The sequence below is a fragment of the Anderseniella sp. Alg231-50 genome (assembly GCF_900149695.1).
Classification (GTDB): domain Bacteria; phylum Pseudomonadota; class Alphaproteobacteria; order Rhizobiales; family Aestuariivirgaceae; genus Anderseniella.
This window is the reverse complement of the sequence record NZ_LT703003.1, coordinates 2,459,226-2,574,568: the sequence shown is the minus strand read 5'-3', so window position 1 is coordinate 2,574,568 and position 115,343 is coordinate 2,459,226. Positions and strand designations below refer to the sequence as shown.

The 115,343-nt window shown below is 58.2% G+C and carries 103 protein-coding genes (1 of these 103 only partly in view); 76 read left to right on the top strand and 27 right to left on the bottom strand.

What is annotated here, in order from left to right; all coding sequences use genetic code 11:
- Both DHN55_RS12195 and DHN55_RS12190 read left to right on the top strand, forming a co-directional pair.
- Positions 1–753, top strand: partial view of a choline dehydrogenase gene (locus tag DHN55_RS12195; RefSeq protein WP_108881852.1) — the 3' portion only. The gene continues 879 nt to the left of window position 1, outside the view; only the last 753 of its 1,632 coding nucleotides appear in the window; its start codon lies off the left edge, out of view; it ends in the stop codon at positions 751–753.
- A 223-nt stretch (positions 754–976) separates the two neighbouring features.
- Positions 977–3,289: a SulP family inorganic anion transporter gene (locus tag DHN55_RS12190; RefSeq protein ID WP_108881530.1), complete on the top strand. Its 2,313-nt coding sequence runs from the start codon at positions 977–979 to the stop codon at positions 3,287–3,289.
- Here DHN55_RS12190 and DHN55_RS12185 read toward each other — a convergent pair.
- The 4 genes from DHN55_RS12185 to DHN55_RS12170 all read right to left on the bottom strand — a co-directional run bounded on the left by DHN55_RS12185 (position 3,279) and on the right by DHN55_RS12170 (position 10,153).
- Positions 3,279–5,063, bottom strand: coding sequence for a helix-turn-helix domain-containing protein (locus tag DHN55_RS12185; RefSeq protein WP_337660211.1), 1,785 nt, complete (start codon positions 5,061–5,063; stop codon positions 3,279–3,281). The two genes, DHN55_RS12190 and DHN55_RS12185, sit on opposite strands and share 11 nt — an antisense overlap.
- 235 nt (positions 5,064–5,298) lie before the next feature.
- Positions 5,299–6,426, bottom strand: a complete 1,128-nt coding sequence (locus DHN55_RS12180; protein WP_108881528.1) for an ABC transporter permease — start codon at positions 6,424–6,426, stop codon at positions 5,299–5,301.
- 2 nt (positions 6,427–6,428) lie between these two features.
- A complete protein-coding gene (gene rbbA, locus DHN55_RS12175; protein ID WP_108881527.1) occupies positions 6,429–9,173 on the bottom strand; it encodes a ribosome-associated ATPase/putative transporter RbbA in 2,745 nt (914 codons plus the stop codon).
- Positions 9,170–10,153, bottom strand: coding sequence for an HlyD family efflux transporter periplasmic adaptor subunit (locus DHN55_RS12170; protein WP_108881526.1), 984 nt, complete (start codon positions 10,151–10,153; stop codon positions 9,170–9,172). Before DHN55_RS12170 ends, rbbA begins: the two co-directional genes overlap by 4 nt.
- A gap of 274 nt (positions 10,154–10,427) precedes the next feature.
- On the opposite strand from DHN55_RS12170, the gene DHN55_RS12165 reads away from it, so the two are divergent.
- Together DHN55_RS12165 and DHN55_RS12160 are read left to right on the top strand one after the other, a co-directional pair.
- Positions 10,428–10,808 carry a rhodanese-like domain-containing protein gene (locus DHN55_RS12165; RefSeq protein WP_337660210.1) on the top strand — a complete coding sequence of 127 codons (381 nt, stop codon included), beginning with the start codon at positions 10,428–10,430 and terminating at the stop codon, positions 10,806–10,808.
- 4 nt (positions 10,809–10,812) lie between these two features.
- Positions 10,813–11,028, top strand: coding sequence for a hypothetical protein (locus DHN55_RS12160; RefSeq protein WP_108881525.1), 216 nt, complete (start codon positions 10,813–10,815; stop codon positions 11,026–11,028).
- Here DHN55_RS12160 and DHN55_RS12155 read toward each other — a convergent pair.
- Positions 11,025–11,822, bottom strand: a complete 798-nt coding sequence (locus DHN55_RS12155) for a c-type cytochrome (RefSeq protein ID WP_337660209.1) — start codon at positions 11,820–11,822, stop codon at positions 11,025–11,027. The two genes, DHN55_RS12160 and DHN55_RS12155, sit on opposite strands and share 4 nt — an antisense overlap.
- A gap of 8 nt (positions 11,823–11,830) precedes the next feature.
- Complete coding sequence (locus DHN55_RS22340; protein ID WP_337660208.1) at positions 11,831–12,265, bottom strand: hypothetical protein; 435 nt, start codon at positions 12,263–12,265, stop codon at positions 11,831–11,833.
- A 123-nt stretch (positions 12,266–12,388) separates the two neighbouring features.
- Between DHN55_RS22340 and DHN55_RS12150 the strand changes: the two genes are divergently transcribed.
- Both DHN55_RS12150 and DHN55_RS12145 read left to right on the top strand, forming a co-directional pair.
- Complete coding sequence (locus tag DHN55_RS12150; RefSeq protein ID WP_337660207.1) at positions 12,389–13,231, top strand: universal stress protein; 843 nt, start codon at positions 12,389–12,391, stop codon at positions 13,229–13,231.
- 47 nt (positions 13,232–13,278) lie between these two features.
- A complete protein-coding gene (locus DHN55_RS12145; RefSeq protein ID WP_108881522.1) occupies positions 13,279–13,653 on the top strand; it encodes a hypothetical protein in 375 nt (124 codons plus the stop codon).
- Positions 13,654–13,738: 85 nt separating this feature from the next.
- Here DHN55_RS12145 and DHN55_RS12140 read toward each other — a convergent pair whose 3' ends face one another.
- Entirely contained in the window at positions 13,739–14,170 is a 432-nt protein-coding gene (locus tag DHN55_RS12140; RefSeq protein ID WP_108881521.1) for an Hsp20 family protein, read from the bottom strand.
- 178 nt (positions 14,171–14,348) lie between these two features.
- On the bottom strand, positions 14,349–14,798 hold the full coding sequence (locus tag DHN55_RS12135) for a host attachment protein (protein WP_108881520.1): 450 nt from the start codon (positions 14,796–14,798) through the stop codon (positions 14,349–14,351).
- A gap of 143 nt (positions 14,799–14,941) precedes the next feature.
- Here DHN55_RS12135 and DHN55_RS12130 point away from each other — a divergent pair, with 143 nt between their 5' ends.
- The 8 genes from DHN55_RS12130 to DHN55_RS12095 all read left to right on the top strand — a co-directional run bounded on the left by DHN55_RS12130 (position 14,942) and on the right by DHN55_RS12095 (position 25,520).
- Entirely contained in the window at positions 14,942–16,414 is a 1,473-nt protein-coding gene (locus DHN55_RS12130; protein WP_108881519.1) for a YfcC family protein, read from the top strand.
- Positions 16,411–17,637, top strand: a complete 1,227-nt coding sequence (arcA, locus tag DHN55_RS12125) for an arginine deiminase (RefSeq protein WP_108881518.1) — start codon at positions 16,411–16,413, stop codon at positions 17,635–17,637. The genes DHN55_RS12130 and arcA overlap by 4 nt, the downstream gene beginning before the upstream one ends.
- 19 nt (positions 17,638–17,656) lie before the next feature.
- Positions 17,657–18,658 (top strand): ornithine carbamoyltransferase, encoded by a 1,002-nt coding sequence (argF, locus tag DHN55_RS12120; RefSeq protein ID WP_108881517.1) that lies wholly within the window; start codon positions 17,657–17,659, stop codon positions 18,656–18,658.
- Positions 18,659–18,662: 4 nt separating this feature from the next.
- On the top strand, positions 18,663–19,574 hold the full coding sequence (gene arcC / locus DHN55_RS12115; RefSeq protein ID WP_108881516.1) for a carbamate kinase: 912 nt from the start codon (positions 18,663–18,665) through the stop codon (positions 19,572–19,574).
- 2 nt (positions 19,575–19,576) lie between these two features.
- Entirely contained in the window at positions 19,577–21,139 is a 1,563-nt protein-coding gene (locus tag DHN55_RS12110; RefSeq protein WP_108881515.1) for an AAA family ATPase, read from the top strand.
- Positions 21,140–21,263: 124 nt separating this feature from the next.
- Positions 21,264–22,247 (top strand): universal stress protein, encoded by a 984-nt coding sequence (locus tag DHN55_RS12105; protein WP_337660206.1) that lies wholly within the window; start codon positions 21,264–21,266, stop codon positions 22,245–22,247.
- A complete protein-coding gene (locus tag DHN55_RS12100; protein ID WP_108881513.1) occupies positions 22,244–24,985 on the top strand; it encodes an HAD-IC family P-type ATPase in 2,742 nt (913 codons plus the stop codon). Before DHN55_RS12105 ends, DHN55_RS12100 begins: the two co-directional genes overlap by 4 nt.
- Positions 24,986–25,010: 25 nt before the next feature.
- Positions 25,011–25,520, top strand: a complete 510-nt coding sequence (locus DHN55_RS12095) for a hypothetical protein (RefSeq protein ID WP_108881512.1) — start codon at positions 25,011–25,013, stop codon at positions 25,518–25,520.
- 138 nt (positions 25,521–25,658) lie between these two features.
- Here the strand turns inward: DHN55_RS12095 and DHN55_RS12090 are convergent, their stop codons facing one another.
- From DHN55_RS12090 to DHN55_RS12075, 4 genes are all read right to left on the bottom strand, one after another.
- Positions 25,659–26,903, bottom strand: a complete 1,245-nt coding sequence (locus DHN55_RS12090; RefSeq protein ID WP_108881511.1) for a DUF6596 domain-containing protein — start codon at positions 26,901–26,903, stop codon at positions 25,659–25,661.
- A 32-nt stretch (positions 26,904–26,935) separates the two neighbouring features.
- Positions 26,936–27,289: a YciI family protein gene (locus tag DHN55_RS12085; RefSeq protein WP_108881510.1), complete on the bottom strand. Its 354-nt coding sequence runs from the start codon at positions 27,287–27,289 to the stop codon at positions 26,936–26,938.
- A gap of 191 nt (positions 27,290–27,480) precedes the next feature.
- Positions 27,481–27,915, bottom strand: a complete 435-nt coding sequence (locus DHN55_RS12080; RefSeq protein WP_337660205.1) for a universal stress protein — start codon at positions 27,913–27,915, stop codon at positions 27,481–27,483.
- An 89-nt stretch (positions 27,916–28,004) separates the two neighbouring features.
- Positions 28,005–28,892, bottom strand: a complete 888-nt coding sequence (locus DHN55_RS12075; RefSeq protein WP_108881508.1) for an MBL fold metallo-hydrolase — start codon at positions 28,890–28,892, stop codon at positions 28,005–28,007.
- A 193-nt stretch (positions 28,893–29,085) separates the two neighbouring features.
- On the opposite strand from DHN55_RS12075, the gene DHN55_RS12070 reads away from it, so the two are divergent.
- The 15 genes from DHN55_RS12070 (at position 29,086) to DHN55_RS12000 (ending at position 43,147) form a co-directional block, all read left to right on the top strand.
- A complete protein-coding gene (locus DHN55_RS12070) occupies positions 29,086–29,751 on the top strand; it encodes a TetR family transcriptional regulator (RefSeq protein ID WP_108881507.1) in 666 nt (221 codons plus the stop codon).
- Entirely contained in the window at positions 29,748–30,563 is an 816-nt protein-coding gene (locus tag DHN55_RS12065; RefSeq protein ID WP_337660204.1) for an ABC transporter ATP-binding protein, read from the top strand. The genes DHN55_RS12070 and DHN55_RS12065 overlap by 4 nt, the downstream gene beginning before the upstream one ends.
- The gene (locus tag DHN55_RS12060; RefSeq protein ID WP_108881506.1) at positions 30,556–31,272 is read left to right on the top strand and encodes an ATP-binding cassette domain-containing protein; all 717 of its coding nucleotides are present in this window, start codon (positions 30,556–30,558) and stop codon (positions 31,270–31,272) included. The genes DHN55_RS12065 and DHN55_RS12060 overlap by 8 nt, the downstream gene beginning before the upstream one ends.
- On the top strand, positions 31,269–32,132 hold the full coding sequence (locus tag DHN55_RS12055; RefSeq protein ID WP_108881505.1) for an ABC transporter permease subunit: 864 nt from the start codon (positions 31,269–31,271) through the stop codon (positions 32,130–32,132). Before DHN55_RS12060 ends, DHN55_RS12055 begins: the two co-directional genes overlap by 4 nt.
- Positions 32,129–33,073 carry an ABC transporter permease subunit gene (locus DHN55_RS12050; RefSeq protein WP_108881504.1) on the top strand — a complete coding sequence of 315 codons (945 nt, stop codon included), beginning with the start codon at positions 32,129–32,131 and terminating at the stop codon, positions 33,071–33,073. The genes DHN55_RS12055 and DHN55_RS12050 overlap by 4 nt, the downstream gene beginning before the upstream one ends.
- A gap of 23 nt (positions 33,074–33,096) precedes the next feature.
- A complete protein-coding gene (locus DHN55_RS12045; RefSeq protein ID WP_108881503.1) occupies positions 33,097–34,314 on the top strand; it encodes an ABC transporter substrate-binding protein in 1,218 nt (405 codons plus the stop codon).
- Positions 34,315–34,390: 76 nt separating this feature from the next.
- Complete coding sequence (locus DHN55_RS12040; protein ID WP_108881502.1) at positions 34,391–34,957, top strand: carboxymuconolactone decarboxylase family protein; 567 nt, start codon at positions 34,391–34,393, stop codon at positions 34,955–34,957.
- 18 nt (positions 34,958–34,975) lie between these two features.
- A complete protein-coding gene (locus DHN55_RS12035; RefSeq protein ID WP_108881501.1) occupies positions 34,976–35,746 on the top strand; it encodes an aspartate/glutamate racemase family protein in 771 nt (256 codons plus the stop codon).
- Between the two features lie 203 nt (positions 35,747–35,949).
- Positions 35,950–36,678, top strand: a complete 729-nt coding sequence (locus tag DHN55_RS12030; RefSeq protein ID WP_108881500.1) for a 2Fe-2S iron-sulfur cluster-binding protein — start codon at positions 35,950–35,952, stop codon at positions 36,676–36,678.
- A 1-nt stretch (position 36,679) separates the two neighbouring features.
- A complete protein-coding gene (locus DHN55_RS12025; protein WP_108881499.1) occupies positions 36,680–37,012 on the top strand; it encodes a succinate dehydrogenase in 333 nt (110 codons plus the stop codon).
- A complete protein-coding gene (gene sdhC, locus DHN55_RS12020) occupies positions 37,009–37,350 on the top strand; it encodes a succinate dehydrogenase, cytochrome b556 subunit (protein ID WP_108881498.1) in 342 nt (113 codons plus the stop codon). Before DHN55_RS12025 ends, sdhC begins: the two co-directional genes overlap by 4 nt.
- A gap of 2 nt (positions 37,351–37,352) precedes the next feature.
- On the top strand, positions 37,353–39,119 hold the full coding sequence (locus DHN55_RS12015) for an FAD-binding protein (RefSeq protein ID WP_108881497.1): 1,767 nt from the start codon (positions 37,353–37,355) through the stop codon (positions 39,117–39,119).
- Positions 39,116–40,078: a fumarate hydratase gene (locus tag DHN55_RS12010; RefSeq protein WP_108881496.1), complete on the top strand. Its 963-nt coding sequence runs from the start codon at positions 39,116–39,118 to the stop codon at positions 40,076–40,078. Before DHN55_RS12015 ends, DHN55_RS12010 begins: the two co-directional genes overlap by 4 nt.
- Positions 40,042–40,722, top strand: a complete 681-nt coding sequence (locus tag DHN55_RS12005) for a fumarate hydratase C-terminal domain-containing protein (RefSeq protein ID WP_108881495.1) — start codon at positions 40,042–40,044, stop codon at positions 40,720–40,722. The genes DHN55_RS12010 and DHN55_RS12005 overlap by 37 nt, the downstream gene beginning before the upstream one ends.
- A gap of 115 nt (positions 40,723–40,837) precedes the next feature.
- Entirely contained in the window at positions 40,838–43,147 is a 2,310-nt protein-coding gene (locus tag DHN55_RS12000; RefSeq protein WP_108881849.1) for a DUF3604 domain-containing protein, read from the top strand.
- A gap of 10 nt (positions 43,148–43,157) precedes the next feature.
- Here DHN55_RS12000 and DHN55_RS11995 read toward each other — a convergent pair whose 3' ends face one another.
- On the bottom strand, positions 43,158–44,060 hold the full coding sequence (locus DHN55_RS11995) for a LysR substrate-binding domain-containing protein (RefSeq protein ID WP_108881494.1): 903 nt from the start codon (positions 44,058–44,060) through the stop codon (positions 43,158–43,160).
- 168 nt (positions 44,061–44,228) lie between these two features.
- Between DHN55_RS11995 and DHN55_RS11990 the strand changes: the two genes are divergently transcribed.
- The 5 genes from DHN55_RS11990 (at position 44,229) to DHN55_RS11970 (ending at position 49,453) form a co-directional block, all read left to right on the top strand.
- Complete coding sequence (locus DHN55_RS11990) at positions 44,229–45,206, top strand: tripartite tricarboxylate transporter substrate-binding protein (RefSeq protein ID WP_108881493.1); 978 nt, start codon at positions 44,229–44,231, stop codon at positions 45,204–45,206.
- Between the two features lie 113 nt (positions 45,207–45,319).
- Positions 45,320–45,811 (top strand): tripartite tricarboxylate transporter TctB family protein, encoded by a 492-nt coding sequence (locus DHN55_RS11985; RefSeq protein ID WP_108881492.1) that lies wholly within the window; start codon positions 45,320–45,322, stop codon positions 45,809–45,811.
- Entirely contained in the window at positions 45,808–47,322 is a 1,515-nt protein-coding gene (locus tag DHN55_RS11980; protein WP_108881491.1) for a tripartite tricarboxylate transporter permease, read from the top strand. Before DHN55_RS11985 ends, DHN55_RS11980 begins: the two co-directional genes overlap by 4 nt.
- 32 nt (positions 47,323–47,354) lie before the next feature.
- Positions 47,355–48,968, top strand: a complete 1,614-nt coding sequence (locus tag DHN55_RS11975) for a thiamine pyrophosphate-binding protein (protein WP_108881490.1) — start codon at positions 47,355–47,357, stop codon at positions 48,966–48,968.
- A gap of 29 nt (positions 48,969–48,997) precedes the next feature.
- On the top strand, positions 48,998–49,453 hold the full coding sequence (locus DHN55_RS11970) for a DUF4440 domain-containing protein (protein WP_108881489.1): 456 nt from the start codon (positions 48,998–49,000) through the stop codon (positions 49,451–49,453).
- A gap of 13 nt (positions 49,454–49,466) precedes the next feature.
- Here the strand turns inward: DHN55_RS11970 and DHN55_RS11965 are convergent, their stop codons facing one another.
- Together DHN55_RS11965 and DHN55_RS11960 are read right to left on the bottom strand one after the other, a co-directional pair.
- The gene (locus tag DHN55_RS11965) at positions 49,467–49,784 is read right to left on the bottom strand and encodes a zf-HC2 domain-containing protein (protein WP_108881488.1); all 318 of its coding nucleotides are present in this window, start codon (positions 49,782–49,784) and stop codon (positions 49,467–49,469) included.
- A complete protein-coding gene (locus DHN55_RS11960) occupies positions 49,781–50,494 on the bottom strand; it encodes a sigma-70 family RNA polymerase sigma factor (RefSeq protein WP_337660203.1) in 714 nt (237 codons plus the stop codon). Before DHN55_RS11960 ends, DHN55_RS11965 begins: the two co-directional genes overlap by 4 nt.
- A gap of 49 nt (positions 50,495–50,543) precedes the next feature.
- On the opposite strand from DHN55_RS11960, the gene DHN55_RS11955 reads away from it, so the two are divergent.
- From DHN55_RS11955 to DHN55_RS11930, 6 genes are all read left to right on the top strand, one after another.
- Positions 50,544–51,809, top strand: a complete 1,266-nt coding sequence (locus DHN55_RS11955; protein WP_108881487.1) for a cation:proton antiporter domain-containing protein — start codon at positions 50,544–50,546, stop codon at positions 51,807–51,809.
- Between the two features lie 23 nt (positions 51,810–51,832).
- Positions 51,833–53,443, top strand: a complete 1,611-nt coding sequence (locus tag DHN55_RS11950; RefSeq protein ID WP_108881486.1) for a glutamate synthase-related protein — start codon at positions 51,833–51,835, stop codon at positions 53,441–53,443.
- Positions 53,444–53,455: 12 nt separating this feature from the next.
- Positions 53,456–55,429: a thiamine pyrophosphate-dependent enzyme gene (locus DHN55_RS11945; RefSeq protein WP_108881485.1), complete on the top strand. Its 1,974-nt coding sequence runs from the start codon at positions 53,456–53,458 to the stop codon at positions 55,427–55,429.
- Between the two features lie 234 nt (positions 55,430–55,663).
- The gene (locus DHN55_RS11940; protein ID WP_108881484.1) at positions 55,664–55,975 is read left to right on the top strand and encodes a hypothetical protein; all 312 of its coding nucleotides are present in this window, start codon (positions 55,664–55,666) and stop codon (positions 55,973–55,975) included.
- A 117-nt stretch (positions 55,976–56,092) separates the two neighbouring features.
- Positions 56,093–56,695, top strand: coding sequence for an ATP-binding cassette domain-containing protein (locus DHN55_RS11935; protein ID WP_108881483.1), 603 nt, complete (start codon positions 56,093–56,095; stop codon positions 56,693–56,695).
- Positions 56,692–57,498: an ABC transporter permease gene (locus DHN55_RS11930; RefSeq protein WP_108881482.1), complete on the top strand. Its 807-nt coding sequence runs from the start codon at positions 56,692–56,694 to the stop codon at positions 57,496–57,498. The genes DHN55_RS11935 and DHN55_RS11930 overlap by 4 nt, the downstream gene beginning before the upstream one ends.
- Positions 57,499–57,547: 49 nt before the next feature.
- Here the strand turns inward: DHN55_RS11930 and DHN55_RS11925 are convergent, their stop codons facing one another.
- Positions 57,548–58,684 (bottom strand): aminotransferase class I/II-fold pyridoxal phosphate-dependent enzyme, encoded by a 1,137-nt coding sequence (locus DHN55_RS11925; RefSeq protein WP_108881481.1) that lies wholly within the window; start codon positions 58,682–58,684, stop codon positions 57,548–57,550.
- Between the two features lie 110 nt (positions 58,685–58,794).
- Between DHN55_RS11925 and DHN55_RS11920 the strand changes: the two genes are divergently transcribed.
- Complete coding sequence (locus DHN55_RS11920) at positions 58,795–59,763, top strand: ornithine cyclodeaminase family protein (RefSeq protein ID WP_337660202.1); 969 nt, start codon at positions 58,795–58,797, stop codon at positions 59,761–59,763.
- A 4-nt stretch (positions 59,764–59,767) separates the two neighbouring features.
- Here the strand turns inward: DHN55_RS11920 and DHN55_RS11915 are convergent, their stop codons facing one another.
- Complete coding sequence (locus DHN55_RS11915; RefSeq protein WP_108881479.1) at positions 59,768–60,466, bottom strand: cyclic nucleotide-binding domain-containing protein; 699 nt, start codon at positions 60,464–60,466, stop codon at positions 59,768–59,770.
- Between the two features lie 251 nt (positions 60,467–60,717).
- On the opposite strand from DHN55_RS11915, the gene DHN55_RS11910 reads away from it, so the two are divergent.
- From DHN55_RS11910 to DHN55_RS11865, 10 genes are all read left to right on the top strand, one after another.
- Positions 60,718–62,085 carry an MFS transporter gene (locus DHN55_RS11910; protein ID WP_108881478.1) on the top strand — a complete coding sequence of 456 codons (1,368 nt, stop codon included), beginning with the start codon at positions 60,718–60,720 and terminating at the stop codon, positions 62,083–62,085.
- 112 nt (positions 62,086–62,197) lie between these two features.
- Positions 62,198–63,805, top strand: coding sequence for an antiporter (locus tag DHN55_RS11905; RefSeq protein ID WP_108881477.1), 1,608 nt, complete (start codon positions 62,198–62,200; stop codon positions 63,803–63,805).
- A 65-nt stretch (positions 63,806–63,870) separates the two neighbouring features.
- A complete protein-coding gene (locus tag DHN55_RS11900) occupies positions 63,871–67,629 on the top strand; it encodes a nitrate reductase subunit alpha (RefSeq protein WP_108881476.1) in 3,759 nt (1,252 codons plus the stop codon).
- Entirely contained in the window at positions 67,626–69,164 is a 1,539-nt protein-coding gene (gene narH / locus DHN55_RS11895; RefSeq protein WP_108881475.1) for a nitrate reductase subunit beta, read from the top strand. Before DHN55_RS11900 ends, narH begins: the two co-directional genes overlap by 4 nt.
- Complete coding sequence (gene narJ, locus DHN55_RS11890) at positions 69,164–69,889, top strand: nitrate reductase molybdenum cofactor assembly chaperone (protein WP_108881474.1); 726 nt, start codon at positions 69,164–69,166, stop codon at positions 69,887–69,889. Before narH ends, narJ begins: the two co-directional genes overlap by 1 nt.
- Before the next feature lies 1 nt (position 69,890).
- The gene (gene narI, locus DHN55_RS11885) at positions 69,891–70,607 is read left to right on the top strand and encodes a respiratory nitrate reductase subunit gamma (RefSeq protein WP_108881473.1); all 717 of its coding nucleotides are present in this window, start codon (positions 69,891–69,893) and stop codon (positions 70,605–70,607) included.
- 108 nt (positions 70,608–70,715) lie between these two features.
- Positions 70,716–71,534, top strand: coding sequence for a peptidylprolyl isomerase (locus DHN55_RS11880; RefSeq protein ID WP_443111128.1), 819 nt, complete (start codon positions 70,716–70,718; stop codon positions 71,532–71,534).
- A gap of 113 nt (positions 71,535–71,647) precedes the next feature.
- A complete protein-coding gene (locus DHN55_RS11875; RefSeq protein WP_108881471.1) occupies positions 71,648–72,229 on the top strand; it encodes a hemerythrin domain-containing protein in 582 nt (193 codons plus the stop codon).
- Positions 72,219–72,875, top strand: coding sequence for a carbonic anhydrase (locus DHN55_RS11870; protein ID WP_108881470.1), 657 nt, complete (start codon positions 72,219–72,221; stop codon positions 72,873–72,875). The genes DHN55_RS11875 and DHN55_RS11870 overlap by 11 nt, the downstream gene beginning before the upstream one ends.
- Positions 72,868–74,151: a molybdopterin-binding protein gene (locus tag DHN55_RS11865; RefSeq protein ID WP_108881469.1), complete on the top strand. Its 1,284-nt coding sequence runs from the start codon at positions 72,868–72,870 to the stop codon at positions 74,149–74,151. The genes DHN55_RS11870 and DHN55_RS11865 overlap by 8 nt, the downstream gene beginning before the upstream one ends.
- A gap of 29 nt (positions 74,152–74,180) precedes the next feature.
- Here DHN55_RS11865 and upp read toward each other — a convergent pair whose 3' ends face one another.
- Positions 74,181–74,813, bottom strand: a complete 633-nt coding sequence (gene upp / locus DHN55_RS11860) for a uracil phosphoribosyltransferase (RefSeq protein ID WP_108881468.1) — start codon at positions 74,811–74,813, stop codon at positions 74,181–74,183.
- A 228-nt stretch (positions 74,814–75,041) separates the two neighbouring features.
- On the opposite strand from upp, the gene DHN55_RS11855 reads away from it, so the two are divergent.
- From DHN55_RS11855 to DHN55_RS11845, 3 genes are read left to right on the top strand one after another with little or no spacing between them, the layout of a single operon-like run.
- Positions 75,042–76,367, top strand: coding sequence for an FAD-dependent oxidoreductase (locus tag DHN55_RS11855; protein ID WP_108881467.1), 1,326 nt, complete (start codon positions 75,042–75,044; stop codon positions 76,365–76,367).
- Positions 76,368–76,405: 38 nt separating this feature from the next.
- Entirely contained in the window at positions 76,406–77,716 is a 1,311-nt protein-coding gene (gene preA, locus DHN55_RS11850; protein WP_108881466.1) for an NAD-dependent dihydropyrimidine dehydrogenase subunit PreA, read from the top strand.
- Positions 77,717–77,746: 30 nt separating this feature from the next.
- Positions 77,747–78,676 carry an EamA family transporter gene (locus tag DHN55_RS11845; protein ID WP_108881465.1) on the top strand — a complete coding sequence of 310 codons (930 nt, stop codon included), beginning with the start codon at positions 77,747–77,749 and terminating at the stop codon, positions 78,674–78,676.
- Between the two features lie 136 nt (positions 78,677–78,812).
- Here the strand turns inward: DHN55_RS11845 and DHN55_RS11840 are convergent, their stop codons facing one another.
- On the bottom strand, positions 78,813–80,453 hold the full coding sequence (locus tag DHN55_RS11840) for a hypothetical protein (protein ID WP_108881464.1): 1,641 nt from the start codon (positions 80,451–80,453) through the stop codon (positions 78,813–78,815).
- A 292-nt stretch (positions 80,454–80,745) separates the two neighbouring features.
- On the opposite strand from DHN55_RS11840, the gene DHN55_RS11835 reads away from it, so the two are divergent.
- Positions 80,746–81,654 carry a hypothetical protein gene (locus DHN55_RS11835; protein ID WP_108881463.1) on the top strand — a complete coding sequence of 303 codons (909 nt, stop codon included), beginning with the start codon at positions 80,746–80,748 and terminating at the stop codon, positions 81,652–81,654.
- 221 nt (positions 81,655–81,875) lie between these two features.
- Here DHN55_RS11835 and DHN55_RS11830 read toward each other — a convergent pair whose 3' ends face one another.
- The 3 genes from DHN55_RS11830 to DHN55_RS11820 form a co-directional block, all read right to left on the bottom strand.
- On the bottom strand, positions 81,876–83,729 hold the full coding sequence (locus tag DHN55_RS11830; RefSeq protein ID WP_108881462.1) for a cytochrome c peroxidase: 1,854 nt from the start codon (positions 83,727–83,729) through the stop codon (positions 81,876–81,878).
- Between the two features lie 273 nt (positions 83,730–84,002).
- Positions 84,003–85,184 (bottom strand): TAXI family TRAP transporter solute-binding subunit, encoded by a 1,182-nt coding sequence (locus tag DHN55_RS11825; RefSeq protein ID WP_108881461.1) that lies wholly within the window; start codon positions 85,182–85,184, stop codon positions 84,003–84,005.
- A 356-nt stretch (positions 85,185–85,540) separates the two neighbouring features.
- Positions 85,541–86,173, bottom strand: a complete 633-nt coding sequence (locus DHN55_RS11820) for a TetR family transcriptional regulator C-terminal domain-containing protein (protein WP_108881460.1) — start codon at positions 86,171–86,173, stop codon at positions 85,541–85,543.
- A 235-nt stretch (positions 86,174–86,408) separates the two neighbouring features.
- On the opposite strand from DHN55_RS11820, the gene DHN55_RS11815 reads away from it, so the two are divergent.
- From DHN55_RS11815 to DHN55_RS11740, 15 genes are all read left to right on the top strand, one after another.
- On the top strand, positions 86,409–87,659 hold the full coding sequence (locus tag DHN55_RS11815; RefSeq protein WP_108881459.1) for an allantoate amidohydrolase: 1,251 nt from the start codon (positions 86,409–86,411) through the stop codon (positions 87,657–87,659).
- A 14-nt stretch (positions 87,660–87,673) separates the two neighbouring features.
- Entirely contained in the window at positions 87,674–89,131 is a 1,458-nt protein-coding gene (hydA, locus tag DHN55_RS11810) for a dihydropyrimidinase (RefSeq protein WP_108881458.1), read from the top strand.
- Positions 89,131–89,913 carry an ATP-binding cassette domain-containing protein gene (locus DHN55_RS11805; RefSeq protein ID WP_108881457.1) on the top strand — a complete coding sequence of 261 codons (783 nt, stop codon included), beginning with the start codon at positions 89,131–89,133 and terminating at the stop codon, positions 89,911–89,913. The genes hydA and DHN55_RS11805 overlap by 1 nt, the downstream gene beginning before the upstream one ends.
- A gap of 12 nt (positions 89,914–89,925) precedes the next feature.
- The gene (locus DHN55_RS11800; protein ID WP_108881847.1) at positions 89,926–90,813 is read left to right on the top strand and encodes an ABC transporter permease subunit; all 888 of its coding nucleotides are present in this window, start codon (positions 89,926–89,928) and stop codon (positions 90,811–90,813) included.
- Positions 90,813–91,676, top strand: coding sequence for an ABC transporter permease subunit (locus DHN55_RS11795; protein ID WP_108881456.1), 864 nt, complete (start codon positions 90,813–90,815; stop codon positions 91,674–91,676). The genes DHN55_RS11800 and DHN55_RS11795 overlap by 1 nt, the downstream gene beginning before the upstream one ends.
- A gap of 15 nt (positions 91,677–91,691) precedes the next feature.
- A complete protein-coding gene (locus DHN55_RS11790) occupies positions 91,692–92,684 on the top strand; it encodes an ABC transporter substrate-binding protein (RefSeq protein WP_108881455.1) in 993 nt (330 codons plus the stop codon).
- A 246-nt stretch (positions 92,685–92,930) separates the two neighbouring features.
- Positions 92,931–93,938, top strand: coding sequence for a BMP family protein (locus tag DHN55_RS11785; RefSeq protein WP_337660201.1), 1,008 nt, complete (start codon positions 92,931–92,933; stop codon positions 93,936–93,938).
- Positions 93,939–93,952: 14 nt separating this feature from the next.
- The gene (locus tag DHN55_RS11780) at positions 93,953–95,503 is read left to right on the top strand and encodes an ATP-binding cassette domain-containing protein (RefSeq protein ID WP_108881454.1); all 1,551 of its coding nucleotides are present in this window, start codon (positions 93,953–93,955) and stop codon (positions 95,501–95,503) included.
- Entirely contained in the window at positions 95,493–96,545 is a 1,053-nt protein-coding gene (locus DHN55_RS11775) for an ABC transporter permease subunit (RefSeq protein ID WP_108881453.1), read from the top strand. Before DHN55_RS11780 ends, DHN55_RS11775 begins: the two co-directional genes overlap by 11 nt.
- The gene (locus DHN55_RS11770) at positions 96,542–97,489 is read left to right on the top strand and encodes an ABC transporter permease subunit (protein WP_108881452.1); all 948 of its coding nucleotides are present in this window, start codon (positions 96,542–96,544) and stop codon (positions 97,487–97,489) included. Before DHN55_RS11775 ends, DHN55_RS11770 begins: the two co-directional genes overlap by 4 nt.
- 53 nt (positions 97,490–97,542) lie before the next feature.
- Complete coding sequence (locus DHN55_RS11765) at positions 97,543–97,992, top strand: deaminase (protein WP_108881451.1); 450 nt, start codon at positions 97,543–97,545, stop codon at positions 97,990–97,992.
- Positions 97,993–98,158: 166 nt separating this feature from the next.
- Positions 98,159–99,187 (top strand): glycosyltransferase family 92 protein, encoded by a 1,029-nt coding sequence (locus DHN55_RS11760; RefSeq protein WP_337660200.1) that lies wholly within the window; start codon positions 98,159–98,161, stop codon positions 99,185–99,187.
- A 219-nt stretch (positions 99,188–99,406) separates the two neighbouring features.
- Positions 99,407–100,372, top strand: coding sequence for a hypothetical protein (locus DHN55_RS11750; RefSeq protein WP_108881448.1), 966 nt, complete (start codon positions 99,407–99,409; stop codon positions 100,370–100,372).
- Positions 100,373–100,419: 47 nt separating this feature from the next.
- The gene (locus DHN55_RS11745; RefSeq protein ID WP_108881447.1) at positions 100,420–101,034 is read left to right on the top strand and encodes a hypothetical protein; all 615 of its coding nucleotides are present in this window, start codon (positions 100,420–100,422) and stop codon (positions 101,032–101,034) included.
- Positions 101,031–101,741 (top strand): hypothetical protein, encoded by a 711-nt coding sequence (locus DHN55_RS11740; protein WP_337660199.1) that lies wholly within the window; start codon positions 101,031–101,033, stop codon positions 101,739–101,741. Before DHN55_RS11745 ends, DHN55_RS11740 begins: the two co-directional genes overlap by 4 nt.
- Positions 101,742–102,279: 538 nt before the next feature.
- On the opposite strand, the gene DHN55_RS11735 is transcribed toward DHN55_RS11740, so the two are convergent.
- A complete protein-coding gene (locus DHN55_RS11735) occupies positions 102,280–103,941 on the bottom strand; it encodes a BCCT family transporter (RefSeq protein ID WP_108881445.1) in 1,662 nt (553 codons plus the stop codon).
- 187 nt (positions 103,942–104,128) lie between these two features.
- Between DHN55_RS11735 and DHN55_RS11730 the strand changes: the two genes are divergently transcribed.
- Positions 104,129–105,064, top strand: coding sequence for a LysR substrate-binding domain-containing protein (locus tag DHN55_RS11730; RefSeq protein ID WP_108881444.1), 936 nt, complete (start codon positions 104,129–104,131; stop codon positions 105,062–105,064).
- An 83-nt stretch (positions 105,065–105,147) separates the two neighbouring features.
- On the opposite strand, the gene DHN55_RS11725 is transcribed toward DHN55_RS11730, so the two are convergent.
- The gene (locus tag DHN55_RS11725; RefSeq protein WP_108881443.1) at positions 105,148–106,032 is read right to left on the bottom strand and encodes a LysR family transcriptional regulator; all 885 of its coding nucleotides are present in this window, start codon (positions 106,030–106,032) and stop codon (positions 105,148–105,150) included.
- A gap of 112 nt (positions 106,033–106,144) precedes the next feature.
- On the opposite strand from DHN55_RS11725, the gene DHN55_RS11720 reads away from it, so the two are divergent.
- The 5 genes from DHN55_RS11720 to DHN55_RS11700 all read left to right on the top strand — a co-directional run bounded on the left by DHN55_RS11720 (position 106,145) and on the right by DHN55_RS11700 (position 111,931).
- A complete protein-coding gene (locus tag DHN55_RS11720; RefSeq protein WP_108881442.1) occupies positions 106,145–107,239 on the top strand; it encodes a D-cysteine desulfhydrase in 1,095 nt (364 codons plus the stop codon).
- Between the two features lie 29 nt (positions 107,240–107,268).
- Positions 107,269–108,102, top strand: a complete 834-nt coding sequence (locus DHN55_RS11715; RefSeq protein ID WP_337660198.1) for an alpha/beta fold hydrolase — start codon at positions 107,269–107,271, stop codon at positions 108,100–108,102.
- Positions 108,103–108,281: 179 nt separating this feature from the next.
- Positions 108,282–109,241 (top strand): glycine betaine ABC transporter substrate-binding protein, encoded by a 960-nt coding sequence (locus DHN55_RS11710; RefSeq protein WP_108881441.1) that lies wholly within the window; start codon positions 108,282–108,284, stop codon positions 109,239–109,241.
- A 90-nt stretch (positions 109,242–109,331) separates the two neighbouring features.
- Positions 109,332–110,393 (top strand): betaine/proline/choline family ABC transporter ATP-binding protein, encoded by a 1,062-nt coding sequence (locus DHN55_RS11705; protein WP_108881440.1) that lies wholly within the window; start codon positions 109,332–109,334, stop codon positions 110,391–110,393.
- Positions 110,390–111,931 carry an ABC transporter permease subunit gene (locus DHN55_RS11700; RefSeq protein WP_108881439.1) on the top strand — a complete coding sequence of 514 codons (1,542 nt, stop codon included), beginning with the start codon at positions 110,390–110,392 and terminating at the stop codon, positions 111,929–111,931. The genes DHN55_RS11705 and DHN55_RS11700 overlap by 4 nt, the downstream gene beginning before the upstream one ends.
- A 9-nt stretch (positions 111,932–111,940) precedes the next feature.
- On the opposite strand, the gene DHN55_RS11695 is transcribed toward DHN55_RS11700, so the two are convergent.
- From DHN55_RS11695 to DHN55_RS11685, 3 genes are all read right to left on the bottom strand, one after another.
- Positions 111,941–113,449, bottom strand: coding sequence for a tripartite tricarboxylate transporter permease (locus DHN55_RS11695; protein WP_108881438.1), 1,509 nt, complete (start codon positions 113,447–113,449; stop codon positions 111,941–111,943).
- Between the two features lie 4 nt (positions 113,450–113,453).
- Positions 113,454–113,927, bottom strand: a complete 474-nt coding sequence (locus DHN55_RS11690) for a tripartite tricarboxylate transporter TctB family protein (protein WP_108881437.1) — start codon at positions 113,925–113,927, stop codon at positions 113,454–113,456.
- A 91-nt stretch (positions 113,928–114,018) separates the two neighbouring features.
- Positions 114,019–114,948 carry a tripartite tricarboxylate transporter substrate binding protein gene (locus tag DHN55_RS11685; RefSeq protein WP_337660197.1) on the bottom strand — a complete coding sequence of 310 codons (930 nt, stop codon included), beginning with the start codon at positions 114,946–114,948 and terminating at the stop codon, positions 114,019–114,021.
- Positions 114,949–115,343: the final 395 nt, after the last annotated feature.

Genomic DNA, 115,343 nt, shown 5'->3' with positions numbered 1-115,343 from the left:
CATGCTAGTATCATCCTGCAGTATGAATGCCTGAAGAGCTTCCCAATTCACAAGGTGGATGTGCCGTGGCGCAAGGCTGCCGCAGGGCTGCAGTGGGTGTTTACCCGCTCCGGCATGGCTGCCTCCAACATCTGGGAAGCCGGCGGCCTGATCCGCGGCAATCCCAACGTGCCCTATCCCAACCTGCAGTATCATTTCGGGCCGGTGGGCTTTGAATACGATGAAGGCACCATCAAGCTGTTGCAGGCTTTTGCCATTCATGTTGATCAGTTGCGCCCGCGCAGCCGCGGCTCAATTTCACTCAAGTCCGGCAACCCTTACGACAAGCCGGCCCTTCACTTCGACTACCTGGCAGAGCCAGGTGACCTTGATGAGCTGGTTGAGGGGGTGCACAAGACCCGCGAACTGGTGGCGCAACAAGCTTTCGATGACTTGCGCGGCGTCGAGTTGGTGCCCGGCCCCCAGGTGGCAAGCGATGCGGACATTCGCGACTGGGTGCGGTCGGCCGCGACAACGGATTTTCACCCGTGCGGCACCTGCCGGATGGGCCATGGCCCAGATAGCGTTGTCGATGACCAGATGCGGGTTCAAGGCGTTGAGGGCCTGAGCGTGGTCGACGCCTCCGTCATACCGCAGATCATGAGTGCCAACCTCAATGCACCGACCCAAATGATCGCGGCACGTGCTGCCGACTATATTGCCGGGGCTCCGCAACTGGCGCCGCTGGCCGCGAAGTTCGCGTTCCAGCAGTGACCCGGCAGACCGGATCGGGGCTTGCGCCCTGTCTTTGATGGACCGCCCGGGAAATCATCGGCTTCATGCGCCTGTTTCGGACAAAATTGGCCGCAGATCAGTCAATTCGTCCAAGGCCTGTTTAAGCGGTATCTGAAAGATGCGAGTACTGAAAACTCGCGGCGCCTGGTTCAGGTGCGCGCTGGATTCAGGTGCAATTTTCAGATCAGGCACCTGACCGAACATGAACTGGACAATGATGGACACCCTCACTCGCGGCCACCAGGACCGGCGCGACGGCATCCAGCCGGTCGGTGCTCATGTAACCGATGATGACGGTGCAATAACGCCCCGGACCGGCGCGTTCGGCGTATCGCAGGTATTTTCTGTTCTTGCTGCCGGGATAATCTGCGGGCTGCTCGCCGTGATGTTCTCTGTTTCTGCTGCTGCGTTGCTGTTCTCCGGCGAGCTGAGAGAACACATAACGGTTGCTATTGCCGCCTGTCTTTTCGGTACAATTGTCCTGAGCTGCGTCATAGCGGTTTCCAGTTCCTGTCCCGGCATGGTGTCGGTTTCCCAGGAGGTTACGGTTGTCGCCCTGTCGGTGATCGCAATGTCGATCCATGCGACCATGGCGGGCGTTCGAAGCGAAGCAGATATTGTCGCTACGATTGTCGTCATGATCGGTCTGGCAACGTCGGTCACCGGATTGTGCCTGCTGGCAATGGGCATCTTTCGCCTGGGCCGGCTGATCAGGTTCATCCCGTATCCGGTCATTGGCGGGTTTCTTGCCGGCATGGGTTGGTTGATCGTGGTCGGTGCGTTGGGTGTGATAGTGGGTGATACGCTGACCCTGCAAAGTGTCCATGTGTTGCTTGATGCCTCCAACATCGTCAAATGGCTCCCGGCTACGGTGTTTGCCTGCACCGTCGGCGCACTGGCAAGACGAACCGGCAGTTCGTTCATCCTGCCGGTTGCGGTCATGGCGGCACTTGTCCTGTTTCACGGCCTTGCATGGATGCTGGACGTGCCTGTATCGCAGCTTCAAGCCGAGGGCTGGTTGTTCCTGCCCTTGTCACAGGAGGGGATCTGGCCGCCGGTGAGCGGCAATCCGTTTACCGGTGTCGACTGGCGCGTTATCGGCGCGGAAATCCCCAAAGTGATTGCGCTTGTGGCGATTACAGCAACTTCAGTGCTGTTTGCATCCAGCGGGATTGAACTTTCGGTTCGCCGCGACGTCGATCTGGACCGCGAGTTGCGCGCTGCCGGCATTGCCAACTTGCTTGCCGGCGCAGGCGGCGGCGCGGCGGGCTTTCAGGGTCTCGGATTGACCATACTTGGCCATCAACTTGGCGCGCCTTATCGCCTGGTGGGTGTCATCGTTGCGGTTGTGTGCGCGTCGATGCTGTTTTTCGGAAGCTCGCTGCTGGAATACATGCCGATCCCGTTGTTTGGCGGGTTGCTGCTGTGGATTGGCGTTTCACTGCTTTACGATTGGCTGGTTGATGCCTATGCGCGGATTCCGCGCCGGGAATACCTGATTATCCTGCTCATCGTTTTCGTGATCAGCACGGTGGGCTTGCTTGAAGGCGTGCTGGCAGGATTGTTTTCCGCCGTCGTTCTGTTTGCGCTCGAATACAGCCGGGTCGAGATTGTAAAGTACGCAGTGACCGGCAAGGACTTTCACAGCAGCTTCGAGCATGCCGATGAAGACCGGCAATTTCTGACTTCTCACGGAAAGCAGGTCCTTATATTGCGGCTGCAGGGGTTTGTGTTTTTCGGCACGGTTCATAAACTGCAGAAACTTGTAGCTGCGCGCCTGCAGGATCAAGGATTGCCGACGTTGCGCTTCCTGGTGCTGGATTGCCGCGATGTGACCGGGCTTGATTCATCGGCAGCCCTGGGTTTTACAAAGATCAGCCGGCTGGTTGAGCGCAGCGATGGAACGCTGATGACGACAAACCTGTGTGAAACCGCAGCCTGTCAGCTTGATGCGGCGACAGCCCAGTCGGACATGGGATTGCCGGTACGCCGTTTCGATGATCTCGACAGGGCGCTCGAGTGGTGCGAGGAAAACCTGCTGCGTGACTGGCGGGACAGACCGCAGCCTGAGCCGAAAGCCTGCATCCAGGATCAGCTTGCCCGGATCCTGGATGACGGGCGGGCCGCTGAGGTCATGCTGCCATATCTGGAAAGGAAGGATTTTGAGTCACAGGCGACCCTGATCCGGCAGGGAGAGGAGTCGAAGGACATTTTCTTTATCGAACAGGGAAAAGTCAGCATCCAGCTCGAAACGCCAGAAGGCACGACCGTCCGATTGAGAACCCTGGGTGCCGGCACGATGGTCGGGGAGATTTCTTTCTGCCTGGATCAGTGCCGCTCAGCGTCGGTAATCACCGAATGCGATACGACGGCATGGCAGTTGAGCAATGAGGCCCTGGCCAAAATGACGCTTGAGGCGCCCGCAATGGCATCCTTGTTCAGTAACTATCTGGTACGCACGCTGGCGGAGCGCCTTACGTCGACCAATCGCCTGATCAGACTGCTCACGGATTAGGTTCCGGGAAGTCGCAACCGGTTTTCAGCAGTTTGAACGACTGGCTTGGTGTTTCATTGAATTGCTGCCGGTACAGCTTGGCAAAGTGACTGACACTGGTGAATCCGGCGGCGTGGGCGACTTCGGCAACCGAGTTGCGCTGGCGCAGCAGGATAAGCTCGCGTGAATGATTCAGGCGAATGGACCGGATAAATGCTGCCGGTGACCGGTTTTGCAATTGCTTCAGACGCCGTCCAAGTGTTTTTTCGCTGGTACCCAGTTGTGAAGCCAACTCGCGGGCTCCAAATTTTTCATCTGCAATATGACGCAGCACACAGTCAGTTGCCTGCTCGAGGAAGCGCTGTTCCATTGGGGCGAGAAGGTCTCTCCTGGGATCCATTACCAAAGTGGCTTCAAGCCGCTCAATTCGTTCACTGGCCGTTTTGCTGATGTCCGCTTTTTGTTTTGCAACCGCGCTCACGTTCAGTTGCAGATCTCTGATCTCCGCCAGCGCGGTATGCTTTTGCGCCTGAATGTTTTTCAGCATCGTCGAGATGGCAATCATCATGAAGGTCGTTTCACCCAGAATGGCGAGGTAGTACCCCCACTTGAGCGGCGTTGCCAGCAGTACATCGTACACAGATGCGGCCTTGGCGATGTCTGCGGGGAATATGAAACCGTAAACGGCAGTGAACAAACCGCCGGTCAGTGCCAGCAACGAACCGGATACCGGTTTGGCCTGTGGCAAGCCGTCTGCGATTTTCTTCAATGCGACAACGAGCAGCACGAGCGGAGATCCGAAAAACGCCAGATGCAAGGGTAGCGAAAGCCGCCATGGATCGATCACAGCCAGGCACGTGGCAATGACGGCCACGCCTGACAGGAGGGCAAACAAGCGGCGCCACACCGGTGCATCTTCATCTATGTTCAGCAGCACGCGACAATACTGAATGTTCGCAAAGACACCTAGCCCGGCGACAAATTCGGCAATGGGCATGAGCACGGTGACCGGTTGCGTCACCCCGATGAACTTGCTGAGCCATCCGTCATAGATGAAGGAGAATGAAAAGAAACACAGCATGTAAAGCGCGTAGTACTTGTAGAAACGGGCGTCCACATGCCGGAACAGGGCGACACTGAGTAAGGCGATGGTGGCGACATAGCCCAGGAATACTGCCGTCAGGGTCAGAGATAAAGTCGACCAGCCCAGGAACATGTCCGGGGACATGATAACTGCTGTCATGGTGGGCGCAAAGGTCCCGGACACCCTCAGATAATAGGACCTGGTTTTGCCGGGAGCGACATTCAGGGACAGTCCGGTTTTGGCGGCCCGGTTTGCCTTCTCGGTAACCGGAATTGTGCGTCCGCCTCGCGACAGGGAAACAACGCTGTCGCCTTGCTGTGCGAACAGTTCAACATCATCAAAGATGAACTCCAGGAAGCCCACGACCCATTGCCTGTCATCAGTCGTGTTGTTTGCGGCCTGGAAACGCAGCCAAACAGCCTGGTTTGGCAAGGGGGCCTGGAAAACGCCGTTACACGGCCCGGGCAGGAATGGTTGTCGGGCAATCGTGCTGGCCTGAACCTGTCCGGTCGGGTCACTGAACACGTCTGCAATCAGGGGCTGCAGCTGATAGCCCTGTCCATCGGGCAGTGTATTGAGAGTTGGTGTTGCGTGGCTGACACCCGGGCAGGCAACCGGTTTGCTGTCGGCTCGCGCTACTTGCGCCGACATGACCTGGAACACCAGCACAATTGCCAGGACCCATAACCCTGCCGAATATGATCTGATCATTGCTCCCCACCAAAATTCCATTGCAGTCTGCCGCGGGAGTATTCCCGCGGCACTGGGGTCAGGATCCGACCCTGTGCCATTCGGATAAAGATGACCTCGGACCGGTCGACTCATTGACTGGTTGGTTTGCGCGTCTGACCAGCTTTTATCTGATCGTGACGGCTGAAAGCTGATGATTCAAGCCTTCATGATCTGCATCGAGATCAATTTTTGGACAACAGCGAAGGAAACACGGCTACGAGAAGCTGATGATTGTCTTGCGAAACCGGAACAGGGCGACGGCGAAGAAAACACAGCCGATTGCCCCCATGATCAGCATTTGCGGCCAGACAATATCCACCCACGCACCTCGATACAAAACCGCTTGCGAGAAACTGACATAGTGGGTGGACGGAGACGCCTGCATGATCGTCTGGAGCCATTCCGGCATGCTTTCCTGGGGTGTCGTGCTTCCGGACAACAGGTTCATCACCACGAAGACGGGAATTGCGAGCAGTCCGAACTGCGGCATCGAACGCGCCATGGTCGCCAGCAGAATGCCCAGGGAAGTGATCGAGAACAGGTAGACAATTGCGCCTGCGATAAACAGTAACTTGGACCCAGCAATGGGAACCTGCAACAGTCCCTGGACAATGAAGGTCAGCGACAGTGCGGCGGCAACAACAATCACCAGGCCATTGGCCCAGACTTTCGAGATCATGATCTCCGCCGATGTGACAGGCATGACGAGCAGGTGCTCGATGGTGCCGTGCTCACGTTCGCGGATCAGGGCGGCGCCGGTCAGGATCATGGCCAGTATGGTGACGTTGTTGACGATCTGCATCACCGCCATGAACCAGGTCGAGTTGAGATTCGGATTGAAGTTTGCCCTGACGACCACGTCCAGCGGGATTTGTGCCTCTGTTCCCCGTGCATCCATGAAATCCAGGGTTTCCCGGGTGATGATGGTTTGTATGTAGGACGCGCCGGTGCCGGCCACGGACATGGCGGTCGCATCTATGTTCAGCTGAATTTCGGGTCTGTGGCCGGACAGAAGGTCGGACTCAAACCGTGGTGGAATATCTACAACGAAAATGAACTTGCCGGTATCCATCGCCCGGTCGATTTCCGCTCCCGTAATCTCGACCGCCGGTTTGAAGTAGGGCGGCAGGAACGCATCCTGAATGCGCCTGGACAGTTCCGAGCGATCTTCATCCACGATTGCAACCGAGGCATTCGACACTTCCATTTTTGCATTCTGCGCGACTTCATAAATGGCAAAGGTGAATGTCCAGACGAGCAGGATCATCAGCACCGGGTCAGCCAGCACACTGCGCAGTTCCTTGATGCCGAGACGGTAAATGTTGCCAAGTCTTCTCAACATGTTCACACGTCCTGCTTGCGAAGGAAGACTGCAGCGATAAGGAAAAACGCCAGCCCGAAGCCGATCAGAAACAGGTGATTGGGCCACAGGTCGGAAAATCTCAGTGCCTTGGTAAAGCTGCCTACGCTGATCTGCTGGAAGTAGGATGCCGGAAACAGGGCGCTTGTTATCTTGGCACCGCCACCCAATGTGGAGACAGGCGTCATGAACCCGGAAAAGTTCATTGTGGGCACCATCGCCAGTATGGCTGTGGCGAAAATGGCTGCGATCTGGCTGTTTACAAACGATGATACCAGCATGCCAAATCCTGTTGTTGCCCAGACATAAAACAAGGCTCCGACAGCCAGTGCCAGGAAGGACCCTTTCAGGGGCACCGCGAATACCAGGATGACCAGCAAGCACAGGCTGACAAAGCTGGCGTAGGCAATGGCGACGTAGGGCAATTGCTTGCCGAGCAGGAATTCTATTTTCGTGACCGGCGTGGAGTACAGGTTGGTGATCGAGCCCATCTCCTTTTCCCGCACGATGCCTACCGCAGTCATCATGGCGGGTATCAGGATGCACAGCAGCATGATGACGCCTGGGGTTATCGCGTAGGTGCTCTTGAATGCCTGGTTGTAGCGGAACCGGGTCTCGATCGAGACCGGGCTGACACTGACGGCGCGGCCGGTCTGGCGGGTGGACATGTCAGCGATGTATTGCAACGTGACGCCCTGAACGTAGCCCCGCGTCGTTTCGGCCCGAAACGGCATGGCGCCATCCAGCCACACGCCGACTTCGGGTTGTTCGCCTTTCAGCATGTTTTTGCCGAAGCCGGATGGAATCTCGATGGCGAATTTCAGTTCGCCGCTTTTCAGGCGGGTCTCGACACCAGACGGGCTGGTAATGGGGGGCTGTTGTATGAAGTACCGTGAACTGGAGAAATTCTCGAGAAACTGGCGACTTTCATGGGACCTGTCCTGGTCATAGACGGCGTAGGGCAGTTCTTCGACATCGAACGAGATGCCGTAGCCGAAGGTGACCATCAGGAGAATGGGTCCCAACAGCGCAAATGCCAGTCTGATCGGATCGCGCAGGAGTTCCTTCGCTTCCCGGCTGGCATACGCCCACATGCGCTGCGCGCTGAAGGCGCTGATAGTGTGCCGGGTTTCGGGAACGGTGTCTGCAATCTCCGCAACCACTGAATTGTCTGCGGGCTCGGAACTGTCTTCGCCGATCGCATCCTCAAGATAGGCTACAAAGGCCTCGTCGAGCGAACCGGCATGCCTGTCGTCTGCCAGCTCCTGAGGTGCGCCCACGGCAAGGACCTTGCCGGCGTGCATCAGCGATATCCGGTCACAGCGGGATGCCTCGTTCATGAAGTGCGTGGAAATGAAAATGGTCACGCCGTCGTCGCGTGACAGCTCTATCAGCAACTGCCAGAATTCATCGCGTGCTATCGGGTCGACGCCGGACGTCGGTTCGTCGAGAATGAGAACTTCCGGCCGGTGAAGAATGGCGACGGCGAGTTGCAGGCGCTGCTTGACGCCCAACGGCAGGCTGTCAGGCTTGTGGTCGTGGACGTCGTGCAGGTCAAAGCGCTGGAGAAGATCCGTAATGCGGTCGTTTCGCTGGTCTTTCGGCAAGTGAAACAGGTGCGCGTGCAATTCAAGGTTCTGCAGAACGGTCAGTTCGCCATACAGCGAGAAGGACTGTGACATGTAACCGACCCGGCGGCGGGTCTGCATGTCCCGGGCGTTCAGCTTCTTGCTGAACAGCCTGGCCTCACCTTCGCTGGCGGACAGCAGCCCGGTCAGCATCTTCATGGTCGTGGTCTTGCCACAGCCATTGGATCCGAGGAAGCCGAAGATTTCACCCCGCTCGATGTCGAAGCTGACGTGATCGACAGCAGTGAAATCCCCAAACCGCTTGGTAAGCCCGCTGGCCTGGATGGCGAACTGCCCATCTCCGTTGATGCGCGGCGGCACGGTTACCTGTTTGTGTCTGGAGCGTTTGTGCTCTGGCAGCAGTGCGATAAAGGCGGCCTCAAGCGTGTCGGCAGACGTTTGTGATTTCAGCTCGGCCGGCGATCCGGTGGCGATGATCTTTCCATCATCCATGGCCGCCAGCCAGTCGAAGCCTTCGGCTTCATCCATATATGCGGTTGCAACAATAACGCTCATATTGGGACGGCGAGCGCGAATACGATCAATCAGTTCCCAGAACTGGCGCCTTGAAAGCGGGTCGACGCCTGTCGTCGGCTCATCCAGAACCAGCAGGTCAGGGTCGTGAATAAGGGCGCAACACAGTCCGAGTTTCTGCTTCATGCCGCCGGACAGTTTGCCAGCCGGACGGTCAGGAAAAGGGGCAAGTCCGGTTGCCTGCAACAGTTCACCTATGCGCCTGTGGCGCTCCTTGCTGCCCTGGCCGAACAGCCGTCCAAAGAAATCCAGATTCTCGTAAATGCTGAGCGTGGGATAAAGGTTTTTCCCCAACCCCTGCGGCATGTAGGCAATGCGGTTGAAGCAGTGCCTGCGATGGGCGTTGTCATGCATGTCGCCGGACAGTGCATGGACACTCCCGGTCTGCATTTTTCGGACCCCCGAGACCAACGCCAGCAATGTAGACTTGCCGACGCCGTCAGGACCAATGAGACCAGCCATGCAGCCGGCCGGAATATTCACTGTTACGTCATCGAGAGCGGCCACCGCACCATACTTGTGAGTGACGGCTGCAAGCTGCGCCACACTATCAGATGCGGGTGTCATTCGGGCAGCTTGATGTTCAGGTTTTCAGGCCAGCCTGTAGCCTGCGGCAGACGCAGATAGGCTAATCCTCTGACCCCGGTTTTCACCCTATCCTCATGTTTTCGCAGCAGTTTCGGGTCGATGGTGAGTTTGACCCGAAACATCAGCTTGGCCCGTTCCTGCGCCGTTTCCACGGCCTTGGGTGTGAACTGGGCCTGGGCTGCAACGAACGAAACCGTGGCCGGAATGACATATTGCGGCACCGGGTCGAGAATGATCCGGGCGTCGCTTCCCAGAGTGAGCAGGCCGGCATCGGATGCCGGGAGGAAAACCGTCATGTAGACATCTGCGATGTCCAGAAGCGTCAGAATGTTGCCGCCGGCTGCAACGACTTCTCCAGGTTCAGCCAGGCGGTACTGGATACGACCGCGTTGGGGCGCCTTCAGTGTGGTGTCATCGAGGATTGACTTAAGCCGGGCCAGTTCTTCCTGTGCGGACGTGATGGCTTCATCGGCCTGTTCGACACCGGCCACGGCGGCACGGTAATTGGCATCAGCAGCCTGCAGTTCGTTATGACGCTGATCCAGCTTCTCTGTTGTTGCGAAACCCTTTCGATGCAGTGTCTGCGCGCGGGAAAGCTCGACTTCAGTGAATTTCAGATGGCTTCTGACGCGAATGACAGACGCACTTGCTTCGAGCTTTGCTTTTTTGGCGCGTCTTGTCTCGGCTTGCGCGCGCCGTACCTGTGCGTTGATCTCTCCGGCATCCATACGGGCCACGGTCTGGCCGGCGTCCACCATGTCACCCTGGTCGACAAGAACCTCAGCCACTCGGCCTGCAAGCTTGCTGGATATGTTGACCTGCTCTGCCTCGATGCGGCCATTGGAACTGACAATGCCGGCGGGCAATTGCGATGCGATCTGCTGTTGCCAGTAAACATACCCGCCTGCCGCGCCGGCAATGGCGACCACACCAAGCACCAACCAGGTTTTGAGCTTCATGGAACTTGCCTTCTGTTTGAAATGTCTGCTGCCTTGCCGACGGTTCAATCGTGCGCGAGCCGCGCCGGATGTTTCATCGCAATGCTGGCGTCAAGATAGGCGCTGCGATCCGGGTTCGACATGATTCAGATCAAAGGCAAACTGCGCAAAACATCCATTATGGCGGTTATGCAACGCAAGGTGCTTGCGCCTGACTGCTTTGGCAGGCTTGGAGTGCAGGATTGTGTTAGGGTACTGTTCGAGACGGCCATTGTGAGCAATGTGAGGTAGCACCATGCTGAAGACAGGATTCAAGGCATTGCTGGCGCAGGCGAATGCCGTCATAGAAACGGTTTCGGTGCAGGATTTCCCATACCTGCAGGATGAATCCGACGTGGTTGTCGTGGACGTTCGCGACGCGTTCGAACGCGAAACTGATGGCACCATTCCCGGATCCGTGCACGCCTCGCGGGGATTGCTGGAGTTTCACGCAGACCCGGAGTGCCCGGCACATTTGCCGGCACTGGATCCGGCCAAGCGCATTGTACTGTTCTGTGGAACCGGCGGGCGTTCGGCACTTGCCGCGAAGACGCTTCAGGAAATGGGGTTTTCGGACGTGGTTTCACTAGCCGGCGGATTCGCCGCATGGAAGGCCGCGAACAACAAGGAAGGCTAAAGGCATGGCGTTTGACGACTTGATCACCCGTATAAACCTGTTTTTCAGTGAAGCGGACAATGAGGCGGAGGATGCACACCAGGTGCTTGAGCAACTGCATGCCGAGCTGGCCCAGCTAAAGGCAACAGGACAGCCACTACCGGAAGACCTGGTGCGCCTGGAAGCATTGCTGGACGAGGAATTCCGATCCAGGGCAGCGAACAAGCGGGGATCAGCCTAGTCGGCATCCGGATCGAGCGTCTTAAGATACGCGACCAGGTCGGCGATTGCCGGTTCGTCCATGAACCTGAGAGCCAGCATGCTTTCGCCCGGAACACCATTGATGATCTTGTGGATCATCCGTTCGGGCTGATGGCGTGCCTGCCAACCGAGGCTGCCGCGCATGCCCGGCCTGACCTGGAACCCAGACTTGCCGTTCGGGTCATGACAGGACATGCAAACTCCCTCGAAAATGTCCCTGCCGCGACTGAGGTTTTTCTCTGATGACGATTTTTCCGGCTTGAAATTTACCGGGTCATACTGGCCGACGGTCAGAAACAGCAGCAACAGGTCCAACGGCAACCCGCCGGACGCAAGTGCCCTTTGATCAGGGTGGGCCCTGGTAAACAGTTCCAGCATGTTAAACGGATCAGTACCTTGCAGATGCCGCAGGCCGACAAACTGTTTTTGCTGTTGCGGGCTGCCATCGGTCTTTTGGGCGCCGTCATAGTCCCAGCCATGGCAGGAGACGCAGCGCCAGCTGTCGGTATCACTGACTGTCAGGTCTGACGGGAAGGCCGGGTTTTTCATGGCAGGCGGCTCGGCGCCTGAACCCGCCCAATAATTGTCGTACAACTTGCCGCCCAGCGACACGACAAATGCATCGCCGAACTCATGTTCGCGTGTTTCCGGTGAAGGCTTGTCCTGCGTAACCTGGGTCGCCAAAGCGGGGTAGTGCGCAACCGGCAACACACCGGGGAAGGCCACCAGCGCCAGGACAGCGGTGATTGCAGGAAACAACGGGTGTTTATGCATTCCGGTCATCACTTGACGTTGAAGTTTCGGCGCTGGGGAGTAGGCGGAACCGCGATCTTGATGCGGGTGACCGAGGCTCTTACGTCGCGGCCCTGCCACGGAACCACGCCATAGGTGTTGCACCATCTGGCACTGAATATTCTTGCTTCGCCGTCAACCTTGAAGCGGAACTTCAGGCACCGGCCCGATCGGCGTACAGGGCCGCCTGAAAACACACCGGGTACCTGAAAGTACACCCGGCAATCGTGAGTCAGGCGCGCGGTGGCGGCTTCAGTTGTGCCCCTGAAATTTCCCGACATCTTGTAGGTGCCGGGCTGTGCCCAGTTGAATATGCATCGGGTGGCAGCCTGCAGATCACCCGGCAACATGGCGACCAGCACAAGGCTGGCGCCCGCCATAAGCCAGATTGGGCCTGCACCCTTAAAGTTGCGGATCGTAGACATACCTACCTCCAGTGATGCGTCACTGAAACACAGCGGCTGACCAAGGCATATGACTTCGATCAATGCGCCATGCCGACTGCGAGTTGCATGATGTGCCTGCCAACTTTGACAGGAGGATGTTCTGTGAACCCGAAAACCTTTGTCGTGAGTCTCAATGACACGGACAATCTGGACCATCTTTTGACCACCTGCAGCCTGTTTGCGGCACGCAACGGTGCCCATGTGATCGGCGCCTACATCATTCCTTCCGTTGAGGTCTTTGCTGTGTATGGCGGTATTGCCATGGCGGATGTCGTCGATGCGCAGCGCAAGCGTTATCAGTCAATGGCAAAGCAGGTGCGCGAGAAATTTGAACGCGTCATGGCCCTGAATTCGCTGTCTTGTGAATGGCGCGAACTGGACGCCATGAGCTCGTCCATTGGCCGGGAGTTTGTAGACCAGTGCCGGTTCGCTGACCTGGCGGTCATTGCCCAGGTCGACGCAGGCGAAAACTGCGGCGTTGAACCGAGTTTCGCCGAATATGTGGTGATGGAAGCTGGCCGGCCAGTGCTGCTGGTGCCGCGTGGCAAGCCGTTCGAGATCATTGGAAGCAGGGCGCTGATGGGCTGGAATGGGGCCAAGGAAGCAGCACGTGCCTGTTTTGACGCCCTGCCGCTTCTGCCGGCAGACAGCGAAGTCAGCATTGTCTGGGTCGATCCACAGAGGCAGCGTTCTCTGGCGGGTAACGTACCTGGTGCGGAACTGGCGGCAACCTTTGCCCGCCACGACATAAGAGTCACCGCTGAACCGATGCCCACGGCAGACACCGACGCCGGCCGCGCCTTGCTTGCACGAGTCGAAGATGTTGGTGCCGACCTGCTTGTGATGGGCGCATACGGGCACTCCAGAGTGCGTGAGTTCGTGTTTGGCGGTGCAACCGAACACGTACTGAACAACATGACGGTGCCGGTGCTGATGTCGCACTGAGGCTTGCTAACCATCTTTAGTTTTACCTGCTATGGAGACACTTTGTGATGACTATGAAACAGATCCGCATGGACCTGGCCCGCGACCGGGACTTTCCGCAAGGCAGCCGCCAGCATGGCTATGTCCTGGTAGCACCTCTGGACAATATGGACAGGATTGATGCAGCGGAATGGAAAGCCAACCGGGAGCAGTGCAGAGTGACGCGGTTCTGGGGGGACAATGAGCACGAGATTGGACACCTGGTTCGCAAACCCGGTGGGGCGTGGGCGTTCCACTACGATATTCACGGCAACGAGGACGATGATGAGACCGGTTACCGGTTCGGCGATGAGCGTTTCCGGCCCGGAGAGTATGTTTCAATCCGCGAGCAGGATGGCGAGATGCGGACGTTCCGGGTTATCACCGCCACTGACATCCGCTGACACTGAATGGACCTCAGAACAAAATGACGGCCACTGTTGCACAATACAGTGGCCGTCTCGCTTTCAGTCAGGCCGAAAGGAGAGATCAGGCAGCGTGCTTGATCTTTACCTTGTGAGTCTTGGCTGTGACTTCCGGCGGTTTCGGCAAGGTTACGGTCAGGATGCCGTTCTTGAACTGGGCATCGACCTTGTCCGGCTCCACACCGAAGGGTAGTGACATGGAGCGGGCAAACTTGCCGTAAGACCTTTCAACGACGTGGTAGTCTTTCGACTTGTCCTCTTCCTCTATCTTTTTCTCGGCCAGGATGGTCAACCGGTTGTCGGTCACGGTGACATTGACGTCCTGCTGATCCACGCCGGGAAGTTCCGCCGTTATTTCCAGCGCCTTGTCGGTCTCCGCCACGTTGATGACGGGCGACAGGAGCGCGTTGCTGTTTGCGCGGTCGGGTTTCAGTCCAACCGACTGGGTGAAATCGTGAAACACCCTGTCAATTTCGTCGTGCAGGGAACCGAACATGCCAGGCCAGTTCTGCGTTTTCCAAAGCGATGGAAGTGAAGGCTTCTCTGTCATCATCTGTCTCCTTACGAATAGCGAAAAGTGAGTGCCGTCCATGCAGGCAATGCTATCTCGGGCGGGAAGGGCTCTGCCTTGACCGCGATCAATCGACAGCATATTTGCCGGCTGTTTCTTGCGGTTAAACCGCAAGCACATCGGCAAGATGATCGCCCAGCTCCTTGTTGGGAACATGCACGAGGTTCTTCGGGATTTCCCCGTAGACCACAGCCAGCAGCGGCTTTGGCAGGACCTTGCGAATATCACCAAGTGTTGCGGGAGCAGCCACCAGTACCAGCCGGTCAAAGGCATGTGCCTGCAGCTGATCCTGCAACCCGGCAACCAGTTCGGCGGCAAAGGAACGCTTTGCCTCGCGCTGGGGATCGGACGGTGGTTCCATCGCATGGCGATGGGCGCCGGCTGAGTCGAAAGTGCGGCCGGGCCGGTCGGCCATTATGTCGCCTGAGCGGACATTTTCTCCTTCAAACTCCATGCCACGTACCTCGTCCAGACCCTTTCCGGGTCCGGAATTGCACACGATCCGGGCGCGGGTTCCGTCTGCAAGCAGTATCCATGTTCTAACCGGTTTCATCGTGATGCCTCCTGGTTGAGCGGGGTTTTGCCAACTTATCAATTTTTTGACGGCCGGCCTTGATCATCGTCAAAGCAGGGTCGGGTCAATCATGTTTTGCTCGCTGCAATCTTAACACTGTCGACGGCGAATGGAGACACAAGATGACCACCGCCACAAACCATACGTCCGGGCAGGCGGAAACGCCTGCCGACTTGCCAGCCGGGTTCGCAAGCCGGTTTCCAACAGCCTATTCTATTTTGTTCGGCCTCATTCTGTTCATGGCCGCATTGACCTGGTTTGTCCCTGCCGGGCAATACGACAGGGTGCAGAATGAAGCCCTCGGCCGTGAAGTGGCGGTGCCGGGAACCTACAAGGCCGTCGATGCTGTACCGCAGTCACTGTTCGACATCTTCCTTGCGCCCGTCAACGGATTCTACAGCCAGTCGGCGGGTACCGCGAACGCCATCGATGTATCGCTATTTGTGCTGATTATCGGTGGTTTCCTGGGAGTGGTGAACAGTACCGGCGCTGTTAATGCGGGTATTGCCAGGGCCATGAATGCCTTGCACGGCCGGGAAAAATGGATGATCCCGATCATGATGGCGCTGTTTGCCGCCGGCGGCACGACCTACGGCATGGCCGAGGAAACGCTGGCGTTTTACGTGCTGATCATCCCGGTGATGATTGCGGCGCGATACGACGCCGTGACAGGTGTCGCCATCATCCTGGTCGGTGCCGGTATCGGAGTGCTTGGATCGACAATCAATCCGTTTGCGACAACCATTGCCTCCAATGCAGCCGGTATTCCGTTTACCACGGGCATGATGTTGCGTTTCATCATCCTGGGTGCCGGATGGGTGGCCTGTGTGGCTTATGTCATGTGGTATGCGGAACGCGTGCGGGCCAATCCGGAACTCTCGATTGTCGCCAGTATGAAAGCGTCGAACGAAGCGCATTTCAAGCTCAAGGGTGATGCTGACGATCAGTTCACCATGCAGCACAAACTGATACTTGTCCTGTTCACATTGACCTTTGGCGTAATGATCTGGGGTGTGTCGTCGCAAGGCTGGTGGATGGCGGAAATGTCCGGCCTGTTTCTGGCTGGTGCGCTGATTATCGGCATTGTCGGCTGGGTTGGCGAAAAACCCTTTGTTGATGCGTTCATCGCAGGCGCAAGGGATCTTCTGGGCGTTGCCCTGATCATCGGACTGGCGCGCGGCATTGTGGTGATCATGGACGCGGGCAAGATTACCGACACCATCCTGCACTGGGGCGAGCAGGCCATTCAGGGATTGTCGGCCATAGCCTTCATCAACGGCGTGTTCGCCGTTGAAGTGCTGATGTCGTTCCTGGTGCCGTCGACGTCCGGCCTTGCGGTGCTCAGCATGCCGATACTCGCGCCACTGGCGGATTTCGCCGGTGTCGGGCGCGAACTTGTAGTGACGGCTTTCCAGTCTGCATCAGGCCTGGTCAACCTGATTACACCGACATCGGCGGTGGTCGTTGGCGCACTGGCGATTGGCAGGATTTCCTACGACAAGTGGTTGAAATTCGTCTGGCCTCTGCTGCTCATCCTGACCGTCATGGTCGTTGCAGCCCTGAGTGTGACGGCAATGCAAGGCGGTGCGGCATGAGCTGGAAACCTGGCGTTCACTCGGAAGCCGGCAAACTGCGCACCGTAATGGTGTGCCGCCCGGGCCTAGCGCATGAGCGGCTGACACCTTCCAACTGCGACGAGCTCCTGTTTGACGATGTGTTCTGGGTCCAGCAGGCCAAGGCGGACCATCACGACTTTTGCACGAAAATTGCTGATCGTGGCGTGGAGGTCCTCGAACTGCATGATTTACTGGCAGAGACCGTGCAGCAGGAAACGGCGAGGGACTGGCTTCTGGACCGCCGGGTGACCGAAGATCATGTCGGTATCGGCATGATGTCGGAACTGCGAAGCTGGATGGATGGCCTGCCTGCAGCTGACCTTGCGCGGTATCTCATCGGTGGCATTGCCGTGCAGGACCTGCCGTTCAAACCGGAAGGCATGTTCGGACCCTATCTGGGGCCTGACGGGTTTGTGCTGCCGCCATTACCCAACAGCGTTTTTACCCGTGATACCAGTTGCTGGATCTATGGAGGCGTAACCCTCAATCCGATGCACTGGCCGGCCCGCCAGCTGGAAACCCTGCTGACTGACGCCGTGTACAGGTTCCATCCCCGGTTCCAGGATGCCGACTTCGACATCTGGTGGGGGGATGGCGAAAACGGCCGGGCACCGGCCAGCCTCGAAGGTGGCGATGTGATGCCGCTCGGCGATGGCCTGGTGCTGATCGGCATGGGGGAACGCACCACGCCGCAATCCGTTGGACAGGTGGCCCGCGCCCTGTTCGAAGCAGAGGCCGCCAGCCGGGTCATTGCCTGCCAGATGCCCAAGTCACGCGCGGCCATGCACCTGGATACGGTGTTCTCGTTTTGTAACCGTGATCTGGTGACCAGCTTCGTCGAAGTGGCCAATGAGATTGCCTGTTACAGCCTGCGGCCCGGCGACAAACCGGGCGACGTTGATTGCCGGCCGGAAACAAAATCCCTGTTCGACGTGACCGCAGAAGCCATCGGGGTCAAGAAACTGCACGTGATCGCCACCGGCGGCGACAGCTTCGAGCAGGCGCGTGAACAATGGGATGACGGCAACAATGTCGTCGCACTGGAGCCGGGGGTGGTGGTTGCCTACGACCGCAATGTCTTCACCAACACCCAACTGCGCAAGGCAGGCGTCGAGGTCATTACCATTCGCGGCGCAGAACTTGGCCGTGGCCGCGGCGGCGGTCATTGCATGACCTGTCCCATCGCTCGTGATCCGCTGTAACCTTAAAGGAACCGGTACCATGCCAGTCAACCTCAAGACCCGCAGCTTCCTGACGCTGCGCGATTTTACCCCCGAAGAGATCAGTCACCTGATCGAGTTGGCGATGGACTTGAAATCAACCAAGCGGGCCGGCATCGAACGCCAGCGGCTCGACGGCAAGGAGATAGCGCTGATTTTCGAAAAGGACTCAACCCGCACCCGGGTGGGGTTTGAGGTGGCCGCCTATGATCAGGGCGCACATGTTACCTACCTGGGGCCGTCCGGCACCCAGATAGGTCACAAGGAAACCATGAAGGATACCGCGCGCGTGCTGGGCCGGGTTTACGATGCGATCGAGTATCGCGGATTTGGACAGGCGACGGCCGAGCAACTTGCCGAGTATGCCGGTGTGCCGGTGTACAATGGCCTGACCGATGAATTTCATCCGACTCAGGTTCTGGCAGACCTGCTGACAATACGCGAACACAGCGGCAAGCCCTTCTCGAAGGTGGCGCTGTGTTTTCTCGGCGATGCCGGCAACAATATGGGCGACAGCCTGCTGATTGGCGGCGCGAAAATGGGCATGGACATCCGGCTCGGCGCACCAAAGGCCTGCTGGCCGGTTCAAGGCATCATAGATGAGGCAGAAGCGATCGCGGCTGATACCGGTGCCCGGATACTGATTACCGACGACGTTGCCGAAGCAGTTCGCGCCTGTGACTTCATCTACACCGATGTGTGGCTCTCGATGGGCCAGGCAAAGGAGAAATGGGCAGAACGAATTGAGCTGCTCAAGCCCTATCAGGTGAATGCGGCTGTCATGGAAAATACGGGAAACCCGGACGCGAAATTCATGCATTGCCTGCCGGCCTTCCACAATACCGAGACCAAGGTGGGCAGGGAGATACAGCAGCAGTTCGGCCTTGACGCCATGGAGGTGACCGAGGAGGTGTTTGAATCCGCAAACTCCATAGTGTTCGACCAGGCAGAGAACCGCATGCATACCATCAAGGCGGTTCTCGTCGCCACGCTGGGGGACTGATCCGGTGAAAGTGATCGTGGCTCTTGGAGGCAATGCCCTGTTGCGCCGGGGCGAGCCGATGACATCTGCGAACCAGCGTAAAAACGTGAAGCGTGCGGCGGGCTCGATTGCGGCACTGGTTGCATCGGGCCATCAGGTTACCGTGACCCACGGCAACGGACCCCAGATCGGCCTGCTGGCACTGCAGTCCGCGGCCTACGACGCAGACAGTGCATTTCCGCTTGACCTTCTGGGGGCGGAGACCGAGGGCATGATCGGTTACCTGATCGAACAGGAACTGGAGAATGTGCTGGGCTCATGCCACAAGGTCGCAACACTGCTGACCCAGGTTGAGGTGGATGCCCGAGATCCTGCGTTCAGTGATCCCACCAAACCCGTGGGGCCGGTTTATGATGAATCCGAAACCCGCAAGCTGGCGCAGGCACGGGGCTGGACGGTCAAGGCCGACGGTGCAAAATTCAGGCGTGTGGTGCCGTCGCCGCAACCAAAGCACATCCCGGACACTGCGATAATAAAACTTCTGCTGGAGCACGATATCACTGTGATCTGCGCCGGCGGCGGCGGCATACCGGTTGTGCGCCGGGCCGACGGTTCGCTTGTCGGCATTGAAGCGGTGATTGACAAGGACGCCGCCAGTTCCCTGCTGGCAACCGATATCGAAACCGATGCGCTGCTGATGCTGACAGATGTGGATCGGGTTTACCTGAACTGGGATACGCCCGAGCAAAAGGGGCTGGACAAGGTGAGCCCCGATGAATTGCTGCAGTACGAATTTGCAGCCGGGTCCATGCAGCCAAAGGTCGATGCTGCATGCCGGTTTGTGATGCAGACCGGTGGTATGGCCGGCATCGGCAGGCTGGAAGACGCGCTTGGCATTCTTGAAGGCCGGGCAGGGACGCGGGTGTCGAGGCCGTGACGATGGACCCGGCAGTTGCTGAAAACGATGAAGTCTCCGACCAAGCCGAGGTAATTACCTTTCTTCGCGATGCGTCATCTTATGCGGGGCTCGTGCAATCAGTTGAAGTGATAGAAACCCATGCGGCCATGGTGTTTCTGACCGAGAACGAGGCCTTCAAGATCAAGAAGGCCGTCACCTTTCCGTATCTGGATTTCGGTACTGTGAAAAAGCGCAAGGCGGCCTGTGAACATGAGCTGCGGATCAATCAGCCTCACGCTCCCCAGATTTACCTGGATGTTATTGTGATCACCCGCGAGGCAAGCGGTGATCTTGCTCTCGGCGGAGCCGGAAAGCCGGTGGAATGGGTGCTGCACATGCGGCGTTTTCCGGACAACTCGCTGCTTGGTGATGTGATCAGAACCGATGGAGTGAGCGCTGACTACCTGGACCGTCTGGCGGATGAGATTGGCAGGTATCAGGGCGAAGCGCGTGTTGTTCGCGATGACTGTGCTGCCGGCAGAATGACTGCCATCGTCGATGAATTGTGTGATGCCTTTGATGAAGCAGCAGAGTTCCTGCCGTTAGCTGAAATACGTCGATTTGAGCAGTCCGCGAACGCCGCGCTGCGCCAATCCTCTGCGTTGCTGGATGAGCGCGGCAGGCTAGGGTATGTGCGGCGCTGTCATGGCGACCTGCACCTGTCCAACATCATCGTCCTGAACGGCGAACCGGTTTTGTTTGATGCCATAGAATTCAACGACGAGATTGCGACCGTTGATGTTCTGTACGACCTGGCCTTTCTGCTGATGGACCTGGGGCATCTTGGAGAAGACGGTCATGCAAACCGCATTCTGAACCGGTACCTGTCCCTGTCCGGAAACGCTGATCATCTGGCGGGATTGCAGGCCTTGCCGCTTTTCATGGCCTGCCGGGCTGGCGTGCGGGCCATGGTTGCGGTGACGCGATTGCAGCAATCATCCAGGACCGGACGGCCATCTGAAACCGCTGTCGACGCCAGTTCCTATCTTTGCGAGGCAACTGGATATCTTGCATCCCGCAAACCCCGACTGATCGCCGTCGGCGGATTGTCGGGCACCGGCAAGACTTCCCTGGCGCGAGCGCTGGCGGCGCGAATTGTCCCGAGCCCCGGTGCCGTGCACCTGCGAACCGACATTGAACGCAAACAGCTGTTCGATGTCGCCGAAACAACAAGATTGCCGAAGGAAACCTACACGCAAGAGGCCAGCGATGCCGTCTATGGACGCGTTTTGCACAAGGCCGCGATCGCCTTGCGGGCGGGCCATACTGTTATTGTTGACGCAGTTTTCCTGCATCAGACCGAGCGCTCTGCCATTGAACAGGTGGCGGAGGAGGCAGGCGCCTCGTTTGCCGGCTTGTGGCTGGAAGCCGCTGAAGAACACCTCGTCGCGCGGGTGACTGCCCGCCAGGGCGATGCGTCCGATGCCACTGCGGATGTGGTTCGCCATCAGTTGAGGCACCGTGCCGGGCCGGTCAACTGGCACAGGATCAACGCTGACGGTGTGTTGGAGGAAACAATGGAACAGTCCTTGAAGGTGTTGTGACCCGATTGCCGGTTGATGATTGACGCAAGTCAAGGCGCACAGTGGTGATGGCGCTCAAGGTGAACTTGCAGACACCGGATCCGGTGGACGCTTTTGCTGCCACAAGTCACTGCTGGAGAGAGGAATGCGACGGTTCAGAAAGATCCTGTATGTCCACGAGGAGAATTCGCCGACCGCGTTGCAGACCCTGCAACTGGCCTTGAATATTGCAGGCAACAGCGACGGTAAGGTTGATCTCCTCACCGTGCTGGAGCCGCCGGCGGTCACGTTTGCCTCCAATATTTCGCTGTTGCTGCAGTCACGCTGGGTTAAGGAGTCGGAAGAGCAATTGCAGCAACTGGCCGGGACCGCCAGCCCTGAAGGCAGCCTCAATACGAAGGTCATCGAAGGCAGGCCGCATATCCAGGTGGTGCGGGAAGTTTTGAGACATGACTATGATCTCGTCATCAAGCCAATTGGCCCAAGCGGTTTCCTGGACAAGCTGTTCGGACGGCTGGACATGCGCCTGCTGCGCAGTTGTCCATGTCCGGTGTGGCTGTCGAAGGGCGAGACCTATGGCGCGTTCGACAATGTGCTTGCAGCGGTCGACGCGGATGTCGATACGTCCCTTGATTACCTCGGCGGCGAGCCGCCCGCAAAGGATGCGCTGAACCGGCAGATACTCGAACTGGCGTTTTCCCTGTGCGCTGACAACAGCGCCCGCCTGCATGTCGGGCACGCATGGTATCCGCCGTTCCTGTCGCCTTACAGCCGGGCACGGGCCAACGTTCCCCAGGACGAGATCGATGCATATGTCACAACGGTCAAGCGCACTCACACAGGCTGGCTCAAACGACTTATGAATGATGCGGCAGGCTGGGCCGGTGAGGGTGTTGCAGACAGCGTGCACCTGAAAACGCACCTGCCCCAGGGCGACCCGGAAACTGAGATACCCAAGCTGGTTTCCGACGTTCAGGCAGACCTGGTGATCATGGGGACGGTTGCCCGTACCGGGGTTTCCGGGTTGGTAATGGGCAACACGGCGGAGACCATACTGGATCAGATATCCTGCTCCGTACTGGCGGTCAAGCCGTCGGGTTTTGTATCCGGCGTCACCCTTGATGAATGAACACGATCAAACCAGTGAACCACCAGAAAATCGAACAGACTGACAAAGACTGGCATGAAATTGCAGCCGGTGCGGTTCTTGAACGGCTGGGCACATCGCCTGACGGGTTGAGTGACCACGAGGCGGGCAGGCGGCTGAAACAATATGGTTTCAACCGGTTGCCGCAGCCCAGGTCGCGAAGTTCGTTTCACCGTTTCGTTCTGCACTTCAACAATGTCCTGATTTACGTGCTGCTGGGCTCGGCAGCTATCACAATGTTGCTGGGCCACGTGATCGACACGATCGCCATCCTGGCCGTGGTGCTGGCCAATGCGGCAATTGGTTTTATTCAGGAGGGAAAGGCCGAGAAGGCCATGACCGCCATCCGCCGCATGCTGGCGCTTCGTGCTTCCGTCATGCGTGATGCACGGCGCAAAAGTGTTGAAGGGCACTTGCTGGTGCCTGGAGATGTTGTCCTGCTGGAAGCGGGAGACAAGGTGCCCGCGGATGTTCGCCTGCTGGAAACTCATGGGCTTCAGATTCAGGAAGCCATCCTGACCGGCGAGTCAGTGCCGGTGGAAAAACACACCGGACCCGTCGCAGCCGGCGCCATGCTGGGAGACCGTACCTGCATGGCGTTCAACGGCACGCTGGTCACCAGTGGATTCGGCAAGGCTGTTGTTGTCGCGACAGGAGCGACGACGGAGATCGGCCGCATCAGCAGCATGATTTCCAATGTCGAGGTACTGACCACGCCGCTTGTCAGGCAGATGGACGGCTTTGCGCGCTGGCTGACAATCCTCATCCTGATCGTGGCAGCGACGCTGCTGACATTCGGATATTTCGTCGGGCATCTGGAGTTTAATGAGCTGTTCATGGTGGTGGTAGGGCTGTCGGTGGCCGCCATTCCCGAAGGCCTGCCGGCGGTGCTGACCATTACCCTGGCCGTTGGCGTGCAGGCCATGGCGCGCCGCAATGCCATTGTCCGCCGCCTGCCTGCTATCGAAACCCTGGGTTCGGTATCGGTGATCTGTACAGACAAGACCGGCACCCTGACCCGCAACGAGATGATGGTGGCATCCGTGGTGACCCACGAAAACGTCTTCACGGTGGAAGGTGACGGCTATGAACCAGAAGGGCACATAACACTGCAAGGTGCAGTAGTGGACGGCTCGGATCATGCAGTTCTTCAGGAGCTTAGCCGCGCCGCCGCGTTGTGCAATGATGCAGCACTGCGCCATCACGAGGGGACATGGCTGGTTGAAGGCGATCCCATGGAAGGCGCGCTGCTGGTGCTGTCGGCCAAAACCGGCATGGAGGTTGCCCGGGAAACCACCACCTGGAAACGCACTGATGCAATTCCCTTTGACGCCAAACACCGGTTCATGGCCACGCTGAACCACAACCGGGAAGGCTCTGCACTGGTTGCGGTGAAAGGCGCGCCTGAACAGATATTGTCCATGTGCGCAAAGCAGCGCTCCGGCGCGGGCAAGGCCGTGGCGCTTGAGCTGGCATACTGGAACGAGAAATCCCGGGAGATTGCCGCGCTGGGCCAGCGCGTGCTGGCAGTCGCGATGAAACCGGTGCCGGCCGGGAAAACCACACTGGGTGTCGCGAGTGTTCAGGACGGACTTGTCCTGGTGGGACTGGTCGGGTTGATCGACCCGCCGCGCCCGGAGGCAATTGAAGCGGTCAAGGAGTGCGACGGGGCCGGGATACTGACAAAGATGATTACGGGAGACCATCCCGGTACGGCAACAGCAATCGCCCGGCAGGTCGGCCTGCGCAACCCGGAAACCGTTCTGACGGGTTCGGACCTGGACCTGATGGATGATGCCACACTGGCCGGTGCGGCACTGCAGACCAACGTCTTTGCCCGCACCAACCCGGAGCACAAGCTCAGGCTGGTCATGGCGCTTCAGGCGCACGGCATGACTGTTGCCATGACCGGTGACGGGGTCAATGACGCGCCGGCGCTGCGGCGAGCAGACACCGGCATCGCCATGGGTCAAAAGGGCAGCGAGGCAGCCAAGGAGGCGGCTGAACTGGTGCTGGCAGATGACAATTTCGCCTCAATAGTTGCCGCCGTGCGCGAAGGGCGTACCGTGTATGACAACATCCAGAAAGTCATCAGCTGGACGCTGCCGACCAATGCCGGGGAAACTCTGGTGATAATCGTGGCGCTGCTGTTCAGCATGACACTGCCGATCACGCCGCTGCAGATCCTCTGGATCAACCTGATCACCGCAAGTACCTTGGGGATCGTGCTGGCCTTTGAACCAACTGAAGCCAACACCATGCGGCGAATGCCACGACCCAGAAGCGAACCGCTTTTGAACAGCGGGCTGGCCTGGCACATTGTACTGGTGTCGATACTGTTCCTGTGTGGTGTGTTCGGGATTTATGCCTATGCGATCGACCGCGGGTATTCAGTGGAACTGGCGCGCACCATGGTGATGAACACGCTGGTGGTCATGGAGATATTCCACCTGTTTTTTGTGCGCAACATTTACGGAACATCCCTGACCTGGAAAGGGTTGCGCGGAACAAGAATAATCTGGACTACGGTAATCGGCGTTGCTGCCCTGCAGTTTGCGATTACCTATATTGCACCCTTGCAGGAGGTTTTTTCCACACGGGCCGTGTCGTTCTTCGACGGTATGCTTATTGTGGCAACCGGTGTCATTCTGTTTGCAATCGTCGAAACTGAAAAACAGATCCGACTGTTGTTCAGGCGCATTGACGGCGTGGTTGCTTGAGCCAAACTCGGGGGAGGGTGCCGGAATGCCACTGAAAGACGAACTTGGACGGTGGGACCGAAAGTCGAAGGATTTCATTTCGGACCTGTTCGACCAGCATCATCAACAACCCGGATTCCTGGCCGGCCTTGTCGGCATGCTTGATGACACGCAATTGCAAAGCGGAGCGACCTGGTTGCTGAAACACCATTTCGATGAAGGCGGAGAGCCGGTTGACGAGAAGCTGGTGGCCGCGATCTACAGGAAAACACCGGGTCTGGTTCCATGGGATGCCAGGCTGCACATCCTGCAATGCATGCCGCGAATGCCGATTGCGCAAGCCGAAATGCGCACCGTAGAGACGTTCATCCGGCACTGCCTGGCGGATGACGCCAAGTTCGTCAGGGCGTGGGCATATAGTGGCTTTTGCGAGTTGGCGCGCCGGTTTCCGGAGTTCCAGGCAGACGCTGTGCAAATTCTGAACGAAGCGCTGTCGGGCGAGACCGCAGGTTCGGTGTTGTCCAGGGTCAGGCGTGAATTGCAGCACGGGTTTTAACTTGCTTGTACGTGTTGCCGGATTGATGAAGTCTTGATTCAAGCGGGCGGAATTATTGCCATGTTTACAATTGCTTGACGCGGAAAACGAGAGTCGCGCATTATCTGCCATGAGGGCCGGTGTTGAAACTGCCGCCGTTCAAAGGTGCGCAACCTTGTCGCGCAGAAAGGCCTTTTCCAGCCGGTTGTCCGACAAGTCGATAGCGGTATTGAAGCACGCCATGGCGTCTTCCGTCCTGCCGGCACGAGCCAGCATATCGGCCCGTGCGGCAAAGTAGGGCTGATAGGCATCAAGCGTGCCCTCGCCTGCCGCGTCATCCAGCATTGTCAGCGCTGCCTCCAGGGACCGGGCGTAGGAAACCGCAACGGCCTGGTTTATGCGAACGACCGGTGACGGCTGAATTTCATGCAGCAATTGGTAGAGAGCTTCTATCTGCGGCCAGTCGGTTTCCTGCCAAGACGGGCTCTGGGCATGCACTGCGCTGATGGCAGCCTGCAACTGGTAGGGACCGAGGCGCCGTTTCGGCAAGACCACTTCCAGAATGCCGGCTCCTTCGGAAATTTTTGCCTTGTCCCATCGCGCACGGGGTTGCGCCTCGAGCGGGATCAATTCGCCCCGGCTGCCGGTGCGAGCTGCGCGCCGTGCATCATGCAGGAGCATGAGCGCGAGAAGGCCGCCGACCTCGGTGTCATCCGGCAGGAGCTGGCGGACGATGCGGGCCAGGCGGGTGGCTTCCTCGATCAGGTCAGTGCGTGTCAGATGGTCACCGGCGGATGCAGAGTAGCCTTCGTTGAAGACCAGGTAGATAACACTGAGAACCGATGCGATGCGTTCGGGGAGAACGTCGCTATCGGGAATTTTGTAGGGAATGCCGGCCAGCGAGATTTTCCTTTTTGCCCGGACAAGGCGCTGCGCCATGGCGTCCGGCCTGTCGAGAAACGCGTGCGCAATTTCTTCGGTGGTCAGGCCGCCAAGGGTACGCAGGGTGAGAGCCACCCTGGTTTTTTCCTGCAGCGCAGGATGGCAGCATGTGAAAATCATCTCCAGCCGCTTGTCGGGGATCACTTCTGCATCACCGTCGCCGAGTGCTTTGTTGTCCAGCTCCATGAGGTACGCTACCTCGTCTTGCCTGGATGCGAAGTTCCGGTCGCGGCGCAGCCGGTCAATGGCTTTCCTGCGGGCCGCGGCAATCAGCCATGCGGCCGGTGAATTCGGCAGGCCGTTTTTCTGCCAGTGGTGCATGGCTGCGACGACGGCGTCCTGCAGGCTGTCTTCCGCCAATTGCAAGTCGCCAACCGTCTTGACGAGAGAAGCGAGTATGCGCCCCCACTCTTCGCGGACCGTCCGGTCAATCGTTCGTTCCAGTGTGAGAGGGGGCAGCATATCGGTGATCGAAGCCTGTCAGGTACCTGAGGCTAGTTGTCCCATACCATGACCGGGCGAACCTCAATTCGCCCATGCTCGGCGGTCGGTATCATTGCGGCGTACTTTACGGCTTCGTCCAGGTCTTCGCAGTCGAGCAGATAATACCCGCCCAATTGTTCCTTGGTCTCGGCAAACGGTCCGTCCATGGTCTCCGCCTGGCCACTGCGCACGGAAACCGTGGTGGCGGTTGCCACCGGTTGCAGAGCATCCCCGGCGACAAATTTACCCTCTTGTTTCACCTGTTCGGTAAAGTCGACATAGCCCTTCATGAACGGGCCGAATTCATCCGTTCCCGGTTGAGGTCCTGAACCATCTGCGGAATAGATGAGAAGCATGTACTGCATTTTGTTTTCTCCTTGCGATGAACCAGGCGCGTCGTGCCCTGGTACATACCAGACGAACGGCGATCATTGAAATCGACATTGCCTTGAGAAAAATTTGCAATCAGCTTTAGGACAAGGGTTTGCGAGCGTGCCGATGCATCCGCTGACAGGGCGGAACGCGGTCTGCACAGGCTTCCCCCGGTGTTTTCCGGCTATTTTACGGTCATGCAGGTGCACGGAGCATTCTGGCTGACCTTGTGTGATACGCTTCCGAGCAACAGGCTGGCCAGCCCGCCAAGGCCGCGGCGGCCTGTCACAATCAGGTCTGCTTTCGATTTTTCGGCCTGTTGCAGAATTTCGTCTGCCGGGTCGCCATTGCCGATAATGCATTCAGCAGGCGTGCAACCCTGGGCTTCGGCCTGTTTCGCGGCCTGCTCCATGACCTGCTTTCCCGCTTCGGCAATTTTTTCCGGGCTGGGTGCAATGGCCACGGCGCCAGACCCGACGGCGATTGCGGTGGTTTCCACTTCCGGGGAGTGAACCAGATGAATTTTCGACTTGTACTTGCCGGCAATGTCGCAAGCCGTTGCCAGCGCATGCTCAGCCTGTTCGGATCCATCAATTGCAACGATGATTGTTTTAAACATGTCGGCCACCTCAATGTTGACGATGGCTGCCATGTTAGGTCGTGGGCAAATGTGATTTCTTGACGCAGATCAAACGCCATCATGCCGGGCTATCCGCCCTTGCTGTCATGCCAGCTGGCCTTGTCAAAAGCGACATGGTCACCGAAGTAGTCGATGGTGGGCGCATCGGCGGGCAGTGTTCCGGCAGAATACTGCGTTGTGGCGCTGTCCAGCCAGCGCGTGTGCTGCTGCCTGCGCACCCAGGGTTCTGCCGGCATCAACGTGCTTGAGCGCTGGACGACATCCCAGATGTAGTAATGATGCGGAACCACTACTTTGGGCTGCAGACGGTCGATGATCGCCTCGGTGTGCTGGAAACCCATGACGTGCTGGGACTCGTCGACCGGCAGCAAGGCGATATCAACCGGTCCGATCGCCTGCCACACTTCGTCCGGCGGATTGTGCCGGTTATCGCCCCAGTGCAGGATACGCAAACCGCCGGTTTCGACGATGATCAGGCAATTGTCCCAGGAGCGCGGGTTGTTTGGCGGTTCGATATCGACATTGCCGAATTCCCTGATGATCTTCTTGAAATCATAGCTGGCGCTTGAACTGTCGGTGGCGTGCTTGTCGGCAATGCCGGTGATGCGCACATCGGCAAACTCATAAACCCCGATGAGCCGGTCGAGGAGCACATGGGCATCCAGGCGGTGCAATGCATCATGATCAAAATGCGCATGTGTCGCGACACCGATGTCGACTGCGGTTTTCGGGAAATCGTAAAAGTACCAGTCCCATCTGCGTGTCGGGAGGTTGCGCCACGGGTCCAGCATGACGGTGATGCCGGAAGGAGACGTGATCCTGAAGGCCGAACTGCCAAAATAACTGAGAGCAACGGTCTGTTCCGGGGCAGGGCGCTCATTCCACTGATGCTCGATCATGGCATTGTGGTTGGTGCGCAGTTGCCAGGACTGAAGACCCTCGTTGATGTCACTCATTTGGCTTCTCCGGATTGGAAACAGAACGGCTTTGGACCTCACCATAAGTAACAGCCGGCAGCGTTGCCAGCCAGGCGAACATGGGAGGTGAGAGTTATACACACAAACAAACAGTACTGATTGTTTGTGGACATTGAGGCGGAATTCGGCATAGGCTTCAACAATAAAAAGGGCCGGGGCTGATAGGGTGGTTATGGAAAAAGTTCGAAAACGGCAGGAAGAACGCCGTGACGAGACCTCTGCAAAACTGCGCGCGGCCACGATTTCGCTCATCGCGGACCGTGGTTATGTCAATACCACCACCACGGAAATCAGCAAGAAGGCAGGTGTGTCGCGCGGTGCGCTGCTGCATCATTACCCGGCCAAGATCGATCTGATTGTTGATGCCGCAGCGCAGGTCTGGCGCCAGGCGATTGTCGAGGTGCAGACACTGTCGGGCGCGCTTGGCCGTGGCGAGCTGGATATTGACGGGTTTGTCGAAGGCGTCTGGGACAGGGTGTTCCAGCACAATTCAGTGACCATGACCCTTGATCTCATGAGTGCTGCGCGCTCCCACGATGAACTGCGCGAACGCATTTCAGGTCATCTTCAGAACCTGTTCAAGGCCTATGATGAAATTGCCGACCAGGCGTTTGCCGGATCCGGCCTGTCGCAGGACCAGCGCCGGGTTCTGGTGTCCATGACCACCTGCATGATCAGGGGGCTGAAGCTGCAGGAACAGATGCATCCCGACCCGGCAATGACGCAGGCAATCCGAGATACGTTCAAGATCATGCTGCAGCAGGTTATCGATTCCGGCGACAAGCAGTCATTACTGCCGGAGCCCGGCAAGCTCAAGCTGAAGGTTGTAGGCTCATGAACATGCCGGCCGCAGTTCCCGCCACAGAGCCATCGGCGTCGGAAATCATTTTGTCGGGATCAGGCCTGTCGCGCAGTTTTGGTGGCGTGCACGCGGTTGTCGACATGGGATTTGAGCTGAAGCGCAACTCGATAACCGGCCTGATCGGCCCCAATGGCGCCGGCAAATCAACCCTGTTCAATCTGGTCAGTGGCGTCGATCGGCCAAAGAACGGCAGCGTTATGCTCAACGGTCAGGATGTCAGCCGGCTTGATGCCTACAAGCGAGCGCGCCTCGGCATGATCCGCACATTCCAGCTGTCACGCGAATTCGGGCGGCTGACAGTTCTTGAAAACCTGATGCTGTCGCCGCAACTGCAGCTCGGCGAACAATTGCTGCCGCTGTTTCTCCAGCCTGCCGCGGTCAGGTCCAGTGACAGGGACGTTTTTCAGCGCGCCTGCGAGGTGCTCAAGATATCACGGCTTGAAAAACTCAAGGACGAGTATGCGGCGAACCTGTCCGGCGGGCAGAAGAAGCTCCTCGAACTGGCCCGTACCTTGATGATCGACTGTGACGTCATCCTGCTTGATGAACCCGGTGCCGGCGTAAACCCGGCGCTGATGAGCACGCTCACGGACATGATCGTCGACCTGAACCGCAATCACGGCAAGACGTTCTTCATCGTCGAGCATGACATGGACATGGTGGCCAGACTTTGTGATCCGGTCATCGTGATGGCCGAGGGCAGCAGATTGATAGAAGGCTCGTTCGACGTCATCCGGGAAGACAAGCGGGTGATCGAAGCCTACCTGGGAGGCTCGCTCGATGGCTGAGTACCTGCTGGAAGCTGAAAACGTCTGTGTGGGCTATGGCAGGGGTGACATCGTTCACGGTGTCGATGTCAATGTCAGCGCCGGGCGGATTGCGACGATCATCGGCCCCAACGGTGCCGGCAAATCCACCATGATCAAGACCATCGCCGGCGTGCTGACGCGCCGCGAAGGCTCGATCCGCATTGATGGTGTGGAAATCGGCGGCAAACCGGCGAGCGAGATCGCACGCTGCGGCGTGGCTTACGTGCCGCAGGAAGCCAATGTCTTCCGCCAGCTGACCGTCACTGAAAACCTGCAGATGGGCTCCTGGATCGAGCCGAATGAATTCGATGGCCGCTACGAGAAAGTCTGTGCCCTGTTTCCGATCCTCAGGGAGCGGGCAAAGGTGCGCGCGGGCAACCTGTCCGGCGGGCAAAGGCAGATGGTGGCTTTCGGCATGGCATTGATGGTCGAGCCGAAAGTTCTGTTGCTGGATGAGCCTTCTGCCGGGTTGTCTCCGGCCATGGTCGAGCAGATGTTCGACACCATCAAGCAGGTCAACCGAACCGGCATCGCGGTGCTGATGGTCGAACAGAACGCCATGCAGGCGCTGAAGATATCCGATCATGGCTATGTCATGGCCGCGGGTCAGGTCGCCATGTCGGCGCCCGCATCAGAATTGCTGGATTCCAGCGAAGTCTCCGAACTCTATCTGGGAACACGGCAATGAACGGTCAACTGATCATAAACGGCATCGTGAATGCCTCACTCATCGCACCACCGGCAATCGCATTCTCGCTGCTGTTCGGAATTTTGCGGTTTCCCAATTTTGCCATTGGCGCCTATGTGACGGTCGGTGCGTTTATCGCCTATGCGCTGAATGTCGGGGCAGGACTGCCCATGTGGGTCGCCGGCCTCGGGGCGATGGCCGGCACGGCCGTTGTGGTCTGGTTGTCGGACGTTTTCGTGTTCAAGCCGATGCGCGGCCACACACCGGTAACCCTGCTGGTGGTCTCCATCGCGCTTGCCCTGATTATCGAACATATCATCCGGTTGTTCTACGGCGCGGATGTGCGTGGTTTCGACCTGCCGCTCGAACGGCCGATAAAGTTCGCCGGCATGCGCATTACCGGCGAGCAGATCGACATCATCGTGATGACCATCGTCATCGGCATCGCCATTCACCTGCTGCTGCAGTACACCCGCATCGGCAAGGCCATGCGCGCCACCGCAGACAATGAGACACTGGCGGAAGTGCGCGGCATCAACACCTCCTATGTCATTGCCTTCACCTGGTTCATCTGCGGCGCCTTGTTCGGCCTGACCGGGGTGTTTGCCGGGCTGGACCTGGTCATCGAGCCGCTGGTCGGATGGTATCTGACCATTCCGATTTTTGCGGCAGCGATACTGGGCGGTATCGGGTCGCCTTACGGCGCCATGCTCGGCGCCTTGCTGGTGGGGCTGGCGGAGGAACTGACAGTGCTGGTGTTGCCGAGCTCCTACAAGATCGGGGTCGGGTTCGTGATCATTGCGGTGCTGCTGCTGATCCGTCCGCACGGATTGCTCGGCCAGCCGGAGATCAAGAAATGAGTGCATACCTGATATCCATGGCCACATTTGTCGGCTTCTTCATGATCCTGGCGCTGGCTCTCAACCTGCAGTGGGGCATGACGGGCATGGTGAACTTCGGCATTGCCGGATTTTATGCGCTCGGCGCCTACACCAGCGGCCTGCTGTCAGTGAAGCTGGGCTGGCCGGTCGGCATCACCATCGCAATGAGCTGTGTGACGGGCCTGATTGCGGGCGGCCTGGTTGCCCTGCTGTCGATGCGATTGCGAGAGGACTATCTTGCCATTGTCACATTGGGCTTCGGCGAGATTGTGCGGTTGATCGCTCTGAATGAAGACCAGATCACCGAAGGGCCGCGCGGCCTGAAAATTGATGCCCGCCCGTTTGCCGACATGTTTGATCGCGAAACCTATCCGCTGGTCTACCTGGCGCTGGTGGCGCTCGCGGTAGCCGTGGTTTTCCTGATCGTTGAGTGTATTCGGCGATCTCCGATGGGGCGGACGCTGCGCGCCATCCGCGAAGACGACGTGGTTGCCGAAGTGCTGGGCAAGAACGTGTTGCGGCACCGGATACAGGTGTTCGCGCTGGGCGGCAGTTTCATGGGACTGGCCGGTGCGCTTTACGCGCACTACGTGCAGAACATCAGTCCTGAAGTCTTCATGCCAATGGTCGCGATCTTCATCTGGATGTCGGTCATTGTCGGTGGAGCAGGTAATAACTGGGGGCTTTTACTGGGAGCCGGTGTGGTCATGACCATTCTGGAAGGATCACGGTTTCTGGGAGACTTCATTGACTTCCTCGACGCCGAACAGCTCTCGGCCATCCGCATTATCGTTATCGGTGTTCTGCTGATCGCGATACTGCGCGTGCGTCCGAGGGGCCTGATACCGGAACCCAAATTCTCGTTTGCCGCTGCATCAGCTGACCAGGAGCGGCAACCTTCTACTGAAAACGCAAAATAAACTGAAACAGGGAGTATCAAAAAATGAGTAGCAAAATCACACGCCGCAGTGCCTTGATAACAGGCGGTGCAATTGCCGCGGCCAGCGTGTTCGCACCGAATATCGCGCGCGCGGCTGATCCGATCAATGTCGGCAGCCTGACGCCCAACACCGGCGGCGGCGGTCCGTTCGGCCCCAAGATCACTTCGGCGCACAAGCGTGTCGTTGAGTTGGTGAACAGCCAGGGCGGCGTGCTCGGCACGACCATCAACCTTTTTCAGGAAAACTCCGAAACCAACCCGGAAACCGCGGTGCGCGCTGCCGACAAGCTGATCAATGTCAACAAGGTCGTTGGCATTCTGGGCACCTGGTCGTCATCGGTAACGCTGGGCATCATGCCGAAGTGCCAGGAAGCAGGCGTCATCCAGATGTGTACGTCTTCATCGGCCGACATCCCGGTCCGCGACGAAAAGGGCTATGTGTTCAACTTCCAGGCGCTGTCGCCGGTCTGGGGACGGGCGATTGCCAGCCTGGCATTGCGGCGTGGCTTCAAGACCTTCAACCTGATGGCGCTGAACAACGACTTCACCCGCTCGATGATGGATGGGTTCACCGAAATCGTCGGCAAGGACAAGCTGCTGCAGGACTCCTTCTATTACAATGGTGGCCAGTCGTCCTATCGTTCCGAGGTAACCCAGCTGATCGAGAAGAACCCGGAAGCGGTCTTCATTCCGTCCTACGTCACCGACTTCACATCCGTGTACAAGGAGATTTTCCGGCAGGGTTATGAAGGCCAGGTGATTTCGGTGTCGATCTCGACCGGCGCAAAGTTCAAGGAAGCCATTGGTGAAGCAGCCAACGGCATTATTCACGGGCTTCCCGTGCCGCCAATCAAGAGCCCGGCCTATGCGGAGTATGTGACTGAAACCGGTCTTGAACCAACTGATGGTGTCCAACATCCGTTCGGCACTGCAGGTCGTGACCAGATGTCGGTGTTGCTGCTGGCGATTGAAAAGGCCGGCTCAACCGATGCTGACAAGGTGTCCAAGGCAATCTGGGAGGTCACTACCGGCGATGGCAAGGAAACGGTTTACAATGTGACTGAAGGTCTCAAAGCCATTCGCGCAGGCAAGGAGATCAATTATTCCGGTGCAAGTTCGAGCATTGAATTCGACAAGGAAGGCATGGTGCTTGGCCGTGACTTCCAGCTGGCCGAAATCAAGGACGGCAAGGATGTCGTGATCGAACGCCTGGAATTCTGAAAACACGAAAAATGGCCGGGTGGTGAAACATCCACCTGGCCCACATGATCGAAATGTTTCAACGAGGAGCAGTTACATGGCACGCGTACGCGATGTTGAAATGGAAGAATTGCCTGAAGATGTACAGCCGATATTTCACCGGTACGCCACGGAGTACGGCCCGTTTCTGAACCAGGTGAAAGTGTTTGCGCATCGCCCGCCGGCGGTAAAACACATAATGGGACTGTTGCTGGAACTCTCCGAAGAAAAAGTTCTTCCCAAGCGCTATCTCGAAATAGCGGTGGTGGTGGTCTCCAAGATCAATGAATGTACATATTGTGTAAAGCATCACGGGCCGCGGCTGGTTGAACAGGGCCTCAGCCCAGAAACGGTCGACAATATCCTGGAGCCGGAAGTCGAGGGCTTTGATGAAGTGGACATGCTGGTGCGCGATTACGCGGTGCAGGTGACCAATAATTTCCAGTATATGCGGGACCAGATCTTCGAGGATCTGAAACAGCACTTTACCGAAGAGCAGGTGGTCGAACTGACCTTGCGCATTGCCTTGTGCGGGTTCTTCAACCGGTTCAACGATGCCTTGCAGATAGGCATAGAAGACAATGTGATGACAGACATGCTGTCCCATGAAACAGCGGCGGAATAGCAAGCAAGGAGACGTGTTATGTACGGAAGGCGTGGACGCATCGGCCTTATGGTTCCAACCGGCAACTCGGTTGTCGAGCCGGAGTTTCAACGCATGGCGCCTGATGGCGTGTCGACCCATGCCAACCGCGTGGAGTTGAAGGACGTCACGCCGGACAGCCTGCTGGCCATGGAAAACGATACGGCCCGTTCGGCACGTCAGATCGCCCAGACGCGGCTCGGTGTCATCGCCTTTGCCTGCACGTCGGGAAGCTTCGTCGGCGGGGCGGGATATGACGACCGGCTGATCAAGATGATCGAGGACGAAACCGGTATCGCAGCCACTACCACCACGACAGCTGTGGTGCGGGCCCTTCGGTTGTTGAACGTTTCCCGCATAGCGTTGGCCACACCCTATACGGACGAGGTGACAAAGCTTGAGGTTGAGTACCTGAATGACAACGGCTTTGAGGTTACGGCTTGGCAAGGCGGAGGTATTACCGATACGGCTGACATTCAGGAATGTGAGCCGGAAGTGTCCTTCAAGCGGGCTCTGGAAGTTGACAATGATCGGGCTGAAGCCGTTTTCATCTCCTGTACGGGGTTCAGAACCATCGAGAATATTGCCGGGCTGGAAGCCGAACTGGGCAAGCCGGTGATCTCGTCGAATCAGGCGACATTTGCCGATTGCCTGAGGATTCTTGACATGCATGAAGTCGCGCCGGGTTATGGCAGCCTGTTTGAGAAGACCTTTGAACGGGTTCGTGGTACCGCGACATCCGGCAAGGCCTCCCGGCAGGCCGCAGAATAGCCTGTCTGCCGGAGGCAATCCCCTGTTCTTGAGCTTCACGGACGCGCGTCAGTTGTCCTGAGAGAACAATGGGAGTGTGCCAGAGGGCGTTTTCATGTAAGGTAAATTTATATTTGGAGTTAGTTTTTATCTCTTTTCGTTAGAAAAACATATACATATAGATAGACGGATGATGGTGCATATCCAAGCAACGGAGCAGTGATTTGTCGTCCGACCCTGTTGAATTAGAGGTTTCGGTCTGGCGCGGTGACAGTGCATCCGGCCGGTTCGAGGACTTCAAGGTTCCGGCCCAGGAAAATCAGACCATTCTGGACGTGGTCACGTGGATCCAGCAGCACCGTGACCCTACGCTGTCCTACCGCTATGCATGCCGTGTCGGCATGTGCGGATCGTGCGCCATGATGGTCAACGGCGTGCCGCGCTGGACGTGCCGCACCCATGTGAAGGTTGCACTGAAGGACAACAGGATCAGCATTGGCCCGTTGCGTAACCTGCCGGTGATCAAGGACCTTGCGACGGACATGGATCCGTTCTTTGACAAGTGGGTTGCGGCTGAAGGCGTGCATCATCCGTCAAGGACGCGCGACGATGCGATCGAGCAGATTGACCCTGAAGATGCCTCGCGCCTGGAAGCCAACAAGGGTATCGAATGCATCAACTGTTCGGTGTGCTATGCCGCCTGCGATACGGTGGCCGGCAATGCAGACTATCTCGGACCGGCCGCCCTGCTACGGGCGTGGACCCTGTACAATGACGCCAAGGACGACGGCAAGCTGAACATCCTCGATGCCGTGTCAGGCAGGGGCGGGTGCCATAACTGCCACAGCCAGGGCAGTTGCAGTCACTACTGCCCCAATGACCTGAATCCGATGGCGGCGATCGCAGGCTTGAAGCGGGCGTCGGCGTTCTCCTTTTTCAAGGGGAGGAAATAGCATGCTGACGGTCAGGCTTTACATGCTTCAGCGCATTACTGCACTGGCGATGGCGCCGCTGGTGCTGGGACACCTGGCTGTGATGATCTATGCGGTGCAGGGCGGGTTGTCGGCAGCCGAGATATTGGGACGCACACAAGGCAGCGTCGCCTGGTTTTTGTTTTACGGTGCCTTCGTTGTCGCCGTGTCGATCCACGCGGGCATCGGGTTGCGCGTCGTTGTCCATGAAGTCGTGGGCCTGAAGGGTGCGCTTCTGGAGATGTTCACATGGGCAACCGCGGCCGGCCTGTTCCTGCTGGGCGCGCGCGCGGTCATGGCGGTGACCTTGTCATGATACGCCCGCACCGCACTCACGCGCTCTGGTACGCTTTCATCCTGCACCGCATTTCGGGTGTCGGGCTTGCCCTGTTCCTGCCGGTGCACTTCTACACGCTGGCGTTGGCCCTGACCGATCCTGAACGTCTCGACGGGTTTTTCAGGTGGACGGAACTGGCGGTCGTAAAATTTGCCGAGTTCGGACTGGTGTTCCTGCTGGCGTTGCACATGTTTGGCGGCCTGCGGCTGATGGCGCTCGAGTGGCTGCCCTGGTCAGACCGGCAGAAGACACTTGCGGCCGGGGCGGCGGCGGTCTCGTTCCTGATCTCCGGTGTGTTTCTGCTGAGGGCGATATAGACATGAATTCGACCAGCCCAATTGAACGCCATGACACCGATATCCTGATCCTGGGCACTGGTGGCGCCGGCATGTTTGCGGCCCTGCATGCACAACAGTCAGCCGCGCCTGGCACCAAGATCACCATCGCGGTAAAGGGCCTTATCGGCAAATGCGGCTGCACCCGCATGGTGCAGGGCGGTTACAATGTGGCGCTCGGAGGCGGCGACACGGTTGAACGCCATTTCATGGATACAATCAACGGCGGCAAGTGGCTGCCCAACCAGGATATGGCCTGGAAACTGTGTGAACAGGCAGTGGTGCGGATCCGTGAGCTGGAAAATGAAGTGGGCTGCTTCTTTGACCGCAACCCGGACGGCTCGCTGCACCAGAAGGCGTTCGCGGGCCAGACCGCCGACCGAACCGTTCACAAGGGCGATCTGACCGGTATTGAAATCATCAACCGGCTGATGGAACAGGTGCTCAGCCGGCCCGTTGAAAAACTGCAGGAGCATCGCGCCATCGGGCTGATCCCGACAAAGGACGGTTCGGCCATCGCAGGTGTGCTGTTCATCGACATGCGGACCGGCAAATTCCGCTTTGTACGGGCAAAGGCGGTGATGATGGGCACCGGTGGCGGGCCGACCATGTACAAATACAACACACCGTCCGGCGACAAGACCATGGATGGGCTTGCCATGGCTTTGCGCGCCGGACTGCCCCTGCGCGATATGGAAATGGTGCAGTTCCACCCCACCGGCCTGCTGGCGGGAGATCACACCAAGATGACCGGCACCGTTCTGGAGGAGGGCCTGCGCGGAGCCGGCGGACAGTTGCTCAACGGCGCCGAACAAAGGTTCATGTTCGACTATGATGACCTGGGTGAGCGCGCCACCCGGGATGTCGTCAGCCGCAGTATCTACTCGGAGATGCGCAAGAACAACTCGTCCAAAAACGGCGGCGTCTATATTTCGATGAGCCATCTTGGACCTGATACTGTGCGCAAGAAATTCAAGGGCATGGTGAAGCGTTGCGAAGACAGCGGTTTTGACCTGGCAGCAGGCCTGGTCGAAGTCGTGCCGACGGCGCACTATTTCATGGGCGGTGTCGTGGTCGATGAAGATACGCGTACCGAACTGGAAGGCTTTTATGTTGCCGGAGAAGATGCTGGTGGCGCGCACGGTTCCAACCGGCTGGGTGGCAATGGAGTTGCCAATTCAACCGTTTATGGCGGTGTTGCCGGCGATGTGATGGGCGCCGATATCCGGAACATGAGCGCATTGCGTGATCCCGATGAAGCAGTGCTGGCTGCGGAAATCGAGCGGGCGCAACTGCCGTTTTCAAAAAGCCCCGGCAATGTGCAGCGACTGCGTCATGAGCTGCAGGAAACCATGTGGGACGATGTTGGCGTGCTGCGTACGGCAACCGGCATGAAACGCGGTGCGCGCCGGATCTCGGAGATAAAATCGGAACTGCGCGAGACAGGTGTGGCATCGGATAACCTGGCGTTCAACCTGACCTGGCATGACTGGCTGAACCTGGCGAGCCTGTGCGACGTGTCGGACGTGATCGCCGCAGCCGGACTGGCCCGCGAGAACTCCCGTGGTGCGCATCACCGCGAAGACTTTCCCGACACCGGCACGATGGAAAGCTCATATTTCACGGTTGCCCGGAAGCAGGCAGACAAAGTTGATGTGGTCCGTGAGGCAGTTCAGTTTACAATCGTCAGACCCGGCGAAACCATATTGCCTGACGGCGAGCCGGAAACACTGGTGGAGGCTGCGCAATGATCCCGATTGATCTGATCCAGAAAACGGCCGAGACACTGATGGACAAGGCGGCCATTGAAATCCCGGACGACTATCTGGAAGGCCTGAAGGCTGCGGCCAGTGTCGAAGACGGCGACCTGTCATCATTCGTGCTGCAGGCGATGCTGGAAAACTACAAGGCGGCCAAGGAAGACCGACGCGCCATGTGCGGCGATACCGGAACGCCGCGCTGGTACGTGAAAATGGGCAATGAGACCCAGGTCGAAGGCGGTCCGGTTGCGCTGGAAGCCGCCTTGCGCCGCGCCACGGCCAACGCCACCAATGGCGTGCCGCTGCGGCCCAACCGGGTGCATCCGCTGTGGCGTACCGACCATGACAACAATGTCGGCATCGGCGCGCCGGAGATTGAATATGCCTACGAGCCGGGCGGCGAGTGGATCGACCTGATCACTGTGCACAAGGGCGGCCTGTTCGGCACCGACTACCGCATGCTGTTTCCGTCCGACGGCATTCAGGGCATCAAGCGGTTTTTCCTCGACAGCCTGGTGGCGTTCGGCAAGCGCGGCCTGGCCTGCCAGCCGGCGATAATCGGTATTGGGCTCGGTGGCTGCAAGGATACCTGCATGGTGCTGGGCAAGCGCGCCGCCTGCCTGCGCACGGTGGGCGACAGGAACTCCGACCCGAAGATCGCCGAGCTGGAGCTGGAGTTTACCGAACTGGGAAATTCCATTGGCATGGGCGCGATGGGTTTTGTCGGCAAATCCATGGTTATCGATACCCATATTGAGGTGGGCTACTGCCATACCGGCGGCATGCAGATGTCCGTGCATGCGTTCTGCCTGTCATCGCGCCGGGCGGTGGCGCGGGTTTTCGCCGATGGGCGTGTGGAACACCGCACCGACCCTGAATGGTTCACTGATTATCAACGCCGGGAGACTGTGGAATGGGAAATGCCCGCAAGCCACGAGAAATCCGCCTGAGCACGACGCCGAGTGCTGAAGCGCTGGCCGACCTGCGCCTGGGTGACATCGTCTACCTGGACGGGTTGATGTATACGGCGCGCGAAGGTGTCTACAAGCGCGCGCTTGAGGATAAGGCCAACATTCCGATGGAACTGCCATCGCAAAGTGCGGCGAACTTTCATTGTTCGCCTGCGGCCCGGATCAACACGGACGGCAGTTTTGAAATGGGGGCGGTGACGGCAACCGCATCGTTCCGGTTTGCCAAATGGCTGCCGGAATGGCTGGCCAAGTCCGGCGCCAAGCTGGTGATCGGCAAGGGCGGTATGACCAGCAAGGATTACAAGAGCTATTTTGTGCCCAACGGAGCGATCTATCTGAGCACGGTCGGCTATGGCACCGGTGCGCTGCTGGGGCGCGGGGTTGAGAATGTCGAAGCGGTTCACTGGAACGAAGAACTTGGCCTGGCGCAGGCCATGTGGGTGATCCGCTGCAACAGGATGGGGCCGTTTATCGTGGCATCGGACCTTGAGGGCAACTGCCTGTTCGAACGGGAAAACGAACGCATTTCTGAAAACCTGCACAAGGCCTATGAGGGCACAAAACCCGCGACGTTGAAACGGTTCGGCGAAACCGACGACAAGAGTGACGAACTGATCGGCTGATCAAACGACAGGCTTGCCGCTGCCTTTAAACATTCCGGTCAAGGTGGTCGTCTGCTGCGGCACCACTGAACAAACCGACTTCTCCCGAACAACAGAAAATACAAAGGACCGATTTATGTCATCTCACGAGTCCGAGACCCCCTGGGCCGACATCGACAGTGGCGTTGTGCGTCATGCAATTGCGGTAGAGCAGCTGGGAAGTGCGACCATCACACCGAATGGCGAGTTCGAAGCGGGCTCCAATGCCTCTTTTACACTGATCTATACGGCGGGGCTGTTTGGCATCGACGACTCCGGCAGCCTGCGTGTTTGTTTTCGCTTCGCTTCCGACCAGAGCAATCCACAGTTCGATGATCCATCCGGTCCCAACTACACTACGGTCGAGGCTTCAAACGGTGCTGTCCTGCAGGTGCGCTGGGATGCCAAGGCCAATGTCCGTCCGTGGGACCGCACGCTCTGGATCAAGGTTGTCAGAGGATACCTGACCGAGGGTGATACCATCACCATCCGCTTCGGCGTCACCGACCAGGGCGGCCCCGGCATGCGACTGCAGACCTTCTGCGAAGACACGTTCGAATTCCGGGTGCTGGTGGACCCGATTGCCACGTTCAACTTCCAGCCGCTTCCGGTGCAACCGATGATTTCCATCGTTCCCGGCGCTCCGGAGCGGTTCGTCGCGGTATTGCCGACGCGTCGACGTGTGAACGAGGAGTTTGCATTGAAACTCAAGGGTGAAGACAAGTGGGGTAATCCTTCAGACAAGTGCGACACGCACCTGACAGTTGAAGCCGACGGGATCATTCACGGGCTTCCGGAAACCGTGCGTCTCAAGCCGGGCCGATTCAAACTCGAGATTCCGGCATTGACTGTCTCCGATCCCGGGCGAGTTGCGGTGCGTCTTCTGGATGAAGGCGGAAACATTGTTGCCAGCTCGAACCCGCTGATGGTCGAGAACACCGATCTGGTGCATTTCTGGGGCGACGTGCACGGGCAATCGGAAGAGACGATTGGTACCGGATCAGCGGATCAGTATTTCACGTTTGCCCGTGAGTTGGCATTTGTGGATGCGTGTGCACACCAGGGGAACGATTTTCAAATCACCGACGAGTTCTGGGCCGAGCTGAATGCACTGACTGCGAAACACGATATGCCGGGCAGGTTCGTTGCTCTTCCCGGTTATGAATGGTCGGGAAACACATCTCTCGGCGGTGACCGCAACATCTTCTTTCCAACCGACGACCGCATTATCCGGCGCTCATCGCATGCTCTCATCGACGGCGGCGATACCGAGGGTACAGACGCACTGACGTGCCAGAAACTTTTCGAAGACCTGGCGAAGAACCAGGAGTGGGATGTGGTGATGTATGCCCACTGCGGTGGGCGTTATGCAGACATTTCCGTTGCCCATGACGGCCGGTTTGAGAAATCTGTTGAAGTGCACTCCTCCTGGGGCAGCTTTGAGTGGATTCTGCATGATGCGTTCAAGCTGGGCTACCGGGTCGGTGTTGTAGCCAACTCTGACGGCCACAAGGGACGCCCCGGCGCAAGTTACCCCGGTGCCGGCAAGTTCGGTGCCATTGGTGGCCTGACCTGCTTCCTGATGGACAGTCTGGACCGGGAATCACTGCTGGACTGCATGCGCAAGCGCCGGCATTACGGCAGCACTGGCGGTGCCAATGGGCGGATGATCATCGATATGGAAGGTTCGTTCAGCGATACGGGAACCATGTACCATGATGACCCGGCCTTGTTTGACAAGCCTGCGGGCACTGCCACAACCAAAGCCTTGATGGGGGATATCGTGCACCTGCCATCAGGTGAAATGAACCTGAGCGTGGCCCTGGAAACCACGTCGCCGATCGAACGCGTCGATATTTTCAATGGCGTGGACCTGATCGAGACCGTGCGGCCATATGGCGATGATGATCTGGGCGCGCGGCTGAGAGTTCAGTGGGAAGGCGCGGAATATCGTGGCCGTTTCCGCGAAGTGATCTGGGACGGCAGCGCCGAGATTTCCGGTAACACTGTCACCGACAGTAGCGCGATAAATTTCCTGAACCGTGACAAGACGCTTGACCGCGAGGGTAATGTGCTTTCCTGGAAGGCGCTGACGACCGGCAACTCTGGCGGCTTTGAGCTGGTTCTGGAAAATGCGCACGATGGCACACTCAAGTTCGATACCCCGCTGATCAAATTTGAGAAGGCGATTGCAGATATCGGTCTTGAAGACACCCTCCATGACGCCTCGGGTGACCTTCCGCGTTTTGTGAAAGTTTATCGTCTGCCGGCAGAAAATAACCATCGCAGCTTCAGGTTCACCCGGAAGATTGATCTGAAAGAGGCCGGCGACAATCCGATTTATGTCCGCCTGACACAGGAAGACGGCACGCGTGCCTGGACCAGCCCGATCTACGTGTACCGGTAATTGATGCGCTTCACCCGTCAGTTGAACTGTCCGGCCGGCCGTTGGCCGCAACTGCTGTCAGGAGCCTGGTATGCATTTCGTCAATCACACGGGTTCTTGCGCTGTCGTCACGGCTGATGAGGCCCAATTGCCGAACCGGCGCATGCGGCCCCAGTGACAGGCGTTTCAACGGCAACTGGTTCATGGACGGAACGCAACTCCTGGGTGCTATGGAGACGCCAAGATTGCGCAGCACCATGCTGGAAATGGCTTCCAGACCCTCCAGCTCCATGGTGTCGTTCACTTCAATTTTCCGGGCCTGCAACCATTGCTCAATCATCATGCCTACCACAGCATTTCTGGAAAACCGGATGAACGGATTGTTTTGCAGAAGGTGGACAGGATCGTCGCTGTCGGTTTCGGCGGAAGCCAGAAGCTGCATTGGTTCGGTCGCAATGTCCTGCCAGCTCAGCCTGCGTGGCAGCAGGTTGGGTTTGGAAACGATAGCGGCATCAAGATTTCCCCGTTCGACCTGTAGCAGCAGTTCATTGGTCAATCCGGGATAAACACTGACGTGCAGGTCGGGGAACTCTTCCTTGAGCATGGAAATTGCTGTGGGCGTGAGCCCTGTCAGCGTGGTCGGAACAGCACCAAGCGTCAGTTTTCCGCGCAACCCGTCATCGCCCAGAACTGACGGCACCAGCGCGTCATAAGCAGCGACTACTTCGCGGGCCTTGCTGACAAGGGCCCGGCCGGTGGGGGTCAGCACAGGAGTGCGCCTGCTCCGGTCAAAAACAGCCAGGCCCCATTCTTCCTCCAGGGTTTTCATCTGCTGGCTGACGGCGGCATGGGTTACGAAAACAGCATCGGCTGCCGCGCTGAACGTGCCGTGTTCTTCCACTGCGATGAGTGTTCTCAATACGCGAATAGACATGGACAGTGTTTGACGTAATTTTTTCTTTCAGTCCATGTTATATTTTGTCACTTTGTGCAAGGCTGACTTAATAATATGTTTTCTCGATAAAACATGGGTTGCCAGACTGGCTGCCAGCAATAACGTTAGCCGTGACGCATCAATCACAGCACCATGAGGGAGAAACAAATGAAATTTGCCAAAGCTGCTTTTGTTGGGGCGATTGCCCTCGGGATCACTGCCACGGCGGCATTGGCCGAGTATCCGGAGCGTCCGATCAACATGGTCATTCCTTACGGTGCCGGCGGGGCAACTGACATTTCTGCACGTACAATCGCCGAGCCACTTGGCGCAGCCGTCGGCAAACCGCTGGTGATGTCCAACATTACCGGGGCAGGCGGAGCCACAGGTTCCGTTGCCGCGCAAAACGCAAAACCGGACGGATATACAATGTTGTTTGCGCGTGTCGGTTCGCACTCGGTCAACCCGGCGATGAAAGCGACCTTGCCCTACACGCTGGACGACTTTCGCTTCGTCACCGTCTATGAAATCAATCCGGTCGCCTGCGCAGTGACGCCTGCGTCGGGCATCAAGTCAATGGACGAACTGATTGCCAAGGTAAACGGAGGCGGTGTCGCGTACAGTTCTTCAGGTGTCGGGTCACTGTTGCATCTGGCAGCTGCCATGGTGCTGAAAGAATTCGGTGTAGAAAAGCCGCTTGAGGCGGCGACCCACATTCCGCAAAAAGGCGGTGGCGCGGCCGCAACTGCGGTTCTGAACGGCACGGCGACATTCCTGTGCACGAACTCGTCCGCCCTGGCCAGCTTTGTGTCCAACGGCCAGCTGGTTCCGCTGATGGTTACGACACCCAAGCCTGTGGCCGGGTTTGACGCGCCAACCGCCGCTGATCTTGGCAAACCGGCGCTGGAAAAGCTGGTTGGCTGGACCGGAATTGCAGGACCGGCGGGGTTGCCTGACGAGGTGGCTGAAAAGTGGGGAACGTGGATGGCGACCGCCACCGCAGACGAAGGCTTCCGCAGCAAAATGGAAGCGCGCGGGTCCGTCATTGAATTGATGAACCCGAAAGATGCCAACGAGTTCATCCGCGGCCAGTACACGATTTTCCGCGCCCTGGTTGACGAGCTTGGCATGAGAATCGAGGGCTGATCTTCCTCCCTGTAGAGCCCGCACGGGCGCCGGTCCCTTCAGAGCGGCCCGGGTTCATCTGAGCCCAAGTAGCTGATCTGGAGGCCCGGCGTCTTTTCAAACCGGAGGCGGCCATGGAAGACAGAACTATCCAGATACATCTCGGTATCGGCGCCATAGCCACGTCTGTGTTCCTGATAATAGTGGCCATTCCGTTCTGGGTATCCAGCCCCAGCAATGTGCCGAACATTATCCTGTCGCCGTTGTTCTGGCCCAATGTGCTGGCAGCCATTACCGGTCTGATCGGGGCAGGGCTCATCGTCACATCGATTACCCGGCCGCGATCGGAAACGCCTGCGGTGTCTGATGTTGCTGACCGACCCGCCGCCTTCAGGCGCCTGGCGGTCATGGCTGTCATCATGACTGCGACTGTCCTGGTCATGCCGTGGGTAGGGTTGGTGTGGACTGCCATGGTTACTTTTGCTGCCACGGCGTTCCTGGTGAAGACAAAACACCCGCGGGCAGCACTTGTGTGTGCGCTATTGATCCCGTTGCTGCTGTATGTGTTTTTTGCCCACATTGCCGGTGTAGCGATACCGCAAGGTGACTTTGTGAGGCTGCCATGAGCTTTGTCGACAGCCTGCTGGCCGGACTGCAACTGGTCAGCAATCTTGAAGCGTTCCTGGCACTGGCGTTGGGCGTTGCCATCGGCGTAATCGGTGGAGCCATTCCCGGCATGTCGGCCACCATGGCAGTTGCGCTGACGCTGCCGTTTACGTTTTCCATGACGCCGATTACCGGGATACTGCTTCTGCTCGGGGTCTACAAGGGCGGCATATTCGGCGGTTCGATTCCGGCTATCCTGATCAAGACACCGGGTACGCCGGCGTCGTCGGCAACAGTGTTGGACGGCTATCCCATGGCGGAAAAGGGCCAGGCGGGCAAGGCTCTGGGCATGGCGCTGTGGGCCTCGTGCACAGCCGACCTTGTCAGCAATCTTGCCCTGATTTTCTTTGCCGGATTCCTGGCCTCGTTTGCGCTCAGTTTCGGGCCGCCTGAATTTTTCACGCTGATCCTGTTTTCACTGACCATTATCGCAGGCGTGTCCGGTGACAGCCTGCTGCGCGGCGGGTTGTCGGCGATGCTGGGCCTGCTGCTGGCGACCATCGGACTCGATCTTGTCTATGGCACCAACCGTTTCACCTTCGGTAACCCGAACATGATGGGCGGCCTGAATTTCATCGCCGTGCTGATCGGGTTGTTTGCCATTCCCGAAATACTGAGCATGGTGTGGAATCCCAGTTCGCACGACGGTGTCGCCCGAAGCCTCGGCAAGAACAAGGTGACATTTGAGGAGTACAAGCGGTCTTTCAAGTCGATCGTCCGGGGCAGTTTCATTGGCGTTTTCCTCGGCTCAATTCCGGGTATTGGCGCGGCGCCCTCTGCATTTCTTTCGTATTCCGAAGCGCGGCGCAAATCACCCAACAAGGAGAATTTCGGCAACGGCGAGATAGAAGGAGTTGCAGCGTCGGAAGCCGGTAATAACGGCGTCGCGGGAGCAACGCTCATTCCGTTGCTGGCCCTGGGCGTACCGGGTGACGTGATCACGGCGATCATCATGGGTGCATTCATGATTCACGGACTGCAGCCGGGCCCGATGATGTTCGTCCTGAACGTGGACGTCATCTACGGACTGTTCATAGGTCTGATCGTGAGTTCCATGTTTTTGTTCTTTATCGGTTCGGCGGCCATCAGGGGCTTCAAGTATGTCGCGGACATTCCACGTGGCGTGCTGTTTCCGGCGGTGCTGATCCTGTGCGTTTATGGCGTGTTTGCCGTCAACAACAACATATTCGATGTCGGCGTGATGTTTGCCATGGGCGGGGTCGGTTTCGTCATGCTGCGCTACAAGGTTCCGGCGGCGCCGTTTCTGATCGCTTTCATCCTGGGGCCGTTGCTCGAAGACAACTTCCGCCAGTCCATGCTGATGTCGGGCAGTTCCGGGTGGGTGCTGTTCCGCGGGCCCATTACCTGGTTCTTCTGGACGCTGACGGCGATCACCGTGTTCGCAATCGTGCGTGCCGGCATCCGGGCCACGCGACAGCAGGCAGTTGCTCCCACCGGCAATGACCCCTGAAACGTTTTAGCCCTGATCAAAGGAATTCAAACATGAGAGGTGCTGACCTGCTGGCGCAAACGCTTGCCGCTGCTGGTGTGACCAAGGTGTTTTCGTTGTCTGGCAACCAGATTATGCCGGTCTATGACGCGTGCCTGGAAGTGAAGATCGAGATAGTGCACACCCGTCACGAAGCCGCGAGCGTGTTCATGGCAGATGCCTGGGCGCAGCTGACCGGCGAGATCGGCATATGCCTGGTAACCGCGGCACCGGGAGCCGCCAACGCGTTTGGGCCATTGTATACCGCGCGCCAGTCCGAAAGCCCGGTCCTGTTCCTGACCGGAGACTCGCCCATGGTTCAGGATGGCCGCGGGGCGTTTCAGGAGCTTGACCAGGTGGCAATGACGGCGCCTGTGACCAAGCTTTCCCTGCGCGCCACAGACCCCAGCATGCTGGGGCGTGATACGGTGAAGGCAATCCAGCTTGCCATGTCAGGTCGGCCGGGGCCGGTACACCTGGCATTGCCGTTTGACGTGCTTGAGGCGGATGCGACCGGTGCGCAGGTGCCCGGACCACCGGTGTTCCGGCCACAAGATCAAGGATTGAACCCCGACGATGCGCGCACTGTCATCGAAGCGCTGGAACCGGCCGCAGCGCCATTGGTGTTGTGTGGGCCTGCGCTGAGCTTTTCACGGTGCGGCAAGCAACTCTCAGAACTGGCAGTTGCATTGGATGCGCCGGTGGTGGCCATGGAAAGCCCGCGCGGCCTGAAGGATCCCGCGCTGGGTGACTTTGCGAAAGCGGTTGCCAAGGCTGACCTGGTTGTCAGCCTCGGTAAGCCGGTGAATTTCTCACTTGGATTTGGCGGCACCGACATGTGTTTGCCGACATGCAGGTGGATCGTGATCGATGCCGAGGCAGACGAGCGCAAGCGGGCCAGGCTGAACCTCGGGGATCGCCTGGATCAGGCCATTAATGCAGACCCGAAAGCTGCGGCAGCGACTTTGGCGAAACAGGGTTCCGGCGGCGCTGAGCGCGAGGCATGGCGCAGTGAGGTGACCGGTTACATTGCAGCACGAAACTGTCCAGCCGGTGAACCGGTTCCAGGTGAGGCAATAACACCGGCACAGCTGTGTGCTGCCGTGCAGCGCCATGTGGCTTCGGCCGCCGAAAGCGTCGTTATCAGCGATGGCGGCGAGTTCGGGCAATGGTCGCAGGCTGGTACACATGCTGACTACAGGATCATCAACGGCCCGGGCGGGGCTATCGGCGGCGCGCTGTGTTACGGGCTGGCTGCAAAACTGGCGAGGCCCGACGCTACCGTCTTCGCCCTGATGGGAGACGGCACCGTTGGTTTCCACCTGGCTGAATTTGAAACGGCGGTGCGGGCAAACACGCCGTTTGTCGTGGTGATCGGCAATGACGGGCGCTGGAATGCCGAACACCTTATCCAGATGCGTGATTACGGACCAGACCGGCTGATCGGGTGTCAGTTGAGCGATGCGCGCTATGACGAGGCGGTCAAGGCACTGGGCGGTCATGGCGAGTACGTTACCGATCTTGCCGATCTGGATGACGCGTTGTCGCGTGCGGTGACTTGCGGCAAGGTGGCGTGCGTAAATGTCGTTATTGAAGGTGTGCCGGCTCCTGCAGGCTCTGCTCACTGAGCAGGTAAATTCAGAAACGAGGTCAGTCCATGAAGAGGTTTTTTCGACGTGCTACCATTACCGGTGCATTCTGCGCAGGAGTTGCCGTCACCATGCCGGTGTCAGTGCAGGCCAGTTCTCCAGGCCCGATCCAGAAGGCGATTGATGAAATCGGAGCTGCCTTCGCGAGACAGAATTTTGACGAGATTAAAACCTTTTTCGCGCCCGATCACCTCGTAGTGACCACCTATACCGGTGTCAGTCCGGTGAGCGAATATCTTCCGGACGCGATCAGGAATCTTGATATCCGGTCAGCCAGGATCGAGGATCACCAGTTGGTCAAGCTGGGGCCGGGTGTCTACATGCGCACCTATTTCGTGGAAAACCAGGGCACTTTTCGTGGCAAGACCTTGCCTGAGCGTGTGCTGGCGACCCAGATCTGGGTGCTGCGCGACGGCAAGTGGGTGCAACGGCTCTACCAGGAGACGCCACTGTCACCGCGGTAAACTGTTACAACCGCTACTTGCGATCCTGCGGTGTCCGGGCAGCCAGCACGGCGCTGACCAGGTCCTCGGGAACATCCGCCAGTGTCTCGGTGGTCTGGGCGTCCAGAACATCACGGGTCACGGTCATCGCCGACCGGTAGGCAGCCAGGTAATCCCGGCACTCCCGGCAGACGGCCAGGTGAAACTCGAAAATGCGCCGCTGCCTGTTGCTCATGCTGCCATCGAGGTAGGAGAGAATGAATTCCTCGAATTCGGCACAGGTGATCATCAGTGGCAGCTTGAACATGATGCTTCTGATGCGCTGGCGGACTGAGGTGGGCATGATCTTCATAAGGCTGCTCCTTCGAACAACGGGCTTAGAAGTTTTTTCAATGCGGCGCGGGCACGGTGCAGCCGCACCTTGACATTGGCTTCGGTCAGGCCGGTCATGTCGGCTACTTCGGATGTTGACAGTTCCTCGATGTCCCTGAGCATCAGGATGACACGGTAGCTGTCCGGCAACCGGTCGATGCACGCCAGTACCTGCTGCCTGCGGTCGCTGGACAGCAACACGGCTTCAGGCGTCTGGGCCAGTTGGGACAACCCGGACGGTTCATCTATGCGGCAGCCGGAACCGTCAAATTCCGGCAGCAATTGATCAATCGGCTGTTCATTCAGCCGGCGCTGCTTGCGCAGGGCCATCAGGGCCTGGTTGACGACAATCCGGTGAATCCAGGTCTTGAGAGCGGCTTCGCCGCGAAACGTCTCCAGGTTTTTGAAGACATTTGAAAAGGCGTCCTGCACCACATCTTCGGCAATGGCGCTGTCTTTGACAATCCGTCTGGCCAACGCCAGCATCCAGCCGAGATTGGCGCGGACGAATGCTTCGGTTGCGGCCCTGTCCTTGCCAATCAGAAGCTGCGGCTTCTGTTCTGCGCTGGCAACAAGATCTGTATTTTCGGGCAGGTTCAATTCGCAATCCCCGCGCGGGGCCGCACGCGCATGATGTTTGATCTGAACGACACAATCCAGTTCACTGTAACCCTTTTGGAACGGCGGCATCCAACAATTATCCGCAGGGCAAGCTGCCGCACGTTGAAAGCAAAAAACCATGACTGCCGCATTGTTGATTATCGCCATCGTCACGGCTTGTTACACGATCCTTGCCAAGCGCCTGGCATCGACCCCACTGACTGCACCCATGCTGTTTATCGCCTTCGGCGCGCTGATGTCGGTAAGCGGGTTGTTCAAAGCCGACCAGGCCGAGCACATTCTGCATTTCACCGCAGAGATAGCCCTCATCCTGCTGTTGTTTCTTGATGCGTCGCAGATCGACCTGAAAGTGCTGCGCCGGGATCATGGCTGGCCCATTCGGATGTTGCTGACCGGCCTGCCGCTGTCGGTGCTGATAGGGTCCGTATTTGCATGGCTGCTGCTGCCCGGGTGGCCGGTTGCAGCCGTGGTGCTGATGGCGGCTCTGCTGGCGCCCACTGATGCGGCCCTCGGCCAGGCTGTTGTTTCCAATACCATTGTCCCTGATCGGGTGCGGCGTACCCTCACAGTGGAAAGCGGGCTGAACGACGGACTTGCCCTGCCGCTGGTGTTGTTGTTCGCCAGCCTGCTGTCCGCGGAAGTGTCGCAAGACGGAACTTACTGGCTGGTGTTTGCAGCCGCCCAGCTGATACTGGGGCCGATTGCCGGTATTGTCATGGGCTGGCTCGGAGGCCGGGTGCTGCTGTGGTCGAAGGCAAAGAATTACACATCAGAGGTCTATGAAGGCGTCGGCGCCATAGCTCTGGCAATTGCGACCTATCTGCTGGCCAACCAGATTGGCGGTAATGGTTTCATTGCGGCGTTCGTGGGAGGCCTGACCTTCGGCAATGTGGTCAAGGGGCAGTGCAAGTTCATCTACGAATTCACCGAAAGTGAAGGGCAGATGTTGAGCTGGGGCGCCTTTTTCCTGCTTGGGCTGGTCCTGGTTCCCACCGCCGTGAACCATCTGGACGCTGCCGGGCTGGCCGTCATTCTGACAAGCCTGTTTATCGTCCGCCCGCTGGCGGTGTGGATGTCACTGGCCAGGACCGACACCTCTGCGATGACCCGCCTGTTTCTCGGCTGGTTCGGCCCGCGCGGTCTTGCAACTGCCCTGTTTGCCCTGCTGGTGGCCCAGCAGAATGGTCCCGAAGCGGCCGAACCGATCCTGATGCTGGCGATCAATGCAGTCTGGATCAGCGCACTGTTGCACGGTGTAACCGCCGCGCCGGCAGCCAAATGGTATGCGAGAAAACTGGGCAAGGTGACTGATTGCGCGGAAACGCAACCAATCCACTCATCTGCCAAACCCCTGCGGACACATCAGCCGCCAAACGTCAATTGAACCCAATACAGGATGCCTCAATCATGAAAAAAGTCGCCATCACGAAATTGTCCGAGCTTGCAGACCGCAAACCTGCATACGCGATATCCGGCGAGGTGGACCTCGTGGTTGTCCGGATAGATGATGCGGTGTCGGTGTTCTACGGGCGCTGCCTGCATCGCGGTGCGCTGATGGCTGACGGTTTCGTGCGTGGCGACAACCTGATCTGCGGGGTGCACAACTGGGATTACCGGCTGGACAGCGGTGTGTCGGCCTATGCCAATGACGAGGTGCTGCCGAAATTTGCGTCCTGGACAGACGGTGACGACGTTTTCATCGATGAAGACGAGGTTGCCGAATGGGCGCTGAAAAACCCGCAGCCGTTCAACCGGGAAGCTTATCTCGGGCTTTATGCTGATACTGCACATGGCACGGCCGAGGAACCCTATAACAACCTGATCCAGCGATACGCGCGCGACGGTTTGTCAAAGACGGGCCATCACGGCGCGGTGGACGCCATGGGCGTGCCGCGTGACGAGTTGCCGACCTGGGACGACATTCAGCTCATTACCGCCCAGTTGTGGAAAGCGCCGCTGCTTGATGATGATGCTGTCGGTACCGATGTGGTGATTGGCCCCAAGGCAAAAAAGCCGCTGCACCTGAAGATACCCCTGTTCGTGTCGGACATGTCTTTTGGCGCGCTGTCGGAGCCTGCCAAGGTTTCCCTGGCCCTGGGGGCTGAGATGGCTGGTACCGGCATCTGTTCCGGCGAAGGCGGCATGCTGCCGGAAGAACAGGCCGCCAACAGCCGTTATTTCTACGAACTGGCATCCGGCCGTTTCGGCTTCGACTGGGACAAGTTGGCCAAAGTGCAGGCGTTTCATTTCAAGGGCGGGCAGGGCGCCAAGACCGGAACCGGCGGCCATCTGCCGGGCAAGAAGGTCAAGGGCAAGATTGCCGAGGTGCGCGGACTGAAAGAAGGTGAAGATGCCATCTCGCCACCCAGGTTTCCGGACTGGACTTCGCCTCAGCAGATCAGGGAATTTGCCGATGAAGTCCGCGAGCGCACAGGCGGTATTCCGATTGGCTACAAACTGTCGGCCCAACATATCGAGAAGGACATCGATGCGGCGCTGGAGGTTGGTGTCGACTATATTATTCTCGACGGGCGCGGCGGCGGTACCGGCGCTGCCCCGATCATCTTCCGGGATAATATCTCGGTGCCGACCATCCCGGCGCTGGCCAGGGCGCGTGCGCACCTCGACAAACAGGGCAGGGATGACATCAGCCTGGTCATTACCGGCGGACTGCGCAAGCCGGCCGACTTCATCAAGGCCCTGGCCATGGGCGCGGACGCGATTGCCGTATCGAACGCGGCCATGCAGGCAATCGGCTGTATCGCCATGCGGGCGTGCCATACCAATAATTGCCCGGTTGGCATTGCCAGCCAGAAACCCCACCTGGCCAGCCGCATAATCGTTGAAAATTCTGCCCGGCAACTGAGCAACTTCTTTGAGGCGAGCGTGGAGCTGATGCAGGTCATGGCCCGCGCCTGCGGTCATGACCATCTGAGCAAGTTCAATCAGGACGACCTGACAACATGGAAAAAGGACATGGCCGATGTTTCCGGCGTGACCTTCGGCGGCGCGGCGTAAGGGAGCACAGCAATGACCAAACAGCAACTCGACTGGTATTCCGCAGGACTGGCCAAGGACCTGCCTGAAGGCCGCGTCAAAACCGTAACAGCACGGACCACTTCCATCTGCCTGGTGCATTTCGATGGCCAGTGGTCGGCAATGGACAATCATTGTCCGCACCAGAACGGCCCGCTCGGCGAGGGCGCAATCGAAAAAGGCGAAGGCGGCAAAAGCTGGATCCGCTGTCCGTGGCACGGCTGGGACTTTGATCCGCTGACCGGTAAACCGCCCGGTGGACATGAAGACAGCGGCCAGCAGATGTATCCGGTTGAACTGCGCGACGGCGAGGTATTCATCGGCCTTGAGGCAGAACCTCCCCGCGAAACCACAGTTACCGACGTCATGGTCGAGACAATGACGAACTGGGGTGTGCAGTCGGTGTTCGGCATGGTGGGGCATTCGAACCTCGGCCTGTCGGATGCCATCCGGCTGGCGGTTGAAGACAAGCGCCTGAAGTATTACGGCATCCGCCATGAAGGGGCAGGGGCATTTGCGGCGTCCGCTTATGGCAAGCTGACCGGCAAGCCCGCAGCCTGCCTGACCATTGCAGGACCGGGTGCCACCAACCTGATGACCGGCATGTGGGATGCAAAGGTCGACCGGGCACCTGTCCTTGCACTGACCGGGCAGGTGCAAACCCAGGTTCTGGGCGCGGGCGCGTTTCAGGACATCGACCTGAGGTCGGCGTTTCAGGCGGTGTCGGCCTTCTCGCAACCGGTCTTGAGCAGTTCAAACCATGCCGAGCTGATGTCGCTGGCCTGCAAGACGGCAATCGTCGAGCAGGATGTGGCTCATCTGATCTTTCCCGATGATGTCCAGACGCTGCCGTCTTCGAAACCTGCATCCGGGCCGTCCGGGCGCGTGTCGCGGCAGGGAATCCAGCCGCAGGAGGCTGACATCGAGCAGGCAGCACAGATGATCGCGGAAGCCAGGCGCCCGATCCTGGTGGTCGGTCACGGGGCTTTTCCGGCCCGCGACCAGGTTGTCGCCATGGCCGGGGAGATGGGCCTGCCGGTCATGACCACGTTCAAGGCCAAGGGCTTTATCCCGGACGACCATCCCAATGCCGGCGGTGTCATGGGCAGGTCGGGCACACCTATTGCGAGCTGGTTCCTGAACGAGGCCGACCTGGTGCTGACATTGGGGACGAGCTTTTCAAATCACACCGGCATCACGCCAAGCAAGACAATCATCCAGGTCGATCATGACCGGATGCAACTGGGCAAATTTCACCGTGTCACCCTGCCGGTGTGGGGAGACATCGGCGCGTTTTGCAGTGCGATGCAGGGACGGGTGAAGTCAGGCGCAACCGACCAGTTGAACGAACTGGCAGATCGCTGGCGCATGTGGCGCGACGAAAAACACCGCCGCCTGGCTGAAGAACACGGCGAAGGCGTGCATTCGTTTGCGATTTTCGATGCTCTGGGCCGTGTCGCGCCGGATGATGCCATTTTTGCGGTGGATGTGGGCAACAACACCTATTCCTTTGGGCGTTATCTCGAAACCAAGGGCAGCCAGCGGGTGCTGATGTCGGGGTATCTGGGCTCCATCGGGTTCGGCTTTCCCGCCGGAATGGGCGCATGGGCGGCCACGCAGGATGTTGCGGCTCTCAAAGGGCGAAAAGTCATTTCCGTATCCGGTGACGGCGGCTTTGGCCAATACCCGATGGATTTCACCACGGCGGTGAAGTACGGGATGGATGTCACCCATATCCTGCTGCACAACGGACAATTGGGCAAAATCAGCAAGGAGCAGCGCGCTGGTGAGTGGCCGGTCTGGCAAACCGACTTGCACAATCCGTCATTTGCCGCATTTGCCAAACTGTGCGGCGGTCACGGGTCGAAAGTGAGTGACGCGAAGGACCTGGAAGCGGCTATCCGAAAAGCCCTGGGCTACAATGGACCGGCCCTGGTCGAGATCATGGCTGATCCGGAACTTATCTGATTGCCGGTTTCCGGGTGCGTTTCGCTGTCGGGCGGTTCTCGCGAGACTTGCGGCAGGCCAAATTGTGCCCGCCTGGGTGGTGATATGGAATGACACTGCAAGCACACAGAGTGAACGTTGATTCCAACACCTCCCGGCAGCCCATTGTTCTTGAGGGTTGGAGACATATATCTGTAACAGGAGGGTGCGTGTAGCCTGCTGGCGTGTTTCAGCTGACTGCAGGAAGGAGTTCAGATGCCGACCGTGCCGAGTGGGATACTGTATTTCATGGTGTGGAAGTATGCCCTGTACGGTGGCTTGTTGCTTATCGGAAGCCGTGTTTTCAAGCACTTTGGTGTGTTCGATATCTATCCGCTGAGCGGTATTGCGGTTCTAAGCGGGTTTGTGCTGTTGCTCGTCTTGTGGTTCGAGCACGGAGACGACCGGTTGTCCCTGTTGTGGCAGGTGGATGCGGAGCGGACCAATTGTGACCGGATGGCGAAGGCCTTCCTGTATGTGTGCTGCTGTATTGTGTGGCCCAAGTTCGTCATGAGTGATAACTCGTAATGTCTGTGCCGCATTAACCGTCCTCGGCTTTCTGCAGTTCAAGCGGACGCCTTGCTGTAGCAGGCACGTAAACTATGCTGTGATGGAAGCGCACCAGCAACAAAGCGAGCCCGTCTATTGTTCAAGACCGTTGACCTCGGCACCAGACATGTTGGCCCCGTCAGCGTAAGCGTTGCTTGCGGTGAGTGCCTGGCCATTCAGGGGGCTTCGGGATCCGGTAAATCCCTGTTGTTTCGTGCGATCGCAGACCTTGATCCCAATCAGGGCGAGGTATACCTGAACGAACAATCGCGCGAGGAGATGCCGGCGTGGGAGTGGCGCAGGCAGGTGGCATTCGTGCCCGCCGAGACCGGATGGTGGGCAGATGGTGTGCGTGACCATTTTGATGCCGGCGGTGATCTGGACCACCTGCTTGAGGCTGTCGATCTGAAAGATGCGATGGACTGGGATGTGAACCGCCTGTCGACCGGAGAGCGGCACCGGCTGGGTATCATCCGTGCCTTGCAGACCGGGCCGAGAGTGTTGTTGCTGGATGAACCAACCGCATCGCTGGATGCGGACATGACCGGTGCTGTCGAGAGCCTGATCAGACAGCAGCTGGCGAAAGATGTCTGCGTATTGCTGGTCACCCATGATCCGGAACAGGCCGGGCGCCTTGCTGACAGGTCGATGCGGATGGCGGGTGGCCGGTTGCATACCGAAACCGGTGAAACGCCATGAGCAGTTATATTTCACTGTCATACCTCGATCTGGTGGGCGCATCGGTGTTCCTGATACTGAACGCACTATGTTCTTTCGCCCTGAAGCTGGGCCTGGAACGGCAATTGTTGTTTTCCAGCCTGAGAATGATCGTGCAATTGCTGATGGTCGGGCTGGTGCTCAAGGCAGTGTTTGCCGCATCCTCGGCCCTGCTTACCCTGCTGATCGCCGCCATCATGATCACGTTTGCCGGCCGCGAAATCCGGGTGCGCCAGGAACGGCGACTCACGGGACTTTGGGGTTACGGGCTTGGCGCCACGTCCATGATGTTTGCCGGCACAATCGTCACGGCCTGCGTGCTGGCGATACAGATTGAGCCGCAACCCTGGTGGACGCCGCAAATTGCCCTGCCTTTGTTCGGTATGGTGCTGGGAAACACCATGACCGGCGTCAGCCTGGGACTGGATACGCTGCACAGCACCGTCTACCGCGAACGAACCGCCATAGAAGCGCAATTGCTGCTGGGAAGAACCCGCTGGGAGGCGGTCGCGCCGTGCGTCCGCCGCTCGCTGCGCAGCGGGTTCACCCCTATCATCAACGCCATGGCGGCCACAGGCGTGGTGTCGTTGCCGGGCATGATGACAGGACAGATACTGTCAGGTGTCGACCCGCAGGAGGCGGTAAAATACCAGATCCTGATCATGTTCATGATCGCAGGCGCAACCGGGCTCGGGGTTCTGGGTGCCGTGTTTGGCAGTGTCTGGCGGCTGACCGATCACCGCCACCGCATCCGGCTGGATCGGTTGAGTGCCGGATCGCGGTGAACAGGTCTTCCGTTGTACCTGCAGCTGCCATATCTGTGTTACTGCGTCGTCATCCGCGGTTGCGCATGATGTGGGCATCCAACGCGGCCAGTCCCTCATCGAGCCCGTTGCGGCCATAGCCAAGCCTGAAGCGGTCAGTCGGTGTCTCGCCCAGCTGTGAATTGTAGATACTGCCGGGCAGCAGCAGGACGCCGCTCTCCTCCACCAGCGAGCGGATAAAGTTCTCAACGCCGTCAGCGCCCTTGTAGCGTGGAAATGCCATGCAGGAGCCATCGGGCGCCTGCCAGTCAAACAGGTCCGGATAGCGGGCGAAGAAGGCCTCCCACTTAGGCAGGTTTTCATCGACGATGGCGCAGTTTCTTGCCAGCAACCGGGCGCGGTTGTTCAGCGCAATTTTGGCGAGCCGCTCACTGGGGCCGGAGTTGCAGATGGACAGGTAATGCTTCATGCGCTCCATCTTGCTGGTGAGTTCAACGTCCTGGCAGGCAATCCAGCCGATCCTCAGGCCCGGCAGGCCGTAGGATTTCGACATGACCCCCAGTGACAGCCCGCGCTCGTACACATCGGCGATCAAGGGCAGGTGCTCGGTACCGGTGCGTCCCAGCCCGTTGAAAATCTCATCGTGCAGAATGTAGATGCCGTTTTTGCGGCACAGGTCAATCAGCGCCTTATACCGATCCAGCGGCAGGATCGCGCCGGTGGGATTATGGGGGAAGTTGATCGTCACCAGCCTGGTGTTCGGCTGAATGGCATCCGCAACCCGGTCGATGTCCAGCGACCAGTTGTCATCGGGATCAAGCGGCACACCGGTTGCGGCGCAAATAGCCACCGGCAGGGTTTCGTGGGACTGGTAATTGGGCGTGACGACAATCGCGTGGCTGTCCTTGTCCAGGATTACCGTGTTGGCGGCGAAAATGCCTTCGCTGGCACCGGCAAAACACAGCACGTCCTGCACTTTGCGGGTTTCGAATGTAGACGCGATTGCTTCGCGCAGGTCGGGAGCGCCAAAAGTCTCGGTGTAACCCAGCCAAAGACTGTCGAACTCCTCGCGTTCGGCAGGTGTCGCCATCGCCAGCAGCTCGCGCATAGAGATGCTTTCGGCGTCCGATGCGGTCATGTGGTATTTGGCATGAAACTCCCACTTGGAGAAATGTGTTTCCAGTCTGAAGTCCGGCAACGTCGTCATTGTGGTTCGCCTGTGTTTTGATCGTATCGAAGATGTTGTTATAGATGCCGGAAACGATCGGCAACATGGCAATGTCGGGCATGACCGATAGCAGGGGAGGGGAGGCGACAATGATCAGTCTTACACGCCGTCAGATTGAAGCCTTGCTGGAGTATGATCACGCAGCAGGGTTGATCGAGGACGCGTACCGGGCTTCCAGTCTTGGCAAGGTGAACCTGCCGCCGGTTGGACATATCGTGTTTCCCGACCATGACGGAGACTGCCATATCAAATACGGGCATGTCGAAGGAGATGAGGTGTTCGTGATCAAGGTCGCGACCGGGTTCTATGGTAATGCGGCCCGCGGCCTGCCCAGTGGAAATGGCATTTCGCTGGTGCTGAGTGCTCATACCGGTGCCGTGAAAGCCGTGTTGCATGATGAAATGTGCATGACGGATTTCCGGACAGCAATTGGCGGGGCAATCGCGACCCGCCTGTTATGCAGGCCGGATGCCGAACGGGTCACCATCGTCGGAAGCGGTGTTCAGGCGTACAAGCAGGCCGAAGCACATGCCAGGCTGATGCCGGATCGTCGGCTGGAGTTTCTGGTGTGGGGACGCGCAACGGAAAAAGCGGCTGCAGTGGTCAAGGAACTTGCGGCTTCGGGGCTGTGGGCTGAAGTCACGGAAGACCTGGAGGATGCCTGCCGGAATGCAGATGTTGTCATCACCACCACTGCTTCGACCGCACCGGTCATTCAGCATGGCTGGGTTCAGCCCGGCACACATATCACCGCTATAGGCGCGGATGCGCCCGGCAAGCAGGAACTGGACACGCAACTGGTCGCAGAGGCAGACCTGCTCATTGTCGATCTCGGATCACAATGCCTGGATCATGGCGAAGTCGCCACGGCCGCGCGCGCCGGATTGGTTGGACCCGACCGGCTGGCCGAACTTGGAGAGGTGCTGGACCAGCGCAAGCCGGGCCGGACAGCGGCCGACCAGATCACCATTGCAGACCTGACCGGAATCGCGGCGCAGGATATTGCAATAGCGCGCATGGTCGTTTCCGCGTTTGAGCGGTTGGAAGAGGCGAAGTAAACGCTCAGGTCTTGCGGTCATCAATCAGCGGGTTCGGCTTTGCCAGCGTTTCCATCGCTTTCACGTCAGCCAGCCTGATGGTCGATCCCTCTACCTCCACGCCGTAAGGCTTCAGCGTATTGAAGGCGCGCGACAGATTTTCCGGTGTCATGCCCAGGGCAGATGCCAGCGTGCGCTTGTCGTGCGGCAATTCAAGCGACCCGTTGCCACCCTGGTCGTTGTGATAGCGCAACAGCCGGTTGGCCAGACGCTCGACCGCCGTTCTCAGCTTCAGGTTCTTGTGCTCCTTGACCACGCCGCGATAGCAGCTTGCCAGTTCCTGGACGATGGCGCGGGCAAACTCGGCATCCTGCTGGAAAGCCTGGCGAATGTTCTGCGAGGGTATGAGCAGGATCTTCGAGCGCTGCGCGGTGCGGGCCGACATGAGATAAACCGCATCCTTTAGTACGGCGGCCAGAATGAAGGTGCCGACCGGACGTACCAGGCCCATGGTTGATTCCCGTCCGTTGGAGCGGGCGTACAGCTCGACTGATCCTTCCACGACGATATAGAGAAAGTCGGCAACATCGCCTTCGGCAATCAGGTCAAGCTGCGGCGGGAAGGTTTGCAGATAGGCGACCTCCATCAGCGCATCGAAGTGTTTTTCCTCCATGCTGCTGAACAGGCCCAATGCCCTGACTTCCGGCAAATCAGTCGCTCGCACATTCCCTCTCCTTGATAAATATCAAGACTACAATTGATCAAAGTAGCAAGCCTGACGCGTCATCGCAATTCGCTTTCTTGACCGATATTTGCGGCCATCTTGTTTTGTGCACCACAGACAGTTGTTTGGCTATCGGCCGCTGAAATCCTTGACATAGATCAACCCGGCAAGCGCGCAATTGCCAACCCTGATCCCGTCTTTAACCAGTCTGCACGGCGAAAATCCCGTGCAAACCATGAGGGGTTGGATCAATGCACACGCTTGATGGCGTCACTCGCCCGGACCAGTACCGGGCACTGGGACTGAGCACATTTGCGTTCACGGTATGCTTTGCAGTGTGGACGATATTCTCGATTATCGGTGTCAAGATCAAACAGGATCTCGGCCTGTCGGATACGCAGTTTGGCCTGCTGGTCGCGACACCTGTCCTGACAGGATCGGTCAGCCGCATTTTCCTTGGTGTCTGGACCGAGCAGTTCGGCGGGCGATTGATGTTTCCGCTGCAGATGCTGGTTACGGCCGTGGCCGTGTGGTTGCTGACGTCGGTACAGACCTATGAAGTCTTCCTGGTGGCCGCCCTCGGGCTCGGCCTTGCCGGCGGGTCTTTCATTGTCGGTGTGGCTTATGTCTCGCAATGGTTTGAAAAGGAACGCCAGGGCACTGCTCTCGGCATATTCGGAGCAGGCAATGTTGGTGCAGCCGTTACCAACTTTGCGGCGCCGTTCCTGGTGGTTGCAATCGGCTGGGAAGGTACGGCACGGGTTTACGCCATAGTGCTGGCGATTACCGCAGTACTGTTTTATGTCCTGGCCAAGGATGACCCGGCCCAGGCCAGCCGCAAGAAGACCGGCAGCAAGGCAGTATCGGCCGCGGAACAACTGGCACCGCTGAAAGACATTCAGGTCTGGCGGTTTGCGACCTATTACTTCTTCGTGTTCGGCGCCTTTGTCGCGCTGGCTTCTTTCCTGCCGCGCTATTACGTGGGTGCTTACGGTTTGCCGCTGACAACAGCAGGCGTGCTGGCCGGACTTTATTCACTGCCGGGTTCGGTGTTCCGTGCCCTTGGCGGCTGGATGTCGGACAAATGGGGTGCGCGCTTCGTGATGTACCTGACTTTCTTCGTCTCGCTCGGCTGCCTGTTCGTGATGAGCTATCCCGATACCAGCTATGTGGTGCAGGGCATTGAAGGCCCGATCACCTTCGACATTGGCCTGAGTGTTTCGATTTTCGTCGCGCTGACGGTGGTACTTGGCTTTGTCATGAGCCTCGGCAAGGCAGCCGTCTACAAGCACATTCCCGTCTACTACCCGCACCATGTGGGTTCGGTTGGCGGCCTGGTCGGCATGATCGGCGGTCTGGGCGGTTTCGTCCTGCCCATCTCGTTCGGCATCCTGCTCGACTATACCGGCGTATGGACGGCCCCTTACATGCTGATGTTCGTGCTGGTCGCCGTCTCCACCATCTGGATGCATATCGCCATCCGTCGCATGGAACGGGCCCGTCATCCTGGCCTGGAAGCCGAGAAGTATCTCTCGGATGTGCCTGAGAAACCTCTTGGCAAGCCCAAGGCATCCCAACAGGGCAAAGCGACCGCAGGCGATCTGAAACCTGCCGAATAACAACACTGTCGCAGGCCGCCACGGGCGGCCTGCTTCCAGAGCACATGCCGGATTTTCCCGGTGAACAGATTGAGCGGGTGCTTCACCGCCCGCACCGAAACAGGAGAGAGACGTGGGACAAGATCTTCGCAACTGGAATCCGGAAGACGAGGCCTTCTGGGAAAAGGAAGGCAAGAAAATTGCCAACAGGAACCTGTGGATTTCCATTCCCAGCCTGCTGTGCGGTTTTGCCGTGTGGCTGTACTGGGGGATTATCACGGTTCAGATGCTGAACCTCGGATTTCCATTTGAAAAATCCGAACTGTTCACGCTCGCAGCCATTGCCGGCCTCACCGGCGCAACCTTGCGGATACCCAGCACGTTCTTCATCCGCATTGCAGGCGGGCGCAACACGATATTCTTCACCACTGCGCTGCTGATGATCCCAGCCGTTGGAGCCGGACTGGCACTGAGTGATCCCAGCACACCGTTGTGGCACTTCCAGATACTCGCCTTCCTGTCGGGTATTGGTGGCGGCAACTTCGCCTCATCCATGTCAAACATCAGCTTCTTCTTTCCCAAGCGGACACAAGGCTATTCGCTGGGCATGAATGCCGGACTGGGCAATTTCGGGGTCACGACCATGCAGATCCTGGTGCCGCTTGTCATGACGATCGGCATATTCGGCGGTGAAGCCATGATCCTGCAGAACACCAGCGGCACGCTGATCGGCAAAATTCCTGCCGGCACCGAAACCTACATACAAAATGCAGGTTTCATCTGGCTGGTTTTCCTGATCCCGCTGGCGGTCGCCGGATGGTTCGGCATGAACAACATCCGCGATGAGCACGTTTCGCCAAACATCTCCAATCCGCTCGGCGCCTTTGCGACCATCACTTTCATGCTGCTGATCGGCATGGTTACAGCCGCTTGCGGGCTGTGGTTCATGCTGCCGGAAAGCGTTGGCGGGTCAGGCTTGAACGTGTCGAAGTGGATCGTGCTTCCGCTGGTTATTGCGGCAACCGTTATTCTGCTGAAACTGATCCCCGGCCAGATTGGCCGCAACCTGACGCGCCAGTACAAGATATTCGGCAACAAGCATACCTGGGCGATGACCATCATCTATACGATGACGTTCGGATCGTTCATCGGCTATTCGGCAGCCTTTGCCCTGGCGATCAAGGTCATCTTCGGCTTCCAGCATGTCGTGGTCGACGGTGTCCTGACCCATGACACAGCAAACCCGAATGGTCCAAGCGCCCTGATGTATGCCTGGATGGGCCCGTTTATCGGGGCGCTGATCAGGCCGCTCGGTGGCATGATCTCCGACAAGATCGGTGGCGCGAAAGTCACCCAGATCATATCGGTGGTCATGGTGGCCAGTGCGCTGGGCGTCGCCTACTTCATGAAGCAGGCTTATGCGTCGGCAACACCTGAACAGTACTTCGTTCCGTTCCTGTTGTTGTTCCTGGTGCTGTTCACCGCCACCGGTATCGGCAACGGCTCGACCTTCCGCACCATTGCGGTGGTGTTTGACAAGGAACAGGCGGGCCCGGTTCTCGGCTGGACTTCTGCAGTAGCGGCGTACGGCGCCTTCATTATCCCGAAGGTGCTGGGCGAGCAGATCAAGCTCGCGACACCGGAGCTGGCCTTATACGGCTTCGCCGTCTTCTACACGCTGTGCATCGCAATCAACTGGTGGTTCTACCTGCGCAAGAACGCCTACGTGCAAAACCCGTGATCTGAACCGAGTAGCCGGCGGCGTGTCAGAACGCCGCCCCACCGAACAGACTGGAGAAAACCAAAATGAGTAACCTGCTCAACCGTCTCAACTTCCTGGCCCGCAAGAACACGGGAACCTTCTCTGACGGTCATGGTGTCACCACCAATGAAGACCGCTCGTGGGAAGACAGCTACCGGAAACGCTGGCAGCACGACAAGATTGTGCGTTCAACCCATGGCGCCAACTGCACCGGCTCGTGCTCATGGAAGATCTATGTGAAAGGCGGCATCGTCACCTGGGAAACCCAGCAGACCGACTATCCGCGCACCCGGCCCGACCTGCCCAACCATGAACCGCGCGGATGTTCGCGCGGGGCCAGCTACAGCTGGTACATGTACTCCGCAAACCGGGTCAAATACCCATTGGTGCGTGCCAGGCTGCTGAAGCAGTGGCGCAGGGAACGTGCGGTCCGTACGCCGGTTGCGGCATGGACCGCCATCCAGGAAGACCCGCAAAAGCGCCAGGACTATATCAAGGTGCGCGGCCACGGCGGTTTCGTTCGCGCCAAGTGGGAAGAAGTCAACGAGATCATCGCGGCTGCCAACGCCTACACGGTGAAAAAGTGGGGGCCTGACCGGGTTATCGGTTTCTCCCCAATCCCGGCAATGTCCATGGTCTCCTATGCTGCAGGCTCGCGCTACCTGTCTCTGATGGGCGGTGTGTGCATGTCGTTCTACGACTGGTACTGCGACTTGCCGCCGGCCTCGCCGATGACCTGGGGCGAGCAGACCGATGTGCCGGAAAGCGCCGACTGGTACAATTCCGGCTTCCTGATGCTGTGGGGCTCGAACGTGCCGCAGACCCGCACGCCTGATGCGCATTTCTACACCGAGGCCCGCTACAAGGGCGCCAAGTCGGTCGTGGTATCGCCGGACTATTCCGAGGCGGCGAAGTTTTCCGACATGTGGCTGCATCCCAAACAGGGTACCGACGCAGCGCTCGCCATGGCCATCGGCCATGTGATCCTGCGCGAGTTTCATCTCGACCGCCAGGCAGAATATTTCGAAGACTACTGCCGCCGCTACACCGACATGCCGATGCTGGTGAAGCTGGTCAAGAAGGACGGCAATTATGTGCCGGACCGGCTGGTGCGGGCATCCGATATCAGGGGCGCGCTTGGCGAGAAGAACAATCCTGACTGGAAGACAGTCGCAATTGACGGCAAGACCAGGAAACTGGTGGCGCCAAACGGCTCCGTAGGATTCCGCTGGGGCGAGCAAGGCAAGTGGAATCTGGAGGCCAGGGACGGGAAGGGGAAAGATGTCGAGCTTGCCATGAGCCTCATCCTTGATGAGCATCATGACGAGGCCGCACCGGTCGCCTTCCCGTACTTCGGTAATCGCGAACACGATCATTTCGAAGGAACGGATCATGACAGCGTGCTGGTGCGTTCGGTACCGGCCAGGACTGTCAAGCTGACCGACGGTGATACCCTGGTTGCAACCGTGTTTGACCTGTTCGTGGCCAATTACGGGCTCGACCGCGGACTGCGCGACGGCAACTCGGCCAAGACCTTTGACGATGACCTGCCCTACACGCCGGCCTGGGCCGAGAAGATCACCGGGGTGCCGCGTGACCAGATCATCGCGGTTGCCCGCGAGTTCGCCTCCAATGCCGAGAAAACCAAGGGCCGCTCGATGGTCATTCTCGGGGCCGGCCTGAACCACTGGTACCATATGGACATGAACTACCGCGGCATCATCAACATGCTGGTGATGTGCGGCTGTGTCGGCCAGTCAGGTGGCGGCTGGAGCCATTATGTGGGCCAGGAGAAACTGCGCCCGCAGACCGGCTGGCTGCCGCTGGCATTCGGTCTCGACTGGAACCGTCCGCCACGGCAGATGAACTCGACTTCGTTCTTCTATGCCCACACGGACCAGTGGCGCTATGAAACGCTGGAGGTGGATGAAATCCTGTCGCCGACGGCGCCGGACGGACCGTGGGACGGGACCCTCATTGACTACAATATCCGGGCTGAACGCATGGGCTGGCTGCCGTCGGCTCCGCAGCTCAAGGCAAACCCGCTGGAAATCGCTGCGGCTGCGGCGAAGGCCAAGAAGGACCCGAAGGACTATGTTGCCGCGCAGTTGAAGGCCGGCAAGCTGCAGATGTCTTGCGAAGACCCTGACGACGAGGCCAACTGGCCGCGCAACCTGTTTGTCTGGCGGTCAAACCTTTTGGGTTCGTCCGGCAAGGGACATGAGTATTTCCTCAAGCACCTGCTCGGCACATCACATGGTGTGATGGGCAAGGACCTCGGCGAGGAAGGCCGGGTGCGCACCACTGAAGCCGAATGGCATGAGGAGGCTCCGGAAGGAAAGCTCGACCTGCTGGTAACGCTTGATTTCCGGATGTCGACGACTTGCGTCTATTCCGACATCGTGCTGCCGACCGCTACCTGGTACGAGAAAAACGATCTCAACACGTCCGACATGCATCCCTTCATTCACCCGCTGACCAGTGCGGCTGATCCGGCCTGGGATGCGCGCAGTGACTGGGACATTTTCAAGGGGCTTGCGGAAAAATTCTCCGAAGTCTCTGCCGAAGTCCTGGGTGTGGAGAAGGATGTGGTGCTTGTGCCCATCCTGCATGACACGCCAGGCGAACTGGCCCAGCCAAAGGATGTGAAGGACTGGAAGGCAGGCGAGGTGGAGCCGATTCCCGGCAAGACCATGCCCATGGTTGCGGTGGTCGAGCGTGACTATCCGAACCTCTACAAGCGCTTCACCGCGCTCGGTCCGCTCATGGACAAGCTGGGCAATGGCGGCAAGGGCATCTCCTGGAACACCGAGCACGAGGTTGAGCTGCTCGGCCGCCTCAATGGTGTTGTGACGGAAGAGGGTGCAACCAAGGGCCGGCCGCGCATCGATACGGATATTGATGCCACCGAAGTGATCCTGTCTCTGGCGCCGGAGACCAACGGTGAGGTTGCGGTCAAGGCCTGGGACGCACTGTCGAAGGCAACCGGGCTCGAGCATGCCCACCTTGCAATACCCAAGGAGGATGAGAAAATCCGCTTCCGGGATGTGGTGGCGCAGCCCAGGAAAATTATCTCGTCGCCAACCTGGTCGGGCATTGAAAGCGAGAAGGTCTGCTACAATGCCGGATACACGAACGTCCATGAACTGATCCCGTGGCGCACGCTGACCGGCCGCCAGCAGCTCTACCAGGATCACCTGTGGATGCGGGCGTTCGGAGAAGGGTTCTGTGTCTACCGTCCGCCGATCGACACAAAATCGATCAATCCGGTTATCGAAGCCAAGTCGAACGGCAAGCCGCAGGTGGTGCTGAACTTCATTACGCCGCACCAGAAATGGGGCATCCATTCGACCTATTCCGACAACCTGATGATGCTGACGCTGAACCGTGGCGGTCCGGTGGTGTGGATATCGGAGACAGATGCCGCCAAGGCTGAACTTGTCGACAATGACTGGGTCGAGGTGTTCAACAGCAATGGCGCGATTTCGGCCCGCGTCGTGGTTTCCCAGCGCATGAAGGAAGGTACGATCTACATGTACCATGCGCAGGAGAAAATCGTGAACACACCGGGCTCGCAGGTGACAGGCCAGCGTGGCGGCATTCACAACTCGGTCACCCGGGCCATCACCAAGCCGACCCACATGATCGGCGGCTACGCGCAACAATCCTATGGTTTCAACTACTACGGCACGGTCGGGTCCAACCGCGACGAGTTCGTGGTGGTTCACAAGATGGACAAGGTCGACTGGATGGAAGGTCCGTATGTCGAACCGGTAACCCCCAAAGTGGAGGCAGCAGAATGAAAATCCGCGCTCAAATCGGCATGGTGCTGAATCTCGACAAATGCATCGGCTGTCATACCTGTTCGGTGACCTGCAAGAATGTCTGGACCAATCGCGAAGGCGTCGAATACGCCTGGTTCAACAATGTCGAGACCAAGCCAGGCGTCGGCTATCCCAAGCAGTGGGAAAACCAGAAGAAATGGAACGGCGGCTGGACCCGCAAGGCCAATGGCCGGATTCAACCGAAGATGGGCCCGAAATGGCGCATTCTGGCGAAAATCTTCGCCAATCCCGACCTGCCGGAGATCGACGACTACTACGAGCCGTTCGATTTCGACTATGGCCACCTGCAGACAGCCGGTGAAACTGAAGCCTCGCCCACGGCAAGGCCGCGTTCGCTGATCAGCGGCGAGCGCATGCAGAAGATCGAATGGGGCCCCAACTGGGAGGAAATCCTGGGCGGCGAGTTTTCCAAGCGGTCGGCCGACTACAACTTCGACGGCATCGAGAAGGAAATCTACGGCGAGTTCGAGAATACCTTCATGATGTACCTGCCGAGATTGTGCGAGCATTGTCTCAACCCGACCTGTGTGGCGGCATGCCCGTCCGGCGCCATCTACAAGCGCGAGGATGACGGCATTGTCCTGATCGACCAGGAGAAATGCCGCGGCTGGCGCATGTGCGTATCGGGCTGTCCCTACAAGAAGATCTACTACAACTGGTCATCGGGCAAATCGGAAAAATGCATATTCTGCTATCCGCGTATCGAGGCCGGCCACCCGACGGTGTGCTCGGAAACCTGTGTGGGACGGATCCGCTACCTCGGTGTCGTGCTTTACGACGCCGACCGGATTTCCGATGCCGCGTCGACGCAGGATGAAAAGAACCTGTACGAAGAACAGCTCAAGGTGTTCCTCGACCCGAATGATCCGGCGGTCATCGAGCAGGCGCGCAAGGACGGTATCCCGGAAGCGTGGCTGGAGGCCGCCAAGAAATCGCCGGTCTACAAGATGGCGATGGACTGGAAGGTCGCGTTCCCGCTGCATCCGGAATACCGCACGCTGCCGATGGTCTGGTACATCCCGCCATTGTCGCCGCTGCAGTCTGCTGCTGAAGCCGGCAAGATCGGCATGGACGGCGCCATGCCGGATGTCCGCTCCCTGCGCATCCCGGTGAAATACCTGGCCAACCTGCTTACCGCCGGCAAGGAAGCCCCTGTCGTATCGGCGCTGGAACGGATGCTGGCCATGCGCGCCTATATGCGGGCCAAGACCGTGGACGGTGTCATAGACGAAGTGGTGGCCGAGAAGGTCGGCATGACCGGCCAGATGATCGAGGACATGTACCACGTCATGGCAATCGCCAATTACGAGGACCGTTTCGTCATCCCGACCAGTCATCGCGAGATCAGCGAGGACGCCTATGACGTGAGGGGGTCATGCGGGTTCTCGTTCGGCAATGGCTGTTCTGACGGCGACACCGAGACCGACCTGTTCGGCGGCAAGCGGACCAGGACGGTTCAGACCCCAACCGATATTTTCAAGGAGCGCGTGTAATGAATACGACCCTGAAGGTTCTCTCGCTGCTGCTGACATATCCGACGGCAGATTTGCTGAACGGACTGCCGGAGCTGAAGACGGCACTGGAACAGGATGCTGCCCTTGGTGACCGGGAACTGAAACTTGTCACCCGCCTGGTCGACGATATCGGCAAGCTCGACCTGTACGATGCCCAGGAGCGCTATGTGTTCCTGTTTGACCGCACCCGTACGCTGTCCCTGCATCTGTTTGAACATGTGCACGGCGAAAGCCGCGACCGCGGCCAGGCCATGGTCGACCTGATGGCCATGTACGAGACGGACGGTTTCGAGATCGACGCCAAGGAACTCCCTGATTTCCTGCCGATGTTCCTGGAGTATCTGTCCAACAAGCCGGCGGCGGAAGCCCGCGAACTGCTGGGGCAGACAGCGCACATCATCACCGTCCTGAAACAGCGGTTGCGCAAGCGTGACAGCATCTATGTCAACGCCTTCGTTGCGCTTGAGGCAATCGCCCGGGGAAAACCTGATGCGAAGCTGGTGCGCGAGCTGCTGGCCGTGCCGGAAGACGATCCGAACGACCTGGAGGCACTGGACCGGATCTGGGAAGAAGAGGCGGTGACCTTCGGTGGCAATGCCGGCGAGGGAACCTGTGGAACCGACCGGATACAGCGCCAGATGCGCGCCCATCAACGCAAACCGGGCGACGACCTGCCCGGCCAAAACAACCGGATAGGAGGCTGACATGCCCGGTTACATCAACACACTGCTGTTTACCGTTTATCCGTACGTGGCGCTGGCGATCATGATCATCGGTTCCATATTGCGTTATGACCGTGAGCCCTATTCCTGGCGCTCCGGCTCCTCACAATTACTGCGGCGCAAGCAGCTGATGTGGGGGTCGGTGCTGTTCCATGTCGGCATCTTGTTCCTGCTGCTGGGGCATTCCGTCGGGCTTTTGACCCCGCATTCGGTCTATGAGCATTTCCTGTCTGCGGAAGCCAAGCAATTGCTCGCCATCATTGCCGGGTCGATTGCAGGTGTCATCTGCTTCATTGGCCTGTGCATGCTGATGCACCGGCGGTTTTTCGATCCGCGTATCCGGGTCACGTCGACCTTTGCCGACAATGCAATCCTGGTCATCTTGTGGGTGCAACTGATGCTTGGCCTGATCACCGTGCCGTACTCGCTTCAGCACGAGGATGCCGGTGTCATGCTGGCGCTGTCGGAATGGGCCCAGCGCATTCTCACGCTGCAGATTGACGGCACAGCCAGTCTCGTTGCCGCGCAGGCATGGCCGTATCAGGCGCATATCCTGCTGGGCCTGACGATCTTCCTGATCTTCCCGTTCTCAAGGCTGGTGCACATGCTGTCGGTTCCGGTTCGCTATTTCTGGCGCCCCGGTTACCAGGTTGTGCGTGAACGCAACCGTCGCGGTTCATCGCGGTTGCCGGCGGAGTAACAGCACATGACCTCAATCTATCAGAACCCGACCCTGCATATCCGCGAACCCGGCAAGAAGGAAGCCGCTCAAACGGGATATGACGGATATGTTGAACCGGACACCAAGATCCCGCCCAGGCCGGCAAAGGTGATCAAGGATGTCACGGTGAATGGAGTGCTCATCCCGGAAGCCGACATCATGGCTGAAGCCCAGAACCATCCCGCAGATACACCCGGTGCCGCCCTGGCCCAGGCAGCCCATGCGCTGGCGGTGCGGGAACTGTTACTGCAGGAGGCCGGCAGGCTGAAGGTTGCGGCACCCGCCCCGGCCGGTGAAGGCCGACGCGAGGAGACCGGTGACGACGTTGTCATAAGGCTGCTGATCGAGCAGGAGATCGATGTGCCGCAGGCCGGTGAAGAAGAGTGCCGGCGGATCTATGCCGTGAACAGACACCGGTTTTGTTCCGACACGATCTATGAAGCGCGCCACATTCTGTTTGCCGTTGAAGGTGACGATACCCAGGCCCGTGAGGCGGTGCGCGGCAAGGCTGAAAACCTGGCTGCTCATCTCAGCCTGCATCCGGAAGAGTTTGCCGGTGTTGCTGAAGAGTTTTCGGACTGCCCGTCAGGCCGGCAGGGCGGCAATCTGGGGCAGCTCACAACGGGTTCGACGGTGTCGGAGTTCGAACGCGCACTTGAAACCATGAGCGCCGGGGACACCACGCCAAAGCTGGTTGAGAGCCGATTCGGTTTTCACCTGGTGGTGGTGGACCGCAAGATCGATGGCGAACAACTGCCCTTTGAAAACGTGCAGGCCCGCATAGCCGCGTGGCTCGATGCGGCGGCCTGGTCGAAGGCGGTTGCACAGTACATTTCCATTCTTGCCGGCAAGGCGGACATACAGGGCGTCGATATGGAGGCATCCCATGGTTTTCTGGTGCAATAGAGCGTTTCAGCTTGTTGTGTTGAATCAGGGTTGATGCCTAACAGACTGTTTTCACGTGTCTTTGTCTGCACAACTGACACACCTGGCGAAACAGGTCACAGGAGGAAACAAAAATGAAGAAACAGGAGGAGACAGAGGTTCTTGCCCTGGAGACGCTTGGCAATGCGCCGCCGTCATCGCAACTTTCCGAACCGCTGGATTACATTTTCGCGGAGCATTTTCGGCAGCGTGTCCTGTGCAACGCGCTGGACGAAATTGCCGATCAGGAACAGCCTGACCGGCAGATGATAGAGGCGGTCCTGCGGTTTCTGAGAGTCGACTTCGCCCCGCATATGCTGGACGAGGAACATGACCTGTTTCCCATGCTGCGCAGGCGGGCAGAGCCCGAAGACCGGATCGATGACGTAATCGGCCAGTTGACCCAGGAGCATGCGGCAGACCGGCTCGATGCCAAACTGATTACCGAAGGACTGGCCAAGGTGCTGGCCGGCAAGGCAGTCACCGGGGTGGCATCTTCGCTCGCCAAACTGCTGCACCGGTTTGCAGAAAATGAACGCAATCACCTTACCCTCGAGAACGCGATCATCCTTCCGCTGGCCCGCATACGGCTGACGGCGGATGATGTGCGCAACCTGGCGCAGCGGATGGCAGCACGCAGGGGTGTCGATCTTAAGGAGCTGGGTGATGCTGTCTGACCTGCTGGACCACAATGTCCGCTGGGCGACGGCGAAGCACGACGAAGACCCGGAATACTTCGACAGGCTGTCCAGCCTGCAACGGCCCGACTATCTGTGGATCGGATGTTCAGACAGCCGGGTGCCGGCCAACGTCATTACCGGGCTGGAACCGGGTGAAGTTTTCGTGCATCGCAATGTTGCCAACCTGGTGCACAGGGCAGACCTGAACCTGTTGTCGGTGCTGGAGTTCGCTGTCGAGACACTTGAGATCAAGCACATCATCGTGTGCGGCCACTATGGGTGCGGCGGGGTGCGGGCTGCCATGGACGGGCACCGGCACGGCATTATTGACCACTGGCTGCAGCCCATTCGCGACGTTGCCGATGTCAGCGCGCAGGAACTTGCTGCTATTGAAGACGGGCAATCGAGGCAGGACCGGCTGTGCGAACTGAGCATTCAGTCCCAGGTCGCCAGCCTGGCACGAACCCCGATCATCCAGTCGGCCTGGCGGCGTGGCAAGCCGTTGCGGATCCACGGCTGGGTTTACGGGCTGAAAGACGGGTTGCTGCGAAACCTGGATTGCTCGACCGAAGGGCTGCCGGTTTCGGTGCCGACCGTGGTAGCCGACAACAACTGCAAACCAGGAGATGTAATCAATGGCTGATACAGCCGGTCTTGCCGCATGTGGGTGCGATGATCCTGTCCAGGTGAAACCGCGGATGTCGGTGCATGATGCCGTTTGCCGGGCACATGCGCTCGTCACGAAACCGGCAGAGTTTGAGCTGATTGAGCTGGGCGGCGCCGGCAATCGCACCTTGAGCAAGGACCTGCATGCGCCTGCACCAATGCCGTTCTTCAATAACTCGGCGATGGACGGGTTTGCGGTCAGGACGTCATGTTTTACCGGAAACGGGCCGTGGAAACTTCCGGTCACGGGGCCGCTGGCGGCAGGACCGCGGCCGGTCCCCTCTGTTGCCGAAACACCGGTAGCGGTTCGCATATTCACCGGCGCGCCGGTACCTGAGGGCTTTGATGCCGTGGTCATGCAGGAAGACGTCGGCATGGATGCAAGCCATGCAGTGTTCATGCGCAAGCCGGTGGCGGGCCAGAATGTCAGGCAGCAGGGAGAAGACATCTCGCGAGGCGCCTTGCTGGTCAGGGCAGGGACCCGTCTCGGGCCGCGGCATATCGGACTGCTTGCAGCCAACGGGTACTGCGCGGTCAACGCCTACCGACGCCCCAGAGTTGGTGTCTTTTCGACCGGAGACGAGGTCATCGAAGCGGGGCAGTCAATGTCGGTTGGCCAGCTGTTTGATGCCAACCGGCCGATGCTGATCCGGCTTGCGCGCCAGGCAGGTGCCGATGTCACGGACCTTGGCATCATCGGTGACACGCTCGACGCGACCACAAGCTGTTTCGCACGGATGGCCGGGAAATTCGATCTGATCGTCTCATCGGGAGCGGTGTCGGTGGGAGGACATGATTTCATCAGGCCTGCGCTGGAGAAGGCCGGCGGCGAGGTGGCATTCTGGCAAGTCGCCATGAAGCCCGGAAAACCGGTCATGTTCGGCAAACTTGGCGATACCGTTGTCGCCGGGCTGCCGGGCAACTCGCTGGCCGCCTATGTCGGGTTCAAGTTGTTCATCGATGGAATGGTGGCAAGGTTGTCGGGCCGACAGGATCACGTCCATCTCACAACGACCCCGGCGATTGCCGGGTTTGACTGGAACAGATGGCCGGGACGGACCGAATACTTTCCGGTCAGACGGGCAGGGACAGACAGGTTTGGCGTACCGGTCATCGAGCGCCTCGGCCGGGGTGGCTCAGCTTCGCTGGCGCCGCTGTGCCACGCAGACGGCATTGCCGTAGTGGCGGCCGATATCGATACCGTGGCGGCGGGAGACATGCTGAGCTGGCATGAGCTGTCAGATAGCGACTGATTGATGCGGCCGGCCGCGGGGAACTTGCCTTACTTGGTGCCGAACATGCGGTCGCCTGCGTCGCCCAGGCCCGGCACGATATAGCCGTGATCATTGAGATGGCTGTCGATGGCGGCTGTAAAGATCGGTACATCGGGATGCTTGGCGGTTAAGGCCTCGACACCCTCCGGTGCTGACAGCAGGCACATGAAACGAATGTCCTTTGCACCGGCCTCCTTGAGCCGGTCTATGGCTGCGGAAACCGAGTTGCCGGTTGCCAGCATCGGATCGACCAGGATGACGGGACGGCTTTCAATCTCGTCCGGCAGCTTCAGGTAGTACTCGACGGCCTTCAGTGTCTTGGCATCACGATACAGCCCGATATGGCCGACGCGGGCCGACGGGACCAGGTCCATCATGCCGGACAGCAGGCCGTTGCCGGCGCGCAGGATGGACACCAGGCACAGCTTCTTGCCGGCCAGGAACGGTGCGTCCATGGATTCAATGGGCGTTTCGATGGTGCGCGTGGTCAATGGCAGGTCGCGCAGAACTTCATAGGCCAGCAGCAGTGAAATCTCGTTCAGCAGTTTGCGGAACACGGCGGACGGTGTCGTCTTGTCCCGCATCAGGGACAGCTTGTGCAGGACAAGGGGGTGGTCGATCACGGTTACCGGTGACGTCATGAGAGAAACCTTTTCATACTGGGCAGGAACGGGAACGCACTGGATAAAATGGATACGCACTCATTGCAGTTTGGGCAAGTGGCGGGTGTGGATAACGGAAAGAAAATTTACCAATTGATAAATTTTTTGAACTTGCATACCCTGACACCATCCGCCTGACACATCAGGCAGCACCGACAATCAGCAGCAAGAGGCCAGGGAGACAGTCCATTGAACAGCAAACAGCATATGAGCGGCGTTGTTGCAGGACGGCTGGAAACATCCGACATCGAGGATAATTTCCAGGACCTGCATCCACCGCTTAACGCGCACGAGGCGGTGGTTGCTGCGGACCGGTGCTACTTCTGTCATGACGCGCCGTGCGTGACTGCATGTCCGACGTCAATCGACATTCCGATGTTCATCCGCCAGATTTCGACCGGCAACCCGCTCGGGTCGGCAGAGACGATTTTCGATCAGAACATACTCGGCGGCATGTGCGCCCGGGTGTGCCCGACCGAAACACTGTGCGAGCAGGTCTGCGTGCGCGAAGTGGCGGAAGGCAAGCCGGTCAAGATCGGCCTGCTGCAGCGCTACGCAACCGATCATGCAATGGACGCTGACAGTGAAATCTACAAACGCGCCGAACCATCAGGCAGGAAGGTGGCCGTGGTCGGGGCAGGGCCTGCAGGCCTTGCATGCGCGCATCGCCTGGCGATGTACGGGCACGATGTTGAAATCCTTGAAGCCAGGGAAAAGCCCGGCGGCCTGAACGAGTTCGGCATTGCCGCCTACAAGACGGTCGACGACTTTGCCCGGCGCGAGGTTGATTTTGTGCTGTCTATAGGCGGCATCGATATCCGGTATGGCCAGAAACTCGGCGACGGCATTTCACTGGGACAACTTCAGGCAGACTATGATGCGGTGTTCTTAGGTGTAGGCCTGGCGGACGTGAATGCGCTGCGGATGGAAGGCGCCGATGCTGAAGGTGTCGTTGATGCGGTGGATTTCATCGCCGGGCTGCGCCAGTCGAAGGACAAGGCAGACATCGGTGTTGGCAGGCGGATAGTGGTTATCGGCGGTGGCATGACGGCGATTGATGCAGCGGTACAGGCCAAGCTGCTCGGGGCCGAGGATGTAACGATCTGTTATCGCCGGGGCAAGGACCGGATGAACGCATCGGTGTTTGAACAGGATCTAGCCACCTCGCGCGGTGTCGTCATCCGGCACTGGCTGCAGCCACAGGAAGTCAACATCGCGGATGGCAAGCTGCGGTCTGTAACCCTGGAATACACATCGCAGGACGGCGGCAAGCTGGCCGGTACCGGCGAGACGATGACCATCGAGGCGGATCAGGTGCTTGTGGCCATCGGCCAGACGCTGGAGGTGTCGGGCCTGGGCTCGCCGGTCAAGCTTGATGGCGGGCGCATTGCGACCGATGCGGATGGCCTCACGTCTGCTGAAAAAATCTGGGCTGGCGGTGATTGCACCAACACCGGCGACGACCTGACGGTGACGGCGGTTGCCCAGGGCAGGGACGCGGCAGAGGCGATCAACGAGACACTCAAGCAGTAGCGTGACTTTCTAAAAGGCGCGTCAAAGGAGAGAGTACCATGGCTGACATCACAAACACTTTCGCCGGTATCAAGTCACCAAACCCGTTCTGGCTGGCGTCAGCGCCGCCGACCGACAAGGCTTACAATGTGGAACGCGCCTTCAAGGCCGGGTGGGGCGGCGTGGTGTGGAAAACGCTTGGCGAGGACGGACCGCCGCTGGTCAACGTCAACGGACCGCGCTATGGCGCGATCTGGGGGGCTGACCGCCGCCTGCTTGGTCTCAACAACATCGAACTGATCACCGACCGGGACCTGTACGTCAATCTCCGAGAAATCAAGCAGGTCAAGAAGGACTGGCCGGACCGCGCCATGGTGGTGTCGATCATGGTGCCGTGCGAGGAGGCGGCCTGGAAGGCCATACTGCCGCTGGTTGAAGAAACCGGTGCAGACGGTATTGAGCTTAATTTCGGCTGCCCGCACGGCATGAGCGAACGCGGTATGGGATCAGCGGTCGGCCAGGTGCCGGAATATATCGAAATGGTCACGCGCTGGTGCAAGGCAAACACCCGCATGCCGGTGATCGTGAAACTGACACCCAACATCACCGACATCCGGTTTCCGGCGCGCGCGGCACAGGCCGGTGGTGCGGATGCGGTCTCGCTGATCAATACGGTGTCGTCGATCACGTCGGTCAATCTCGACAATTTCTCGCCTGAACCCTCGATTGACGGCAAGGGCTCGCACGGCGGCTATTGCGGTCCGGCGGTCAAGCCGATTGCCTTGAACATGGTGGCGGAAATCGCCCGCGACGCAGAAACCCGCGGCCTTCCCATCTCCGGCATTGGCGGCATCACTACATGGCGTGATGCGGCAGAATTCCTGGCGCTTGGCGCGGGTAATGTCCAGGTCTGTACCGCCGCCATGACCTATGGCTTCAAGATCGTATCGGAGATGATCGAAGGCCTGCAGAACTGGATGGATGCCCAGGGCCATGCAAGCCTCGATGACGTCATCGGACGCGCAGTGCCCAATGTCACCGACTGGCAGTATCTCAACCTCAACTATGTCACCAAGGCGAAGATCGACCAGGACATGTGTATCTCGTGCGGCAGATGCCACATCGCCTGCGAGGACACATCGCACCAGGCGATCACCCAGGAAGTGAACGGGGTGCGGCGTTTCGAGGTGATCGATGAAGAGTGCGTCGGCTGCAATCTGTGCGTGAACGTGTGTCCGGTTGAAAACTGCATCACCATGGAACCGCTGGCGACCGGAGCGGTCGACAAGCGAACTGGGGAAAAGGTCAGTGGTGACTACGGCAACTGGACGGAACACCCGAACAACCCGTCAAGGGTGGCTGCGGAGTGACACATACGCCTCTGTCGCAAGGCCGTTGCGATGAGTGAGCAGGAAACCGCGGTGCGCACTTCCGCCTTTGCCACAGGCCGGCAGAAGCTGCTCGGTCATCTGGCATCCTTGATGTTTGCCCTGCTGATCGCCGGTTCGTTCTCGATCGGCGATCTGGCGGCACCGTTCATTGCACCGGCGGCACTGAACGGCGTGCGCTTTGTTATCGCGACCGCTCTGGTCGCTGCCGTCGCCCTGGCGATTGCGAACAAGCCGATTGCCAGGCCGGACGCCGTGTGGCGCTATGCAATCCTGGGCGCGCTGATGGCGACCTACTTCATCCTGATGTTCGTGGCGCTGCAGATTGCCGAACCGATCTCCACCGGGGCGGTGTTCATGCTGGTGCCGCTGATGAGCGCCGGGTTCGGCTGGCTGTTCCTGCGCCAGACGACGCCCGGCATTGTCTGGCTTAGCCTGTTGACGGCCGCAGCCGGTGCCATCTGGGTCATATTCCAGGGGGACCTGGATGCCATTCTCAGGCTCCAGATCGGCAAGGGCGAGGCGATCTTCTTCGTAGGCTGTGCAGCCCATGCGGCTTACGCATCACTGGTGCGGAAGTTCAACAAGGGCGAACCGGTGCTGCATTTCACACTCTACACCCTGGTGGCATCCACCTTGTGGATAGGGGCTGTCGGGGCCCGTGATATCGTGGTGACAGACTGGACGGCACTTCCCGCAATTGTCTGGCTCGCGGTCGCCTATCTGGCAGTGTTCACGACGGCAGGCACGTTCTTCCTGATCCAGTTCGCCTCGCTGCGCCTGCCGGCGTCAAAGGTGTTGTCCTATACCTATTTCACGCCCGCCTTCGTGATCCTGATCGAAGGCAGTATCGGGCACGGCTGGGTCGGCCCGTCAATTCTTGCCGGCGCGCTGGTGACGGCGGCTGCAATGCTGGTCATGGCGTTTGCACCGGACCAGTGAGCCGGCAGTCCATGGTGCGGACCTGCCTGTTAGGCCAACAGCATAGGACTGCTGTGCGAGCAAAGCGACCATCGATCCCAGGTGCACTAATGTCGGCTCCTGACCCCGAGTGGACTCTGCTGCCTCCCGGATAAAGTTATGCGGCCGTTTTCTGGCGACAGTAACATGACGCCCTGATCGGGACCTCAGCCCGAGCCATTGCCCTGTCGAGTTGCAGCTTGATGTGCGCCGCCTCAGTCTTTTCTCCTCGCTTGACGAGACATTCGTGCAGTCCATGCAAGCTCCATACGTTCCCGGGGTTCTGGCAAGCACGACTGAGTATTGAGTCCAGACCGAGGTCCGCTCGATACACGGCTTCGGCTTCCTCGTAGTGGCCCTGTTCAAGCAGCAACGCGCCCAGGGCATGGCGGGTCGGCTGCATCCAGCCCCAGGGCTCATCGTATTCAAGGTTGTCATCCAGTTCGACCGACTTACGCAGATGGTCGAACGCCTCGACGTGATTGCCTTTGTGATATTCCAGTTCGCCAAGCATCATCTGTTCGGCGACCGCCAGCACATCCTTGGCCGTGTTGTTGATGACCAGGCGGCTTTCAGGCACAGCGGCGCGGGCCTCATTGAACGCTTTAACCGATTGCTCCGCTTCGCTTAGTTTGCCGAGATTGGCCAACGCCACCGTGCGGGCGTATTGCAGCACCGCCGTGGTGTAGCAATAGAGCTGCTTGTCGTCCGGGAACGGTGTGTCGAGGATGTCCTGCCACTGCCCGAAGCGGATCTGGACGTGGTGTTTAACGGAGATGAAGCACTCGAGGAAATCTCCGAGTATGCTTATGGCCGATTCCGGCAGGGTTTCGGCCAGTTCGTCGGCCGACTCGTGGGCTATTGACGGCTGGCCCAGGAACATCGCTCCGTAGATCCTGAAGTGATAATCGTGGGCGCGGTAGAACGAATAGAAATTGTCGGCCCCTCGGTGCTGATAGTACTTGCGATTGGCAACAATTGCCTCGCCATTGCGATCAACCACATTCTGGTAATCGCCGCACAGGACATCGATATGCGTCGGCATGTGCCTGAGATGGCCCGCGTCAGGTACCAGCTGGCGCAATCGGTCACCCTGGCGCAGGGCGCGTTCCGGGTGCGGCGACATTTCCATGACGTGGATGTAGAGGTGAAGCAGACCTGCATGGTCCCAGGCACCGTCGATGTCCGACAATGCGGTTTCGATGACTTTGATGATTTCGGTCGTGTCTGCGTTGTCGGCAATGGCGCCCGATTTCAGATCCCACAGCTGCCATGGCGTACGGTTCATCATCGACTCGGCGAAGATTGTGCAGACCTCGAGGTCGTGCGGATAGTCATTGTGCACTTTGCGCATGGCATCGGCGAAGGCGTCATGCCATTCAGAGAAGTCTTCCGTAGCCGGGTCTTCCGGATAGCGCTGAAGCAGAGCGGAGACAAATGCCGCCTCGACCGGCGTGACGCAGTCGACAAGGCCCTTTGCAACCGCCAGCGCTGCAGCTGCCTTGGCGAGCATATCGACCTTTTCGTCAGGGTCGTAGGTGTCCCATGCGTGGTTGTAATTTGGCCCGATCGCATAAGCGATGCCCCAAAGGGCCATGGCGCAGTCAGCATCATGGGTCAATGCCTGCTCAAAACAGTAGATGGCTTCTTCGTGATTGTAACCATAGATCCACATCAGGCCCTGGTCGAACCATTGCTGCGCCTGATCCGAACTGGTCGATACCTTCCGCGAATAGGTCCCCAAATTGTAACTGGTCATACTTCCCTCATCACCCCTTACCTATGAGCTCATAATGTGAGGCCTGACATCGGCAATCGTCAAGGCAGGCGGCCTTTGCCTGACTTGCCGGGACCCGGAACCATGCGCACCTGAACGTCGAAATCGTCACAGATGAACGGTATCTGACGGAACTGTCTCACTAACTGTTTTTTAACCGTGTTCCTGAACCCGGCCTTTACCGACGTTAGGGCAAGATAGCTAAAGTTTTAGCAAAATCATTCAGGTTTTGCTGACCAAACGACGGCGTTTGAAACGTGGGAACATTGCGATCGTGACGGATCAGAATCTAGGGCTGCCAAAGCGCCGCGAGCACCGTGGCGTGTTTTACGTTGGGACCGGTGTGATGTGCGCCGTTGCCGTGACCCTGGCCGGTTGTACGGACGCGTCGAAAAAGAACGGTCCATTTGCCGGCTCCAGCCACAGGAAGCTCCTGGAAGCTGAACAGGCCAAGTTGGCGAAATCCGAACGGGCGCTCAAGAAAGCTGTCCGAAAGCTTGCCGTGGCGGTGACTGCAAACAAGACCAAGGACAGGAAACTGCTGGCTGCACGAAGCGCGACCAAGAAGTATCGCGCAGAACTTCAAGCTGCCGACAACGATATTGCGGATCTGGAAACGAGGCTTGCCGAAGCAAGGACATCGCAAGTCAAAACGGGGGCAGAGGAAGATAGTTTTCAACAGTCTGCGCACTTGATCGAAAGCCTCAAGGCCAAACTCGACAAGTCCGGTAAAGAACGCGACCTCCTGAAAGCTCAACTGGATAAGGCACAAAAAAATGCAGCGAAGCCTGTAGATGAAACGTTGGCTGCAACGTCTCACGAGGAAAAAGAAGCAAAACAGCGGATCGGGCATTCGGGCACTCCGTTAGAGTCGGTCGTAAGCGAAAAACGCGTTCCGAACCAAAAATGCGAACGCTTGCTGCACCAGGCGGCGAAGCTGGACGAAGAACTCAGACAATCCCGTGCCAAACGTGAAAGGCTGAACGAAAAGTTGCTGGCATCGCTGGACAAGATGGAGTCGATTTCGACACAGCACACGCGCGAGCAGCAAGCTGCGGCGAAAGAAGCAGAAACACTTCGTGATCAACTGGCAAAGGCAAAGCAACAAGTTACCAATGCCAAGGCCGAAGCAAGATCCACGCACGGTGCTTCCATACCCGACAACCAATGCAGCGACCGCTAGACAAAAAACAAGACTGCGCCCGATAGACAGTCTGCCGATCCGCGGGGAACCCGGTTCGCGCGGATGATCTAAAGTTTGTCTCTCACAGACTCCAGCGCCATGAAACCTCCGCCGGTTACATCATGTGGCCGGTTGATCTCCGGATTGCCTGGTTTCCCGGCAAACCAAGTGCCGGACCAGGCAGGCGAACGCGGCCATCAGCAATTGGCGGTGTGACCGCTTCAGAAAATCTTGTCGTCATACTGTTTCTGCAGGGACTGGAATTCCTGCCAGTGGGTTTCGGCCACTGCCCAGTCGCCGGTAGCTACTGCGTCGCCCACCGCCTGCAGCGTGTTGGACATCTGGTGGACCATGGGGTGTGCAGAAGGATTGCTCATGGAGTCTGCATCCGCAGCCAGTTCCGGCGCAACCGTATCGACGAGAATGGCAATGTGCTTGGCATCGCGAGCCGGCAACAGGGTGTTGAGAGTGGATGCAAATGTCGTCAACTCCTCAAACGCCAGCCGGAACTCACTGTCTTTGCCGGCAAACACCTGATAGGGCTGCTCGCCATCGCCAACGGCTTTCAGGTAAGCGGTCAGGTCGGAGCGTTGTACATCATCAAGTCCCAGCGATTTGCTGTCATTGAACCAGTCCACAACGCTCGCCAGTGTCGGTAGCGAGCCGTCATGCATGTATGGAGCGCTGAAATTGATATTGCGCAGGGTCGGCGTCTCAAAGGCTGTCGCCGTACCGCCAGGGAAAGGCGGTTCAGAACTGCCGATGTCGTAGGTCTTGCCATCCCGGAAGTTGCGGTCAGGAATGTGGCAGGTTGAGCAGGCCCGCCCGTTCAACCCGTCGAATGGTGTGTTGAACAAGGTTTCACCGCGTTTGGCTGCATCCAAAGCCAGCTTGGTCAGTTTGCCTGTGCGATCAATCTTCGGATTGGGCAGAAAATCGAATTGCCGCATATAGGCGACCAGTGCGTCGAGCTGGAAAGGAGTTGGTTCCTTACCTGCAAATTCCGTGACAATCACATTGCGGGTAAAGCGGCGCAGACTCGGCTCGCGTCCGTCACGGCCATAAGGGGCGGTAAACCGCAAGCCGCGCAGCGACGGTGTGTCCAGATGGTCGTCGGTGCGGTCGTTGAACAGCGGGTTGAAAAAGGCACTGTCGACGTCCATGCCACCGGCACGATGGCTCAGGCCCGGAATGAAGAAGTCCCGGTTTACATCCGAGCGGTTGTGGCAGGTTGAGCAGGCAATTCCAAGTTCGCGCGCCGGATTGCCGAAAATCTCGGCGCTGTCGAACAGCATGTCGCCATAGGCAACCAGCGGCAGGTTAGCTTCATCCTCGCCCGCCTCTTCGAACTGCAGCACCAACCGTGGCAACTCGCGTTGATCGGAAATATTTGATCCCGGTGGCAGGGTAGCGGGCAGGTCAACTGTCTTTCCCTTCACAATCGCGGTTTCGGGAATTGCGCTCAGTCGGTCACGGTTGGCAAAATCGGCCGGCGCATAATTGGCAGTCAGATAGGTCTCTATGGTCGCGCGCGCTTCGGCAAATTGATCAACATCGGGATCAAGCGCTTTGGTGCCCAGAGCCTTGCGGAATCCCAGCGCTGATTTTATCTCCAGCCAAGCCAGATTCAAATCACGGGAAGCGTCGGGATCGGCTGCCTTGATGCCATCTTCGAACGCACGAAACAGCGCCCGAGCCTGCGCGACATCCGACTCAGCTTCAACTGTTCCCATGTTTTTTGTGGCTGCAGCCAGATGACCCAGAATTTTCCGCTGGATCGCTGTCGTGGCAGCTTCAAACATCGCCTGCCGGTCCTTGGCAGCCAGGGCTGTACGCAAGGCGGCCTGCTCGGCTGCGTTCAGGCGTGATAGAGCTGGAACGTCAACAGTGCCGCCATTGGCGGGATTTTCCCAGTTGTACCTGATCTTTTGCCAGGGCACAGGGTTAAGATTGCCGAGGAACAAGGTCGTTCGATAAGCGGCAGCTTCGGGCGCCCAAGGCGCCTGTTTCATCTCGGTGGCAAGGCTTGCTGATGGCAAAACCATCAGCGCCAAAACTGTCAGGATACGTTTCATGCTAGCTCCGCGTTATGTTATTGCTGGCCATGCCGACAAGGTGACCGGCAATCCAGATCGCCTGTTCATTCTGGAATGAACCGGTCTTGTTGAGCCGATTGGCCAGGGTTGCGCCCATATTTGGGACACGTCCCCCCGGCCTGTTTGGTCAGGAAAACTCGGGCACCTGCACGCATTGGCAACCGGCCATGAAGTCAGAATTGAACTTCCCCTGACCAGGTTGTCTTCCGCGTGTTTCCTGCTGAGCCCTGCAGTACACATAGGTTCTGCGCGCTACTGCTTTTCCGACCAGTCCTTGTAGCTGAGATAAAGCTTCAAGAGTTCATTCGGAGAGTATTCCTTGTTTGTGGTCGTCTGGACCAGTTTCACAAAGGCGGCAAATTCCGAGTTCTTCTTGATCTTCGGTTTAAGCCCGGTGGGTATCACCTGGCGCGATGCCACGGCCTTGCGAATGATTTTCGCTGCCGGCCCGTACTGCTGCCAGCCCTTGACCTCTCCGGTGAAGTCCAGCTTCTGCCATACGTCCTTGCGTGACGCTGTGGACAATTGGTCAAACTTGTCGATGAATGTTCTGATGAACCGGGTGACATTGGCATAACGCGCGGTTTTGTCTCCCCAGTTGTATACCGCCAGTATGGCAGCCATTCTGGCGGTCTGGACAGGCTTGCCCGGCTGCACCAGATTCGGATAATCCTCGGCAGTCAGAGGATCTGGAAAATAGGCTCGCAGAACGGTTTTGGTCATTGGCACCGGCAGGAAATGCAAGCCCGAACCGGCCTTGATCTTGCGCAATTTCGATGACGGTTTACGGGTTACTACAACCATGGCTGCGGCCCTGCCGTCACGCACCCGCTGCACACCTTCCTTGAATTCGACATGGATGAGTTTGGGTTTCAGGCGGAGATCGCGGAGCAGAGTCAATGCACTCATCTCATTGCCGGTGCCAGGCCGCCCGACGATTATGGTTTGACCGTTCAACTGCTTGACGTCGGTGTATTTTGTATTGGCCAGAATATGCAGTTGCTCATCATACAGCTTGGTGACGTATTTGAGTCTGTTTCTGGCACCGGGCAGTATGCCGCGCTGCTCCATATGCCGCATGACATCGGAATGAACCATACCAACATCGATGCCCTTCAGAAAAAGCAGATCTTCAATATTCTGCAGCGATCCGTAGCCAATGACCGGCAATACACGCAGCTCGCTTTTGACGTCGAGAACGCTGGCAAGATCGCCGGCTAGTTGCTGATAGGTGTTGGAAACACCGTCCACGCCACCGGTGATGAGCGTCACCTTGCCGGCGTTCGCTCTTTCGCGGATAGCAGCTTCCGACTGGTTCTGGGCGTTGGCCGGTGCGCTGCTCAGTACAGGCGCGAGCATGATCAACCAGAGGCCTGCAAGAAGCAGGGCAAATGGTTTGAGTTTCGGGGATAGGGAGCCTTTAAGATAAAGCATTGGTGACCTCTTCAATGCAGGAGCAGCATCATATAGCCCCCCAGTGAAAAGTTCTCAGAATGCGTCCTTATTGGTTACGTCTCGGCAATAGAATCAACCTCAGATTGAGTTGACGTTTCGTCATATCGCAGCATCAAATGGCATAAATGTGACGGAGCAGCCGTCACCTTTGGCAGATTGACATTCCCGATGATGCCCAAACAGATGTTTCTATCTGTCCGGATGGCCAGCTGCTCCCGAGATAAACGTCGGTAATCTCTGTATTTGGCATAGCGGATATCAGGCGCGTCTGGCTGAATGTCTGCTATGGGTTCGAAGCAGACATTGCGGATTGTGTGAATCCGATAGGCCATGTTCTAGGGTTTCAGGCCGTCCAGAAACAGCTTCTCGAGATAGCGTGCGGCATCTTCGAAGCGGCCTTCACCTGACTTGGCCGGCCCCAGAACCGCGCGCACCTGGACGTCGAAATCGGCGTAGTGCTGGGTGGTTGCCCAGATCGAGAAGATGAGATGGTGCGGGTCGCATTTGGCCAGCCGTCCGTCTTTCATCCAGCGCCGCATGATGGCGGTTTTCTCATCCACCAGTGTTTTGAGGTCACTCATCTCTTCCTGGATGTGCGGTGCGCCGCGCAGGATCTCGTTTGTGAACAGGCGGCCTTCACGCGGGTAGTCGCGGGCCATTTCCAGCTTGCGCCGGATATAGGAGCAGATTTCCGACAGGGGATCGCCGTCCGCGCTCATTTCCCGCAGGGGATCAAGCCAGGTGTCCAGAAGGCGGCCGATCAGCAGGCGATGGATCGCCTCCTTGGTGCGGAAGTAGTACAGGAGGTTCGGTTTCGACATGCCCGCGGCCTTGGCGATCTGGTCAATGGTCGATCCGCGAAACCCGTGCACTGAAAACACATCGAGGGCGGCGTCCAGAATACGGTCTTCCTTCTCCTGCTGGATGCGGGTGCGCTTGCGGGTTTCTGCAGCTCTGGGCTTGGCCAAACGATGTTTCTCCTTCTAGAGCAACATGGGTTCGGACAAACCCATAAAGTTGCTCTATCACTTTGAAAGCGATCAGGTTTATGATTTTTGGTTGAATCAACCAAAATCATCCTGATCTAGGCCGGCTTTGGTCGGAGTTACGGCCCTGAACGGTCATTTTACATCTTGAGGAACGATGTGAAACCTGTAATCTTTACCAATTGATCAAAATTTTCAATGTTGCACGGGAAAACAAATGACAGCACCTGGCGAAAACCTGCGTATCAACGGCGACCGGCTGTGGGACACCATTCACGAGATGGCGAAAATTGGGCCCGGTGTTGCCGGTGGCTCCAACCGCCAGACGGTGACCGACGAGGACGGGGAAGGCCGCAAGCTGTTCCAGAGCTGGTGCGAGGATGCCGGGTGCAGCATGGGTGTCGATCAGATGGGCACGATGTTCATGCGGCGCGAGGGAACCGATCCGGACGCCCTGCCGGTCTATGTCGGCTCGCATCTCGATACCCAGCCCACCGGCGGCCGCTATGACGGCGTGCTGGGTGTGTTGGCCGGGCTTGAGATTGTCCGGACCTTGAATGACCTCAACATCAAGACAAAGCACCCGATCGTCGTGACCAACTGGACCAATGAGGAAGGCGCGCGCTTTGCGCCACCGATGCTGGCATCAGGCGTGTTTGCAGATGTACATACACAGGACTGGGCCTACGCGATTGAAGATGCCGAGGGCAAGAAGTTCGGGGATGAACTGGAGCGCATTGGATGGCGCGGCGATGAAGAGGTCGGCACCCGCAAGATGAAGGCGTTCTTCGAACTGCACATCGAGCAGGGTCCGATCCTGGAAACCGAAGACGTGGATATCGGTGTCGTAACCCACGGCCAGGGGCTGTCGTGGACGCAACTGACGGTGCACGGCAAGGACGCGCATACTGGCTCGACGCCGATGCCGATGCGCAAGAATGCCGGTCTCGGCATGGCGCGCATTCTTGACCTGGTCGATGAGATCGCCTGGTCGCACAAGCCTGATGCGGTGGGCGCTGCCGGTCATATCGAGGTCTATCCCAACTCCCGAAACGTTATTCCCGGCAAGGTGGTGTTTACGGTGGATTTCCGCTCACCTAACCTGGCCGTGATCCAGGACATGGAAAAACGCCTCGCGGAAGGTGCCAAAAAAATCTGCGATGACATGGGGCTCAGTGTGGAGGTCGAGAAAATCGGCGGGTTCGACCCGGTGGAGTTTGACGAGGATTGCGTGCAGGCGATCCGCAGTGCCGCCGAGCGGCTGGGGTATTCGCACCGCAATATCATTTCCGGCGCCGGCCATGATGCATGCTGGATCAACAAGGTGGCGCCGACGGCAATGGTGATGTGTCCGTGTGTCGGGGGTCTGAGCCACAACGAGGCGGAGGAAATCTCCAAGGAATGGTCGACGGCCGGTGCGGAAGTGTTGTTCCATGCCGTCGTTGAAACTGCTGAAATCATCGGGTGAGAGGGTAAGAAATCATGGCCAGTACAGTCATCAAGGGCGGCACAATCGTTACCGCGGACCTGACCTACAAGTCGGACGTCAAGATCGAGGGCGGCAAGATCGTCGCCATTGGCAGCGGACTTGACGGGGACAAGACCCTGGACGCGACAGGCTGTTACGTCATGCCGGGCGGGATTGACCCGCACACCCACCTGGAAATGCCGTTCATGGGGACTTACTCGTCGGATGATTTTGAAAGCGGCACCCGCGCTGCCCTGTCGGGCGGAACCACCATGGTCGTCGATTTCGCGCTGCCATCGCCCGACCAGTCGCTGCTCGAGGCGATCCAGATGTGGGACAACAAGTCGGGACGCGCCAATTGCGACTATTCATTCCACATGGCGATCACCTGGTGGAGCGAACAGGTTTTCAATGAAATGGAGACCGTGGTTCGCGACAAGGGCATCAACACCTTCAAGCACTTCATGGCCTACAAGGGCGCATTGATGGTTGACGATGACGAGATGTATTCATCATTCCAGCGCTGTGCCGAGCTTGGCGCCATGCCGCTGGTGCATGCGGAAAATGGTGACGTGGTCGCACAGTTGCAGGCCAAGCTGATGGCCGAAGGCAATGACGGTCCTGAAGCCCATGCCTATTCGCGCCCGCCGGAAGTGGAAGGCGAGGCAACCAATAGGGCCATCATGATTGCCGACATGGCCGGTGTTCCGCTCTATGTGGTGCACACGTCCTGCGAGCAGTCTCACGAAGCCATCCGCCGGGCCCGGCAAAAGGGCATGCGGGTTTATGGCGAGCCGCTGATCCAGCACCTGACGCTGGACGAAAGCGAATATGCCAATGCCGACTGGGATCACGCCGCACGCCGGGTGATGTCACCGCCGTTCCGCAACAAGCAGCATCAGGATTCACTGTGGGCGGGCCTGCAGGCAGGCTCCCTGCAGGTGGTGGCAACCGATCACTGCGCCTTTACCACCGAACAGAAACGGTTTGGGGTTGGTGACTTCACCCAGATTCCCAACGGCACCGGCGGTCTTGAAGACAGGATGCCGATGTTGTGGACATACGGGGTCAAGACCGGCCGGCTGACCATGAACGAATTCGTCGCGGTAACGTCCTCCAATATTGCCAAAATCCTCAACATCTACCCGAAGAAGGGCGCCATCCTGGTGGGGGCGGATGCTGACCTCGTGGTGTGGGACCCGAGCCTCAAGAAGACCATCACCGCAGACAAGCAGCAGTCGGCCATCGACTACAACGTGTTTGAAGGCAAGAAGGTTGAAGGTCTGCCGAGGTACACTTTGACAAGGGGCGAAGTTGCGATAGAGGAAGGCGCGGTCAAGACGCAGGAAGGCCATGGCCAGTTCGTCAAGCGTGAGCCGTTCCAGGCAGTCAACAAGGCGCTGTCGGAGTGGAAGCAGATTACCGCTCCGCGCAAGGTGCAGCGTTCGGGAATTCCGGCGAGCGGCGTTTGATGTCACACGATGTGGTGTCGGCGAGCGACCTGTCTCTAACCTTTCAAACGGACGATGGACCCGTGCATGCCCTGTCGGGCGTCGATCTGACCGTCGGAAAAGGTGAGTTCGTTTCGTTTATCGGCCCGTCCGGTTGCGGCAAGACGACATTCCTGCGGGTGATCGCCGACCTGGAAAAACCCACCGGCGGCGAGATCAGGGTCAATGGCGTCGATCCGGAAACAGCGCGCCAACAGCGCGCCTATGGCTATGTGTTTCAGGCAGCCTCGCTGTATCCGTGGCGTACCATCGAACGCAATGTCGGCCTGCCGCTGGAAATCATGGGGTATTCGGCGGCTGAAACCCGCGAACGCATTGCCCGCACACTGGATCTCGTCAACCTCACCGGGTTTGAGAAAAAATATCCCTGGCAGCTTTCCGGCGGCATGCAGCAGAGAGCGTCGATTGCCCGTGCCCTGGCGTTCGACGCAGACCTGTTGCTGATGGACGAACCGTTCGGCGCGCTCGACGAGATCGTGCGTGATCACCTGAACGAGCAATTGCTGAAACTCTGGGACAAGACCAACAAGACGATCTGTTTCGTCACCCACTCCATCCCTGAAGCGGTTTATCTCTCCACGAAGATTGTTGTCATGAGTCCGCGGCCGGGCAGGGTGAGCGATGTCATCGAAACCACACTGCCGAAACAACGCCCGCTGGACATCCGTGAGAGCGAGGAGTTTCTGAAAATCGCGCACCGGGTGCGCGAGGGTTTGAGGGCAGGGCACAGTTATGACGAGTGATTGGGCCTGATCATGGATGGCAAGGGCAAAACCATTCCGGTTCTCACGATCATCTCGGCGGTCGTCGTGATCTGGTATGCCTGCGTGGTGTGGATGAACGCACCGTTCGAATATGACAAGGCTGAGCGGGCCGGTACCGAAATCGGGTTTTCGCAACTTGTCTCCAACACGATGAACCAGGAACGACCGGTCCTGCCGGCAGCCCACCAGGTTGTCGAGGAAATGTACAAGACCATTGTGCTGAAGAAGATCACCTCCAAGCGCAGCCTGGTCTATCATGGCTGGATAACGCTGTCGGCGACACTGTTAGGCTTCGCGATCGGCACGGCGCTTGGCGTTCTGCTGGCGGTGGGCATTGTTCACAATCAGGCGATGGACAAGTCTGTCATGCCATGGGTGATAGCCAGCCAGACCATTCCGATCCTGGCCATCGCACCGATGATCATCGTGGTGCTGAACGCCATCGGCCTGTCGGGCCTGTTGCCCAAGGCGCTGATTTCCACCTACCTGTCATTTTTCCCGGTGGTGGTCGGCATGGTGAAAGGCCTGCGCAGTCCGGACCGGGCCCAGCTGGACCTGATGCACACCTACAGCGCGTCGCCCGCACAGACCTTCTGGAAACTGCGCTGGCCGTCGTCGATGCCGTACCTGTTCACTTCGCTGAAGATCGCCATCGCCATTTCACTGGTCGGTGCCATTGTCGGCGAACTGCCGACCGGCGCGGTTGCGGGACTTGGCGCGCGCCTGCTGGCCGGTTCCTATTATGGCCAGACAATCCAGATCTGGTCCGCCCTGTTTACTGCGGCAATCCTGGCAGCTGCGCTGGTGATGATCGTCGGCTTTGCCCATTCTTACGTGCTGAAGCGCATGGGGCAGAAACCGGAAGGGGGCGCAGCATAATGTGGCTCGTGGTCCTTGCATTATTGTTCTGGCTCGGCACCTGGGGCCTGAACGAATGGCTGTCTCGTCAAAAGTTTGCCGGTCACGGGCTGCAGAGAACCGTCAACCTGCTGATCCCGGTGTTGTTCGGCGTGGCCATCCTGGTCTTGTGGGAAGGATTTACCCGCGGCCTTGAGGTGCCGAGAGTCCTGTTGCCGCCGCCGTCGATGATCTGGGAGCGCATCGGAAATTCACTGCCCATCCTGTGGGCCGACTTTCAGCAGACATTCCTGAAAGCAGTGCTTGCAGGTTATGTGCTGGGCTGCGGCTCCGGGTTCCTGGTCGCGCTGTTGTGCGACCGGTCGTCGTTCCTGAAACGCGGGTTGTTGCCGCTGGGCAATTTCGTATCCGCATTGCCGATCATCGGTGTCGCACCGATCATGGTCATGTGGTTCGGTTTTGACTGGCAGTCCAAGGCGGCCGTCGTCGTCATCATGACGTTTTTCCCGATGCTGGTGAACACGGTGCAGGGGTTGTCAGCGGCTGATCACATGCAGCGCGACCTGATGCGCACCTATGCCAGCTCCTGGTGGCAGACTTTGACCAAGTTACGTCTTCCCGCTGCGTCTCCTTTCATATTCAATGCTCTTAAAATAAACTCCACGCTTGCACTGATCGGCGCAATCGTGGCCGAGTTTTTCGGGACGCCGATCGTGGGAATGGGCTTTCGCATTTCCACGGAAGTGGGGAGAATGAATGTGGATATGGTCTGGGCTGAAATTGCCGTGGCAGCCCTGGCCGGTTCGACTTTCTACGGTTTGGTGGCGCTTGTTGAGCGTACCGTCACATTTTGGCATCCGTCCATTCGAAGCGGACGGACATAACAAGGGAGTAGTTTTATGAAGCGAACACTCATGAGTATCGTGCTTGCAGCAGCCATGTCGGTTGCTGCAACGGCGGCAATGGCTGCGGACAAGCTGGCCTTGCAGTTGAAGTGGGTCACCCAGGCCCAGTTTGCGGGCTATTACGTCGCCAAGGACAAGGGCTTCTACAAGGAAGAAAACCTCGACGTGGAAATCAAGCCCGGCGGCCCCGACATAGCGCCGGTTCAGGTGCTGGCCGGCGGTGGCGCCGATGTGGTGCTTGACTGGATGCCGTCTGCACTGGCGTCCCGGGAAAAGGGTGTTGCGCTGGTCAACATTGCGCAACCGTTCAAGACATCCGGCATGATGCTGACCTGCCGCAAGGATTCCGGGATCAGTTCGCCGGCTGACTTCAAGGGCAAGACACTCGGTGTCTGGTTCTTCGGCAACGAATATCCGTTCCTGTCGTGGATGAGCCAGCTTGGCATTGCAACCGACGGCAGCGCCGACGGGGTGAAGGTGTTGAAGCAGGGCTTCAATGTGGACCCGATCCTGCAGAAGCAGGCCGACTGTGTGTCGACCATGACCTACAATGAGTACTGGCAGATCATCGATGCCGGGCTGTCTGCCGATGACCTGGTGGTGTTCAAGTATGAAGACCAGGGCGTCGCGACGCTGGAAGACGGCATTTACGTGCTGGAAGACAAGCTCAAGGATCCTGCCTTCGAGGACAAGATGGTGCGTTTCGTGCGCGCGTCCATGAAGGGCTGGAAGTTTGCCGAGGCAAATCCGGATGAAGCTGCAGACATTGTCCTGGAAAATGATGCCTCCGGTGCGCAGACGGAAAAGCACCAGAAGCGCATGATGCGCGAGATCGCCAAGCTTACCGCAGGCTCCAATGGAGCCCTGGACGAAGCTGACTTCAAGCGCACCGTCAGCACGCTTTTGAAGGGCGGGTCCGACCCGGTCATCACCAAGGAGCCGGTTGGCGCGTGGACATCGGCGATAACCGACAAGGCGCTCAAGTAGAAGCCTCTAGAACAAGTACTGCGGAGCAGGGCGGCTGATCAGCCGCCCTTTTTCGTTGAAAACTGTGGGTAGAAGCGAAATGCGGCTGGAAAACCTGTAATCATTCCAAAAATTGCTGGCTTCGCCGAATTTCTTTGGCTACCATTTATTTGACCAATTGGTAAAAATACTGGAAGAAGGATTGCCTGAAAGCCTTGGGGGGACGACGGGACGCGTTAATTTCAAACTACCTAGTGGAGAAAAAGAATGACCTGGAACACGAACAGACGCCAGTTTAACATGATGCTGGCCGCCGCAGCCGGCGCAACGACGCTTGGTGCAAAACCCGCCTTTGCCGAGACAATCAAGGTTGCAGGCATCTACACCCAGCCGATCCAGCAGAAATGGGACGCGCGCCTGCATCAGGGGCTCGAGGCGGCCAAGGCAAAGGGTGATATCGAGTACGTGTTTTCGGAAAAGGTCGCCAATACGGATTACATCCGGGTGTTGCGTGAGTACTGCGAGTCCGGCGTCAAGCTGATTGTCGGTGAAGCGTTCGGTATCTCCAAGGAAGCCCGCAAGGTCGCCGATGAATATCCTGATATTGCCTTCCTGATGGGTGACCCGTTCAAGCCGCACGGATCGAATTTCTCGGTGTTCGACAACTATATTCACGAGCCTTGCTTCCTGATGGGGATGATTGCCGGCGCGATGACCAAGACCAACAAGCTCGGCATGGTCGGCGGCTATCCGATCGGTGAGGTGAACCGGTTGTTCCACGCCTTCATCGACGGTGCGAAATCGGTCAATCCGGACATCCAGTACAAGGTTACCTTTATCGGGTCCTGGTACGATCCGCCGAAGGCCAAGGAAGCTGCGTTCGCGCAGATCGAAGCCGGTGCCGACATCATGTATGCAGAACGCGCAGGGGTTGTTGATGCCGCTCGCGAAAAGGGCGTTCTGGCGTTCGGCAATGTCAATGACATGAACAAGGAAGAAAACGGTACCGATGTCGTTGTCACGTCGGCGCTCTGGCACATGGAAGAAGCCATAGCCTATGCCATCACCCAGGTAAAAGCCGGCAACTTCAAGGCTGAAGACTACAAAGAGTGGACCATGATGCGCAAAGGCGGTGCCAGCCTTGCTCCCTATTATGAGTTCGAGGACAAGATACCGGCTGAAATCAAGGCAAAGGTGGAAGCCACAAAGGCTAAAATTCTCGCCGGGGAAATGGACGTGACCATCACGGACTCTGAGCCAAAGTCCTCCTTCTAAAGTCAGCTGGAAGAGTGGAAAATACGCCAGTACTTGAGTTCCGGAGCGTCACCAAGCGCTTCGGAACCCTCACCGCCAATGATGATGTGTCACTGACACTGCAGCAGGGCGAGGTGCTTGCCCTGCTGGGCGAGAACGGTGCCGGCAAGACAACCCTCATGAACATCCTCTTCGGTCACTACCAGGCCGACGAGGGTGACATACTTGTTGACGGCGAGGTGCTGCCTCCCGGGTCAACGCAGGCCGCCATCAATGCCGGTATCGGCATGGTGCATCAGCACTTTACCCTGGCCGACAACCTCACGGTGCTGGAAAATATCACTCTGGGCACCGAGAGCCTGTGGTCCTGGCGGCAGGATGAGGCAACGAGCCGGAAAAAGCTTGCCGGCATGATCAGTGATTACGGCCTTGTGGTTGATCCCGATGCCATGGTGTCCGAGTTGTCTGTGGGTGAACGCCAACGGGTGGAAATCCTCAAGGCGCTTTACCGTGACGCCCGCATTCTCATTCTTGATGAACCGACGGCGGTGCTGACCCCGCAGGAATCCGAACGCCTGTTCGCGACACTGAAATCGATCACGGCGAAGGGCCTTGCGATCATTTTCATCTCCCACAAGCTGCACGAGATACTGGCCGTCAGCAATCGCATTGCGGTGCTGCGTCGCGGCGCCATTGTCGGCACGCTTGAAACTGCGTCGTCGAAGCGGGAACAACTGGCCGAGCTGATGGTCGGGCGAACCGTGACCCGTCCCAAGCTGTCGGCAATCGAGCCTGGCGAACTGGTTCTCGACATCAGCGACGTGTCGACCAGCGGAACCGGCGCGACAGAGCTCAAGGAAATTGAACTGAAAGTGCACCAGCATGAAATTGTCGGCATTGCCGGTGTGGCCGGAAACGGCCAGGGCACTCTGGCCGATATCCTGTCGGGCCTCAGGAAAGACTTTTCCGGCACTGTTCAGCTCAACGGCCGAATGCTGGATGCCGGAAACCCGCGCGCGATTGTCGCCTCCGGTGTCGGACGGATTCCCGAGGACAGGCACGCCCGCGGGGTGGTTGCCGCCATGGACATCTGGGAGAACCTGATTTCCGAGGATATTCGTTCGGACGAAGTTTGCCGGGCCGGTTTCATCATCAGCGGCAGCAGTGCCCGGGCGCGGGCAGAGAAACAGATTGAAGAATTCGACGTGCGCTGCAAGGGGCCGGATGCGGAGACCAAGCTGCTGTCCGGTGGCAATATGCAGAAGCTCATTCTGGCGCGGGCACTGTCGAACACACCGTCATTCATCCTGGCCAACCAGCCGGTGCGCGGGCTTGATGAGGGTGCAATTGCCTATGTACAGGAGCAGTTGCTGGATGCCCGCAGGAGAGGCGCCGCCATCCTGCTGATTTCCGAAGACCTTGATGAGCTGATGACCCTGACCGACCGGATTGCCGTGATGTCTCATGGCACGCTCAGCAGCGCCTTGGCGACCGGTGAGCGCTCAATCGCCGAGATCGGCCTGATGATGGCAGGTCATGGCAATCATGAAGATGCAGGCACGGGGAGTCACGCCAATGGTCATTGAACCGCGTGAAACCGTTTCCGTCTGGCGCGCCGGGCTGGCGCCGGTATGGGCCATCCTTGCCTCGCTGGTTATCTGCGCCGTGCTTATCTCATGGGCCGGCGCATCCATCCCAACGGCATATTCGCTGTTGTTCAAAGGGGCGTTCGGGTCGGCATTTGCACTTAATGAAACACTGACCCGCTCAATCCCGCTGATCTTCACCGGGCTTGCCGTGTCGGTGGCGTTCAGGGCGAAGTTCTACAATATCGGCGCTGAGGGCCAACTCTATGCAGGCGCCCTTGCTGCCACGTTCTTCGGGACAGGTCTGGTTACGCTGCCACCTGCGCTCATGGTGCCTTTCCTGGTCATCATGGGGGCTCTGGCTGGCGGTGCATTGCTGATTGTGCCGGTATTGCTGAAAACCCACCTCAAGGTTGATGAGGTTGTTACCACGCTGCTGCTGAATTTCGTCGTGCTTCTGGTGGTCAGCTACCTGATCGAAGGGCCCTGGAAGGATCCGGCATCACTTGGTTGGCCACAGGCGGCGTCCATCATCGATGAAGGTGTGCTGCCGACATTGCTGGTCAAAGGCAGGCTGCACTTCGGTCTGATCATTGCCTTGTTCATGGCGGTGATCATCTGGCTGATGATGCGATTTACCGTGCAGGGCTACGAGATCAGGGCGGTCGGGCACAACGCCAAGGCGGCAGAATTTTCAGGCATCAATGTCAATCGCACCGTGATCATGACGGCGATGATTTCCGGCGGCCTGGCAGGCATTGCAGGCGTCAGCGAAACCGCCGGCCTGAAGGGATATCTGACACTCGACCTGTCTCCCGGGTTTGGCTACACCGGCATTGCCGTTGCCATGCTTGCGCAACTCAATCCGTTGGCTGTGGTACCCGCGGCGATATTCCTGTCGGCAGTCTATGTGGGTGCTGACGCCATGTCGCGCGCAGTCAATATTCCAACATACATCGCCGACGTTCTGGTGGGCGTTTCCATATTGGCGGTGCTGTGCAGTGTCATGCTGAGCCAGTATCGCATCAGGTGGCGCACATGAGCGATCTTGTAGACATCCTGCTGACGGCAGGTTTCTGGGCTGCCACGATCCGTATTGTCAGCCCGTTGATATTCGGCACGCTGGGTGAGCTTATCTGCGAACGGGCAGGGGTTTTGAACCTTGGCATTGAAGGCATCATGACGGTCGGCGCGATGTCCGGCTGGATGTGGGTTTATCAGGGCGGCGACCTTTGGACCGGTGTCGTGTTTGCGGCCTGCGTCGGCGCGATATTCGGACTGCTGCATGCGATTTTTACTGTCCACCTGGGGCTGTCGCAGCATGTGACCGGCATAGGCATTACGCTGTTTGCATCATCGCTTAGTTACTTTGTCTACCGGATGTTGTTGCCGGATGCCACGACTCCGCCGAAGATCGTCCCGTTCAAGCCCATCGCGGTTCCCTGGCTGTCTGACCTGCCGATCATCGGCGAGGCCCTGTTCACCCAGTCGGCGCTGACCTACCTCGCTTTGCTGGTGGTTCCGATGGTCTGGTATGTGTTGTTCAGGACACCGGTCGGACTGGCCGTGCGCATGTCCGGGGAGAACCCGGTGGCCGTCGAGGCGCAGGGCATCAACGTGCTCGCGGTTCGTACAGGTGCGGTCATGGTCGGCAGCGCGTTCATGGCGGTTGGCGGGGCCTTTATTACCATGTCCTGGTTTGACGCATTTTACTTCGGGATGATCAACGGGCGCGGCTGGATTTGCGTGGCGCTGGTGATCTTCGCGTCTTGGCGACCGGGCAGGGCGCTGCTTGGTGCGCTGTTGTTTGCCGGACTTGAGGCTATCCAGGTTCGCGCCCAGCAGTCTGCCGGCGCGTTCATTCCCTACCAGTTCTTCCTGATGCTGCCTTATGTGATGTCGATCCTTGCCATGATCGTGATGGCACGGAAAACCAAATATCCCCAGGCTTTGCTCGTACCGTTCCGGCGCGGCGAAAGAGTTTAGGGTCAGGACCCTGAGTCGTGATCTCGAAGTCCTGACCAGAAAGAGAGGTCCAGATGCTCAATGAAACTGATCGAAAATTCCTTCGCATGGCCTATGACGAAGCCAAGGCCGGGTTTGACGAAGGCGGTTGCCCCATTGGTTCGGTACTGGCGCGAGGCGAGGTCATGGTGTCGCGCGGACGCAATCAACGGGTCCAGCAGGGTGATCCGATAGCGCATGGTGAAATGGATGCACTGCGCAAAGCCGGCCGGCAACGGACTTACCGCGACATGACCATCTATACGTCCTTAAGCCCGTGCATGATGTGTAGTGGCACCATCATCCAGTTCGGTATTCCACGCGTGGTAATCGGCGAAAACACCACATTCGGCGGCAATGAAGACTTCCTGCGGTCGAAAGGTATTGAGGTATTGGTCGCGGATGATCCGGACTGCATTGCCCTGATGACGCGCTTCATTGCGGAAAAGCCAGAGCTTTGGAATGAAGATATTGCTGAAGAGTGATGTGTAAGTTGATGAATCAACAACAACTTTTACAATAGAGAGATTATTACAACACCAATTACCCAAATATTCGCTGAAATTCTTGCAAATCCAGTATCATTCTGTGAATAGGTGGTATACGGTGTAATTGTCAGATTTGGTGAATGCGATAGGGGGTGTCGTCGCAGTGTTTTCGATAAAACCGGAGACTTTATTCAAGCTGGAACAACGTTGCTGGCAGCTTGCGGGCATGTGGCGCGCTGCCGCGAAGCGCAGGCTGTGGCTTCCGCAACCGGTTGCACAGCCTGGTTCGGCCGAACACTATCTTTGCGTATTCGCCATCGTCCGCAATGAAAGCCCCTACATTGGTGAGTGGATCGAGTTCCATCGCATGATGGGGGTCAGCCACTTCTTCATCTACGATAATGGCAGCAACGACGGTACGGCCGAACAATTGTCGCCATACGTCAAGGAAGGGCTGGTCACTGTTGTCAACTGGGCAGACTTTCTCAAAGGATGGGAAGGTGTGGCCGGCTCGAAAGGTCGAAGTCAGAAACTGGCGATGTTGCACTGTATTGCCAATTTTGGTCATCTTGCCGAATGGATGGCATTTATTGACGCTGACGAATTCCTGTTTCCGACCTCGGCGGGCTCCCTGACCGAGGTGCTGCATGACTACGAAGATCTCGATTCGCTTTCTGTGTACTGGCATATGTTCGGCACATCGGGTCACGCGCGCAAACCTCCAGGCCTGGTGACAGAGAACTACACACAGAGGCTCAGAAAACCCAAGGCGTCGTGCAAACATCTTTCCCGGGTCAAGACCATCGTTCGCCCGAGTGCGGTGCGCGGGGTGCACAATTCCCACGTCTTCATTCTGAGGCACGGTTATCCGGAGTCATGGACGGAGCAACGAGAAAAGATCGGGCATGCCGATCACCGTCTCGCCGCCCGATCGACCGATGTGCTGCGTATCAATCACTATTACAGCAAGTCGCTGGCTGAGTACCGCGAACGCCGGTCTGTGCCACTGCTGGGCCAGCGCTCTGATTTCAGAGGAGATGACCAGCTCCTGAGGCACATCGAGAGCGATACTGTCGGGGACATTTCAATCCAGCGATTTGTTCCGGCGCTGCGAAGCCGCCTTAGTGCGGAGTCAGCGGACGGAAATGTTGTTCAGATGATCGGGCCGAAGCGTGCCGGGCGTGATGAGTAATGGCAGGTTGTTGCCTTCGCCGCATTCTTGCTCAGCGACCGTATTGGATGTAGCATCGTTGTGCGGATGACAGCAAATCCGACCGGCATGATGCCAACGGCATGATCCCATCCCGTGATAGCGGGATCTGGAACCACCTGCACCTTGGCCTGCAGACGTAGGAGAACTTGCGATGTGACGTCCTGCACAGCCGTGACGGCGTGCATCTGATAATCAGTGATGACGCATCGCGGCGGCTGCCAGGCTGCCGCGATCATCATTGAAGATTTGAACGGACCCCAAATGCAACGCGTTTTCCCGAGCCTTGTACTGGTTTTACTGATCGCCCTTCTTGCGGTATTCCTGGTCAACCTGCCATCGCTTCATCGCGAACAGGGCCTGCCTGTCTTCCCGGCATTGCTGGCTGGTCAGGCCTGTTTTTTTGGCCTGCTCATTTGTACGTACTGCCTGTATGCCCTCCTCATCGAACCGGGCAGCAACAAAAACCGGTTAAAGCGTCAACTGGCATCCGGCAACACGATGCCGTGGCTGGAAAACAAGCAATGGGCCAGCAGGCAAATGTCCCATACCAGGGCGGGCAAGGTTCTGTTTCTGTGGCTGTTTGTGGTCAATTGGTGGGGTGCAATCTGGTTTTTTGCCACTGATCGGGGCGATCAGTTTTGGGAGCAGTCTTTGCCGGTCATGTTGCTCTGCGGATTGTTTCTGCTTATCGGGGTGGTGATGTTGTGGTCGGCCATAAGAAACAGCATAAGCTGGATTAAGTTCGGCACCAGCAACCTGGTTATTGACACGCTGCCCGGGCGGCCCGGCGAGGTTTTCAAGGGACGTGTCGAGATCGGATTCAAACCCGAATCCAGGGCGGTGACCAAACTGCAATTTGCCGGGTTTGTGCGCCACTGGACCCAACACATGTCGGCGGAAGGCAGGCGCCGTATCAACGACCGCCGTGATGAAGCGCCGTTTCACGAATGCGATGTTCGGATCAAGGCAGCACAGATCGAGATAAGCGGCCGGGGTTTTTCAATCCCGGTCAATCTTGATATTCCGGCCGATGCCCGCTCATCCGGGGCCTGTGGTGATGATTGCGAGGTGGTCTGGAAACTCGCTGTTGAGACCAAGGCACCGGACGGAAGCAGTTTCGACGCAGATTTCGAGGTGCCGGTTTTCGGCAAGACCGCAATTTGAAATACTGCTGATGCCCGACCAGCGCGCACAATGGATGAGATGGTGACATGAAGCATTTATTCTGGAAGATCGTGCTGTCTTTGAAATACTGGCGTGTGCTGCTTGGCCGGACCAAAAAGGTCGGACCGGAAGCCGGGCCGGACGCATCCAGGGTTGTACTGTTTGCCGCAACACTGTTTCTGCTGGTGCCGATCTGCATCGGATTGGGCTTCGGTTATCTCGCCTGGCAGCACGGTCAGCGACTGGAGAGCCAAAGGGCGGTGGACAAGGACGGTGTTGCTGTGACCGCAAGCATTGAGGGGTTGAAAGTGGAAAAGTTCCACAATGATGCGACCAGGATGGGAGACGGAGCCAATCGCACTGAACCGTCCCTGTTTTGCGTCATCCAGGTGCGGTATTCCAAGCCCGGTTCATCAACGGTGTTGCGGAAAGTCATCTGGCTCGAAGATGACACTGTCTGCTCCCGGTACAAGCTGAATGATCCCATTGCCGGCAGGTTACTGCCCGATAATCCGGACGTCCTGGTTCTGGATGAAGGACGGTTGGCCGAGTACTGGTACTGGATATGTTTGCTGTTGTTGGCCCTGTTTTCCGGTGGCCCGCTCGTGCTGCTGGCGCGCGTGATCGCGGCTCGCGGGGGCGGCGCGGGAAGACCGGCATGATGAAGATACCGACGATCTTGTTTTTGTGTTGCGCGGTCTTTGCACAACCGGCTTTTGCCGCCTCCGGAGACGCTGTTCCCGCCGCGGCCAGTTCAGCGGCCGGCGCAGAAGGATTTGTTGCCGCCGGCTGGTCGCTTGAACATCGCATCGCGACCGATCTCAATGCAGACGGGCTGAACGATCTGGTGATGATTGTTCGTCAGGACCATGAAGACACCGATACGGATGAAAAACCGTTCGACGCCATGCGGCGGCAAATGCTGATAGCGTTCAGAGACAAACAGAGCGATCAGTACCGGCTCGTGCATCAGGACAACGCATTAATTCCGGCGCGTGAAACCGTCAACGTTGAGGATTACCTGCCTTCCTACAAGCCATTGGAAACCAAACCTGCGGGTTTCTCGATTAATCTTGAACTGTTCATGAGTGCCGGTGGGTGGGAAACGGAGCTGCGTACATTCCAGTTTGAATATCGTAACGGGCATGTCGCGCTTGTTGCCTTTGACAGCCAGCGTACCAATCGCAGTTCGGGAAAGACAAACGGTGTCAGGATCGATTACCTGGCCGGGCTGGCAGTGAAAAGCAGCGGCAATATACAGGATGACCCGGTCAAGGAGGTCTCGGAAAGACTGGCAGTGTCCAGGTTGTATAATCTGCAAGATATCGGCCCGGCGTTCGAGTTCAATCCGTTTCCGGAAACGGATTGATGTTTCATGTCGCTCACGCCAGCAGCCTTGCGGCTGCGCTCCGCTGGGGCGCACTTCGTGCGGCGGCCGGTCGGCCTTGCCTCGACACTTACGTGCCTCGGGAGGAATTCATCACAACGGTTGTTCAGGGTCGGAGAACGGGAAGTTTTATACCGCTCACGCAAGCAGCCTGTCGGCTGCGCTCCGCTTGGGCGGGCCTGACCGGCCCGAGGCCCGTCGGGCCTAGTGGGCGTATGTCACTCCGGCAGGTGCGATTTGTGATGCATTATTCTGGTCGAACAGCTTTATTCAGCACTGCGTGCTTCGCGCCGTTCTCCAACCCCGAACAACCGCAGAGATCAATTCCTCCGAAGCACTTGGGTGCTGAGGCAAGCGCGACCGCGCGCCGCACGAAGTGCGCCCTAGCGGAGCGCAGCCGACAGGCTGCTTGCGTGAGCGGCATAAAATCCACCCAGGTCTCAAACCCAACCCATCCAAACAAAAACCCCCGCTGCGCAGGCAGCGGGGGTCTTTCAGTTTTTGTTCGGGTGTGTCTGGCTTATTCAGCCGGGTTGACCACCGTTTCCATACCGGCCTTTTCGCGCCGGCTGTCATTGTAGATGGCCTTGATCAGCGCAAAGCACATCAGCACCATCACAATGGAAAACGGCAAGGCCCCGATCACCATCGCCGTCTGAATGGCCTTCAGGCCACCCACCAGCAACAGGGCTGCAACCACAGCTCCCAGCGCAACACCCCAGAAGATGATATGCGGACGCGCCTTGGGACCTTCATCACCGGCTGCATTGATGGTGTTGACAATCAGCACCGCACTATCAGCCGAGGTGACCAGGTAGGTCATCAGCAAGACCACGATCATGAACGACATCAGCCACGACAGCACTTCGGCTATCGGTGCCAGCATGAAGTTGGTCATGGCAAAGATCTTGTCACCGTCAGGCGCTGAGGTGATGACACCGCCTGCGCCACCGTTCAGTTCCAGGTCAATGGCTGTGCCACCGGCCCAGGTGAACCACACAAAGCACATCAGCGACGGCACGATCATGGCGCCCAGAACAAACTCGCGGATCGACCGGCCCYTGGAAATACGCGCCAGGAACAGACCCACGAACGGCGCAAACGCCACCCACCATGCCCAGTAGAACACAGACCATGCGCCCTGCCAGTTGGCCAGCTTGGTCGCCACGCTGTCCGGATTGCCGTCACCGTGCCAGACCCGGAACATCATGTCCGGCATGGCAATCAGGTAATCCCAGACACCGACCACAAGCGCCTGCAGGCCGAAGAATGTCGAGCCGAACAGCAGGAAGAAGCTGAGCAGCGCAATGGACAGCACCATGTTGATGTTGGACAGCCACTTGATGCCCTTGCCGACACCCGACAGCGCCGACAGYGTCGAGGCTCCCATGATGGCCACGATGGCCACGATGATGCCGGCAGAACTGGCCGTGCCTTCCGCGGTCTGCAGGCCGCCAATGCCGATACGGGCAAGCCCGGACACAAACTGCTCGACACCAAAGCCCAGCGTCTGGGCCACACCCAGAATAGTGGCCACCACGGCAACGATATCAATGACATTGCCGAACGGACCGGACAGGGACTTGCCGAACAGCGGCGTCAGCGACGACCGGATGGTCAGCGGCAGGTTGCGGCGATAGCTGAAGAACGCCAGCGCCAGCCCGGCGATGGCATAGCACGCCCACGCGCCAAGCCCCCAGTGCAGGAACGACCACTTGTAGGCCATGCGGATATTGTCGGCATTGCCGCCATTGGTCAGGCCCTTGATCACTTCCGGGTTGTTGCCGAAATGATACACCGGTTCCGCCACCGCCCAGGTCAGCATGCCGACACCGATACCGGCGCCGAACATCATGGAAAACCAGGAAAAGTTGGAAAACTCCGGCTTTTCCCCGTCCCGGCCCAGGTTGAGCTTGCCCGCTGCAGGCCAGATAGCCAGCAGGATGCACACCAGGACAAACAGGGCCACGACCCAGATGTACCAGCTGGCGAAGTTGCTCAGAATGAATGAATTGAACTTGTTGAGTACAGATCCGGCCTGTTCCGGAAAGGCCACGGCCCAGATCACAAGTCCGCCAATGATGAATTTGGACGCAATTGTTACGTCCTTACTGAACCCCCGGTAAAACCCGGCGTCCGCCGTCTTGATCGGAAGATCAGTAAGTGCTGGCTTGACTGCCATGTATAGTTCCCTCCTCAGTTTACCCCATTTATTGTACTAACAAGTGCCGTTTGCAGTCCAATCACCTTATCTGGTGGGTATCTGCGCGGCTTCGCTGCCAATAAGAGACGAAGGGTAACTTGAATAAATTGTTCGATAGATGGTAAGGTTTTCGATCAAAGTTTCATAAAACGGCAACCTTTCAACGATGGCCAAAAAAGCTCTTCTTCAGGGATTTGGAGATGTCGACTTCAGACTGTTGCGCGTATTTCGCACGGTTGCCCGGTGCGGCGGCCTGGCAGCATCCGAATTCGAGCTGAATATCGGGCGTTCGACGATCAGCAGGCACATATCCGATCTTGAGGTGCGCCTCGGCATGACCTTGTGTTATCGCGGGCCTGCCGGTTTTTCCCTGTCCGGAGAAGGCGAAAAGGTGCTGGAGGCCACGGAGATGCTGCTGGCAGCGGTTGAAGGTTTCCAGAACGAGGTTGACGATATTCACCGCAATATGAGGGGCACCTTCAAGCTGGCCTTCTTCGACCTGTCCTCGACCAACCCGGCGGCTCATGTGCATGCTGCCATTGCCGACTTCGAGACGGTGGCGCCTGAGGTCAACCTCGAATTGTCGACCGAACCGCCGAACGTCATCGAGGCAGGTGTCATCAATGGGCGTTATGACCTGGGGATTGTGCCTGTCCACCGGCAATCGGCGGTGCTGAGTTATGCCGATCTGTACCGCGAGGAAATGATATTGTACTGCGGTCGGGGACACCCGTGCTTTGACGGTTCAAACAGCAATCTCGACCTGAAACAATTGTCTGCATTCAAGTACGCCGGCTTCGGTTTCAATTCACCCAACATGGTTGTCGGCCAGCGTATGAACTTCCGGATATCGGCACGTGTTCACAATGAAGAAGCACTTTCGGTGCTCATACAGTCGGGCAAGTATCTGGGTTTTCTGCCTGACCATGTAGCGGCTCCCTACGTGGCGGCGGACATCATGCGACCTGTCGAAAAGGACAAGATTCGTTATACAACACAGCTTGCGGCAATTGTCAGGAAACGCCCGGAACTCAACCGCAAAACGGATAAGTTCCTGCGCTGCCTGTTGCAGGCGCACCGGCGGGATGGCGCTACAGGATAGCTCTGCTTCGACGCTGAAATTTCGGCATTAACGTATTGTAATTGCGCTAAAATCGCCAAGTTCCTGCAGATGTTGTTCAGCACTCAGGCACTCCAGACGTCCAGTAATGCGCTGGCGGTGTCATCCTGCATGTCGGCATACAACACAATGTTGAGCGGCAAGCTGCCATAGCAGCCGCTGAGGCTGACCAACTGGCCGCTTTCGATCTCGTTATGAGTCATGCTGACGGGTAACCAGGCGACCCCCAGTCCCTTCAGGACCAGTTCCTTGATGCCGTTGGAAAATGCTGTCTCATAGACCGGGTTTGTTGTCTGGCTGCGGGTGGCGAAGCGTTTTTCTGTTCCATGGAACATCGAGCCGAAATGACTCTCTTCCGGATAGATGATTGCCGGGCTGTCGTCCGATATCGATCCGTCGCCGGCAACGGCATAACGCATGCTGCCGCCAACGACCGGCACCAGCCTGTCGTCACCCCAGGTGCCGCGCCTGACTGTGTCGCCAAACGGCAGCGGGGCTGATCCTTCGGCCTCATAAAACATCAGCATGGTGGCATCACCGCGCAGGAACATCGAAACACAGTCCCTCTGATTGCCGGCGCGCACGCGAAACTTGAGTGCCGGAAAATCCTTCTGTGCCTGCAATGCCATGTCGGGAAAGGTCGAGTAGATGGATGAATGCTGGGCTGCAATCGTGGTCGTGGTGCTTGCCGGGTCATAGGTCGAAATCCTGCCGCGCAGCTCGCGGATGCGGGCGGTGAGCGCCCTGATTTCAGTTTCATTTGCCGCCAGTGACGGGCTCAGGTCAACGCGATTGACCTTGCGGTCCAGCACCGGTGTACCGAGCCAGTCTTCAAACCCGCGGATACGGCGGGAAAACGCCGGTTGGGTGATGTTTCGCCGGTTCGCGGCACGGGTCATATTGCCTTCCTCCAGCAATACCAAAACATCTTCAAGCCAGCGCAAATCCATGATTTTTCCTTCCTTTGCCCATACATTATGTATGGGTAGGCAGAGAAGAAAGCATTATTTTTTGCTCGCAGGTTGAGGGACCCTTTGTGCAACCAATCACAAGGAAGACAAAATGGCTCAGCCTTTACAGTCAGTGGCTGCCGCAAACCGGCAGTCTCCCGAGACAACCACAAGCTTGTGTAAAGCGCTCTCGATTGCCCTGGCCAGATTCCCACGTGTGCGTCTCGGTCACCTGCCGACACCGCTGGAACCCATGGACCGGCTCAGTGAATTGCTGGGCGGGCCTCGCCTGTGGGTGAAAAGGGATGATTGCACCGGCCTGTCATCGGGCGGTAACAAGACGCGCAAGCTTGAGTACCTGATGGCCGACGCCCAGGAGAAGGGCGCCAATACAATCATCACACAAGGCGCGACCCAATCCAATCATACGCGCCAGACAGTGGCTGCGGCGGCAAAGCTGGGAATGAAGTGTCATATTCTCCTGGAAGACCGGACCGGTTCCAATGACGCCCAGTACAATCACAACGGCAATGTGCTGCTGGACATGCTGCATGGAGCCACCGTTTCAAAACGGGCCGGCGGCAACGATATGGCAACCGATATGGAAACACTGGCTGGCCGGCTTCGTGATCAGGGTGATGAGCCGTACATCATTCCCGGTGGCGGTTCGAACCCGATTGGCGCGCTTGGTTACGTAAACTGCGCCCGCGAACTGGCGGAACAAGCCGTCGATATTGGTTTGCAGATTGACGCACTTGTCCATGCCACCGGCAGTTCTGGCACCCAAGCCGGATTGGTCACCGGACTGGCGGCTATTGAAAGCGATATCCATCTGCTTGGTGTCGGAACGCGCGCACCGCAGAAAAAGCAGGAGCAGATGGTTTTCGACCTGGCTCAGAAAACGGCGACTCATCTGGGGACCGGACTGAGCATTTCGCGCGAAAGTGTCCGGGCGAATTGCGATTATGTGGGGCCCGGGTACGGAGTGCCGACTGAAGGAATGAAGAAAGCCGTCAAGACACTGGCCAGGACGGAGGGCCTGCTGTTTGACCCGGTCTATTCGGGCAAGGGCCTCGACGGGCTGATCGATCTGATCGGCAAGGGCGCATTTGAGGGCATGGACAATGTCGTCTTCCTGCATACCGGCGGCAGTGCTGCGCTGTTCGGTTATCCGGAAATCTTCGATCTGCCCGGATACACGGAGTAACGTTCAAAAAAGGAGTTGTTTAACCCTGAGTGCCGGAAAGTTCAGTCGCGGACATCAAGACCGTGACCGCGGTTATGGATCGGGGAGTTGATATGGAAAAGGCCGGTCAACTTATCTTTGAACGACAAGGCAGTGGGTTTCCGCTGGTGCTCGTACATGGGTACCTGGCCGGCGCCGGGATCTGGCGAGAGCAGTTTGAGTTTTTCCGGGACCGCTTTGATGTACTGGCTCCCAACCTGCCGGGCTTCGGTGACAGCGCCCACCTGACGGCCCCCGACACCATCCCTGAATTTGCCGAACAGGTGCTGGATGGATTGCAGGAGCAAGGTGTTGAGCGGTTCCATCTTCTCGGTCATTCGATGGGCGGTATGATTGTGCAATCCATGGCCGCGCGTGCGCCGCAGCGGATTGCCAGCCTGGTTTGTTATGGCACCGGTCCGGTCGGCGCTCTGCCCGACAGGTTCGAGACAATCGAGACCTCGCGCCGGCGCCTGGAAACGGATGGCATGGAGAAGACCGTCAGACGAATTGCTGCAACCTGGTTCTTGGACGGCGATGCATCCGGTGGCTATGAAGAATGTGTCGACCTTGGACTGAAGGCGTCCATGCAGGCAGCATTGGCAAGCCTGTCGGCCTGGGAGACCTGGGATGGACGACCTGATCTCAGCGCAATCGCGGCTGACACGCTGGTTGTCTGGGGGGATCGGGATCGCTCCTACGGCTGGCCGCAGCCGGAAGCGTTGTGGCGCGGTATTGCAAACAGTTCGCTGGCCGTGGTTCCCGGTTGTGCCCACAATGTGCATATGGAAAAATCAAGTCTGTTCAATACAATCATAGGAGATTTCTTGCCCACCACGCCGTAGATCAGGTTGATTTTTTGATTCAATAGAGGGAGTAAACCTTATCGTTTTCAATATGTTAGGAGAATTTTCTGGTAAGGCGCGAACTGTACCTGCCAGCGTTGTCCTAACCAATGCCTGAACCATAAATGCGGTTGCTGTTGTTGAAGCGGCCGTTTCGTAAACCAGGAGGAGACTGTGAAATGAAGAAGATTATTACCGGCGCAATTCTGGCGCTTTCGATGACCGTATCGAATGCCGCTCTTGCCGTTGAAAAAGTGAATATCGGCGCACCTGCATGGACAGGCGCTCAAGCCATCGCCCATCTCATTCAGGAGATTGTGGTGTCGAAAATCGGTGGTGAGGCCAACCTTGTGCCGGGTGACAATGCGGCGATCTTCGCGGCGATGGATTCCGGCAAGGGTGACATCGATGTTCATCCCGATGTCTGGCTGCCGAACCAGAAAAGCTTTACCGATAAGTATGTGGACGGCACCGGCAAGGTTGCGCTGTCAGAAAATCCATACGAGGGCAAGCAGAGCTTTTGTGTCACCAAACAGTTTGCCGAAGCCAACAAGGTCACGTCGATCTTCGACCTTGCCCGGCCCGAGATTGCCAAGCTGATGGACTCCGACGGCAACGGCAAGGGCGAGATCTGGGTCGGTGCGCCGGGGTGGGCATCCGCCAATGTGAACCAGGTCAAGGTGCGCGACTATGGACTGCTGCCGTTCATGGAGCCGGTACGCGCTGACCAGTCGGTCATGACGGCAACCGTCGGTGACTCGATCAAGAAGGGCATCGGCTATGCCTTCTACTGCTACTCACCGCACGCCATCTGGTTCCAGCATGACGTTGTGCGCCTGGAAGAGCCTGCGTTCGATCCGGCCAAGTACAAGGCCCTGCAGCCGTCCGAAGACCCCAACTGGTACGAGAACTCCAAGGTGATGACCGAGGATGCGCTCAAGAAGGTGCAGATCGCCTATTCGAAATCGCTTGCGGAACGTTCGCCTGCGATCACCGACCTGCTGAAGAACATCAAGCTCACCGGGGAAGATGTTTCAAACTTCGCTTTCCAGATCGAAAGCGGCAAATCGGCAGACCAGGTTGCCAAGGAATGGGTCAAAGCCAACTCAGCCCGCGTCGACAGCTGGCTGGGCCTCTAAAGGTCGCGACCTGAGCAACGACATTCCGGTGCCCGGCTGGGCCGGGCACCGGTTCGAAAAAACTCCCGTAATCCTGGATCGGTCTTTCCCATGAGCAATAGCGCATATGCCATCGAGATTTCCAATGTCTGGAAGATATTCGGCGACAAGGCGGATGACGCGCTTGCCGACATCAAGGCCAATGGTCTGACCAAGAAGCAGGTTCTGGAAAAACATGCCTGTGTCATCGGTGTTGCCGATGCGAGCATGCAGATCAAGCCCGGTGAAATCTTCTGTGTCATGGGGCTGTCCGGCAGCGGCAAATCCACCCTGGTTCGCCATATCAACCGGCTGCTGGAACCCACCGCCGGGCAGATAGTGGTCAACGGCGAGGACATCATGGCGATGGCGCCGGATGTGCTGCGGAAATATCGCAACGAACATATCTCCATGGTGTTTCAGAACTTTGGCCTGATGCCGCACCGGTCGGTTCTGGACAATGTCGCGATGCCGCTGGAAATCCGGGGCATCAACAAGAACGATCGCATTGAAATTGCTGAACGCACCATTGACCTGGTGGAACTGACCGGGTGGGGCAACAAGTTTGCGCATGAGCTTTCCGGCGGCATGCAGCAGCGGGTAGGGCTGGCGAGAGCACTGGCCGCAGATCCTGAAATCCTGCTGATGGACGAACCGTTCAGTGCCCTTGATCCGCTGATCAGGCGGCAGTTGCAGAACGAGTTCATGAAGCTGGCCTCGCAAATGAACAAGACGACAGTGTTCATCACCCACGACCTGGATGAAGCGGTTCGCATCGGCGACCGTATCGCCATCATGCGCGACGGGAGGGTGGTCCAGACCGGCACGTCTGAGGATATTGTTCTCAATCCGGCAGATGACTATGTGGCGGATTTCGTCGCCGGCATATCGAGATTGAAAGTCGTTCGCGCGCACGCCGTCATGCAGAACATGAAGGCGTTTGAAAGCGCGCACGGCGGCCTGAAGAAAACGGCCAAGGCATTCGCGCAGAATGCATCGCTCAAAGAACTCATTGATCACGCCATTTTGTCGGAAGACCCGGTGGCAGTCGTCAACGGGAAAGGCACACGCGTCGGGGTGATCACACGGGCAGACCTGCTGCGCACGGTGGTCGAAGGTACGGAGACATCATGATGAAAACCGATCCGGTTATTGCGAACGAGTCGTCGGAACAACTTGCGGAAAATCGTGCCGAAAACCGCGACGAACTAATCAGGGAGTTTGTCGAGACAAACCCGGATTACTACCGCCACCAATTTGCACGCATCGGCGCCAAGGCCGGCTTTACCTGGACCTTCAACCAGATGGCGGCGCTGCTGGGTCCGATCTGGTACGGCATGCGCGGGCTTTGGAACTGGGGCCTGCCGTTTGTCATCCTGGAGACCTTCGCCTTTATCCAGATTGCACGCGGAACCTTTGGTGACCTGGGCGCTGATGCGCGGGATCGGATTGCGCAGATCGAGGGTACGCTGGAGTTTCGCAAACAGCAGCTGGAAGCTGCCATTGAGAAGAACGCCGACAATGTCGATGTGTTCAGGCGAACCATCAAGTCGCTGGAAACAGCGATTGAGGATATTCAGGCGGAGATTGTGGTTGCGGAAGCCAACGCGGTCTGGATCGTCCTGTTCGGACTGGCGATGCTGGCTGTAGTCAAGATTGCCGAAGGCATCATGGCCAATCCGGCGCTTGAGAGCCGGTTTTCGCAATGGCTGTCCGACCGGTCGATCAAGTCAGGACTGGACACTCTCAGAACCGGTACAAGTGCCGTATTCGTATTGCTTATTTTTGCCGTCAGCATCATCCATTTTGCGTTCCCTGGAACGGTGTCCTGGCTGGCGGTTTTCCCGACCGACGTCAATATCCGGCTGACCGCGATCAAGTTCGTCGAGCAGTTCTTCGAGTTCGTACGCTCGTCGGGGCAGTGGGCTTTTGACTTCGTCAGCTATGGCATCCGGGTTGTTCTCGACGGCCTGGAAGTGTTGTTTGTTGCAACCCCATGGCCGGTGATCGCCAGTTTCATAATCCTGCTGACATGGCTGTCGGCCGGTTTCCTGGCCGCGATGGCATCCGCCGGTTTCCTGGCCTACATGGGCCTGTTCGGCTTTTGGGAAAAGGCAATGACGACGCTGGCACTGCTGGGCACGGCTGCCTGCATCTCGATTGTGCTGGGCATTCCACTGGGCCTGTTCTGTGCCAGGCGTCCCAGGTTCTATGCGATCATTCGCCCGATCATGGACTTCATGCAGACCATGCCGTCCTTCGTGTTCATGATCCCTGTGATCGCCTTCTTCAGTGTCGGCAAGCCGGCCGCCGTCATCACGACGATGATCTTTGGCGGTACGCCGGTTGTTCGCCTGACGGTACTTGGCATGCGCGGCGTGCCGGAAGCGGTCAGGGAAGCGGCAATCGCCTATGGCGCATCGAAATGGTACCTGCTGACCCGGGTCGACCTGCCGCTTGCCTCGCCATCCATCCTGGCCGGCGTCAACCAGACCATCATGCTCTCACTGGCCATGGTTGTGGTGGCATCGCTGATCGGTGCCAAGGGGCTTGGTGAGGACGTGCTGGAAGCGCTGCAATACTCATCGGTAGGCCAGGGCATCCTGGCAGGCTTCGCCATCCTGTTCTGCGCCATGATCCTCAACCGGGTGATACAGGGGCAGAGGGACTAGGGATCTGCATCATGTATCGACGGTTGGATTTCGCGCTCGTCGGTATTGATTCCATGCTGCTACCAGGATTGGCATGAGCCACAGCATGATGGTGATGACGCCGAGGGTTGCCGCTATGGGGCGGGAGAAGAAGCCTAACATGCTGCCGTCGGCCTTGATCATCGATGCCATGAAATTGTCCTCGACCATGCCGCCGAGGACGATGCCGAGAATGGCAGGTGCTACAGGAAAGCCGTTTTCCTCCATCAGGTAGGCGACGATGCCGAGAACCAACATAACGGTGATGCCGAAGACCGTGTTGTTGATGGCAAATGCGCCGACCATGCAGAACATGAGGATCAGCGGCATGAGCACACGGCGTGGTATTTTCAGAATCTGGCGCGACAGTCTGATGGCCGCAAAACCCAACGGCAACAGGGCCAGATTGGCAAGAAAAAATGCGATGAACACGGCGTAGATCAGTTCCGGGTTCTGGATGAATACCATCGGGCCGGGGTTCATGCCCTTCATGTAGAGTACGCCGATGACTATGGCGGTTATGGAATCGCCGGGAATGCCAAAGACAATTGCCGGCACCCAAGCGCCGGCCAGGCTGGCATTGTTGGCAGAGCCTGCATCAACCAGCCCTTCGGGATGGCCGGTGCCGAACTTGTCTGGCTCCTTCGATCGCTTCTTGGAAATTGCATAACAGATCCAGGCGGCGATATCGGCTCCGGCACCCGGCAAAATGCCGACCACCGCGCCAATGGAACTGCCACGGGCGATGTTGAACTTGTAGCGCAGCAGGATCCGACCAAGACCTGAGAACACGCTGCCGACGGATTGCTGTGGCACCTCAATGACGGTGCGCCTGGATGCCACGTAACGCAGCACTTCGGAGATGGCGAACATGCCGATCATGGCCGGAATAAAGCTCACGCCGCCCATCAGTTCGATGTTACCGAAGGTGAACCGCGGATGTCCCGCCGTGCCATCAATGCCGATGGTGGCGATGAACAGCCCGATCAGCAGTGACACAAAGCCCTTTATGGTGGAGCCGGTTGAAATGATGACGGCGCATGACAACCCCAGGCAGGCCAGCCAGAAATATTCGAACGAGGAGAACTGGATTGCGAATTCGGCAAGTGCCGGTGCGCTGAGTGATAACACTATGGACCCGGCCAGCCCGCCGATAACCGATGTGACCAGGGCAATGCCGAGGGCGCGTTCTGCAAGACCTTTCTTGGTCATGGCGTAGGCTTCGTCGCAATAGGCGGCTGAAGCAGGCGTACCGGGAATGCGCAGCAGGGCGCCTGGTATGTCTCCTGCAAAGATTGCAGTGGCAACCGTCGCGACGATTGCCGCAATGGCGGGAACCGGGTCCATGAAAAAGGTGAACGGTATCAGGAGCGCCGTTGCCATGGTGGCGGTAAGCCCCGGAATGGCACCGACGAACAAGCCAAACATGGCCGCTAGAAGCATGACGCCCAACGTGTATGGGTCGGTTACAAGGGTGAGGGCTTTGAGAATCGTTTCCATGCGCTCACCACGCAAGCGGTAGCAGCAGACCCCAGGGCAGGGGCACCAGCAGCAGTTTTGCAAACAGCGTGTGGATCACCATGGTGGAGATCGTGGCTATGACGACACTTGTGACCAGGCTTGAACCAAGCCGGACCAACAGCACGGACTGGATCAGCAAAGCGGTCGGAATAAAGCCCAACCAGGTCGAGAATACGATGTAGAAAACAATGCTGCCAAGCAGGATGATGACATTGACCACATTGCCGCGGTCTTGCGCCCAATCTCCAACAACCACCAGCGGTTGAGTTGCGCGGCGCGCCCAACCCCGCGCAATCAGGATGCCGCCAAACAGCATAAGCCCCGCACCGATTATGACGGGGAACAGATCCGGTCCGTAATCCTGTCCGTGCAGTCTGGGAAATGTGCGCGCGTAGGAGATTTCCGCGATTGCGAATGCAATCAGGATCAGGCCAAACACACTGTCATTGAACCGCATGACCGAACTATCGCTCCTGGGCGTCCAAAAAGAAAGGTACGCTGCAGGCGCAACGAACCTTTCTTCTTAATGGTACTGGACGGCCGGTCCGTTATTTGGCCAGGCCGACGGCTTTCATTACCGTGCCGAGCGAGGCGTCACTTTCTTCCATCCAAGTGGCGAATTCCGCTCCCGGTTTCCATACCAGACCGAAACCGCGGCCCTTCATGAATTCCTGAAATTCCGCAGACTTCCAGACCTTTTCCAGGGCTGCAGACAGTTTGGCGGTTGCTTCGTCCGGCATGCCCTTGGGACCTGCCACACCGCGCCATGCGGCCAGTTTCCAGTCGAGACCGGATGCTTCCTTCAAGGTCGGTACGTCGGGGAAGGCGCCCAGTTTGACATCATCCATGACCGCCAGCGACTTGACCTTGCCGGCGCTGATCAGGGCCGATGCTTCAACAACTGAACAGGTGACGATATCAACGCCGCCTGCGACCAGCTCCTGCAGGCCGGGGGCTGCTCCCTTTGAGGGAACCCATGGAGCTGCTGCCGGGTCGGTGCCTGCGGTGTTCAGCATGCCTGCCAGTGCGAGATGCCAGATACCGCCCTGACCGGTCCCGGACGCTTTGAACTTGCCCGGATTTGCCTTGATGGCATCTACAACGTCCTTTGCGGTTTTCCACTCGCTGTCGGCGCGTACCTGCAGGCCTGCGGCATCGTAATTATACAGCGCAATCGGCGTGTAGTCCTTGCCGGTAAGTTCGGTCAGGCCGGCCCAATGCATCATGCCGATTTCAACGGTAACGACGCCAATGGTGTACCCGTCGGGAGCTGCGTTTGCGATGGCCGAATGGCCGACAACGCCGCTGCCGCCAGTGCGATTGACAACATTGACCGGCTGACCCAGTTCGTCTTTCAGCAGGCCTGCGATCATACGGCCGGTTGCATCGGTACCGCCGCCGGCACCCCACGGTACGATGAGGGTTATGGGACGCTCAGGATATTCGGCCGCTGCCGGCAGGGCAGCGATCGCAGTCATGAATCCGGCCATTGCCAACATGGCCGTTTTGCTAAGAACTCGACGATTCAACATCTTGTTGTTTCTCCCTTGGTCAATCTGACAAACAGTAACCGTCCCAGGTAGCGCATTTTATTGGCGCTATGATCATCGCCAGCGCCATAAAAGTGTGGCCCATGTCCCGTTACGGAACAAGGTGCGATTGCCTGACAATTCAGGCTATTCCCGAATAGAGATGAAATGGCGGTTCCGTGCCTTGTCGGATGTGATTGGCAGCGCGTGTCATCATTGACTTGCTGCGCTGCAACATAAATGGCAGTATATTGCTGCATTGCGTCGTAGGAGCTGTTGCCTTGCCGACAATTCAACAGCATGCTGAATTCAGTCATCCTGAAAGGACACCGCCATTTCCACCG

Excerpts from the sequence above, each read along its gene's own strand:
- DHN55_RS12190 (WP_108881530.1), top strand. The coding sequence starts at position 977 with ATGAACTGGACAATGATGGACACCCTCACTCGCGGCCACCAGGACCGG.
- DHN55_RS12185 (WP_337660211.1), bottom strand. The coding sequence starts at position 5,063 with ATGATCAGATCATATTCGGCAGGGTTATGGGTCCTGGCAATTGTGCTG.
- DHN55_RS12180 (WP_108881528.1), bottom strand. The coding sequence starts at position 6,426 with ATGTTGAGAAGACTTGGCAACATTTACCGTCTCGGCATCAAGGAACTG.
- rbbA (WP_108881527.1), bottom strand. The coding sequence starts at position 9,173 with ATGACACCCGCATCTGATAGTGTGGCGCAGCTTGCAGCCGTCACTCAC.
- DHN55_RS12170 (WP_108881526.1), bottom strand. The coding sequence starts at position 10,153 with ATGAAGCTCAAAACCTGGTTGGTGCTTGGTGTGGTCGCCATTGCCGGC.
- DHN55_RS12165 (WP_337660210.1), top strand. The coding sequence starts at position 10,428 with ATGCTGAAGACAGGATTCAAGGCATTGCTGGCGCAGGCGAATGCCGTC.
- DHN55_RS12160 (WP_108881525.1), top strand. The coding sequence starts at position 10,813 with ATGGCGTTTGACGACTTGATCACCCGTATAAACCTGTTTTTCAGTGAA.
- DHN55_RS12155 (WP_337660209.1), bottom strand. The coding sequence starts at position 11,822 with ATGCATAAACACCCGTTGTTTCCTGCAATCACCGCTGTCCTGGCGCTG.
- DHN55_RS22340 (WP_337660208.1), bottom strand. The coding sequence starts at position 12,265 with ATGTCTACGATCCGCAACTTTAAGGGTGCAGGCCCAATCTGGCTTATG.
- DHN55_RS12145 (WP_108881522.1), top strand. The coding sequence starts at position 13,279 with ATGACTATGAAACAGATCCGCATGGACCTGGCCCGCGACCGGGACTTT.
- DHN55_RS12140 (WP_108881521.1), bottom strand. The coding sequence starts at position 14,170 with ATGTTCGGTTCCCTGCACGACGAAATTGACAGGGTGTTTCACGATTTC.
- DHN55_RS12135 (WP_108881520.1), bottom strand. The coding sequence starts at position 14,798 with ATGAAACCGGTTAGAACATGGATACTGCTTGCAGACGGAACCCGCGCC.
- DHN55_RS12130 (WP_108881519.1), top strand. The coding sequence starts at position 14,942 with ATGACCACCGCCACAAACCATACGTCCGGGCAGGCGGAAACGCCTGCC.
- arcA (WP_108881518.1), top strand. The coding sequence starts at position 16,411 with ATGAGCTGGAAACCTGGCGTTCACTCGGAAGCCGGCAAACTGCGCACC.
- argF (WP_108881517.1), top strand. The coding sequence starts at position 17,657 with ATGCCAGTCAACCTCAAGACCCGCAGCTTCCTGACGCTGCGCGATTTT.
- DHN55_RS12110 (WP_108881515.1), top strand. The coding sequence starts at position 19,577 with ATGGACCCGGCAGTTGCTGAAAACGATGAAGTCTCCGACCAAGCCGAG.
- DHN55_RS12105 (WP_337660206.1), top strand. The coding sequence starts at position 21,264 with ATGCGACGGTTCAGAAAGATCCTGTATGTCCACGAGGAGAATTCGCCG.
- DHN55_RS12100 (WP_108881513.1), top strand. The coding sequence starts at position 22,244 with ATGAACACGATCAAACCAGTGAACCACCAGAAAATCGAACAGACTGAC.
- DHN55_RS12095 (WP_108881512.1), top strand. The coding sequence starts at position 25,011 with ATGCCACTGAAAGACGAACTTGGACGGTGGGACCGAAAGTCGAAGGAT.
- DHN55_RS12090 (WP_108881511.1), bottom strand. The coding sequence starts at position 26,903 with ATGCTGCCCCCTCTCACACTGGAACGAACGATTGACCGGACGGTCCGC.
- DHN55_RS12085 (WP_108881510.1), bottom strand. The coding sequence starts at position 27,289 with ATGCAGTACATGCTTCTCATCTATTCCGCAGATGGTTCAGGACCTCAA.
- DHN55_RS12080 (WP_337660205.1), bottom strand. The coding sequence starts at position 27,915 with ATGTTTAAAACAATCATCGTTGCAATTGATGGATCCGAACAGGCTGAG.
- DHN55_RS12075 (WP_108881508.1), bottom strand. The coding sequence starts at position 28,892 with ATGAGTGACATCAACGAGGGTCTTCAGTCCTGGCAACTGCGCACCAAC.
- DHN55_RS12070 (WP_108881507.1), top strand. The coding sequence starts at position 29,086 with ATGGAAAAAGTTCGAAAACGGCAGGAAGAACGCCGTGACGAGACCTCT.
- DHN55_RS12065 (WP_337660204.1), top strand. The coding sequence starts at position 29,748 with ATGAACATGCCGGCCGCAGTTCCCGCCACAGAGCCATCGGCGTCGGAA.
- DHN55_RS12060 (WP_108881506.1), top strand. The coding sequence starts at position 30,556 with ATGGCTGAGTACCTGCTGGAAGCTGAAAACGTCTGTGTGGGCTATGGC.
- DHN55_RS12055 (WP_108881505.1), top strand. The coding sequence starts at position 31,269 with ATGAACGGTCAACTGATCATAAACGGCATCGTGAATGCCTCACTCATC.
- DHN55_RS12050 (WP_108881504.1), top strand. The coding sequence starts at position 32,129 with ATGAGTGCATACCTGATATCCATGGCCACATTTGTCGGCTTCTTCATG.
- DHN55_RS12045 (WP_108881503.1), top strand. The coding sequence starts at position 33,097 with ATGAGTAGCAAAATCACACGCCGCAGTGCCTTGATAACAGGCGGTGCA.
- DHN55_RS12040 (WP_108881502.1), top strand. The coding sequence starts at position 34,391 with ATGGCACGCGTACGCGATGTTGAAATGGAAGAATTGCCTGAAGATGTA.
- DHN55_RS12035 (WP_108881501.1), top strand. The coding sequence starts at position 34,976 with ATGTACGGAAGGCGTGGACGCATCGGCCTTATGGTTCCAACCGGCAAC.
- DHN55_RS12025 (WP_108881499.1), top strand. The coding sequence starts at position 36,680 with ATGCTGACGGTCAGGCTTTACATGCTTCAGCGCATTACTGCACTGGCG.
- sdhC (WP_108881498.1), top strand. The coding sequence starts at position 37,009 with ATGATACGCCCGCACCGCACTCACGCGCTCTGGTACGCTTTCATCCTG.
- DHN55_RS12015 (WP_108881497.1), top strand. The coding sequence starts at position 37,353 with ATGAATTCGACCAGCCCAATTGAACGCCATGACACCGATATCCTGATC.
- DHN55_RS12010 (WP_108881496.1), top strand. The coding sequence starts at position 39,116 with ATGATCCCGATTGATCTGATCCAGAAAACGGCCGAGACACTGATGGAC.
- DHN55_RS12005 (WP_108881495.1), top strand. The coding sequence starts at position 40,042 with ATGGGAAATGCCCGCAAGCCACGAGAAATCCGCCTGAGCACGACGCCG.
- DHN55_RS12000 (WP_108881849.1), top strand. The coding sequence starts at position 40,838 with ATGTCATCTCACGAGTCCGAGACCCCCTGGGCCGACATCGACAGTGGC.
- DHN55_RS11995 (WP_108881494.1), bottom strand. The coding sequence starts at position 44,060 with ATGTCTATTCGCGTATTGAGAACACTCATCGCAGTGGAAGAACACGGC.
- DHN55_RS11990 (WP_108881493.1), top strand. The coding sequence starts at position 44,229 with ATGAAATTTGCCAAAGCTGCTTTTGTTGGGGCGATTGCCCTCGGGATC.
- DHN55_RS11985 (WP_108881492.1), top strand. The coding sequence starts at position 45,320 with ATGGAAGACAGAACTATCCAGATACATCTCGGTATCGGCGCCATAGCC.
- DHN55_RS11980 (WP_108881491.1), top strand. The coding sequence starts at position 45,808 with ATGAGCTTTGTCGACAGCCTGCTGGCCGGACTGCAACTGGTCAGCAAT.
- DHN55_RS11975 (WP_108881490.1), top strand. The coding sequence starts at position 47,355 with ATGAGAGGTGCTGACCTGCTGGCGCAAACGCTTGCCGCTGCTGGTGTG.
- DHN55_RS11970 (WP_108881489.1), top strand. The coding sequence starts at position 48,998 with ATGAAGAGGTTTTTTCGACGTGCTACCATTACCGGTGCATTCTGCGCA.
- DHN55_RS11965 (WP_108881488.1), bottom strand. The coding sequence starts at position 49,784 with ATGAAGATCATGCCCACCTCAGTCCGCCAGCGCATCAGAAGCATCATG.
- DHN55_RS11960 (WP_337660203.1), bottom strand. The coding sequence starts at position 50,494 with ATGCCGCCGTTCCAAAAGGGTTACAGTGAACTGGATTGTGTCGTTCAG.
- DHN55_RS11955 (WP_108881487.1), top strand. The coding sequence starts at position 50,544 with ATGACTGCCGCATTGTTGATTATCGCCATCGTCACGGCTTGTTACACG.
- DHN55_RS11950 (WP_108881486.1), top strand. The coding sequence starts at position 51,833 with ATGAAAAAAGTCGCCATCACGAAATTGTCCGAGCTTGCAGACCGCAAA.
- DHN55_RS11945 (WP_108881485.1), top strand. The coding sequence starts at position 53,456 with ATGACCAAACAGCAACTCGACTGGTATTCCGCAGGACTGGCCAAGGAC.
- DHN55_RS11940 (WP_108881484.1), top strand. The coding sequence starts at position 55,664 with ATGCCGACCGTGCCGAGTGGGATACTGTATTTCATGGTGTGGAAGTAT.
- DHN55_RS11930 (WP_108881482.1), top strand. The coding sequence starts at position 56,692 with ATGAGCAGTTATATTTCACTGTCATACCTCGATCTGGTGGGCGCATCG.
- DHN55_RS11925 (WP_108881481.1), bottom strand. The coding sequence starts at position 58,684 with ATGACGACGTTGCCGGACTTCAGACTGGAAACACATTTCTCCAAGTGG.
- DHN55_RS11920 (WP_337660202.1), top strand. The coding sequence starts at position 58,795 with ATGATCAGTCTTACACGCCGTCAGATTGAAGCCTTGCTGGAGTATGAT.
- DHN55_RS11910 (WP_108881478.1), top strand. The coding sequence starts at position 60,718 with ATGCACACGCTTGATGGCGTCACTCGCCCGGACCAGTACCGGGCACTG.
- DHN55_RS11900 (WP_108881476.1), top strand. The coding sequence starts at position 63,871 with ATGAGTAACCTGCTCAACCGTCTCAACTTCCTGGCCCGCAAGAACACG.
- narH (WP_108881475.1), top strand. The coding sequence starts at position 67,626 with ATGAAAATCCGCGCTCAAATCGGCATGGTGCTGAATCTCGACAAATGC.
- narJ (WP_108881474.1), top strand. The coding sequence starts at position 69,164 with ATGAATACGACCCTGAAGGTTCTCTCGCTGCTGCTGACATATCCGACG.
- narI (WP_108881473.1), top strand. The coding sequence starts at position 69,891 with ATGCCCGGTTACATCAACACACTGCTGTTTACCGTTTATCCGTACGTG.
- DHN55_RS11875 (WP_108881471.1), top strand. The coding sequence starts at position 71,648 with ATGAAGAAACAGGAGGAGACAGAGGTTCTTGCCCTGGAGACGCTTGGC.
- DHN55_RS11870 (WP_108881470.1), top strand. The coding sequence starts at position 72,219 with ATGCTGTCTGACCTGCTGGACCACAATGTCCGCTGGGCGACGGCGAAG.
- DHN55_RS11865 (WP_108881469.1), top strand. The coding sequence starts at position 72,868 with ATGGCTGATACAGCCGGTCTTGCCGCATGTGGGTGCGATGATCCTGTC.
- upp (WP_108881468.1), bottom strand. The coding sequence starts at position 74,813 with ATGACGTCACCGGTAACCGTGATCGACCACCCCCTTGTCCTGCACAAG.
- DHN55_RS11855 (WP_108881467.1), top strand. The coding sequence starts at position 75,042 with ATGAGCGGCGTTGTTGCAGGACGGCTGGAAACATCCGACATCGAGGAT.
- preA (WP_108881466.1), top strand. The coding sequence starts at position 76,406 with ATGGCTGACATCACAAACACTTTCGCCGGTATCAAGTCACCAAACCCG.
- DHN55_RS11845 (WP_108881465.1), top strand. The coding sequence starts at position 77,747 with ATGAGTGAGCAGGAAACCGCGGTGCGCACTTCCGCCTTTGCCACAGGC.
- DHN55_RS11840 (WP_108881464.1), bottom strand. The coding sequence starts at position 80,453 with ATGACCAGTTACAATTTGGGGACCTATTCGCGGAAGGTATCGACCAGT.
- DHN55_RS11830 (WP_108881462.1), bottom strand. The coding sequence starts at position 83,729 with ATGAAACGTATCCTGACAGTTTTGGCGCTGATGGTTTTGCCATCAGCA.
- DHN55_RS11825 (WP_108881461.1), bottom strand. The coding sequence starts at position 85,184 with ATGCTTTATCTTAAAGGCTCCCTATCCCCGAAACTCAAACCATTTGCC.
- DHN55_RS11815 (WP_108881459.1), top strand. The coding sequence starts at position 86,409 with ATGACAGCACCTGGCGAAAACCTGCGTATCAACGGCGACCGGCTGTGG.
- hydA (WP_108881458.1), top strand. The coding sequence starts at position 87,674 with ATGGCCAGTACAGTCATCAAGGGCGGCACAATCGTTACCGCGGACCTG.
- DHN55_RS11805 (WP_108881457.1), top strand. The coding sequence starts at position 89,131 with ATGTCACACGATGTGGTGTCGGCGAGCGACCTGTCTCTAACCTTTCAA.
- DHN55_RS11800 (WP_108881847.1), top strand. The coding sequence starts at position 89,926 with ATGGATGGCAAGGGCAAAACCATTCCGGTTCTCACGATCATCTCGGCG.
- DHN55_RS11795 (WP_108881456.1), top strand. The coding sequence starts at position 90,813 with ATGTGGCTCGTGGTCCTTGCATTATTGTTCTGGCTCGGCACCTGGGGC.
- DHN55_RS11790 (WP_108881455.1), top strand. The coding sequence starts at position 91,692 with ATGAAGCGAACACTCATGAGTATCGTGCTTGCAGCAGCCATGTCGGTT.
- DHN55_RS11785 (WP_337660201.1), top strand. The coding sequence starts at position 92,931 with ATGACCTGGAACACGAACAGACGCCAGTTTAACATGATGCTGGCCGCC.
- DHN55_RS11775 (WP_108881453.1), top strand. The coding sequence starts at position 95,493 with ATGGTCATTGAACCGCGTGAAACCGTTTCCGTCTGGCGCGCCGGGCTG.
- DHN55_RS11770 (WP_108881452.1), top strand. The coding sequence starts at position 96,542 with ATGAGCGATCTTGTAGACATCCTGCTGACGGCAGGTTTCTGGGCTGCC.
- DHN55_RS11765 (WP_108881451.1), top strand. The coding sequence starts at position 97,543 with ATGCTCAATGAAACTGATCGAAAATTCCTTCGCATGGCCTATGACGAA.
- DHN55_RS11750 (WP_108881448.1), top strand. The coding sequence starts at position 99,407 with ATGACGCATCGCGGCGGCTGCCAGGCTGCCGCGATCATCATTGAAGAT.
- DHN55_RS11745 (WP_108881447.1), top strand. The coding sequence starts at position 100,420 with ATGAAGCATTTATTCTGGAAGATCGTGCTGTCTTTGAAATACTGGCGT.
- DHN55_RS11740 (WP_337660199.1), top strand. The coding sequence starts at position 101,031 with ATGATGAAGATACCGACGATCTTGTTTTTGTGTTGCGCGGTCTTTGCA.
- DHN55_RS11730 (WP_108881444.1), top strand. The coding sequence starts at position 104,129 with ATGGCCAAAAAAGCTCTTCTTCAGGGATTTGGAGATGTCGACTTCAGA.
- DHN55_RS11725 (WP_108881443.1), bottom strand. The coding sequence starts at position 106,032 with ATGGATTTGCGCTGGCTTGAAGATGTTTTGGTATTGCTGGAGGAAGGC.
- DHN55_RS11720 (WP_108881442.1), top strand. The coding sequence starts at position 106,145 with ATGGCTCAGCCTTTACAGTCAGTGGCTGCCGCAAACCGGCAGTCTCCC.
- DHN55_RS11710 (WP_108881441.1), top strand. The coding sequence starts at position 108,282 with ATGAAGAAGATTATTACCGGCGCAATTCTGGCGCTTTCGATGACCGTA.
- DHN55_RS11705 (WP_108881440.1), top strand. The coding sequence starts at position 109,332 with ATGAGCAATAGCGCATATGCCATCGAGATTTCCAATGTCTGGAAGATA.
- DHN55_RS11700 (WP_108881439.1), top strand. The coding sequence starts at position 110,390 with ATGATGAAAACCGATCCGGTTATTGCGAACGAGTCGTCGGAACAACTT.
- DHN55_RS11695 (WP_108881438.1), bottom strand. The coding sequence starts at position 113,449 with ATGGAAACGATTCTCAAAGCCCTCACCCTTGTAACCGACCCATACACG.
- DHN55_RS11690 (WP_108881437.1), bottom strand. The coding sequence starts at position 113,927 with ATGCGGTTCAATGACAGTGTGTTTGGCCTGATCCTGATTGCATTCGCA.
- DHN55_RS11685 (WP_337660197.1), bottom strand. The coding sequence starts at position 114,948 with ATGACTGCGATCGCTGCCCTGCCGGCAGCGGCCGAATATCCTGAGCGT.